Origin of the sequence: Streptomyces sp. NPDC001351 (assembly GCF_042896045.1) — a bacterium.
Classification (GTDB): Bacteria; Actinomycetota; Actinomycetes; order Streptomycetales; family Streptomycetaceae; genus Streptomyces.
Genome location: NZ_JBIAWS010000010.1, coordinates 111,671 through 225,306, shown reverse-complemented (window position 1 = coordinate 225,306; position 113,636 = coordinate 111,671). Strand labels below are relative to the sequence as shown.

Here is a 113,636-nt window from a genome sequence, read left to right as displayed (position 1 = left end):
TCGGCGACGCGCCGGCCGCCGTGCGCCTGCTCGACGAGACCCTGGTGGCCTATCGGGTGGGCGGCAGCGTGGTCGTGGCCCACGACATCTGTCCGCACCGAGGGGTGCCGCTGAGCCTCGGCCGCGGCGACGGGAACGGCATCACCTGCGCGTATCACGGACTGCGCTTCGGCGACGGCGGACGGTGCGTGCAGGTGCCGGCCCATCCGGAGTCGAAGATCCCGCCCCGGCTGAACCTGCGGACCTACCCCGTCGTCGAGCGGTACGGGCTGGTGTGGACCTGCCTGCGCCCCGAGCCCGGCACGGCCCCGGTGATCCCGGCCATGGCCCACTGGGACGAGGCGGGCTTCCAGCAGATCAACTGCCCCTGGATCGACATCGCCGCGTTCGCCGGCCGCCAGGTCGAGGGCTTCCTCGACGTCGCGCACTTCGGCTTCGTCCACCTCGACTCCTTCGGCGACCCCGACAACACCGAGGTCCCCGACTACACCCCGGTACGCCACCAGTACGGCCACTCCGTCGACTACTGGAGCACCGTCGGCAACTACCCGCACGGCACCAAGCAGGCCCCGCCCGGCTTCCGGTGGCTGCGCCACTTCGACGTGCACCTGCCGTTCACGGCCACGCTCGTCGTGCACTTCCCCGATGGCGGGCTGCTCAACATCATGAACGCCGCCTCCCCCGTCTCCGCCCGCCAGACCCGCATGTTCGCGCCCATTGCCCGCAACTTCGACACCGACCAGCCAGTCCAGGCCGTATACGACTTCAACCGCACGGTCTTCGAGGAGGACCGCGCCGTCGTCGAGGTCCAGAAACCCGAGAACCTCCCCCTCGACCCGAGACTCGAAGTGAACATCCCCGCCGACCGCAGCTCCGTCGCCTACCGCCGCGGACTGCGCGACCTGGGCCTGAGCCACTTCTTCACCGCGTAAGGGCCCACCGTGCAGACACTCGACGTCATCGTCCCCACGATCTCCCTCGCCTCCGGCACCAGCCGCAGTCACGAACTCCGGGCGGCGGACGGCGGGGCCCTGCCGTCCTTCGAGGCCGGCGCCCCCATCGACGTCCATGTCGGGTCCTCCCCCGTCCGTCAGCACGCCCTGTGCAACTCCCCCAGGGATAAAGGCCGTTACCTGACATGCGTACGGCGTGACGATGCCGGCCGCGGTGGCTCCCGCACCCTGCACCGTGACCTCACCGTGGGCCGACGGCTACGGATCTCGCCCCCGCGCAACCACTTACCGCTCGTGGCGTCCGGGCATCACGTGCTCGCCGCGGGCGGTATCGGCAGCACTCCCCTGCTGTCGATGGCCGAAGCCCCGGCCGAGGTCCCCACCGCCCACGGCGTCGAGGTCGACCTCTCCTGCGAGCAGGGCATCTACGGCGCCTGCCCGACCCCCGTCCTGGCCGGCGAACCCGACCACCGCGACGAGGTCCAGACCCCGGCCGAGCGCGCGGCGGGCGACCGGATCACCATCTGCAGCTCCCGCGCCCGCACCCCCGAACTCCTCCTCGACCTCTGACCCGGGATCCCTGATCCCGGGCCGCCGCTCGACCGGAGACCGGCCCGGCATGGTCCGGGCCTCGCCCCATCAATGTTCCTCATGTCCACCAGGAGCCGGTGCCGACCCGGCCAGTGAAAGGAAAGCGCGCCATGACCACTGGTACGAACAGTGACGACAGAGCGTTCGCCGCCACCGACCGCCGTCTCTTCCTCAGGCGAGGACTGCAGCTGGGCGGTGCCGTACTGCTCGGCGGTCCGCTGCTCGCCGCGTGCGGCAGTTCCGACTCGTCGTCCTCGGCCTCCTCCTCCAAGTCCTCCGGTTCCAAGAGTTTCGGTGAGCTGACGCTCCGGCTGTCGTGGATCAAGAACGTCGAGTTCGCGGGCAGCTACATCGCGGACAGCAAGGGCTACTACACGGCCGAGGGCTTCTCGAAGGTCACGCTGATCGGCGGCGGCCCGTCCGCGACGCCGATGGAGACGGACGTCGTCACCAAGAAGGCGCTCGTGGCGATCAGCGCCCCCGACATCACCGGCGCGGCCGTCGCCAAGGGCGCACCGCTGAAGATCATCGGTGCGCAGTACCAGAAGAACCCGTTCTGCATCATGTCGATGGCCAAGGCCCCGATCACCAAGCCGCAGGACATGTACGGCAAGAAGATCGGAGTCCAGGCCGGCAACGAGTCCGTATGGGCGGCGTACATCAAGGCGACCGGGCTCGACGAGTCGAAGATCACGAAGGTACCGGTGCAGTTCGACCCGCTGCCCCTGACCCAGGGCACCGTGGACGGCTGGTTCTCCTTCGTGACGAACGAGCCGAACGATCTGCGTCTGAAAGGCTTCAAGGTCGCCACGATGCTGCTCGCCGACACCGGCTATCCGCTGGTCTCGGAGACGTACTGCGTCCGCCAGGACACCATCGACAAGCAGCGTGACCTGCTCAAGGCGTTCCTGCGTGCGGAGATCAAGGGCTGGAAGGCGAACATCGCCGACCCGGCGCTCGGCGCGAAGCTCGCAGCCGAGACGTACGGCAAGGGGCTCGGGCTGACGACCAAGGAGCAGACCCTTGAGTCCAAGGGCGAGAGCGAGCTGATGGTGAGCGCCGACACCAAGAAGAACGGCCTGTTCACGGTCACGCAGACGCTGATCGACGAGAACATCAAGACGCTCAAGTACGGCGGCCTCGACATCACCGCCGACAAGCTCTTCGACCTCTCGATCCTCGAAGAGGTCTACAAGGAAGACCCCAGCCTCATATAAGGCCCCCGGCGGTACCGGTGCGGCCCCGTCGGCCCGCCGGTACCGGCTTCCCCTACCCGCACCGCACACAGAGGTCATCCGATGAGTACCGCAGCAGCCGTTCCCGAAGCATCCGACGACTCCGGAGGGCCGGGCGACGCCGGCACCGGGCTGTCCCTGCGCGGGCTGAGCAAGGAGTTCAAGCTCGGCCGACAGCGCGTACCCGCACTGGCCGGCGTCGACCTGGACACGGCTGAGGGCCAGTTCCTCGCGCTGCTCGGGCCGTCGGGCTGCGGCAAGTCGACCGTTCTGCGGATCCTCGCCGGGCTCGACAGCCCCACCTCCGGTACGGCCCTCGTACACGGCGAGGACCCGGAGGCGGCCCGCAAACGGCACCACCTGGGCATAGCCTTCCAGGACGCCGCGCTGCTGCCGTGGCGCTCGGTCGCCGCCAACATCCGGCTCCCGCTGGAGATCAGCGGCATCAAGCCCGACCCGGCGGCGATCTCCGACCTCATCCAGCTGGTCGGCCTCGAAGGCTTCGAGAAGGCACGCCCCGCCCAGCTCTCCGGCGGCATGCGGCAACGCGTCGCCATCGCCCGCTCGCTGGTCGTCGACCCCAAGGTGCTGTTGCTGGACGAACCCTTCGGCGCACTGGACGACATGACCCGCCAGCGGCTCAACCTCGAACTCCAGCGCATCTGGCAGGCCCGCGCGGTGACCACCCTGCTCGTCACGCACTCCATCAACGAGGCCGTGCTGCTGAGCGACACCGTCGCGGTCATGTCGCCCCGCCCGGGCCGGATCGTGGAGAAGGTCACCATCGACCTGCCCCGTCCCCGCACACCGGAGATGATGCGCTCGCCCGAGTTCCACGCGTACGCCGACCAGTTGTCGGAACTCCTGTTCGGCCGCGTCGACACGCCCGCCGACAGCGCCGCCGACGCTCCCGATCCCACGGTGGAGGCGTCATGAGTGCGCGGCGTTCCGCCTGGACCGGCGGGGCCGCCGGCATCGCGGCTCTGATAGGAGCGTGGTCACTGCTGTCCACCACGGTCGTCGGCACCGGGGACGGCGTGCCCACCCCCTGGGCGGTCGTGGCGAGCGTGTTCGACGACGGCTGGACCTTCTACAGCCCGCATGTCGAGCAGACCGTCGGCGAGGCCCTGACCGGCTATCTGGTCGGCAACGGGCTGGCGCTGGGCCTGGCGGTACTGGTGCTGCTGGTACCCGTGCTGGAGCGGGTGATCACGCAGATCGCGGTGGCCTCCTACTGCCTGCCCATCGTGGCGATCGGCCCGATCCTGTCCCTCGTCCTCGACGGGGACAAGCCGATGTCGGCGATGGCCGGGCTGTCGGTCTTCTTCACCACCCTCATCGGCGCACTGCTCGGGCTGCGCTCGGCCGACCCGGCCGCGCTCGACCTGGTACGCGCCTACGGCGGCGGCCGCTGGCAGCAGATGCTGCGGGTCCGCCTGATCGCCGCGCTGCCCAGCACGCTGGCCGCACTCAAGATCGCCGGCCCGGCGGCATTGCTCGGCGCGATCATCGGCGAATACCTGGGGCGGGTCGACAGCGGCCTCGGCGTCGCCATGACCATCGCCCAGCAGCAGCTCGACGTGCCCCGCACCTGGGGCATCGCCCTGGTCTCGGGCGCGGTGGCAGGCGTCGCGTACGGCGCGGTCGGGCTCGTCGCCCGCTACGCCCTGCCGTGGTCGCGCACGACGACAGTGGAAGGCGGAGGCGCATGAGCACCGCGACAGAGACAGAGACAGGGACCAGGACGGACGCGGCCCCCGCGCTGCGCTTCGCGGCGGGCGTGCTGCGCCCGCTGCTGAACGTGATCGTGACGATGGCGGCCGTCATCGTCCTGTGGATCATCTTCCTGCAGGTCTACGACCTGGACCCGCTGGTGGCCAAGTCACCGGTCGACATCCTCCACTACCTGTTCACCGGCCCGGACGCGGGCGCCCACCGCTCCCTGGTCTCCTCCGGACTGGGCCGCACGCTGCTCGACGCCGGGTCCGGCTTCGTCGCCGGACTGGCGGCGGCGGCCGGCGTGGCGGTCGTCTTCGTCCTCCTCCGGAGCGTCGAGCAGGCCCTGCTGCCGATGGCGGTCGTCATACGCTCCGTGCCCTTGGTGGCGATGACCCCGCTCATCACGCTCGTCTTCGGCCGCGGCCTGCTGGCCACCACCGTCATCAGCGGCCTGATCGTCTTCTTCCCCGCCCTGGTCACCATGGTCTTCGGCCTGCGCTCCGCATCCCGCCAGGCCGCCGACCTGTGCCGCGCGTACGGCGGCGGTGACTGGACCGTCGCCCGCAAGGTCATGCTGCCCAGCGCGGTCCCCGCGTTCTTCGCCAGCGCCCGCGTCGGTGTCCCCGGAGCCCTGATCGGCGCGCTGCTCGCCGAATGGCTCTCCACCGGACAAGGCCTCGGCTACGCCATGCTCAAGGACTCCTCCACCTTCGACTACGACCACCTCTGGGCCTCGGTCGCGGTCCTCACCGCGGTGTCCGCACTGGCGTACAACATCATCGCGGCCATCGAGACCGTCGCCCTGGCCCGCTTCGCGCCCAACATCCGTCCGGGCACCTGACCCAGTCCCGCCTGCAGCTGGAGACCTGCGCAATGGATGCCTCCGCCTTCGAAGGCTCTCCTCCCTCACGCCATCCCCCTGACTGGCGCCCTGCGCCATACGGTCTATGCCTGGCACTGCCAACACCTCATCGATACAGGTCAATTGCCCGGCACGAACACCACCGACCAGCCCGAACTCGCTGCGGCCCGCAAACGCATCGCCGAACTGGAGGCCGAGTTGGCCATCCACCACCGTGCTGCCGAGCTGCTGGGTGAGGTGACGCTCCCAAAAGGCGATTGGAAGCCATCCGCGTGATGGCCGGTGAGCATCTGCCGGTGCAGCCGGCCTGCCGGGTGCTGCACGTCGCCGAGTCCGGGTACTACGCCTGGCGGGACCGTCCGCCGTCGAACCGCCTGGTCAAGCACGCCAGGCTGACCGAGGCCATCGTGGGCATCCACACCGCCTCCCGCGGCACCTACGGAAGACGCCGGGTGCACGCAGACACTCCGCCCTGGCATGCTCAGCCCGGGGGCGTCATGCCAGCGCTCGCCTGCGGCGGCGGTGTCCTCGCCTCCGGAGTCTAGGAGCGCGGTGATGTACCGGGCGAGCTCGGAGGGGCCTCCCCCGCCGTAGCCGCTGCCGTAGGCGCGTCCGTTCTTCTCCGGCAGGATCGACAGCAGGCCGTCGCGGGTGCGGATCCAGAACATGCCGCTCCGGCGGTCGATGATCAGGTGGTAGAACTCGTCATCCGGCCGCGGATCGAGCGGGGCGTACGCCTTGTAGGTCCCCACTGGTCTGTGTTCCCGCCGACGGTGCGGTAGCGGTGCGCTATGACCGGCAGCCCGAACTCCGGGTCCATAAAGGTGCGGTAGCACAGGCAGCCCGATCCGCCGACCGCGGCCGGGGAGTCCTTGTCGTCGTCCACGCAGCGATCATGACCATGCTCGACGCGCGCATGCCGAGTTCAGGGTGTTCGCGGAAGCGCGGCCGCGATCTCGGCCGTACCGATGAGTTTCGTGCGGATTTGCAGTCCATGCCCTGGATCCAACGACAGCGGTGGGCCTGTGCTGGGAGCGTTCCAGCGCGGGAGGAAGCACATGGAGGTAGTGATGGGCGTCGATGACTCCGAGCGGAAGCGCACGATCCGGATGGGCGAGCCGGGGATGCGGGTGAGCGGTCCCAGGGTGTTGGTGGCGGGGGCGAGCATCGCGGGACCCGCTCTGGCCCACTGGCTGCGCCGGCGGGGTGCCGAGGTGACCGTGGTGGAGCGGGCTTCCGAGCTGCGTCCCGGCGGGCAGGCGGTGGACGCACGCGGCGTCGCCAAGGAGGTCATCGGGCGCATGGGGCTGGACGCGGCGGTCCGCGCGGCGTGCACCGAGACCGCCGGCGCGCACACCGTGGACGCGGACGGGCAGGTGCTGGAGACCTTCCGCGCGGACGACGACGGTGGCGACGGGTTCATCGCGGACATCGAGATCCTGCGCGGGGACCTGTCCCAGGTGCTCTACGACGACACCCGCGACGGCGTCGAGTACATCTTCGGCGACCGGATCGCCGAGCTCGCCCAGGACACGGACGGGGTCGATGTGGTCTTCGCGGGCGGCGACCGGCGGCGCTTCGACCTGGTGGTCGGGGCCGACGGGCTGCACTCGGAGCTGCGGGCGATGGTCTTCGGGCCGCATGAGCGCTTCCTCCGCCACCTCGGGCACGTGCTGGCCTTCTACAGTGTGCCCAACGAGTTCGGGCTGGACCGCTGGTTGCTCGAGTACCAGGACCAGGAGTCCGGGCGTTCAGCCCTCCTGCGACCTATCCAGGACGCCACCCGGGCGATGGCCATGTTCTACTGCGCCTCGGCTGACTTCGACGTCGACTACCGTGACGTCGCGGCCCAGAAGCGCCTGCTGCGTGAGCGGATGGCGGGCCTGGGCTGGCTGGCCCCGGACATCCTCGCGCACCTGGACGACACCCCGGACTTCTACCTCGACCAGGTCGCCCAGGTGGTGATGGACCGCTGGTCGAGCGGACGGGTGGGGCTGCTCGGAGACGCAGCGTTCAGCTCGTCGCCGATGTCCGGGCAGGGCACCGGCCTGGCCCTGGTCGGCGCCTACCTGCTCGCCGGAGAGCTGGCGGCCGCCGAGTGGGACCCCGCCACCGGATTCACCCGCTACGAGGCGCGGATGCGCTCGTTCGTCGAGGCCAACCAGGAGATCGGCCGATTGAACGCCCGCAGTCGCGACGTCCCCGGTCCAGACGCCGAGCCGCGCCCCGATTTCGAAGGCGCATGGTTCTCCGAGCTGGTCGGGCGCGCGATCAACGGCGTGGCGCTTCCCGACTATGCGGGGGTGCCGGACTCCGCAGCCCCGGCCGGATCGCCGATCACGTCGTCAGCCAAGCCGTAGGCGTCACGTAACGTGTCGAGAGGGGCGACGGTTCGCTAAGTGGTCGTGGCTGTAGGTTCTTCGGGGGTTGATCATGCTGCCAGGGCAACGGAGGATTCTTCGTGGTGATCGGCGGTGTGCCGGTCGAGCCTGGCCAGCAGATCGTCCAGGTCGGAGGTGGTGAACCTCCACTGGAACGGCTGTGCCGTGGCGTTGTAGCGGTCTTCGAATGCTCGGAGCCGGTTTCGGACCTCGTCGAGGTCTGTGAAGTCGTTGGGTGAGACGACCTTGCGCGGCACGATGGAGAAGAAGATCTCCATCTGGTTCAGCCAGGAGGCGTGACCGGGGGTGTGGACCATGACGGCGTTCGGGAACCGGGAGGCCAAGCGGTCGATGGCCGACCTGCCGCGGTGCGAGGAGCCGTTGTCGACGATGAAGAAGACCCGTTTCGCGCTGGCGTGGGGTTCGTTGCCCATCACCTGCTCGACCAGTCTCATGAACGGCACGATGCCTGTGCGCTGTTCGCAGCGGCCGAAGACCTCGGCCCGGTGGATGTCGTAGGCGGCCAGGTAGGCCAGGGCTCCGCCGCGCCCGTAAGTGTGGTTGACGCGCATCGAGCGGGCCTGGCCTGGGGCCAGGGTGGGATGGCAGCAGCGGGCCTGGATGGAGGTGTTCTCGTCCGCGGAGATGACGTACTCGTCCTCTCCGAGCGGGGTGCCATCGAAGTTGCGCGTGTACAGGTCCAGGACCCGTTGAGCGGTGGCGCGGAAGTTCGGGTCGCGGATGAAGATCCAGGAACGGTGCTGCCAGGGCTTGAGTACGTCGTCCCTGAGCCAGCGGCGCACAGTGGAGGCGGAGATCGTGTCGGTGACGGCCCGGGTGGAGGCCTCGCGCGCGAGTTCGGGGCACGACCAGCGCGAGAGCGGGGCTCCGGACTCGGTGGGCAACTGGCAGGCAACTGCCTTGACTTCGGCGATCTGCAGCGCGGTGAACGTCGGAGGCCGCCCCGACCGCTTGCGGTCGGCCAGGGCAGGCACCCTGCCGGCCGCGAATCGGCCGCGCCAGCGGCGCACGGTGTCCACGTACAGGTGAGTTTCGGCGGCGATCTGGACGTTGCTGCGGCCTCGTGCTGCCAGGAGCACGATCGTCGCCCGCTGGCGTGCCTGGTGCGGGGTCTTGTGGCCGTAGGCCATCTTCTTGAGCCGGTGGCGCTCGGCAGCGGCCGGTTCCAAGGGCACGGCGGAGCACGCGGGCATGGAAGGAGGGCGGCCCATCTATCCGTGGTGGAGAACGAAGTGGCGGGGCCGGCTTCCCGCACGGGCCGTCGGCTCGCCAGGGCCACAGCCAGACCATCGGACCCGGTGAACCTTCCTGGCAGAGCCGAATTACTCGTCAGGCGTTGGAGTGAACACCGATGCCGCCGGAGACGGTGAGGTTGTCGCCGGTGATGTAGTTGGCGACGTCCGAGGCGAGGAAGGCCACGGCTTCGGCGATGTCGGCGGGGGCGCCGATGCGGCCGAGCGGGACGTCCCGGGCCCAGGAGTCGATCATTTCCTGGGAGACACCCATCTTGCTGTAGGCAGGGGTGTTGATGATTCCCGGGCTGACCGCGTTGACGCGGATGCGGCGGGGGGCGAGTTCGAGCGCAAGGGAGCGCATGAGGGGCAGCAGAGCGCCCTTGGCCGCTGTCATCGCAGCCCCGAGCCCTTCGGCGGCGCCCACGGTGAACACGACCGAGGCGCCCTCGTTGAGGAGTGGCAGCGCCTTTTGCAGGGTGAAGAAGTTTCCCTTGACGTTGATGTCGAAGAGGGCGTCGAAGGCGTCTTCGTCGGTTGATTCGATCGGGCCGGGGCGGGAGATGCCCGCGTTGAGGAAGAGCAGGTCGAGGGAGCCGAGTTGCCGGCGTGCCTGGTCGATCGCCTGGTCGATGTCCGGCAGAGACCGTGCGTCGGCCCGGACGACCGTGACGTCTTCGGGAAGTCCGGTGTCGGCGACATTGCCGACACCGGTGACCATGACGCGGTAGCCGCGGGAGTGGAGTAGTTCGGCGGTCGCCTTGCCGATGCCGCTGGTTCCACCGGTGATCAAAGCTGTGGGTGCAGGCATGATGCCTCCTTTGCGTACTTCTGGGTAGGGGTGAGCGGCTCTGTCCGTAGGGCGGCGGGCGTGCTGCGCCACCACCCGCTGGCAGCGTACGCCAATTTGGCAGCGACTGCCAACCATGACGTGACTGTCGGCCTGACAGTTCTGAGTTAGTCTGGTGGCATGAAGCAGGAAGCCAAATCAGCGACGGGTGCACCGACCACGCTGTGGGACCGGACACGGCAGCTGGCTTCCCAGGAGATCCTCGATACGGCTCTGCGCCTGTTCACCGAGCAGGGCTACGACGAGACGACCATCGCCCAGATCGCCCGGGAGGCCGGAGTCTCCCAGCGCACCCTCTTCCGCTATTTCGGCACCAAGGAGGACCTTCTCGGCGGCGGCCAGGACCGGTTCGGACAGGTCCTGATGGACACGATCAGCGAACAGCCCGCCGAAGCCGGCGTCTGGGAGGCCCTGCGCGCAGGGGTTGCCGCGGTACTGGCCTTGCACGACAGCCGCGAGCAGGCCCTGGAGCGGTTCCGTCTCCTGCACAACACCGCCTCACTGCGCGCCGGTTGGCTCGAAAAGCGACTGCGGTTCCAGGAGAACCTGCTGCCGCTCATCGAGACCCGTATGGACGCAGCTACCGGCAACGAGGGCGCGAAGGCCCGCGCGGTGATCGCGACGGCGTTCGCATGCCTGGATGCCGCGTCGATGACGTGGGTCGCCAACGACGGCAAGGGGGAAATCATGGACCTGTACGACGAGTGCTTGGCTGCGGTGCGCGGCTGATCCGCAGTGGCCAACCAGCCCGGAAACCGTGGACGGAAACTGAGCACATCTGCTGCCACAGACCGGGTCCGCATCCGGAGAAACCCGTGGCACGCCCACTCCGCGAGGGCGAGGTTGTGCAGACGGGCGATACCGAGCATGGCGTGGTGGACGCCGTCGCCCTTCAGGCGGCAGTCGCGGAGGATCTTCCAGGTCTTCACACGGGCGAAGGTGTGCTCGACGCGGGCGCCGACTTTGCGGTGGGAGGCGTTGTGTTCCCCCTTCCAAGCGGGGAAGCTCTGGCCCTTCTCTCGGCGACGTGGGATGACCAGGCCGGCGCCCCGGTAGCCGCCGTCCGCGATGACGGTGGTCGTGGCGACGGCGGCTTCCGTCCCGGACAGTTCCCCTGCCTTGCAGTCGTTGCGGTTGCCGGGTAGCGGCCGGCCGACGGCGACGACCAGGCGGGTGTCGGCGTCGATGACGACCTGGTGGTTGGTGGAGTAGCGGTAGTCCTTCGACTGCTCCGCCACCTGGTGGTCGCGGGTGGGGACCAGGGTGCCGTCCACAATGAGCACGGTGCCCTCGCGGAACCGTTGGCGTTGGTGAAGCGCGAGCGACGGTCCGAGGTGGTCGATGATGCGGTCGGCTGCCGACTTGGACACCCCGAACTGCGGGGCCAGTTGGCGCAGTGTCAGATTCGTCCGCCAGCAGGCGGCGAACAGGAGTGCACGGTTCTCCAGAGGCAGGCTTCATGGCCGGCCCCCTTGCGCACCGGATCCGCACCCTCACGCCGCAGCGCGGTGACCAGCCTGTTGAACTGACGAGGGCTTATCCCGGAGAACGGGGATATCCAGGGGGGTCCGACGCCGTGATCACACCAGCCACACGAAGGTTGTCTCATCCGTGGTCCACGGGCCGGAGAAGATTTTCACCTGCGCCCAGTACCCAGGAGTGCCTGGCTCTCCGAGCGGATCCAGCACTGCTCGGCCACCATCTCGTCCGCGTCACCGCGGGCGAGGAAGGTCGCCCATGGCTCGGTGCCTTGCCTGCCAAGGCGTTCGATGCGCGTGGCCTCGCGGGACTGGAGGGCGTCCAGTGCCTCGATCACAGCTCCAGGCTGTTCCCCGTAAGCAGTGCAGAGGGTATGAAGGCGGGCCCGCAGGGTACTGGCGCCGGTGACCGATGCTCGCCGCTGCTGTTCCACGGGCCGCAGGGGGATGGCGTACCAGGCAAGTTGAGCCAGGTCGTCAATCGCATGCCCAGGTGCTGCGAAGTCCCAGTCGATGAAGCCGATGAGCCGGCCACTGTCCCAGATCGAGTTCCACGGTCCGAGGTCTCCGTGTCGGATCACCATGCCTGGCTGCCACGCTTCTTCCTGGCCCTGCCACCGGGCATCGGCCGGCGGACGGAAGGTCCGGACGGCATCGTGGTAATCCCGCAGCCAGCGGCCCAACTCAGCAACCCCGCGCAAAGAGCGCAACGCTTCCGGCCAGGGCGTGAACGCGGGCTCGCCAACGAGCAGCGACAGCACCTCGTCGGTGCCGTCGGTGCCCAACACGCGGGGCGCCCGGCTGAAACCCACCGCTTCCAGATGCCTCAGGAGGGCGTGTACGGCAGGTGTCCACGCGCCCGTCGGCCTGCGGATCGTCGCACCGATCCGTCGCACTGTCGTGACACTGCCGCGGTCTGTGGAGCCGTCCTCAATCACTGGGCCAGCGTAGTCCGGCTGCCTCAGCAGGCGCCTTGAATATCAGCGCGCCGGACTTGCGTCTCACGTCCGGCTGACAACAGATACGGCCGTGGCGCCAGTTGCGGGGCAGCGTCCCTGGTGCGGGATCTGCTGCCGGTGCCCGGGTGGCTGGAGGGCCGGGCGGCCGTCCAGAGGGCTACCGCCACCGGCAGATGATCGACGCGGTGCGCTACCTCGTCGACAACGGCTTCAAATGGCGGGCGATGCCCGCGGACTTCCCGCCGTGGCCTCGCGTGTACGCCTTCTTCGCCCGCCGGCGGGATGCAGGCCTTGTGGCCGAGCTGCACGACCGGCTGCGCGCGGCCGTCCGCCAGGCCGAAGGCCGTGGGCCGTGGGCCGTGGGCAGGAGGTATCTCCGCTGACCACGCGTATCCGCAGGGTCTTCCGACTCGCGGGCCTGCTTCCCGCCCCACGGCTTTGGGTGACCGTGGCGGAGACGACGCGAGGCGAGCTGGCCCCGTGACACGGCCCCAGGATCCCCCTACCCCTGAGTGGCGAGGCGCGCGGGCGGGGCGTGGAGGTGATGACACCGAGAGAGATCATCCCCGTCCCCTCGGAGCGGCCCGCGAGCGGCCTGCGGGGTCAGCTGGCGAGCACGGTGTCGAGCCAGTCGAAGGTGCGCTGGTGGAACAGCAACGCCGCACCCTCGTGGCAATGCTCGCCCGCGCCTTCGTCCTCACGGAAGGTGATCAGCGCCTTCTGGCAGGTCAGCGCCTCGAACAGGCGCGGCGGCTGGCCCTTGAAGAACTGGTCGTTCTCGGCGTCGAGGACGAGTGTCGGGCAGGTGATGCGGTCGGCGATACCGGCCATCGTGTACGCCTCGGCCGCCTTCAGCATCTCGCCGTAGCTGGACACGCCCATGGTCCACAGGCCGTTGTGTACCACCCACCGCGCAGACACGTTCTGCGCCACCAGCGCATCCAGGCCGCCGGGCACTGAGGCGGCACGGCTGGCGAGTGAGGCCAGGATCTCGTGGAAGTCGTCGACGCCGTCGTGCAGCACGCAGGCGGCGATGCGGTGTTCGAAGGCGGCCGCCCTCGCGGCGAGGTAGCCGCCCAGGCTGGTACCGACGAGCACGAGTTGCTCGGGGTCCGCCTCGGGCACGGTGAGCGCGAAGTCGACGACCGGGGTGACCACGGCCTCCCAGTCGTACCGGAAGTGCAGGCCCTGGTCGCGGACGGTGCTGCCCTGGCCGGGGCCGTCGAAGGTGAGGACGTTGTAGCCGCGCCGCAGCGCGCCCGCGGCCAGCGCGAAGTAGTTCTCCTCCAGGGTGGAGTCGTAGCCGCCGTGGTAGATCAGGGTCGGGCGCGGGGTGCCCGAGTCGTCGACGAGGAAGAGGTAGCCGGGCAGCGTGGTGCCCTCGTAGGGGATGCGCAGGGCGCGGGCCGGCGTGTCGAGGAGGGCGGCCGCGTCGGCGAAGGTCTGCTGGGATGCCTTGGCCAGCCGCGCTGACTCGGCGTCGTTGGCGGGGTCCTCGCGGCGGTAGAAGTCCGCGGTCCGGTAGTAGTTCGACGCGCGCAGCAGCGCCTCCCGGGCGCTGACCCGGTGACCGGCGGCCAGCGCGTCCCGGCCGGTGCGCTCGATGCGCGCCGCCGTCGCGGCCCACTGGGCCGACCAGGCTTCCTCGTCCCCTTCCGGGATCTGCCGGCAGGTGACCAGGACTTCGCCGAGGTCGGCGCCGGCGTAGGCGGCGTAGCCCGCGGCCCGCAGCGCCTCGAAGGAGAAGGACTCGTCGTCGTAGAGGAACTTCATCTTCGACTCCCTTCGATGAATGGAACGGAACGGCACCGTTCCATATTCCTCATATCGTAGCACACGGAACGGGACCGTTCCGTTCGCTATGCTTGGGTGCATGACTGAGCAGCAGAAGAAGGAACGGCCGGCGACCGGAGGAGCGGTCCTGCGGCAGCGGGTGACCGACGCGATCACCGAGGCGGCCTTCGCCGAACTCGCCGAGACCGGGTATGCCCGGATGTCGATGGAGGCGGTGGCCCGGCGTGCCGGTGTGGGCAAGGCCGCGCTCTACCGGCGCTGGTCCTCGAAGCAGACGATGATCGCCGAGTTGATCCGCAGCAAGGTCACCCACACACTCCCACACACGCCGGCCACCGGCGACTTGCACAGTGACCTCCGCGAGCTGCTCGCCACCTTCCGCAGTCAACTGGCCCATCCGCTGCTCGCCCGGATCTGGGCCGGGCTGCTCGCCGAGGCCAGCCACGACGACGCTCTGGCGGAGGGGCTCCACACCGAAGTGACCGCACCGCGGCGTGCGGCGGCGCGCACCATCCTGCAGGCCGCGATCGACCGCGGCGAACTCCCCCCCGGCCTGGATCTGGATCTCGGCACCGACCTGCTGATCGCACCGCTCGCATTCCGCGTACTGGTCCTACGGGGCAGCAGCGACGATGAGTATCTGGACACGCTGACCAACGCCATCGAGGCGGCGCTGAAAGCGACGGTCCGCTGACCTCGCCGTTTCGGTTGAGGCAGAGTCAAGCTGCGGGCCTGAAACCGAAAGTGATGCGCGGACTCTCCTCGCATCTCGCTCAATGCCCGCCTCCTCTTGGGGCGGACACGATCAAGACTCCCGGCGTCTCCGATCGCCGCCCAGGGGCGGCCCGTGTCGATCAACTAGCTGAAGGAGCGCAGGTCAGCACCCGGCCAGCGATGGCCCACCGCGACACCATGTTCATCTGTGAAGTACCGACGCACATCCTCCGGCCTGCGGCGGAACCGGCGGATCCAGCCGCGGACCGTGCCGTCCGCCAACCCCAGACGGGCGGCGACCTGCCGGTGTCCCATGCCGAGCCGCTGTCTCCAGCCCGGCTACGATCACCTCGGCCGCGTCCATCCGCCGAGGCCACAGCGTCTCCGGCAGCAGCACGTGCGTCGTCCCGCAGCCCGTGCAGCGGGGCCGTCGAGGACCTACGAACCAGCGAGCCCCGAGATCGCCCCGTACCTCCCGCGGCCGGCCATGCCCCCAGGGAGCGAGCGGTGCCCCGCATGACGGACAGGCCAACTCTCCCGCCCGCAGCTGGCGTTCCACGCGCGCCGCATCGGAGTCGGTGATCAGCACGAGGCTGCCGTCGTCTCAGCGGCGGGACATGTAGAGGTCGAGGGCTTTGTGCAGGACCTTGTTGAGGGGGTAGTCCCACTCGCCGAGGTATTCGACGGCCTGGCCGCCGGTGCCGGCCTTGAAGCGGAGAAGTCCCAGCAGGTGGTTGTCCTCTTCCAAGGTGTCGGTGATGCCGCGGAAGTCGTAGACAGCCGCTCCGAGTTCGTGGGCGTCCGACATCATCCGCCACTGGATGGCGTTGTTCGGCTGGACCTCGCGCTTGCGGCTGGTGGAAGCGCCGTAGGAGTACCAGACGTGCTCGCCGACGGTCAGCATCGTGGCGGCGGCGAGCACCTCGTCCTCGTGATAGGCGAGGTAGAGGCGCATCCGGTCGTCGTCCTCGGCCTGCAGCGCGGTCCACATCCGCTGGAAGTAGGCCAGCGGACGCGGGATGAACCGGTCCCGTTCAGCGGTCTCGACATAGAGGCCGTAGAACGCGGGCAGATCGTCGTAGCCGCCCTGGACCACCTTGACGCCGGCCTTCTCCGCCTTCTTGATGTTGCGGCGCCACTGCTGGTTGAAGTCGCGCTGGATCTCCTCCAGCGACCGCTCGGCGAAGGGGACCTGGAACACGTAGCGCGGCTGGCCCGCGGCGAAGCCGTCCTCGCCGCCGGGCTCGGTCTGCTGCCAGCCCATCCGGCGCAGCCGGTCGGCGATGTCGAAGGCCCGCGGCTCGTGCACGGTGGCCTCCACATCCCGTAGTTGCCTGGCCTGCGGGTCAGCGATCGCGGCCTTGACCGCCTCGGCGCTCCAGCGGCGGGCGACGACGGGCGGTCCCATCTTCACCGAAAAGGCGCCCTGCTCCTTCAAGTACGCGAGCATTGGCTCAAGCCACCGCTCCAGATCTGCCGCGGCCCAGTCGATGACAGGGCCCTCGGGCAGGTAGGCGAGGTACCTCCTCAGCTTCGGCAACGGCCGCAGCAGCACCAGCCCTGCCCCGACGAGGCGGTCGCTGCCGTCGAACCAGCCCAGACTCTCCGCCCGCCAGTCCGGCTTCACGTCCCCCCACGAGGGAACCTGCATGTGGCTCACCGAGGGCCGGGCCGTGACGAAGGCCAGATGCTCCTCGCGGGTGATCGCCTTCAGGCGATAGCTCATGCGCAGTGCTCCTTTGTTCGACGCACAAGCCTACTGAGGCGTATGGCACGTCCAGGTTCCTCGTGCACACAGTGTCGTCGCGGACGAAGCAGAAGCAGACTGCCCAGAAAGATCACCGATCATGCTCATCGTGAGTGTCGCAAACCCCGACCTTCATCAACATACAGAGAGTCGTCCAACACCGTATCCGGCCGGACACGCTGTGGGACTTCGAGCAGGCCTGGCACCCCGACCCCTATCCAGAGGGCCTGCCGCGCGCCTACGCGTACTGGTCACAGGACGGGCAGGAGATCACCGGGGTGTCGCGGTAGGCAGTTGTTCGGGCAGCAATTCCACACCGAAACGTCGGTGTAGGGCCGCCATGTCCTGCCGGTCCTCGTTGTCGAGCGGGTACCCCGTGTGGCAGAGCGCCTGCCCCTGCGCGGTCAGGCAGCGTACGGGCCGTCCCTCGATGACTCCGCTGCCGCCGAACCAAGCGGCGGCATAGACCCACACCTCGCCGTTTTCCATGGTGTAGTTGCCGTTGCCGTCCCGGTCGAAGACGACAGGGTGGACATCTACGGTGCGTCCGTTCTGGTCACGGAGGACGAAACAGGATGTCAGGCGCCCCTCAGCCACGGCGAACCCGCGGGCCTGGAGGACTGCTACGAGGTCACGGGCTTGATCGAGCCGGACGATCACGTCGACGTCCTTGTGGGGACGTGTCTGCTTTCCAAGGAGGGCGTCAACGCCCCAGCCTCCGTCTCCGAGCCATACGTCGATGCCCCCGGCCTCAAGAGCCCTGATCACAGTCAATGCATCCGCAGCACTCATCATCACGCCGCCAGTATCGAGCCCGAAGATCGCATCATGCGGTGAGGCGGCGGATGCGGCCGGGGACGCGACCGCGCTCGCCGAGCTGCTGGAGCACACGCTGCGAGTGCCGGCCCGCCCAGGGAGACCTGACCGCTTGTTTGCGTCCCATGACACGGCCGTTACTGGCACGTCGGCCGTGGGTTCAGCGTGAGGCGTGAGTTGTAGTCCCCGTGACGCGATCACAATCGGTGCTTCTTGAGGCAGCCCCGCGCGCGAGTAGCCGCTCCTCCACCTCATACAGCCACACCGCATGGGCGGTGATCTCCCGCCGGGAGCCTGAACCCCTTCTACGACACCGCCGGCCCGGCTCCGCAGCCAGCCCTACCCGGTGGGTCAACGACCCGGCAATCGCCCCAGCCCCACGGCCACCGGCTCAAGTTGACAATGCCCGACATTGGTATGTTCCTCGGTTTGAAGCGGCGCTGCGCGTACCGTCGGTCGGTGCAGGTAGCGGTGGCGGGCGTCGGACGACCGCAGTGCCCATGCCAGCAGTATGCCGGTGCACAGTGCTGTCACGTGGCCGACGGGAGTGACCTCCAGCGTGGTCAGGCCGCTTGTGATGTGTGGTGCGCGCACCGCGAACGCGGCGAGCGCGGTCCATTGGTGCCACCGCCGGGCTCCCGCTACCGTCACGGCGGCCAGGGCCGAGACGATTACGTAGGACGGGCCGACGTCCAGCGTCGCTCGCAGGGCCGGGTCTGCCTGGCCCGCCTCGATCCGTGCTGCCAGCAGACCTTCGCTCACCAGTGTGCCCAGGACTTGGCCGGCCGCGATGAGCGCGAGCGCCCGTATGTTGCCGAACCGGATGACGAGAAGTGCCAGTATGGCCCCGGCGAAGGCGATGCTGCGCAGACAGGCCCAGGGATCGTCGCCGAACAGGAAGGCGGAGGTGATGAGCGCCTCCACCGGATGATCTCCCATATTGGCCAGGTTGGTCGATGCCCAGGCGTTCACCGCGTGATCACCGCCGTACGTCAGGGACGACACGGCGGCGAGCAGGGCGAAGCCCCAGGGCACAGGGGAAAGCCATCGGCGGGCGGGGGTCCGGGAGAGAGCCATGTGGCCGACCCTGGCAGTGGGTGCCCGGTCTGCGGATCTGGCCAGGGAATGACTGGCTGATCTCTGTCTCTGGACAGAGGCGGATGATCGCTCTCCCGGGCTAGGGTCGGATGCATGCGAGTCATGATGCTGAGGCATGACGCGGCGGCCCGTGCCAGGAGGCTGACGCCGAATCAGCTGGTCGCGCTGGATGTGCTTTTGGCCGTGGTCCTGATGGCGTCGAACGTCTTGTGGTGGACCCTTGGCGCGCATCGCACGGGCTGGCCGGCATGGCAGACCGTGCTGACGTGCTCGTTGGGCGTGGCCGTCGCCGTCCGGCGGCTGCTGCCCCTGCCTGCACTGGCGGTCGGGTCGGTGGTGATGGCCGCCAACGGCGCGCTCAGTCTGACGGGGGTGCTGGCGACTGCCATGCTGGTGTACGGGGTGGCGGTCGCCCGCCCCGTGCGTGTCTCGGCGTACGCGTGCGTGGTGGCAGGCGCTACACAAATCGCCTTGATGATCCCCATGCAGGGCATCACAGGGCACGACTACTGGGGGTGGCCGGGCATGAGCCAAAGCCTCATTGTCGAGGCCGCCGCCTGGGCGATCGGGTGGTCCACCAGGCAGGGCCGCGCCTACACCCGAGGCCTGGTGGAGCAGGCCGAAGAGCGGGCACAGCTCCTCCTCGTCGAGGAACGCATGCGCATCGCCCGGGAGCTGCACGACGTCGTCGCGCACAGCCTGAGCATCGTCGCGGTCCAGGCGGGCGTCGGCCACCACGTCATCGGCAGCCGGCCTGACGAGGCCGCGAAGTCCCTCGCCGCGATCGAGACGACGAGCAGGGACGCCCTGGGAGAGCTGCGTTCACTGCTGGGCGTCCTGCGCGATGACGACGGTGCCGAATGGCTGCCCGGCGGCCTGGACGACCTCAACACGCTCCTCGAGCAGATTCGATGGGCCGGTGTCCAGGTCGAGTTGACGATCAGCGGTCACCCGCACCCCCTCCCCCGGGGTCTGGATCGCGCCGCCTACCGCATCGTGCAGGAAGCTTTGACCAACGTCGTCAAGCATGCCCGCACCGGCCACGCCCGGGCGACGGTCGCCTACGCGCCGGGCGAGGTCGCTTTCACGGTCGTCGATGCCGGAGTCGGCCGCACGTCCACCCCGATCACCGAGGGCCACGGCCTGACCGGCATGAAGGAACGCGCCGCCCTCTACGGCGGCGAGGTTCACGCGGGCCCGCTCTCGCCGCACGGCTTTCGCGTCACCGCCCGCCTGCCGTTCGCCGCGGAAGAGCGAACAGCCCAACTCCCCGTGAGCGCCGATCTGGAGGACGCATGACGGTGCGGGTCGTCGTGGTGGACGACGAGACGCTGGTGCGTGCCGGGTTCCGCGTGCTGCTCGAGTCAGAAAACGATCTCCAGGTCGTCGGCGAGGCGGCCGACGGGACCGAGGCGGTCAGGGTGATCCGCGAACTTCGCCCCGATGTGGCCCTGATGGACATCCGGATGCCCGGGCTCAGTGGCATCGAGGCCATCCGCACGCTGTTCGGAGGCCCGTCTCCGGTGCCCGTACACGTCCTGGTGCTCACCACCTTCGACCTGGACGAGTACGTCTTCGAGGCGCTCCGCGCAGGCGCCGCGGGCTTTCTCCTCAAGGACACTCCACCCGCACGCCTGATCGACGCCGTGCGGGTGATCGCCACCGGGGAGTCGCTGCTGTCACCCGGCGTCACCCGCAGGCTCATCGAGACCTACGTCCGCCGCCCCGGCTACACAGGCCCGGTCACCCATGCCCTGGACGGGGTGACCGGCCGCGAGCGTGACGTGCTGGGTCTGATCGCACGTGGCCTGTCCAACAACGAAATCGCAGCCGAGCTGTACCTGACCGTTGGCACGGTCAAGACCCACGTCAGCCGTCTGCTGACAAAGCTGGGAGCCAGGGACCGGGCCCAACTCGTCATCGCCGCCTACGAAAGCGGACTGGCCACTACTTGGGGGGCACGACCTCACGGCGGACGATGATCCACAGCCGGGGCCTCCCGGTCTCGGGCCGGTGCTCGCGGAAGTTTTCGATAACCTTGCTCATGATCTCGCTTGGGCCTCCTGAGCGGATGAACAGCAGCAGCGCAGCTTTGGTATCGCGCCAGGTGAGGCCGGGCCGCACTGACACTGGGCCGCCAGGCAAAATCATCGGGGTTCAGCTCGGCGGCGGCAAAGGTGATCGAGGCTGGTGACCCCCTCAAGGCCCTGGAGTCCTTGCCGTGGCGGATGTGGAGCTTGCCGAACCGGCCCAGGTTCCACTTGATGTCGTCCACCAAGTCGAGCTTGCACGCCTCGCTCACCCGCAGCCCTGACCGCGGGCACTGGAGAGCGGCCGGACGGTGGCCTCGTCCGGGGTGTCGGTGAGGGCAGGTTTCCGCCGTTGACCTTTTCCGTAAAGTTGCCCAATTCAGTCGCCGGATGATCATATGTTGTCGGACATGCTGCTTCGAGGCCTTCGTGCCAAGGGAACTCTCGAGCTTTTCGTGGCCAGTTGCTCAGGACTGGGCTGTATCGCTGCACTGATAGCAGTCGTCATGGGTCAATTGACCCCGTGGTGGGTGCTGGTCCTCGTGCCCCTGGGACTGTTCAACGCGATCGAGGTCATCGGCTACTTCGCCTACCTGCCGGTTGTCGTGAAACCGTACGTCCTGGGTCCCGCCCGAGCCGCCGACGGTGACCGGAAGGGGCGGGAAGAAGGGCAGCGACGCGGCGCCTTGCTCTGGCAGCTGGATACTGGCGGAGCCGTGAAGGAATCATCACCCGTCGTGGTCGACGGTACTGTCTACGTCGGCACTTGGAACCACCTGCTGTGGGCCGTCGACGCCGTGTCCGGCGAGGAACGCTGGCGCTGCAGGATCGGCGGCGTGGTGGCGGCTTCCCCGACCGTCGTCAACGGCACGGTGTACATCGGCAGTTGGGACAAGAACCTGTGGGCGGTGAACGCCGTCTCAGGTCAGGAGCGGTGGAGGTTCCCAACGGCCGGCCTGGTGCGGTCCACGCCGGTGGTGGCAGACGGCATGGTCCTCTTCGGCAGCAACGACGGTTACTTCCGGGCGGTCGACGCCGCTACTGGCGAGGGCCGGTGGCAGGTCGGCGTCGGCAAAGGCGTGCGCTCCTCGCCGGCCATGCTGGGGAACTCGGTGTACGTCGGCAGCAACGACGGCTTTCTGTGGGCGCTGGACACCGTTTCCGGCCAGGTACGGTGGCGGCTGAAGACGCTGAGCGGGCTGTGGTCCTCGCCGGTGGCGGCCGAGGCGACCGTCTACGTCGGCAGCGCCGACCGGCACCTGTGGGCAGTGGACGCGGCGACAGGTCAGGTCCGGTGGAAGCTGCCGGCCGGCAGATGGGTGAAGTCCACCCCGGCGGTGGCCGACGGCATCGTCTACTTCGGCACCACCGACGGGTACCTGTGGGCGGTCGACGCGGTGTCCGGCGAGACCCGGTGGAGACGTAGGGTGGGGGTCTGGGTGCGATGGGCTCCGCTGGTGGCCAACGGCACGCTGTACATCGGAACCAACGACGGCCGCATCTGGGCGCTGGACATGCTCTCGGGCGACGAGCAGTGGACGGCGCAGACCGGCAGCCCCATCTTCTCCACCCCGGCGGTGGCCGAGGGCGTCCTGTACTTCGGTCTCCAAAACGGGCGCCTTCTGGCTGTCCGCGCCTGACCAGAGAAGTACCGGGTCACGGCTACGGGACCTGGCAACCCCAGGGGGTGGCGATGACAACGAGCCGGTAGTGATCACCGATCCCGGTCAGCATCTTGCCGTCGGGCCGTCCGGGCGGAGGCACCAGCCACCGTCGCGCCGTTGTCAGGCGTCGGGCGTCGGGCGGCTGGCCTACCGTTCTCGGACTCGCAACAAAGCCACCAGGCTTCGTTCACTTCGAGCGTCAGCGCTCGTCAATCAGCCTGCTCCGCCGCGCCGGGCCGCTGCTGGGGCCCATGACAGAGCCGCGGAGTCCGGGATGTGAATCTTGAGGGGTTTCCCGCGAGGCGAACGCAAGCCGACTGGATACTTGTCCGATGGAGGTCTCAAGAGGTTCGTGGGTTAACACCACGCACGATTGGTCCAGTGTCATCGATCTGAGTCATCTTGCGCATATCCGGCAGAGTCCAGCGGAGTTCGCACCGGGTGGCCCGTTGCATCTTGTCCTCGAGGTGCTTGCCTATGCCGCTGATGAAGCTTCGACCAAGGGAGGTGGGCGCTGTCTCGTCACTCTCTACCCGGATGGTTCCTTGTCCGTGGCAGACGACGGGCGGGGCACTGATACCCGTATGGACGAGCAGGGTCACGTCGTGAAGAAACCAGTCATGGCATCAAAGGATCTTCGGTTCTTCGACTTCCCAGGCGCAGAACTGCTTCCAGACGGCCATCCACGTCGAGGCATGTCTGTCGTTGCAGCCCTCAGCGAATGGCTCATCCATACCAACCGTCGCCGCAACGGGGCCTGGACCCAACGCTACGAACACGGCATCCCGGTCACCGACCTGGAGCCCGTCGAGCCCGACGGAACCACCGGGACACTCGTCCACTTCAGACCGGACGGGCCGTCTCATTCCGCAGGGACATCGACGGAGAGCCAGTTGAAGCGTCTAGCCATAGCCTGGCCAGACCTGGACATTCAGGTAGACGATCAATCCAGCGGCTGACGGTCATGGCTGCGTGAGGATGCGGGTTCTGTCAGCCGGCGGCTGTCAGGCATGCCTGGTCGGGTTCACCACCGTCGCCTCGTCTCAGTCCTGCGAGCCAGGACGAGAGGAGGTCGGCAGACTCACGGTGACGAGGGCTCCGCCCGAGGGCTGGTTGGCCAGGGTTACCAGACCGCCGTGGGCTTCGGCGATCATCCCTACGACGAACAGGCCGAGCCCGGCGGCCTGCGCATCGGGGAGCTGGTCCGGTGGTGGGCCGGCGAGCACGGCGCGCGGGAAGCCTTGGCCCTGATCGTGAACGCGCAGGTGTATCACGCCATCGGCGCGTTCGGCGCCCAGGGTGATGCGGCCTGGCCCCGAGGGCCCTGAGTGGCGCAGGGAGTTGTCCAGGAGGTTGTGCAGGACCTGGCGCAGGCGAACCGGATCGAGGTCGGCCGTCACTTCGGGAAGGCCGCGAGGGTCGACGGCGATGGTCGCTCCCTCGGCCATCGCACGGGGCCGGAACGCGTCGGCCGAGTTTGTGAGCAGCCGCTCGAGCGATACGGGCTCGCGACGCAGCGGGAGTCGGCCTCCTCGGGTACGGGCGAGCACGAGTAGGTCCTCGGCAAGACCGACCAGCCGGTCGGTCTCGGCGGTGGCCGACCGTATGGCGGCTTCCAGCTCGGCGCGGTCGCGCGGACGTGCCGTGGCCAGTTCGAGCTGGGCCCGGAGCAGCGCCAGGGGCGTGCGCAGTTCGTGTCCGGCCATGTCGACGAAGCGGTGCTCGCGCTCCAGGGCTTCCTGGAGGCGGGCGAGCATGGCGTTGAGCGTGTGCGCGAGCCGGGCGAGTTCGTCTTTGCCCGGCGGAACGGTCAGCCGCCGCTCGGGTTCGGTCTCGGAGATCGCGGCAGCCTCCCGTCGGATGCGCTCGACCGGGCGCAGGGCGGCGCCTGCGAGCAGCCATCCGGCGTACGAGGACGCGAGCAGGGCGAGCGGGCCGCCGGCGAGCAGCAGGAGCAGGAGTCGGTGCAGGGCCTCCGCGCGGTCGCCGAGCGGTGCACCGACCACGAGGACGGCGCGCTGAGAGACCGGACCCGGCAGGCGGACCGGCACGGCGAGGAGCCGGGCAGGGTCGTCGACACCCACGACTCGGCGGTCGAGGAAGACGGGCTTGGTGACGGTGCGGGTGCTGCTCGGTGGCAGCATCGGGGCCGCCGCGACGGCGGGGGTCGTCTCCACCACGTCGCCGCTGGGCGTCAGGATCTGGCCGAACGACTCGTCGGGGTCGATGAGCCCACGTCCCGCGTCCAGTGGCGCCCGTTCGCGCTGGGCCAGCGAGCTGACGGAGGCCGCAGCCCGAGCCCGTAGATCTATGTCGATGGCGCGGGTCAGCTCCGTATTCATCCGGGTGTAGAGGAAGGCGCCCAGCGCGGCCATCACCGCCGCCATCCCCAGGCAGAACGGAAGGGTCAGCCGGAGCCGGACGGGCAGCCTAGCGAACGCCGTGAGCACGGTCGGCCTGCTTCGTGCGCGCCGTCCGGTCGGCACGGTCGTCGCGTAGCCAGTAGCCGGCGCCTCGGGATGTGCGCAGTGACTGCCGTCCGAAGGGCCGGTCGATCTTCTGCCGGAGATAGCCGACGTACACCTCCACGACGTTCGAGTCCGCGTCGAAGGTGAAGTCCCAGACGTGCTCGATCAGTTCGGCCTTGGACAGCACCTGGCCGGGCCGCCGCATCAGGCACTCCAGCAGCGCGAACTCCTTGGCCGTCAACATGATCGGTGTACCGTCGCGGGCCACTGAGCGGGTCGCCGGGTCGAGGCTGAGATCGCCCACGGTCAGCACGGCGGGCCGCTCGCGGGCACCACGGCGCATCAGCGCGCGCAGCCGGGACAACAGCTCGGCGAGCGCGAAGGGCTTGACGAGGTAGTCGTCCGCGCCCAGGTCGAGGCCCCGCACCCGGTCCTCGACGGCATCGCGTGCGGTGAGCAGGAGCACGGGCGCCCACGAGCCGGCGGCGCGCATCTCACGCAGTACGCCGAACCCGTCCGTGCCCGGCAGCATCACGTCCAGGACGATCGCGTCGTAGTCGCTCTCCCCCGTGTACCAGAGGCCGTCCTCGCCGGTGGTGGCCACGTCGACCGCGAAGCCGTTCTCCGCAAGGCAGCGCCGCAGCAACTCCGCCATGGGGGCTTCGTCCTCGACCACGAGAATCCGCATGGCGCCTCCTCGGACAGGCCCGGCTGCGTCCAGCGTAGTGCGCGTGGATAAGGGGACGCTGAGCCGGCCGGATGGGGCGCGTGGCCGCTTTCAGGGTCCCCTTAGCCTCGGGCGAGCAGCCTGGAAGCCCACCGCCTGACCAGGGAGTCGTCATGATCCGCACAAGCACGGGCCGCTTCGGCGCGGCCCGCCCGGCGCTGGCTCTCACCGTCGTCGGCTGCACGGCCGCACTCGTCGCGACGGCGTGTGCGCCGAGTTCGAGCCCGCACCACGAGCCTGCTTCGGCCGCCCCGTCCCCCCACAGTTTCTCGGCGACCGTCGACAACCCGTGGTTCCCCCGCACTCCGGGACGGACCCTGGTCTACAGCGGCGTCAAGGACGGTGCGAAATCCACCGAGTACCTCACCACCAGCCGGGAGACCCAGAAGATCACCGGCATCCCCTGCCGTGTCGTACTGGACCGCCTCTACATCGGCCGCACGCTCCACGAGGCCACTCGCGACTACTACGCCCAGGACGCCACCGGCAACGTCTGGTACTTCGGCGAGGACACCGCCGAACTCGATTCCCAGGGCAACATGGTCTCCACCGAGGGAACCTGGCACGCCGGCCAGAACGGCGCCCGGCCCGGCATCTTCCTCCCTGCCCACCCCACACCCGGGACCGGCGGGCAGCAGGAGTACTACCCCGGCCAGGCCGAGGACCACTTCCAGGTCCTGAATCTCACCTCCCGCGTGTCCGTCCCGTACAAGACCTTCACGGGCACCCTCCGCACCAAGGAATGGACACCACTGGAGCCGGGCGTCGTCGACAACAAGTACTACGTCAAGGGCATCGGCACGGTGAAGGAGATCACCGTCAAGGGCGGCCCCTTCGAAGAGAACGTGCTGATCGCGATCAGGGGTTAGGGGTGCGGGAGCACATGGCCAAGAGGAGCGAAGGTACTCGTCCGGGGCGCAGGAGACGTCGGACTCGGCGCACCGGCCCGCGCAAGGCACCGCCTCTCGCAACTGGGCATTCCCGCACGCAGTCTGAGCACGGAAGGGTCGGATGGAAGGCTTCGTACAGGTGGCATCCCCGGTCGGTTCCCGGACGGTACTGATGGGCGGCAAAAGCACAGGACAGGTCTTCACCGACTGCACCCACCACGACCGTGCGCACGTCGGCATCCGCTCCTGACCGGCAGCCGAGCCACCCCACGCGTCGCGCCCCGACGGGCGAGATCGTCAGGTTCGCGCTGGTCGGGGTCCCGACGTGGGGGTGAACCTCGCGGTGTTCAATCTGCGCGGCGCGACCACGCAACGGTAGGCGACAGGAAGATCCGCAAAAAGAACCGGGTGCCACCACCCGGCTCCTGGCCCTGCACACCGCCGCCCACCTCCGTCCCGACACACGGCCCGGACGGCCCGAGGACGGCGGGCCGCTCCTAGACCGGATCGCCACGTTCTGCGCCCCCGACCAGGTCGCCGAGCACGCCGAGCTGCTGGTCGCCACCGACTGGCTCACCGAAGCCGACACCGCCGGAGGAAGGCTACGCGGACAGCTCACCGAACCCATCCCGCCGCTGGGAGTCTGCTGTAACACGCCGGAACCACCGTGTCAGCGACGTCGCCGACATCAGGCCTGGAGTGAGGCAGCACCCCGCCGGCCCGAGTCCGGGATACGCGACTGTTCCTGCTACTTGACGCCGATGTCATGCAGCAGGCGGAGGGACAACAACTGGTGGGTTCAGGCGGGCGAAGCCTTCCTGTCGCTGGTAAGGGAAGTACGGGTAGGGCGCTGTCTTGCCGCTTGCCGCATCGAGTTTCGCCGTCTGGTCGGGCGTGAGCGTCCAGCCGACGGCACCGAGGTTCTGGCGAAGCTGCTTCTCGTCGCGGGCGCCGATGATGACAGAAGAGACGGTCGGTCGCTGCAGCAGCCAGTTGATGGCGATCTGCGGAATGCTTCTGCCGGTCTCCTGCGCGATCTCGTCGAGGGCGTCGACCACGCGGTAGAGGTGTTCGTCCTCGACCGGCGGGCCGTAGTCCGCGGTGTGGTGCAGTCGGCTGTTGGCCGGTAGCGGCTGGCCGCGGCGGACTTTGCCGGTGAGCCGTCCCCAGCCGAGCGGGCTCCAGACAAGGGCTCCGAGGCCCTGATCGAGCCCGAGGGGCATCAGCTCCCATTCGTAGTCGCGCCCGATGAGTGAGTAGTAGACCTGATGTGCGACATAGCGCGGGTGGCCGTATCTCTCCGCGCTCGCGAGGGACTTCATCGCCTGCCAGCCGGAGAAGTTGGAGATGCCGAGGTAGCGGATCTTCCCTGCTCGTACGAGATCGTCGAGTGTGGACAGGACTTCCTCGATCGGCGTGCCGGCGTCAAAGGCGTGCAGTTGGAACAGGTCGATGTAGTCGGTGCCGAGCCTGCGCAGGGCGTCCTCGCACGCGGTGATCAGGCGTGAACGAGAGGAGCCCGCATCGCCTGGGCCGTCGCCCATGGGAAGGCCGGTCTTGGTGGACACGATCACCTGGTCCCTGCGGCCTTTGATCGCTTCGCCCAGTACCTCCTCGGAGGCCCCGTTGGAATAGACGTCGGCGGTGTCGAACATCGTGATCCCGGCGTCGAGGCAGATGTCCACGAGACGGCGTGCTTCTTGGGTATCGGTGTTGCCCCAGGCCCCGAACAGCGGCCCTTGGCCGCCGAAGGTGCCGGCGCCGAAGCTCAGTGCGGGGACCTTGAGGCCGGATGCGCCCAGCCGCCTGTATTCCATGGCTGTTCCTCTCTCGCCGCCCGTAAACTAGCTAATGGGCTTGGAGTTCCGTTAGCGTGGAGCTTCAACGTAGCAGGCGCGAGCGATTAACGAAACTGGAGACCCGTTATGGGGATTGAGGGTGCGGATCCAGGGACCGTCCGTCCTGGAGGGCGCACGGCGCGGGTGCGGGCGTCGGTGCTGAAGGCGGCTGGTGACGCCTTGGCGGAGCATGGCTTTGCCGGCCTGGACCTCGCTGACATCGCGCGCCGTGCCGAGGTGGGCAAGACCACCGTCTACCGCCGCTGGGGAACGGTGACCATCCTGGTGGCCGACCTGCTGATGGACATGGCCGAGCAGTCACTGCCGCGTACCGAGACCGGCTCGCTGCTCGGTGATCTCAAGGCCAACGCCCGGCTTGTGCAGCGCACATTGGCCGACCCGCGGCAAGGAGCGCTGTTCAAAGCAGTGATCGCCGCCGCCACCTGCGAGGCAAAGACAGCCGAGGCCCTGCACCGCTTCTACGACATCCGCGTCAAGGAGTGGGCACCCTGCGTCCAGCAAGCCATCGACCGGGGCGAGGTGCCCGAGGGCACCGATGTCCACGAGGTGATCCGTGCCGTCTCAGCCCCTCTCTACTACCGCCTGCTGACCAGCAGTGACCGCCTCGACGAATCCGCCGCAGACCAGGCCGCCGAGGCCGCAGTGGCTGCAGCGCGTGCGGGAGCGTACCTGCGGGGCGACAAAGATCGTGCGTGACCGGCTTCCCGCATCCGTTGCTGACCGCGGGTCACCGTGCGTGATCTCCGGGGGCACAGCGCTTCCAGGTTCCTCCGGCCGCTTCGGCGAGGCGAGAATCCATCCGCGCAGCCGCCCACGCCGCCTCCTCCCGGGTCGGCGCGAAGAACAGATGCAGCTCATGCGCGGTGATCAGCCGCTTGCACCGCGAAGACGAGCGCGCCGGGACGGCATGCCCTCCGGATTTAGAGGTCCCAACAGAAGCTGTTGATCATGTGACTCTCGGTGTGGATGGTCGCTGGTCTGGTCGTGGGAACGCGTCAGTCGAGGCCGTGGATCGTCTCGGACGAGCTGTGATCACTGTGCGGGATCTTGTGCTGCATACGGCATCCAGTGGGAGTACCTGCCCCAGGAACTGAGCTTCGGCTCGGGCATGACCTGCTGGCGGCGCCTGGCCGCGTGGAACGAGGCCGGGGTGTGGCACCGACTGCCTCCCGTGCTGCCGAAGACGCTGCGGTCAGTCAAGAGGCTGGACTGGTCGGGGGCGGTGATCGACTCCTCCCACGTGCGGGCCGCTCGGCGGGGCCCAACAGCGGTCCCAGCCCGGTCGACCGCGCACGGCCGGGCAGCAGGCACCACCTCATCGTCGACGCCCAGGTCATCCCGCTCGCGGTGTCGCTGACCGGCGGCAACCGCAACGACGTCACCCAGCTCCTGCCCCTGCTCGACAAGATCCCCGCCGTCGCGCGGACTGTCGGCCGGCCACGGCACGGCCCGACGCCCTCCTCGCCGACCGCGGCTACGACCATGACAAGTACCGACGCCTGCTCTGGACCCGCGGCATCCGCCCGGTCATCGCCGAACGAGGCCAACCCCACGGCACCGGCCTGGGGGCATCTTCCGTTACGTGGTCGAGCGCACGATCGCCTGGCTGCACGGCTTCCGCCGCCTGCGCACCTACTGGGAACGACGCGACGACATCCACGAAGCCTCCCTCGGCCTCGCCACCTGCCTGATCACCCACCGCCACGTCCAACGCCCTTGTGAGGACCTCTGAGCGGAGTCGTGCTGTCCAACCCTGCGCCAGACGCCGACGTCGGCTTCGACCCCCACCGTCCTGACAAACGGCTGCACGGACGCCGACGCCGAGCTGCACAGCGTCCTCACCGAGAAGGTCCCCCCTCGCCGGGCGGAGGTCCTCACCATCGAGCAGTGGGTGGCCGGCAGGCAGCGCGGCATCGGCGGAGTCGTACGCCGGCGCAGTATCGCTGGTCCGGTGGTGGGGAATCGGGTCGGCACAGGTGGCGTTGATGTGAGACAACAGAGAGGGGCATGGAAGGGCAGGTGAACTGCCACGGGTACTCCCTTCAAGACTCAGCTGTCGGTGCCGGGGCTGTCTCCGGTGCGTGGCATCAGTGCCGAAGCCGGCCGGGCGGTGGCACGGCTGGTCCGGCTCCCGCTCGACCTCGCGGCGGAAAGCGTCGAGCACCTGACCGGACGGCTCGGCCCTGCCCGGCCTTCGCGGTCGACAGCCGACGGCGAACCCTCGCGGGCCGAGTCGGAACTTCCGGTGCTGCTGGTGCACGGCATGGCCGACCGGGAATGGGTCGTCTCGTCATTGGAACGCGGACTGGGCGGCTGCGGGGCGGGCCCCTTCGTTTCCGTGACGTACAACGGGTTCAGCCCGGACATCCGCACGGCCGCCCGGGTGCTGGGTGAACAGGTGGAGCTGACGGTCGAGCGGTGTGCCGGGCGGCCGGTGGTCCTGATCGGGTACAGCCTGGGCGGGCTGGTCGCCCGCTATTACGTGCAGTGCCTCGGCGGGGATGCGCATGTGCCGCTCGTGATCACCCTGGCGACGCCGCACGGCGGGACCGTCACCGCGCTGCTGGCTCCGCCCCATCCGCTCCTGCGCCAGCTGCGGCCCGGCAGCGAGGTGCTGACAGAACTCGCCCGGCCGGCTGCGGGATGCCGGAGCCGGTTCGTGGCCTTCTACAGCGACCTGGACGAGGCCGTCGTGCCCGCCGCGAGGGGCCGCATCGATCACCCCGACCTGACGGCCCGCAACGTCCTGGTGCCGGGGGTGGGTCACCTGACGCTTCCGCTGCACCAGCCGGTCATCGACGAGGTGCGGGCGCTGCTGACCGCCGCAGGGCGGACAGGCTTCGCCACGCCCCGGCCCGGCCCGGCCGTGACAGCCGAGGCAAAACGGAGCACGCTGAAACATAGCCAGTAGGAACGTCTGTGGGGACCGACAGCATGGCTTCTCCCCCCAGCCCCGACAGCAGCGCTGCCGTACGCCCGTATCGCACCCAGGACGAGGCGGGGGTGCGTCAACTGATCGATGCCGACCGACTGCCCGGTCAGCAGCGTTGCACGGCGCAACGGCTGGCCGCGGCGGGGCGCAGCCCGCTCGCCCTGGCCGGCTGGACCCTGCCCGCCGGCCGCCCCCGAATCAGCGTCCTGGCCGATACCGCAGACCATCCCCGTGGCGTTATCGCGTTCGTGTCGTGGAGCGATGTCCGCACAGGCGTGATCTGCTGGCTGTACGCCCGCGAGAACCCGCCTGCCCTGCGTGCCCTCCTCGGCCATGCATGCGCCGAGCTTGCCGGTTGCCGACAGATTGATGCGTTCGTCGGCGCTCCCCCGGGACCTCTGGGGCCGGGAGGCCTGCCACGCGGCCGCCGCGCCGCCACCCACGACTCTCTGCTGGAGGCCGGGTTCACCGGCCGCCGCCAGGGTTCCTACCTGCACCGGGCGCTACCGGGCGATCCTTGGCCGGCGCCGGCCAAGCTGGTAGCCGACCTCTTTCCCTGTGAGGTCCCTCCGGGGCAGCGACTGATCATCCGTGACGGGGCCGAGCCGGTCGCGGAGGCTGTGGTGAGCGTCGCGCCGGACCACACCGCGACCGTGTACTGGATCGAGACCTGCCCCACCCACCGGGGCATGGGCCTGGGGCGCAAGCTGCTCGGCCAGGCACTGGCACTGCTGGCCGAGCAGCGAGCCGTCGAGGCCGCGCTGGTCATCGACGACAGTGAGGCCTGCACCTCGGAGAGCAGGGCTGTTTCCCGGCTCTTCGGCGCCTCCGGCTTCACCCTCGTCGACGAGCTGTGGACCTACCAGCGGCGACACCCCTGAGCCGGAGACCGGCGGCCGGCCGAGTGGAAACAGCGGCAGCGGCGCCGCCTTCACAGGGGCCGGCAGGGGGTGTCGCGCTGGTGGAGCCCGAACGCTCAGGCGGGGACTCGTTCGGCGGCCCTCTCCGCGGCCTTGAGGACGGTGGAGCGTCCCTGGTGGCGCCGCTCGTACTCCACCACCCGTCGGCAGTGTCTGGGCTCGGCATCGTTGAGCCGCTTGACGACCTCCTCCGCGGACATGCTGTCGTAGCCGGGCCAGGGCAATGGCTCGAGCAGGGCGGCGATACGGCTCAAGACAGCCGAGCGGCCCGCGTGGCACCGTTCATACGCGCCGACGACGGCCAGGTCCGTCTGCGTAAGGTGCGGCAGCCGGTCGATGATCATCTTGCTGCTGAGGCGGCGGTAGTCGGGGATCGGCAGCTCCTCCTCGCTGATGAGGGCTCCCCGCGGTACGCCGTACAGCCGGTCCGCGCCCGGCATTCGTTCGGCGGTCTCCCGCAACCAGCTGCTCCAGTCACGCACCGCCCGCGCCGCACCGCTGACGGTCAGGCCGTTGGTGGCCTCGGCGGATGCCACCGCTTTGTCAGCGTGCTGTTCGAGGGCTTCGGCGAACTCCTCCAGCGCCTCCTCGTCATCCTGGCGGATGGAGGTGAGCAGCTGCGCGCTGACGGTGTCCTCGGCGTCCTGGGCGATGCGTTCGGCGGCCCGGCACAGGGCCAGGGCCAGGGCGGTGACCGCGTACTCGTCCTCGGCGTTCTTCAGCAGCCGGTATTCCGTTGCCAACCCCCGGTTCCGGAACATGACGCCCGGCACGGAGACGGCCATGTCGAGGGGCAGCCGGGCGGCCTGCTCGGTGAACTGCCAAGCGCCCCCGAGGACGCTCTGAACGAGCCCACGGGGCTGCAAGGTGCCCAGGCGTTCGTCGATGCGGTAGACGTGGCCTCGAGCGTCACCCAGGCGACGCTCGAGAACCTCCCGGTGATCACCGGGTGGCGTGACGGCGAGGTGGGCCCTGAAGCGGTCGGCGAGCGCCGATTTGGCCTCACGGACCTCGCGCAGCGCCGGAACGAGCACATCTGTGGCTACGGACATCACATTCCTTCGGATGCTCGGGAAGAATCGGCCGGGAATTCGGCCACCGCCCCCCTAACTCCCACCGTGCCCCGAAACAGCCACCCCCGCATCTTCCCGCCCGACTACTGCCCCTGTCGCGAACCCACGTTGAGCCGAATGCCCTGGCTCAGCGGCCTGAGTAAAGGGCACTCGGGCGACTGCGCACGTCCGGCGCACGCCCCTGACAACATCGACAGGGAAGCCGCCGACTGGGGTACCCGCGAAGACAAGCGAGTGCCGCCATCAGCGCCGGTGACGGCGCGCAGGCGCCGGGCAAGGTCACAGGCGCTACACATGGGACTGAGGGCTTCCGGCATGGACGGGGAGGTCCGCTCTGCTGGCGGCCTTCGCTCTGTAACCGCCTGAATCCGTCACCACGCACCTCCCGTCGCTCCCGCACCCCTGCCCGGCCTGCACCTTCTGAGAGCTCGTAACACGATCATGATTGCGTTACGAGCCATTACGCCCATCTGGAAGAAACGCGATCGAGGAGTTCACCTCCGACAGTGCCGAGTAGGCCTTCTTCCGGTTCAGGTTCTTCATCGGCAGATCTCTTGGCCTCGCCGTGCCTGCTTTCAGCTTCAGCGGTAGGTTTGGGTCGAGCACTTGACCCTTCGGAGGCGGGTTTTTGCATGGCGACCGCGGATCCACCAGCCACTCCGATCGCGGCAAGCAGGACAGGGGTGGCGATCAAGATGGCGAAGACTCTACGTGCACGCATGGCTTCCCGCCTCGTCTAGGGCAACGTCGCCACCAAGCTACCTCGCTGATCATTCCGAAAAACCGCTCAGCGAACTACCCACTCGCATGGCCGAGCGCGCCAGCCCTCGGCGAGATGGTCAATTCACCGGCCTTGACTCACTCGATCACGGCGGCTGTCTCCGAGCGTGCGTAGAGGAGGGCCGGACCGTTGGGGGCCTTGCTGTGGCGGATGGCGATGCCGTTGTCGTAAGCGCCAGTAACACGATCATGAGCTCCAGTCCCAGTAGACCTGTCATGGTGGAGCGTGGGGAGCGTGGCCCTGAATCGTGGGGGCGGCCTGTGAGGGGACGAGGGGCTGGATGAGCGTGGTGTGGGCGGCGACGTCGCCGGAATCGGGACTGTTCCATCCGGTTGAGCGTCGTTCGGAGGTGAAGGATCTGTCAGATCGCTTCAACGACCTGCGTTCCTGCGGCCAGGGGTACCTTGAGGTTCGGTCGCCGAACAGGGAGTTCCCCGTGCTGATCCTGGCCTTCCGAGATAAACACGCGGTCGTCCACTTGATGAGTGACACCGAGCGGATGTCTCTGCTCGTAGGTGACGGCACCGTGCCCTCAAGTGCCGAGGTCGAAGTCCCGATTATGTGCGACCTCGCCGTGTTCACCGGTGACTTTGTCCTGGATATCGATCGAGCGTGGGAACTGGTGCATAACTTCGCGCAGACGCGGGCGGCCGGATCTCTGGGCGAATGGCGTGAGTTGCAGTCCCCGTGACGCGATCATGATCGGTGCTTCTTGAGGCGTCTGCCGCGTCCGTCGCAGATCAGGCGGTGCTTGCTGCCCGTCTTTCGCCGGTCGACCGGCGACGGACCGGGTCGGCTCCCCCGTTTTCGCACACATGTGGGAGCCGTCCACTCATGCGCGGGACCAGTCGAGTTCACCGAGCGCGTTCAGCTCGGTGAGCAGGATGCGGTGCAGTTGGTCGAAGACCCCGGCCAGCTGCCACCGCTCCAGGCAGCGCCAACTTGACCTGCCCCACCTCTCAGGTTCCAGTTCTGCCGGCTGACTGACGGCCTTCACGAAAGGCTGCCGGACATTCCCCGCGCCTACCCCGCTGAGTTCCGCGCCCGCGCCGTCATGTTGGTGCGGGCAGGAAAAGAACAGAAGCAGACCGCCGTTGACCTCGGCATCCATCAGGTCACCTTGTCGAAGTGGTTGCGCTAAGACGACATCGACAACGGACGGCGCCCTGGCAGGGTCTCGGCGGAGTCCGCAGAGCTGCGTGCAGCGCGGCGACGAATCCACGAGCTGGAAACCGAGCTCGAAATCGTCCGCAAGGCCGCCAAGTTCCTCGGCGAGGACAAGCCGACCCCAAAAAGGCTCTACCCGGTGATCGACCGTCTCGTCTCGTCGATGCCGGAGCACCGGTCGCGCCAAGGTGAGCGGGGCCGGAAGTTGAACGGTGGCTTCGGTCGTGGCTCGGGGGCCGTTCAGCGGTTGATGTCGTCCAGCTCGGTCAAGTCCTCATGAGAGAGGGAGAGTCCCGCGCCGGCGATGTTCTCGCGCAGGTGTGCCGTCGATGACGTGCCGGGGATGAGCAGGATGTTCGGTGATCGCTGCAGCAGCCAGGCCAGTGCGACGGACATCGGTGTCGCCTGCAGTCGGGCGGCGACCGCCGAGAGCGCCGAGGTCTGGAGCGGGGTAAAGCCCCCGAGGGGGAAGAAGGGCACGTACGCGACGCCGTCGGTGGCGAGCCGGTCGATGAGCTTGTCGTCGTGGCGGTGGGCGAGGTTGTACAGGTTCTGCACGCACACGATCGGCGCGATGCTCTGTGCCTCGGTGACTTGCTCCTCGGTGGCGTTGCTGACCCCGAGGTGGCGGATCAGGCCCTGCTGCTGGAGTTCGACGAGCGTCTCGAACGCCTCGGCGAGCGAGCCGGGCTGGGGACCTTCGGCGTCGCCGAGTCGGAGGTTGACCAGGTCGAGTACGTCGAGCCGGAGGGACTTGAGGTTGTCGTGGACCTGGCGGCGCAGATCGTCGGGTCGCCGGGCCGGAGGCCAGCCACCCTGTTCGTCGCGGGTCGCGCCCACCTTGGTCACGATGTGCAGCGACTCGGGATAGGGGTGCAGTGCCTCGCGGATCAACTCGTTGGTGACCCGCGGCCCGTAGGCGTCGCTGGTGTCGATGTGGGTGACACCGAGCTCGACCGCTTCACGCAGAACGGCCAGGGCACCCTCGCGATCGGCGGGCGGCCCCATCACCCACGGGCCGGCCAGTTGCATGGCCCCGTAGCCGAACCGGGCGACGGTCAGGTCACCCAGCGTCCAGGTGCCGCCGGGAAGAGAGAGGGAGGGTGTGCTCATCGAGTTGCCTTTCGTCGTGCACTTGGGGGTGGCGCCTGCTGCCTCCCTGCATCAGCATTGGAGAGAAACTTCCTCTCGGGAAGTAGGCACTTTGGAGTGCGTAACCACCCATCGGTGAGAGGTGCGATCAGTGACGACGATCAACGCGGCCCAGAAGAGGGCTCAGGCCAAGGTGGAGTACAACGCGTTCCTCGCAGAGTGCCCCAGCCGGCAGCTGCTCGACCGCATCTCGGACAAGTGGGTCGTCCTGATCCTGTGTGCGCTGGGCGGCGACAACAGCCCTGCCAAGCCCGGTGCAGCACACGCAGACGCTCCGAAGGCGATGCGTTACTCCGAGATCTCTCGGCTTCTGGCCGGTGTCAGCCAGAAGATGCTCACCCAGACACTGCGGTCGCTGGAACACGATGGTCTGCTCACCCGCACCGTGACGCCAACCGTCCCCGTCACCGTCTCCTACGAGCTGACCAACCTCGGCCTCTCGCTCCACCACATGACGCGCGGACTCAGAAACTGGGCGCAGACACACATGGCCGAGGTCCTCGCAAACCGCGAGAACCACGACGCCCGCACCTCCTGACGACTCACATCCAACCGTCCAACAGCTCCACCCCTGGCGCCTGCGGGCCAGCCGGCCTGCGAAGCCGCAGGCGGCGCCTCGTCTGTCGCCACCGACTCGCAGTCCGTCAAGGCGGACGCTGTGGTCGGCGCGGACAGCCGGGGCTTCGACGGCGGCAAGGTGGTCAACGGCCGCAAGCGGCATGTCGTGGTCGACTCGCTCGGCCTGCTGCTGGGCGTGATGGTCACCGCCACGGACACCGGCAACCGCATCGCCGCCCAGGTGCTGCTCGGGCAGGTCGCCGTGCACCACCGGCTGGAGCTGGTCTGGGCCGACGGCGACACAGTTCAAACGCCTGGCCGTGCGCCGGGAACGCCGCCTCGAACTTCACGAGGCCTTCGTCTCATGGGGCTGCAGCCTCGTCTCTGCCGGCGACGACTCAAGAAGGCCGGATCGTGATCACGTTACGAGCTCGTAGGATGACCGCAGTGTTCCCAGGTGATCCATAGTGTCTCCAAGCGGCCGGACGGCGGCGGTCCTTCAGGTGCGCCGGAGGGAAACGACAGACGCAACGACTGCCATGGCGGTGATTCCTTGCCCTCGCGCATAGCCCTCGTCGGTGCCGGCCGCATGGGGACACCTCTGTGTGGACGCTTCGTTTCGGCGGGCCACACGGTGACCGTCTCCGATCTGCGTCCCGAACGCGAAGAAGCGGTGCGCTCGTTGGGCGCGAACTGGGCGCCCTCCGTCACGACCGCCGCAGCCGGGGCGGATGTACTGGTCACCGTGGTTCCCGGACCCGATGAGGCTGCGGCAGCTCTTCCGGATGCCGTGTTCGCCGCCCTGGCCCCCGGGGCGGTGTGGATCGACATGACGAGCAACGCCCCCGTAGCCGCGCGGGAGCTGCGGGAACGAGCCGGGGCCCACGGTGTCGACGTCCTCGAAGCACCCATGGGCGGCAGTCCGGACGACGCCGAACACGGACGCCTGCGGCTGTTCGTGGGCAGTTCCGCTGAAGTCCTCGACCGGTGCAGGCCACTGTTGGAAGCGGTGGCGACACCGGACCGGATCCGCCACATGGGCGGCCCGGGAACCGGCTACACGACGAAACTCCTCATCAACCTCCTCTGGTTCGGGCAGGCCACGGCAACCGCCGAGGCCCTGCTGCTCGGACGCCGAGCGGGCATCGACCTCGCCGCCCTGCACGACACGCTGGCCGACAGCGCGGCGGGCAGCGACTTCATCCGCCGGGACCTGCCGGCCCTGTTCGCCGGGGACTACCTTCGCTCCTACGGCCTCGACCGCATCCACGACCAGCTCAAGGTCATCACCGGTGAGGCCCGAGACCTCGGCACCCCACACGAGATCGCCGACACGGTGCTGCGCATCCACCGGCTGGCCCTGGAGCGCTTCGGACCTGTGGATGGCGAACTCCTTGCCGTAGCCCTGTTGGAGGAGGCCGCCGGTACCCTGCTGCGCCCCTGACTGAAGCGCTCCGGGATCGGTGGTGGCTCTATGCGTTGACTCCAGCTGCCGGTTGGGGCTGGTGTTGAGCGTAGTAGTTGGTCTCATGCTCGTGGGGCGGTATGTCTCCGATCGCGGTGTGGAGGCACTGGTTGTTGAACCAGTCGGCCCATATCTCCCCGCGCTGGCTCGTCCGGATGCTGCTGACCAGGCCCGACAACCTCAGGGCCGAACAATGCGAGCTCCTGGCCTGGCTCACCGCGGCGTGTCCCGAGAGGACCCAACTGGCAGCAGGTATCAGGGGTTTCGCTGGGCTCCTTGCACCTCACGCCGACAATGCCGACGCGCTGTCGCGCTGGATCAGCCAGGTCCGTGGCATCGACCTTCCCCATCTGCACGCCTTCACCGGAGGTCTGGAGCGAGACCTCGACGCCGTGATCGCTGCCCTCCCGCTTCCGGACGACGACGGCCCCATCGAGGGCGTCAACACCAGGACCAAGCGCATCGCGCGTCAGATGCGTGGCTGAGCAGGCTTCACTCTGCTCGGCCACGCATCCTTCTCGGACAACGGCGCGTTCTGTCACCACCGAATGTGAGACAGGGCCGCGAGCCGGCGCCGGGAGAGACATGCCTCTGTGCCGTTGCCCGGACCGGCGAGTCCGGGCAACGGTGCGCCGTCTGTGGGTCAGGGCGTCAGCTGCCAGCGTGCGATGTATCCGACGTCGATGGGTGCCCGGTCCTGCACGCGCAGTTTCCAAGTGCCGTTCAACGGCTGCGCGGAGGCGTCGATGGTGAAGGTCTGGTCGACGTTGTCGGCGGAGCCGCCGCTGCGGTTGAGCAGGGAGTAGACGGTGCCGTTGGGGCCGACCAGGTCGACGGTCAGGTCACCGCGGTAGGTGTGGACGATGTTGACGTAGACAGAGGTGGTCGCAGAGGCGTTGCCGTCGCGGCCGGTGATGGTCACCGGTGACTCCACGGCGGGCCCGTTGTCCGGTATGTCCACGCGGGTGGCGTTGGCGTAGACGTAGGCGATCCGCCAGCTGAAGGTCTTCGAGACGGACGCTCCCGTGCTGTCGGTGACCCTGACGGTGACGTCGCCGGTGCCGAGCGTCGTCGGCGTGCCGGTGATCAGACCGCTGGGGCTGATGCTCAGGCCGTCGGGCAACCCGGTGGCCTCGTAGGTCAGTGTGGCTCCGGTGTTGGTGGTGTAGGCGTCGAGTTGGAGGCTGACCGCCTGGCCGATTCCGCTGGTCTGGTCGGCGATCGGGGCGAGGTTGACTCCGAGGGCGATGCGGTTGCCGACGTTGATTGCCGCCCAGGCGTCGGCGACGGCGAGGTAGGTCGGGCTGTAGGCGCCGAACAGGTCGGCGGCGGCGGACAGGGTGGCGGTGCGGGCGCCGGCGTAGTCGGTGGTCGAGGTCATGTACGTCGTCAGGGCGCGGTACCAGATGGCGGCGGCGTTCTGGATGCCGACGCCGGTGACGGGCTGGCCGTCGTAGGTCGGGCTGTCGTAGGAGACGCCGTTGACGGTCTTGGCGCCGCTGCCCTCGGAGAGCAGATAGAAGAAGTGGTTGGCGGGACCGGAGGAGTAGTGGACGTCGAGGCCGCCGAGGGAGGGGCTCCAACTGTCGGCGGAGGCACCGTCCTTGGAGGGCTTGTCCATGTACCGCAGCGGGGTGCCGTCACCGTTGATGTCGATCTTCTCGCCGACCAGGTAGTCGCCCGGGTCGGCCGGAAGGTTCTCGTAGAACTCCACGGCGGCGGCGAAGATGTCGGAGGTCGCCTCATTCAGGCCGCCGGACTCGCCCGAGTAGTTCAGGCCGGCCGTGGCCGCGGTGACACCGTGGCTCATCTCGTGGGCCGCGACATCCAGCGCGGTCAGCGGGTGGTTGTTGCCCGAGCCGTCGCCGTAGGTCATGCAGAAGCAGGAGTCCTGCCAGAAGGCGTTGACGTAGTTGTTGCCGTAGTGGGCGCGGCTGTAGGCGGCGACGCCGTCGTTGCGGATGCCGTTGCGGCCGAACGTGTTCTTGTAGAAGTCCCAGGTGGCCGCGGCACCGAACGCGACGTCCACGCCGGCGGTCTGGCGGTTTGACGGCAGGCCGTCGCCCCAGACATCGTTGTCGTCCGTGAAGAGGGTGCCGGTGCCCGACGTGCCCTGGTTGAGGTCGTAGGTCTTGTGTCCCGCGCGGTCGGGGTCGGTGAGCTGGTACGTCGATCCCGACTGGGTTGTGCCCAGCGGGACCGCGCCGACGTACTGGCCGGTGCCGGTGCCAGTGTCCACCTTCTCGGCCGCCAGGAGCTGTTTGCCGGTAGTGGCATCGGTGACGACCTGCAACTCGCTGGGGGTGCCGTCCCGTTGGACGCCTTCGACGACGCTCTCCCAGGCCAGAACGGGGTTTCCGGAGCCGGCCCAGATCACCAGGCGGGGCTTCCGCTCGACCTCGGAGCCCTTGACCCGGGCGTGCTTCGAGACCGCCTCGGCCTTGTCTGCGGCGGTGGCTGAGCGGATCCTCGGGCTGAGCGAGGACACGGCAAGGGGCGCCCGGCTCGCCTTGGTGACGGTGGTGCGACCGCTCCTGTCGTGGACGACGAGATCGCCGCCGAGGACGGGCAGGCCGGCGTAGGTGCGCTCGTAACGGGTGTGCGTGGTGCCGTCGGCGTCCGTGATGACGTCCTTGACGACGAGTTTCTCCTTGACACCGAGGCCGATACGGCGTGCCGTGTCGGCGGCCGAGGTCTGGGCGTTCTTCAGCAGAGCGGCGCGGCGGGCGGGCGTCAGGGACGCCGGCAGGGCACCGACCCGGGGCTTCGCGGTGATTTTCGCGGGGCTCGGGGCGGCAGGGGCGGCGGTGGCGTGACCGGGAAGGGTCAGGGCGAGCAGAGACCCCAGGGAGCTGAGAGCGAGGGCGGTGGCGCGTCTGGGCCGGGCAAGGGTGCGGTCTCGCAGGGGCAACGGTTTCTCCTTCGATATGACGGCCCAGGGGGCCGCGGGCGGCACGGAGCGGCAGAGGGCGCCGCTCTGGAGGCTGCACGGCATGCGGGTGGAAGGAGGTGGGGGGTGAGGATGGGGGCGGGGGGGCGCTGCGGGTGCACCGCGTGGTGAATGTGTCAAGGAATGGTGAACTTCCTGCAGAAGAGTGACACCGCACGGCCGAACTGTCATGAGCTGGTCAAGCGATCGGCTGGAAATGGCTTTGGAGATCAGGCAAATCGGAACGGACGACGCCTGTTTTCGGCCGCACCGGACGCGGGTCAGTCGTCCTCGTCGCGGATATCGGCGAGCGGAGACTGGCAGGAGGCTCAGGGCCGCCCACGCCGCGCGCCGGGAAGTAGGGCGGAACCCTCCGAATCCGAGCCGGCAGCCCGTGGGCTCTCGGCGTCCTGGCGGGGCAGACACAGGCGATACTCGGCGATGACCAGCGGGCCCATCCGCCGGTCGGGAGGCCACGCAGGAGGCTTTCGTCCGTACTTCTCTCCAACTCGCCGTGCATGCGCTGGCGCATCGTCACGCCTTCAACCCGCTGGGCAAGGTAACGCCCGAACAGATACAGACAGTGAAGACCGCGATGGCTGCCGCGCACCTACCGTGCGCCTGTACGGACCTGGCCACCCGCCCGCTGCCCCGGGCCGGGACCCGCCTGGGGGGTGGCCCTTGAGGCTGGCCAGAAGATCGTCTTCGAGCGCGGCGGTTCCTCAGATGGCCCCGGTGCGGGTCCGACTCTGTACCTGCAGACCGAGGGGGGCGGCGCCCGCTGCCGCACCTTGCGCGGCTGCCGCCCCGGGGAGACATGGGAGGCATCATTCGAAGTAGATCGACGGAAAGTAGATTGGCCATGATCCACTTCCCGTCAAGCTACTTTCTTGCGGGCGACCACCTCGCCGCCGATACTCGCCCCTTGACTTCCTCCCCTGCCTAAAGGCGGGGGATTCCAGCGGTCGCCCGCTGGGGTTCCTGCTTCACCGACGACCGCCCCGTCCGGGAGGACTCCCGTTGAGGTCTTACACCGTCTCCACAGGCAGACGCCGCCAGCCCGGCGGCCAGGATATTGCGCGCCGCGTTCACATCGCGGTCATGCACCGCACCGCAGTGCTCGCACGTCCACTCACGCACATGCAGCGGCAGCTTCGCCGCGACCGTGCCGCAGGCCCCGCACAGCTTCGAGCTCGGGAAGAAGCGGTCGATCACGACGAGGTCGCGCCCGTACCAGGCACACTTGTACTCCAGCATCATGCGCAGGTCCGTCCAGGCCGCATCCGAAATGGCACGCGCCAGGCGCCCGTTCTTCAGCAGGTTGCGGACGGTCAGGTCCTCGATCACGACCACTTGGTTCTCGTGGACGATGCGCGAGGTCAGCTTGTGCAGGAAGTCCCGGCGCCGATCGACGATCCGCGCGTGGATGCGGGCAACCTTCCTGCGGGCCTTGGCCCGGTTCGCAGAGCCCTTGACCTTGCGCGACAGCTCCCGCTGGGCGCGGGTCAGGCGGGCCCGGTCTTGGCGTTCGTGCCGCGGGTTGGTGATCTTCTCCCCCGTGGACAGGGTCACCAGCGAGGTGATCCCGGCGTCCAGGCCGACCGTGTTCGCGGTGGCGAGCGCGGGCGTGATGGTGTCCTCGCACAGCAGGGACACGAACCAGCGGCCCGCCGCATCCCGGGACACGCTCACCGTGGTCGGTACCGCACCCTCAGGCAGCGGACGCGACCAGCGGATGTCCAAAGGCTCCGCCATCTTCGCCAGCGTCAGTCGCCCCTCGCGCCACGTGAAGGCGCTGCGGGTGTACTCGGCCGACGCACGGGACTTCTTCCGGCTCTTGAACCGGGGGTACTTCGCCCGCTTGGCGAAGAAGTGGGCGAACGCCGTCTGCAGATGGCGCAGCGCCTGCTGCAGCGGAACGGAGGACACCTCCGTCAGGAAGGCCAGCTCCTCGGTCTTCTTCCACTCCGTCAGCGCGGCGGACGACTGCACATAGGAGATCCGGCGCTGCTCGCCGTACCAGGCCCGGGTCCGCTCCTCCAACGCCTTGTTGTACACCAGGCGGACACAGCCGAACGTACGCGACAGCTCCGCCGCCTGCTCGCCCGTGGGGTAGAAGCGGTACCTGAACGCCCGCTTGACCTGCCGCGCCATACCCCACAACCTATCAACTCCCATGCGAGCGACGGGCGTCGGCCGGTGAGCGGCAGGCGCCGGTCCGCCCTGGCGGCGAACCGACGTCTCCTGCCCTGCTCCGCAGGAACTTCGTTTACTCCCCCGACTGAAGCCGGGGGTATCCACAAAGGAGAGACATCCCAATGTTGAAGTCAAGCCGCTGCCGTGACAGGTGGTGTGGCTTGGTAGCACACTCCGTCACGGAGCATGGCCCACAAGACGTTCAGCCTTCGACGCGCGAGGGCCAGCACCGCTTGCTTGTGCCCCTTGCCTTCGCTTCTCTTCCGGTCGTAGAAGGCGCGCGATGCCGGACAGCACCGCAGACTCACCTGGGCAGCCAAGTACATGCTCCGCAGCAGTCCGCGGTGGTAGCGGCGAGGCCGCCGCAGGTTGCCGCTGACCGTGCCGGAGTCACGGGGCTGCGGGGCGAGGCCGGCGAAGCCGGCCAGGCGGTCGGCGGTGCCGAAGGAAGCCATGTCTCCACCGGTGGCGGCGATGAACTCGGCAGCCAGACGTGGACCCATGCCGGGCATACTGATGATCACCTCGGCGTGTGGATGCTCGCGAAACCGGGCCTCGATGAAGGCGTCGAGTTCGGCGATTTCCTCATCGAGGGCTATCACCCCCTTCGCGAGGCGGAGGGCCATCGCGGCGGCCAGCCTCTCGCCGGGCAGTGCCGTGTGCTGGGCCTCGGCCGCCTCCACGGCGGTCTTGGCGAGCGCGGCGGCGCCGCGGACCTTGCGGTTCTTCAGCCACGTCTCGATCCGCTTGGCGCCTGCGCGACGGATCGCGGCTGGGGTCTGGTATCCGGTCAGCAGCATGACCGGGCCGTGGTTGGTGAGGTCCAGCGACCGCTCCAGGGCGGGGAAGATCTCCAACAGTTGAGCCCGCAGGCGATTGATCTGCCGGGTGCGGTCGAAGACCACGTCCAGGCGCCGGGATGTCAGGATGCGGAGGTCAACAGCGATCTCGTCCCCGGGCCTCAGCAGCCCGACATGGCGGCGGACCCGCGCTTGGTCGGCAATGACGAAGGCGTCCTTCGCGTCCGTCTTTCCCTCGCCCCGGTAGGTGCCCGACGCACGGTGGACGGCGAACCCGCTGAGGTAAGCGACGGGCTGGTCGTGGTTGAGCAGGAGACCGATCAGCAGTGCGGCGACGCCCCGGTTGAGGTCGAGAGCCCACAGCACGTCGTCGGATATCTCCAGGACGTCCCCGATCAGCGTCAGCAACTCGGTCTCGTCGTTGCGCACACGGCGCGACAGCAGCCGCTTGCCTTCCGTGTCGATCACCACCGCATGATGGTGGGTCTTGCCGATATCCAGCCCCGCCCAGATCTCGGGCACCGGTCACCTCCGCCGCTTCGTCGACCCTCACGATCCCGCAGACGACCTCGCCGACGTGGTCTTACAGAAGCGATCAACGTCGCAAATCCCAATTGGCAGTCGAGTCGTCGCGGGGCCCCGGGCGGCCATGTCTCTCAAGCCGTCGTACGGCACCCAGATGACAGCCATACCCGGAGCCCCTGGGTCCTCCGATCTTACGAATGACCAGATCAGACCCACGACTGAAAGGTAAGACCCGATGAGTGCACGCCCTCCGCAGCGTAAGGACCCGGCTCAGCGGCAGAAGGACCCGGTCGACACCATCATGAATCAGTGGGCGACCGCACGGCCCGACCTGGACATCACAGCGATGGAGGTCTTCGGCCGCGTCTTCCGGGTCGCGCATGCGATGGGTGACCGGATGGACAAGGTGTACGCCCGATTCGGCCTCTCGCGCGGCGAGTTCGACGTCCTGGCGACCCTGCGCCGCGCCAGCGAGCCGTACACCCTCTCCCCCCGCCAGCTCTCGGCGACGCTGATGCTCACCACGGGAGGCATGACAGGACGCCTGGACAAGTTGGAACGGGCGGGTCTGCTGCGCCGCTCCCCCGACCCGCGCGACCGTCGAGGCCTTCAAGTGACCCTGACGGAGGAGGGGTTGAAGCTAGTCGACGAGGGGGTCGGTGCCGGTTCCATCGTCCAGACGGAGGTTCTGTCGAGTCTCGATGACGCACAGGCCGATCAGCTGGCCGGCCTGTTGCGAATGTTGCTCGCGGGGACCGAGTGACCGAGGGCCAGCTCTTTCCAGCCGGTCGGCGACCGGGCCTTCGATCGCAGCGTTCTACCGGCCTGCGATACCCGCTGGAGGGTCTGGCCGTATTCGTCATCGGCGAACAGCCGCCCGAAGACATCGCGGAACGGACGGGTGACGTCCCCTTCGGCGATGCCGTTTGGGCGGGCCGAACGATCGGGACACGGGATCCCGTGGTGGACACCGGCACGCAGAGACTTGCGGCTTCCCCCGCGGATTCTGTCGCCGCGAAGTACCGTCACCGGGCTCCTGTCTCCTGCCCGTAGCACTTCGACCAGTTCGCCAGCAGGGTCAGGGCCGGAAAGTCCGCAACAGCGGCCGAACAAGGAGTCAGGCGTCGCATCGCCGTGGTCTGCATCGTTCTCGACCGCACCGCCCTGAGCCGCCTGGTCGGTGCCTAGCGGCGGGGGCAAAGCCGGGAAGGTGGGCGGTGGCGGCCAGGCTGAGGATGGTGGAGTCACAAGTCCCCGCAGGCGTGTCCCTCGCGCGCGGGCGGTAGCCGTCGCGCCGGTCGGCTCTCTCCTCACCCGGCCCGTACTCACCCACAGAGGGCTTCGGTTACTGGTGAGGCGATCTCAACTGCCCACGTAGCGACCACCGTTGCAACTCCGTGAACGCTTCTTTAAGGGCTCGGCTTCATCGGCCGGCGGCAACGGGGAACTGGCTGTGTACAGCATTCACTACAGCAGATGGCACAACGATTCGCGCCTCCATCGGGGGTGGCCGGCCGGCTCCCCTTGACTGTCATGGACCAGGCCGTTGCAATACCGGCCGGATGAAGGATCCTCAGCATCACACCGATGGCGAATAACCGGAGCAACGTCCCCCTATTTGCACCCCGCAACGCTTCGACCCTCCCGGCGTGGCCGAGATCCTTGCAGTGACGATTACTCCCAAAAGGGGCGAGTGAGTCTGTTTCTCAAGCTCGCGTCGGTCATCTCCATCGTGTACGTTCCGAGCAATCACCGAGTGACTGACTTGTTTTGACCCACTCAGCACCGCCCCCGAGGGGAAGGTGCAAGATCGCCACGAGTACATGGATTGGCCGGGGGAGGCGTAAAAGGCGTGTCTGTACCAGCCTTTGATGGAGCGCAGAATCCCTGTGGGCGATGTACGGAGACGCATTGACCGCCGGCCTGGCCCGTATGGTTCCGGCAGGTTTTCACAGCGACCGCTCACGTGAATGTCGCATGTTTTCCGACGGCTTCCTTCTAGAACGAAGCTGATCATCGATCGCGCTTACCCAATGCCTGCTTTCGCGGGTGTGTTACGCGCGTCGACCTCAAATTGACGACTTCCAGGTTCGAAGGATGATGGCGAAACTAACGGGGTCCGAGGAATTGTCCCTGTCAGACATGCTGCGCGCGGCCACCCTCGCCCAGCCCGACCGGACAGCCGTCTCCTGTGGCGCGGAGCGGCTGACCTTTCAGCAGCTCAGTGAGCGCAGCAGGAGCATGGCTGACCACCTGCGGCAACTCGGTGCGGCGACGAACGAACTGGTCGGCATCTTCATGGAGCCGTCCGTCGACCTCATGGTGAGTGTCTGGGGCGTCCTGCACGCGGGTGCCGCTTACCTGCCCCTGTCGCCGGAGTATCCGGATGAGCGTGTGCGCTACATGGTCGCGGACTCACAAACCAAGGTCGTCCTGACGCACGAGTCTTTGGTTTCCCGCCTGGCCGCGATGACACCACCGGGAACGAAGATCGTCACAGTCGCCCAGGCGCGAGCTCTCCCGGAAGCCGAGCCGGACACCGTGGCCGCCGCTGTGTCGGCCCCGGCGCCTGTGCAGGGCGACAGCCTCGCGTACGTCATCTACACCTCGGGGAGCACGGGCAACCCGAAGGGCATCGGCATCGAACAGCACAGCATCGTCAGCCAGATGCGCTGGCTGACCGACGAACAAGGGTTGGACGAGCGCAGGACAGTACTGCAGAAGACGCCACTGAGTTTCGATGCGGCCCAGTGGGAGATCCTCGCACCGGCCTGTGGCAGCAGCGTGGTGATGAGCGAACCGGGCCTCTACGCCGACCCCGGAGGGCTCATCGACCTGATCGTGGCGCATGGGGTAACCACCCTTCAGGGCGTGCCCACACTGTTGCAGGCGCTCGTCGACACCGGACGGCTCTCCGACTGCACCTCGCTCACCCACCTCTTCAGCGGCGGTGAGGCGCTCACCAGGAATCTGGCGATCGAGCTGCTCGACGCGTTGCCAGATGTGGAACTGGTCAACCTGTACGGCCCGAGCGAGTGCACCATCAACGCGTCGGCCCACACCGTGGACCGCAGGACCGTTGAGCACAGTCCTGATCACATCTCCATCGGCCGGCCGGTCCGGGGCATGAGTTTCCACATCCTCGACGCCGCCCGCCGTCCTGTCGCACCAGGTGAGTCGGGTGAACTCCACATCGCGGGACGTCAACTCGCCCGCGGGTACCTGAACAGGCCCGAGCTGACCGCCGAACGGTTCATTCCCAACCCGTTCTCCACCGATCCCGCATCGGCCCGTTTGTACCGCACCGGCGACCTGGCCCGATGGAACGACGACGGCACCGTGCAGTTCCTCGGCCGTACCGACAGTCAGGTCAAGCTGCGCGGCTTTCGGGTCGAGCCGGACGAGATCAAGGTGTCCATCGAAAAACATGACTGGGTGAAGCGCGCCGCCGTCCTGGTCCGGGACGACACCAGAATCGGCGCCAATCTCATCGCCTTCATCGAGCTCGACCCTCATCGGGCTGCGTTGATGGATCAGGGCAACCACGGCGCCCACCATCAGTCGAAGCAGAGCAGGCTGCAACTCAAGGCGCAGCTGGCGAACCTGGGTGTCCGCCAGGTCGACGGAGTGCCGGTCGTCGAGCTGCCGGGACGCTCCGCGACGCCCCGGCAGCGGCGCACGGTGTTCGCCCGCAAGACGTACCGATTCTACGAAGGGGGCGAGGTCACCCGGGCCGACATCATCGGCCTACTGGCCCAGCCGACACAGCAACCGGCCGCGCCCCGGGACCCCGCAACCCTGACGCTGTCCGAACTCGGCGCACTCCTACGCTATTTCGGGCAGTTCACCAGTCGCGAACGGCTGCTGCCGAAATACGGGTACGCCTCCCCCGGCTCGTTGTACGCCACGCAGCTGTACCTGGAGCTGTCCGGCATCGCCGGCCTCGAACCGGGCTACTACTACCACCACCCGATCAACCACCAGCTCGCGCTGATCAGTCCCGCGCCACTCGGCACGCCGAGGCTGCGCGTCCACTTCATCGGGCGCCGGTCTGCCATCGAGCCTGTCTACCGAAACAACATCCGGGAAGTCCTCCACTTCGAAGCCGGCCACATGGTGGGCCTCTTCGACCATGTCCTCCCCGAGTACGGACTGCGGATCACCGCCCGCGCGGGGGCACCCGAGGTCAAAGACGTCCTGCGCTGCCCGGACGAGGACTACTACCTGGGCACGTACGAGGTGGAGACGGCCGCGTCCCCGGCCGTCGACAGCCCGGTCGATCTGTACGTGCAGGCCCATCCCGACCGGATCGCCGATCTGGACTGCGGCCAGTACCGGTATGTCGGCGCCGAGCTGATGCGCGTGTCCGAGGACCTGATCCGTAGGCAGGATGTCATCGCCATCAACCAGGAGGTCTACGACCGCGCGAGCTTCGGGATCAGCCTGATCGGCCGTGCGCCCGGAGCCTGGCAGCGCTACGTCGATCTCGGCAGGGAACTGCAGCGCCTCCAGATGAACGGCCTCGATCTGGGGTTGATGTCGTCCGGCTACAGCTCGGAGAGCGGCAATCCCCTGCCGTCGGCCCGGCGCATCGCGGACATCCTCAAGCTCGGGTCTGATACCGCCTCGTACTTCGCCGTCGGCGGCCGTATCAGTGCCGAGCAGCGGCTCAGCGAAGGTATGAAGGAGGACTCCGTCCACATGCGGGGGCCGGCCGAGATCGTCAAGGACAACCTCGCCGAATCCCTGCCTGCGTACATGGTGCCCAACCGGGTCACGGTGCTGGATTCCTTCCCGCTCACCCCGAACGGGAAGATCGACCACCAGGCCCTGCGCGAGCTGGACAAGGTCGCGGTGGACGGCACCGACGCGCCGGTCGTGCCCCCGCGGACGCCGACAGAGGAAGCCATCGCCGCGCTGTGGCAAAAGGTGCTCAGGCAGGAACGGGTCTCGATCCGGGACAACTTCTTCGCCGCCGGGGGCCACTCACTGACCGCGGTCAACCTGGTCGGCCGGATCAACCGGGAGCTGGGCAGTTCCCTGCCGCTCCAGGTGCTGTTCGACGCGCCGACCATCGCCGAGCTGGCCAGACGCGTCGATCGTGAGCCCGCGACCGCGCTGCCCCGGCTCGTGCGGCTGCGTGCCGGATCCGGCGGACGGCCGGTCTTCTGCTGGCCCGGGCTGGGCGGCTACCCGATGAGCCTGCGGCTGCTGGCCGGCAGGCTGGAGCTGGACCGGCCGTTCCTCGGTGTCCAGGCGTGCGGCATCAACGCGGGCGAGAGCGCCTACCCGACGTTCGACGAGACGGTCGCCAAGGACATCGAACTCATCCGGCAGGTCCAACCGGTCGGCCCGTACACCCTGTGGGGTTACTCCTTCGGGGCCCGGGTCGCGTTCGAGGCGGCCCATCAGCTGGAGCGTGCGGGCGAGCGGGTCGACGAAGTGATCCTGATCGCGCCGGGCAAGCCACCCGTGGAAATCCGCGACGCAGCGCCCACCGAGGCGTCGGTCAGCTTCACCGACAGCACCTTCGTCTCGATTCTGTATTCGGTGTTCGCCGGAAACCTCGAGCAGTCGGCGGTCGACGCTTGCGTGGCCGCGACCCACGACGAGGACTCCTTCATCGCATTCGTCTGCGGTCGGTTCGAGCACCTGGAGCGTGAATTGGTGCGCCGGATCGTCGGCGTGGTGCGGCGGACCTTTCTGTTCGAGTACGCCCCCCACGAACTGGCCGAGCGCAACGTCGCGGCGCCGATCACGGTGTTTCGGGCCAACGGCGACCAGGACTCCTTCATCGACTCCGGCCACACGCTGTCGAGCACACCCCTCAGGATCAGCCAACTCGGGGCTGATCACTACGAACTGCTGCGCGCGAACGGAATAGACGAACTCGTCGCCGCCCTTCAGGCCGCACGACTCCCCAGAAAGGCCATCGGAGTGCCTCACGTCAGCATCAAGCATTTCCCCAACAACCTCGCAGCCGATCAGATTTCAGCCCTCGTCGACGCGATCACCAGCGCGGTACGGACCGCTTTCTCCGTCGACGAAGGTGCGGTGTCGATCGCCCTCGAACCGGTGACCCAGGACGCCTGGACCGAGCGGGTGTACATACCGGAGATCGTCAAAGGCAACGGAAACCTGGTCAAGGCCCCGAACTACTGAGGTCGGCCATCGCATTCGACCGTGCCAACGGAAAACCAGGACATGACATTACGGAGGATCGCATGCGTAGGATGATCATCAGGGCGAGGGAAGACCTCTCCGTGATCGTCGCGCGAGACCCGTCGATCCGCACCCGCGCGGAAGCGCTGCTGCATCCCGCGCTGCCGGCGCTGTGGACCCACCGGCTGGCACATGTCCTCTACACCCGTGGGCACCGTCAACTCGCCCGGATCCTGGCCTACCTGGCGCGCGCGGTGACCGGCGGCATAGAAATCCATCCGGGCGCGACGCTGGGTCGGCGCGTGTTCATCGATCACGGGGCCGCGGTGGTCATCGGGGAGACGGCCGAGGTCGGCGACGACGTCACGATCTTCCATCAGGTCACGCTGGGCGCGGTCGGCTGGTGGCGGGACGGGCGGCGCGAGCCCGGTGCCCGCCGGCATCCGGTCGTCGGTAACCGGGTGGTGCTCGGCACCAACGCGATCGTGCTCGGTCCGGTCACCGTCGGCGACGACGCGTTGATCGGCGCCGGTTCGCTCGTACTGGGCGATGTGCCGCCAGGCGCCCGGGTGATGGCCCCCGCGGCCGAGGTCGTGCCGCGGCTGTCGGCCGCGGATCGCGAGGAGGCGGACCAGTTGCTGCGCGCGCTGGCCACCTCCGGGTGCTGGTGACGGCCCGCCCGGTTACGTCCCTCGCTCGTCGTTTCTCGTTCCAGCCGACCCGTGTCGGCATGCCATCGGAGGCAGAGATGATTCACGTCGGTGTCGTGGAGAGCAACCTCTCCGGATCCGGCTTCGAAGGCCTGCAGATCATCAAGGAACTCGACTGCCGTGTCACTTTCTTCACTCGCGACCTGGACCGGTACCTGGAAGTGCCGGGCGGCCCGGCCTACTTCGACAACTACGTCGACGAGATCGTCCACTGCGAGACGAACATCTTCGAGGAGCTACTGCCGCATGTGCACGCGGCCGCGGCCGAGCATCCCTTCGACGCGTTCCTGACCCTGGCGGAGTACGACGTGGTCGTGGCCGCCGAGGTGGCGGTCCACCTCGGGCTCCCCACGGTCAGCGTCGACGGTGTCACGACCGCACGCAACAAGGCGTTGATGCGCCGTCGCTGCGCCGAACTCGGCGTCGCGATACCGGCGTTCCGCACCGTGGAGGACCCCGCCGAGGCCGCGGCGGCCGCGGCGGAGATCGGCCTGCCCTGCGTGGTGAAGCCCGCCGACGAGACCAGCAGCGCCGACGTCCGGCTGGTGGAGACCGCGGCGCAGGCCGCCGAGCATGTCGCGCTGATCCAGTCCCGGGCGGAGAACACCCGGGGCCAGGCCCGCTACCACGAGCTGATGGTCGAGGAGTACCTGAGCGGTCCCGAGGTCAGTGTGGAGGTTCTGGCGGACGGCGACCGGTACGAGGTGTTCGGGGTGACCGACAAGTCGGTCACCGGCCAGGGCTACTTCGTCGAGCTGGCCCACAGCTTCCCCTCCAGCCTGCCCGAGTCGGTCGTGCGCGCCTGCGGCGACCTGGCCGTGGAAGCGCTCCGCGCCGTCGGGTTCGACCTGGGCATGGCCCACGTCGAGATCAAGGTGACAGAGTCCGGGCCCAAGCTCATCGAGATCAACCCGAGGCCCGCCGGCGGCAAGATCACCTACCTTGTCGATCGGGCTCTCGGCATCCGGTCCCTGGAGCTGGTGGCGCGGCAGTACCTCGGGCAGCCGCTGCCGGCCCGGGTTCTGCCCGAGCGGCCGGTCGGCGGCGCCGCCATCCGCTACCTGACCGCGCGGCCCGGCCGAGTCGTGTCGGTCAGCGGCCGGCAGCGGGCTGCCGCACTGCCCGGCGTCGAGGAGGTCGTCGTCAAACCCAAGCCGGGCTCCGTGGTGCGGGAGTTGCGCCGCAACGGCGACCGCGCCGGTCATGTGCTCGTGGTGGCCGAGAGCGCCGAGCTCGCGGCGCGCACCGCGGAGGCCGCCGTGCAGGAGATCAGCATCCGGACCGAGCCGGTCGCCCGGCGCCCGATCGCGGACTCCCTGGTCGACCTGATCGGCGGTACACCGCTGCTGCGGCTGCCGGTTCACCGCATCGTGGACGGCGTCCCGGGCGACGCCGAGGTGCTGGCGAAGCTGGAGCTGTTCAACCCCTGGTCCAGCAGCAAGGACCGGGCCGCGCTGTCGATGCTGCGCGGCGCCGAGGAGCGGGGGCTGCTCACCCCGGGTGACGGCACCGTGATCGAGGCGACCTCGGGCAACACCGGCATCTCGCTGGCCGCGCTGGCGGCGGCCCGCGGTTACCGCTGCGTCATCGTGCTGCCGGACAACGCCACCCAGGAGCGGGTGGCCATGCTCCGGACGCTCGGCTCCGAGGTGGTACGGACCCCGCACACGGGCGGTTACCAGGCGGCGGTCGACAAGGCTGAGGAACTCCACCGGCAGACCCCCGGGTCGTGGTTCTGCTGCCAGCACGACAACCCGGACAACACGCGGGCGCACTACGAGACCACCGGCCCGGAGATCTGGAACGACGCCGACGGGCGGATCGACGTCTTCGTCTGCGGAGTGGGCACCGGCGGCACGCTCAGCGGCGCGGGGCGGTACCTGCGCGAGAGCCACCCCGCGGTCCGGATCGTGGCGGTGGAACCGGCGGGATCACCGCTGTTGTCCGGCGGCGAGCCCGGCACGCACACCATCCCGGGCTTCAACGGCGGCTTCATCGCGCCCACCACGGAACGGAACCTCATCGACGAGGTGATCGCGGTCTCCGACGCGGACGCACTGGCCACCACCCGGCAGCTCGCGCTGCGCACCGGCCTGATGGTCGGTGTCTCGGCCGGTGCTGTCGTCCACGCGTCGGGTGTCCTGGCCGCACGTCCCGAGTACCGGGGCCGGCGTATCGTGACTCTGCTGCCCGACACCGGTGAGCGGTATCTGAGCCTGCTCGGCCGCGAGGCGGAGCCGGTACCGGCCGGAACTGCCGACAGCGGCGGTGCCCGGTGACGGCGTCCGCAGCCACCGATGTCCGGCCCCGTCTGCTGATGGTGATGCCGTACCGGCAGTTCGTGCGGAAGGCACAGGCCAAGGGGTTCTGGGTCGGTGCGATCTGGGACCCCCGGCTGGAGTCGCCGGAGTATCTCGACGACGTGCGCGCACTGGCGGACCTGTACGTGTCCGCCGACTTCCGGGACACGGAGCTGCTGCGCCGCACTCTCCACGCCGTGGCCCAGGAGCACCGCGCCACGGCGATCTACCACATCGGCAGGGAAGAAACGATGGTCACCGCCTACGAGGTGGCCGAGGACCTGCATGCCGAGCTCAACCCGGCCGCGGCCATCCGCGTGCTCGCCGACAAGCATGCGATGCGTGAGCTGCTCGCTCGGCGCGGGCTGTCCCCGGTGTCCTTCGAGGCGGCACCGACACGGCAGGAGGTGCCGGACGCGGTCGACCGGATCGGCTATCCGGCCGTGGTCAAGCCGGCCGCGCTCGCCGGCAGCCGAGGCGTGTTCCTGTGGCAGGAAGCGCAGGACCGGGCGGCCTGGACCGCACTCGTCGACCAGTACGGCTACGACGGCCCGTTCCTGGTCGAGGAGTATCTGCGGGGTTCCGAGTACAGCGTGGAGACGCTGAGCAGGGACGGCCGGCACCAGGTCATCGGCATCACCGAGAAGCTGCTGGGACCCCCGCCGCTGTTCGTGGAGGTGGGGCACGTCCATCCGGCGCCGCTGCCGCAGGACCGCCGACGGGCCGTCGAGGAACTCACCACGGAGTTCCTCACGGCATGCGGGTACCGGTTCGGCCCGGCGCACACCGAGGTGATCTGGACGGAGCGCGGCCCGCGCATCGTCGAATCGCAGGCCCGTCTCGGCGGTGACCGGATACCACGCCTGGTCGAGTTGGCCACCGGACTGGACATCGAGCAGGCGATCTTCGCCGCCCTGGCGGACAGGCCCGTCGAGCCCGCCGAGCCGACGGCGACGGCGATCGTACGGTTCTTCACCTTCCCGCCCGGCCGCGTCGACGAGATCCGTGGCCTCGAGGCAGCCGCCCGACTCGGACACGTCGACGAGCTGAGCCTCCGGCTGAGCCCGGGCGACACCGTGTCGGCGGTCCGCGACTCCAAGAGCCGGCACGGGCACGTCATCGTCTCCGGTGCCTCCGCCGAGGAGGCCCGGGCCCGTTGCGCGGAGGTGCTCACCGCCATCGAGGTCGTCATCGACAACACCCCTGTACGAGCGGACGGTCGCGCCGGAGCGCTCGGGACACCCCGATGAGCACCGTCGGTCACGAGTCCCCCCACCCCCGAAGAAAGGCAGTGACCATGCAGCGGTTCCTACCCACAACCAGGAGGTCGCCATGACCACCCCCGCCACCGACGCACAGGTGGTGTTCGTCGGCTACAACGCGGCCTACCTGCGCGCGATCGACGGGAGCGTCCCCAGCGGGTCGGTCGTGGTGATCGAGGAACCCGACATCATCCGCAAGCGGGACCTGCAGGACGCAGCGGCACGCTTCGACTGCCTGGACCGCATCGTCCCGGCGAGCTACCAGCAGTCGGCCGAGGCCCTCGACCTGGCGGCCGAACTGACGGCCACACGCCCGGTGGCCGCCGTCGTCCCGGGTCTGGAGTACGCAGTGCCGGCAACGGCCGCACTGGCCGAGAAGCTCGGGCTGCCGGGCGCGACCGAAACAGCCGCGCACGCGCTGCGGGACAAGGTCCGCCTGCGCGAGGTCTCCGGAGCCGGCGGCGTACGCAATCCACGCTGGCGCGAGGTGCACGGGCCCGCTGACATCCTCGAGTTCGCCGGCGACGGTCCGGTGGTGGTCAAGCCGGCCAACCGGCAGGCGAGTGTGGGCGTGCAGCTGCTGGACACGGTCGACGCCGCCACCGCGGCACAGGCATGGGAGCGGACCTCGTCCGCCGCCGAGTACGAGCAGGTGCCCGACCGGCAGCTGGCGTGGCGCTTCCTCGCCGAGGAACGCCTGCAAGGTCCCGAGTACAGCGTCGAGGCGCTGGTACGTCGGGGCGAGATCATCTTCGAGAACACCACGGCCAAGACCGTCATCCCGGGGCCGTATCCGGTCGAGCTCGGCCATCTCCTGCCTGCTCCGCTCGACCGGGACACGCAGACCGCGTTCGAGACGGCCATGCGGGCCCTGGTCGCCGCCATCGGCTTCCAGACGGGCATCCTGCACGCGGAGTGGATCCTGACCGAGTCGGGCCCGACGCTGGTCGAATGCGCCGGCCGCTGCCCCGGCGACTACCTGATCGACCTCATCGACCTGGCCTACGGCACACGGATCAGGCTCACGCTCATCGACCTGCTTGCCGACCGACCCGTCACACTGCCCCGATCGGCGCAGCAGACCTCGGCGATCCGGTTCCTGGCCGCCGAGCCGGGCACCGTGACGGAGGTCGCCGGCCTGGACACGGCACAGGAGTTGCCCGGCGTCCAGGTCGCGGAGGTGGACGTCGAGGCCGGCCAGGAGGTCCGGCCGTGGGCATCCTCCTGGGACCGTGCCGGACACGTCATCGCGACCGGGCCGGACGCGGACACCACCCGTCAGCGCGTCCTGGACGCGGACGCCGCCATCCGCATCGCTACCGATTGAGGAAACACATGTCTGTTCTGTGGCAACGCGTCCGCGGATGGCGCGGGTCCATGCCCGGAGGGTCGGTCGGCATACGGCTGGCCGTGATGGCGATGATCGACGCGGTGGGCACCGGTGCCTTCCTGGCCGTCTCCGTGCCGTTCATCACCAGGTCGGTCCACTTGTCGGAGGGCAACCTCGGTCTCGGCCTGACCCTTTCCGCCGCCATCGCCCTGGGCACGGCGATCCCGATCGGCATCCTGGCCGACCGGATCGGCCCGAAGAAGGTGCTGGTCGGGGTGAGCCTGTGGCGCTGCGCCTGCTTCGTGGTCTACCCGCTCGTCCAGAACCTGTGGCAGTTCCTGACCGTGGTGTGCCTGCTCGGCCTGGTCGACAAGGCGGCGGCACCGATGGAACAGGCGCTGGTCGGGCAGGCGACGGCGACCGAGGACCGGGTCCGGGTGGTCGCGATCCTCCGGTCGCTGCGCAACGTCGGCTTCACCGTCGGCGCCCTGCTGGGCGGTATCGGGCTCCTGATCGACACCCGGGCGGGCTACACCGCGATCCTGCTGGTCAACGCTGCCTCCTTCGCCGTCCTCGCGAGCCTGGCCTCTCGGCTGCCGGTGCTCAGCGCGCCGGCGAAGAGCCTGCGCCGGCGTTTCTCGGTCAGTGTGCTGCGGGACGGATCGTTCCTGTCGTTCACCGGGATCAACGCCGTGCTCACCATGCACATGACCTTGCTGAGCATCGGCATCCCGCTGTGGATCGTCGGGCACACCGACGTCTCCTCCGCGCTGATCTCCCCCCTGGTGGCAGTCAACACCGTGCTCGCGGTCGCCCTACAGGTGCGGGCCAGCCGGGGCACCGACACCATCGCCGGCGCAGCACGGGCCCTGGTCTGGGCCGGCATCTCCCTCGCGGTCTGCTGCCTGCTGCTCGTCGCGGCGCCGAAGCTGCCGGTCGTCCTCGCCGTCGGCGTGCTGCTTCTGGCCATGGTCGCGCTGACCGGCGGCGAGTTGTTCCAGTCCGCCGGCGGCTGGGGCGGCTCCTATCTGCTCGCGGTGCCCGGCCAGGAAGGCGTCTACCTCTCGGTCTTCTGGCTCGGCGTGGCCATCCAGCAGATCGCGGCACCGGTCCTGGTCAGCCTGGTCGTCACGACCGGCACCACGGGATGGGTCGTCCTGGCCGCGCTGTTCGCCGTCTGCGGCCTTGCCGCACCGGTCATCGGCCGATGGGCCCAGGCACAGGCGGACAGCAGGCCCCAACCGGACCCGACCCTGGCCGAGGCCACGTAACCACCCCTGCACGCCGCCCCTCCAGGCGCGTCGGCACAGTTGATCACCACCTAAGGAGAGACATGTCCGTTCCGCTGTACGTTCCGTCCGGCGAAGGCGAGTTCGTCAACATCCGGGACACCAAGAGGACGTACCTCAAGCTCACCACAGCGGACTCCGACGGCGAGTTCGGCTTCTTCGAGCATCACATGGCTCCAGAGGCCAGCGGCGCCAGCCCGCACATCCACAAGCAGTCCACCGAGATGTTCTACGTGGTCAAGGGCGAGATCGAGTTCACCATAGGCGACCGCAAGGTGGTGGGTGAGCCCGGCGCCTTCGCCTACGTTCCGAAGGGCGAGCCGCACGGCTTCACGAACAGGGGCAACGAGGACGCCACCCTGCTGATCATGTTCTACCCGATCTACAACCGCGAGGACTACTTCCGCGGTCTGGGGCGCCTGACGGCCAACGGGCGCAACCCCAGCCTGGAGGAGCTGCAGGAGCACATGGCGAAGTACGACCAGTTCATGGTCTGACCCGCGAACCCATGGCAACGACCGGGGCCTGGCATCGGATTCCGATGCCAGGCCCCGGTGTTCGTGCCGCCGTCAGTCGCTCGCGCTGTTCCTGGTACGGAAGCGCCACTGCAACTCACGTACCTCCTCGGCGAGTTCCGGGACCGGACCCGCCACCTCAAGGCCGGGAACGATGTCCTGGATGGACAACGGACTCAAGGGCGAGGTCACGGGCACGCCCCACTCGGCCTTCCAGTCCCGAGCCTGCTGGGACGAACTCGCGTACACGATGCGGCCCAGTCCGGCCCACCCGTGCGCGGCCGCGCACATCGGGCAGTGCTCACCGGAGGTGTACACGGTCGCCGTGGCCCGCTCCTCCGGGCTCAGGTGGGTCGCGGCCCAGCGTGCGAGTTCGAACTCGGGGTGCCGGGTCGGGTCGCCCGTGGTGGACTCGCGGTTGCGGTCCTCGGCAAGGATCTTGCCGTCCGCATCGACGAGCACGGATCCGAACGGCCAGTCGCCGGCCTCCACTGCCTCGGCCGCCAGCTCGATGCAGCGGCGCAGATAGGGCAGTTCGGCCTCCTTGACGATGGTGGCGCTGTCGGTTCCGGTCTCGGAAAGGTCGTGGTCGTTGAGGGCCACTGTGACTCCGTCTCTTTGGGGTGTCGGCTATGACCGGTGCGCGGCCACGGTCGCCAGTGCCTGCCACGCGGCCTCCGGCCGCAGGGTCTCGTTCGGATCGCCGTGGTACGGATCGAGCAGTACGGTTTCGGCGCCGGCCAGACGCAATTCCTCGATGTCCTCGAAGATCTGCTCGAGGGTGCCCTCGCCGGCCCGGCGATCCGGGTCGTCGATCGCCTTTTCCGTGAGCCGGAGATAGATGCGGGGCGCCAACTCCGGCACCGGCTGATCCAGTTCGGCAGAAATATTCTTCAGCCGATCCACGGCGTCCCTGAACCAGGGCATCGTGAACCGCAGTGGATGCCATGGAGAACCGAAACGTACGGCCCGCCGTATTGCGGCGTCGCTGTTACCGCCGACCCAGACCGGAATCTGTCCGCAGCCATAGTCTGCGTCGTTTTCCCATGCGATGCGCAGGGTCCGCAGGAGTTCATCGGTCAGAGCGCCACGCCGTTCGAACGGGACGCCCAGCGCCTCGAATTCCTCTCGGGCCCACCCGACCCCGACACCGAGGATGAGTCGCCCGCCGCTGAGTTGCTGCAGGTTGGCCGCCATGCGGGCGACCAGCAAGGGATGCCGGTAGGGCGCGACGAGAACCGTCGTGCCCAGCTTTATCCTGTCCGTGATACCCGCCAGCCAAGCGAGAGTCGTGACAGGTTCGTAAAATGGAGCGGGATATTGTTTGGCGACATCAGATGTAATCGCCACATGATCGGAGAGCATCAACAGGTCGAACCCGAGACCCTCCACGGCTTTGGCCCAGCGGGCCAGGTTATCCCGGTTTGCACCCGGGCCGAAGTTGGGGACATTCACGCCTATCCGCATGTCCCAACACTAGCAACTGCGCACCACCGGCGTGCAGTTGTCGCCAAGTCTTCCGGTAACGCAAATACATGAGGAGTGACGGCCAGTCGGTCAGTCGTCGTGCGACAAGCCGCAATTCTTCGAATCCGGTAGACGCGCTGCGCGCAGGTTCGGGAGGAGAAATGCGGCCAGGACAGCCGCCGTCGCCGGGAAGAGGGCGGACGGGCCACCGAGGGATAGCAAGGGTCCGCCCGCGAGCGCGCCGATCCCGGTCCCGCCGTCGAAGGCGACGTTCCACGCGACCCCGGGCACGCCGAGACCGGCGGGGCTGTCGCCGGCCACCTGCATGGCGAGCACCAGGGTGGCACTCTGGACCGCGCCGAAGCCCGCTCCGAACAGGGCAGAACCGGCCAGCAACAACGCCGGCTCATCAGAGGCCGCGCCCGTCGCGGTGCCGAGCGTCGTGACCAGAACCGCAGGTATCAGCACCCGGCGGCCGCCGTACCGGTCGATGAGCCACCCGGCTCCGAGCCGGGAGAGCACGGTGCAGGCCTGCGCGGCCAGCAGCGCCACGGGCGCGGCCGAGGCGGTCAGCGGCAGGAAGGTGAAGACGACGCCGTAAGCCGTGGTGGAGGCGGTCTCCACCATCAGGGAGCCGGCCATGGGGCGCAGCGAACGCCATGTTCCGTGCATGGTGCGTGGGCGGCGGGAGCGAGGACGGACCGGGCGGGCGGGCGCTGCAGCGCGAGCGAAGCCGAACGAGCCGACCAGGACCAGAGCGGCCGTGCCCGCCGCCAGGGCGAAGGCGAGCGCGTACGCCTCGTGCCGGGCAAGGGCGATGCCCAGCGGAGCCCCCAGGATGCCGGCGACACCGACCACCGCGCCGTACCAGCCGATGGTTCGTCCCCGGTTGCCAGACGGGAACAGCTCAGCGGTGAAGGTGACACCGGCGACGACGAAGACGCCGAATCCCAGCCCGCGTACTGCCGTAAGGCCGGTCAGGACAGGCAGCGTGGAGGCCGCCGGCAATACCAGGCACGGCAGCCCGAGCAGCGCACCACTGGCAGCAAGTAGGTGCCGCCGTCCCAGCCGGGCGAAGAACCACGGCGTGAAGGGCTGGACGACCAAGGTGGCCGCCATCAAGGTGGCGGTGAGCACTCCGGCGCCCGACGGTCCGGCGCCGGAGCGGACGGCGTACCCGGGCATCGCGGAGAGCAGGAGATTGAAGCTGGCGAAGCCACCGAACGCGGCGATCAGGGCGCCGGCTATCGCCGTCCGCCGCTGCCCGGCGGACAGTGCAGGGCAGGGGTCGGTCGACTCGGATGGGTCTACCGGCGTGATCATCGCAATGCGGCCGTGCCCGTGAGCCTGGTGTGCATCGAGTCCCGTGCCGAACTTCGCGGCGAGTTCGTCGAAGGCGGCCCGCAGCTTCGGCTCGCTGTCGGGCACCTGCCCGTCGAAGCCCTTCCTGCCGACCGTGGGACGCCGGGCATGGCGCCAGGTCGGGCAGTAGCCCTCTTACAGGACCGCGAAGGACACAATGACGGGAGGTTGGTGGACACGGTGGTTCGGCATCTCCGTTGCGAGAAAGCGGATGGGCGGGGCCACGCCCGCTCCGGGGCCGCGCAGGTGGCGGTGGCGAGGCCCCGGAGCGGGCGACGGATCAAGAGTTGTCGAGCGGCAGTCCGGGCGGGTTGACCTGGGACTTGGCGACGGCCTCGTTGGACAGATTCCAGGCGGCCAGCCACTTGGCGTACTGACCGTTCTTGATCAGGTAGTTGATCGCGTCGGAGATCGGCTTGGCGAGACCGCTGTCCTTCTTGGAGGTGGCCGCGATCAGGCCCTGCAGCGAGGCCCCGGCGCCGGAGAACGTACCCGCGTTCGCCGTGGGCTTGGGCGTCTTCGCGGTCTGCGTGATGTGATACGCGATGGTCGGATTGGGGCCGAAGTGGGCATCGATCTTGCCGCTGCTGAGCGCCACATAGACGCTGTTGTTGTCCGGGTAGTGCTTGACGACGAGCTTCTTGCCCTCGTCCTGAAGCTTCTTCTGCCACTCGAGGAGGATGCGCTCCTGGTTGGTGCCCGCGCCGACCTCGACGGTCTTGCCGGCAAGGTTCTCGTAGTTGCCGTCGAACTTCCAGTTGCTGGACCTCAGCACCTCGAAGGCGAGGTTGTCCTGCCGGTAAGAAGCGAACTCGTATTTCCGCTTGCGCTCCTCGGTGTCGGTGATGTTCGAGAACCCCACGTCCACCTTGCCGCTGTCGATGCCGACGAAGAGGTTCTCCCAGGTGAAGTTCTTGCTCTCCGGCTTGAGGCCGAGGACCGCGGCGACGAGGCGGCCGATGTCGGTCTCTGAACCCGTGAGGGTCTTCTGGTCGTCACCCACGTAGTCAAGCGGGGCAGAGCCCGACGGCAGGGCACCGTGGCCGATCACCAGCTTGCCGCTCTTCCTGATGGCATCAGGCAACTCGGCGCTGATCGACTTCACCTCGGACACCTTGAGGGTGGTCTCCTTGGCGGCGCCGTTCGAGAACTGACCGACGGTCACACTTCCGGAGGCGGCGTCGTTGGCCTTGGTGGCGGCGTCGCTGTCACCACCGCAGGCGGCGAGCCCCTGAGCGAGGGTGGTGACGGCGATCGCCGTGGTGATGCCGCGTATCAGGCTGGGTCGGGTGAAGCGGATAGACATGGCCGTTCCTTGTCACTGAGGGAAGGTGATGGCGTGGGGGGAGATCATCTGTGCGCCGTGGGGCCACAGTGGAGCGAGGTGGGGCAGTGGGCCCTGCTCAGGAAGTCCCGGATCCGTTCACGTGGGGGTTTGTCAGGAACCTGGGAGAGCGGACCCTGGTCAAGGATCTTGTCGCCGCCGATGAAGACGCCCCGGCCAGTCCTCGCCACGTATCCGAATGCGATGGATGACGGTGACCAGGAAGGTACATGCAGATGCCAAGTTCTTGATGAAGGCGAAGATCTCACCAACACGCTCGGCGTCGCGCGGAAGTCAGCTCGTCGAAGAGAGTCACGTCCGGGCGCAGCACGCGGGCGTGGGCGACGGCCGCGCGCTGCTGCCGTCCGCCGGAGAGTTGCCGCGAAGAAGGGCCGGTCCTCGCAGCTGGGCCCACGCGGCGGAACTATGCGCAGGCGAGCTCCGGCTCGGCACATCGGCGGTCCAGGGCGGCACGTACCGCCTCGACGTCCTGAGCGGGACTCGGATGCTCGTCGCGGAGGGCAAGCACCTTGCGGTCCCGCAGTGTGCAGCTCAGTTCCTCTGCGGTTCGGTCGTCGCCACCTGTCTTCAGATGGATGCCGGTCACCTTGGCACCGACGGGCCCTCCCGCTCGTCGGATTTCATAGCTCGCGACAGTGCTCACGGCTCTCCCTCTGTGTGCTGGCGTTACGGGAATATCACGCTGGGGCCGCCTCCTGCGGGACAGGTGAAGGCGACATCAGACGCGACGACAGGTCGACGCGTCGACGCGCGCCAGATCCACGTACAACCTGCGGTACAGAACTACTGGGATGCTCACCTCCCCATGTCTACCAGGCAAAGCCGAGACCGATCATTGCAGGTGCATGAATCTTCCGGGCCAGCACCAAACGCCACACGCCCGGTACTTGAGTGACTGTCAGCTCGGGCAAGTCGACGACCCCGATGCGACCAGCTGTCTGGCCACGCTCGGCCTCGTCGACAGCCACATCCACCCGCGGTGACGCTGCTGCCCGGCCGCAGCGACGACGTGACGCTGCAGGAGGTCCGGCCATCCACGAGTGTTCTCCGACGCCGGGTGTTCAAGGGAGTTGGGCAGGAAGGGCTCTGGCATGGCGCAGATGGCGGTGGCCGGATTCAAGGACGTGTTCGGCGGGTGTGCAGGATGCTCAGTCCTTCAATGCGGGCCTGTTGGGTGTATCCCGCGTCGGCGAGTGCCTGCACCCGGTCCAGGCGGCTGCGGATGACATCGGGGTGTTCTGGTTCCAGCAGGCGGGTGCGGTCTTCGATGAGGGAGGAAAAACGCGACTGGGCCTCGTCATGGCGGCCGGCGCGGGCTGCGAGGGTGGCCAGGCTGCTGCGGATGGCGAGCGTGTGCGGGACTGGGACTGGACGTTCACGGTCAACTTCATGTCCGCCGTCCGCGCCACCCGGGCCGCCCTGCCGCACCTGCTCGCCACAGGAGCAGGTGGACCTGCTGCGCACCGGCACCCTCGCCTTGAGCGCGCAGACCTCAGCGCATGACCGTGCGCACGATCGCTGCCTGGCCGCCGACTCGGATCCGGTGTCCTGTGCGGTCGCGGTGGACGGTCGCTGTAATGGTGGACGGGCAGCCGAGGTGGTCACCCATGTCGACAACGAGGTGGTGTGTGCCGAACCCGGCAGCATGCGCTGCCAGGCAGGCCGTGCTGTTGGCGTTGGCGATGTCCTCGGGAACGCCGATCGACGGGGCGAACATCCGGGCCGCTGCTCGGCCGTGTCGGTCCGGGGGCGAGTAGGCGTAGCAGCCCAGCAGACCGTAGCGGTCACAGGCTGAGCGCAACAGGGTTGAGTCCGGGGCGAGTTCGGCCAGCGCGGCGCGGGATCGGATGGGCAGCAGAAGCCTCGGCCGCCCGTTCGACGCCACGCAGGCGTCGCCGGCGAGCGCGTCCTCCGCCAGTCCGAGGCCGGCTGCGATTGCCCTCAGCTCGGGTCCACGGGCGCTACGCAGGCTGACCGGGCCCGGGTCGAACGACGCCGTCAGGCCGTCACCGTTTCGGCTTGCCCGACCCTCGAAGCTGCGGTGGGCCGTACGCAGGACGGCGCGGTAGTCGTGGTCGCCGTCTTCCCGTTCGGCAAGCACGGCGAGGGCGGCGACGGTGCCGTGGCCGCAGGCGGGCAGTTCGTCCTGGGCGGTGAAGAACCGCAGTGTGTACACGGGCCGACGACGCTCGATTCCGGTCGCGCGGAGGAAGACGGCGTGCGATGTTCCCAACTCCGCGGGAATGCGGCATCGCTCCTCGTCGGTGAACGGCGCATCATCCAGAACGGCGGTCGGGCTGCCACCCGCGCCGTCTCGCTGACACGCGTCGACGACCGCTACCTCGGACATGGCACCGGGCCGGTGGTCAGCAGCATGGTCAGGTCCAGTGCGGGCGCGCCGTGCGTCAACGCCCCGACCGAGATGAGGTCGACGCCCGTCCTGGCGATGGCGAGCACTGTGTCCAGGCTGATGGTGCCCGAGGCCTCCAGCAGGATCCGGGAAGCGTCGGCCCGCTCGGCCCGGACCTTCACGACCTGCTCGATGTCGGCGACCGGCATGTTGTCGAGCATGATCCAGCGGGCTCCGGCGTCGAGGGCTTCGACGGCCTGGGTGACGGTCTGCACCTCGACATCGCTCTCCGCGGTCTGCCCGGTGCGCGTCATCCCGCGCCTGACCGCCTCGATCGCGGCGGTCACCCCGCCCGCCGCGGCGATGTGGTTCTCCTTGAGCAGGACCATCGCCGCGAGATCGAGGCGGTGGTTGTGGCCGCCGCCGGCGGTGACCGCGTACTTGTCCAGGGCGCGCAGGCCCGGCGCCGTCTTGCGCGTGTCCAGGATGCGCGCCCCGGTCCCTGCCACGGCTTGGACGTAGCGGTCGGTCAGCGTCGCGATGCCGCACATGCGCTGCAGGAAGTTCAGCGCCGTACGCTCCCCGGTGATCAGGCTGCGCGCCGAACCGGACAGGTGCACCAGGATCTGCCCGTCGGCCAGTCGGGCGCCGTCGGCGACGGCCGGCTCGACCTTGACCTCGGGGTCGACCTGCGCGAAGACCTCGGCGACCACGGGCAGGCCGGCGGCGATGCCGCTGTGCCGCGTGCGGATCTCGGCCGTGGCCGCCAGGTCCTCGGGAACGCTCCACACGGTGGTGATGTCCTTCCCTGACGCGTCCTCGGCCAGGGCAGCAGCGGCGGCGGCCCGTGCTGCCGCCAAGGGAAACTCGGTCGTGGTCATCTGGTCTCCATCTCTGAGTGGACGTCGGCTTGGTGGCGGCCACCGCTGACGAGGCAGCACCGAAGTTCCGCTGGGCCGGTTCGCAGGACCTGGTGGATCCTGCACTCGATCTCCCACGTGCCGGTCACCCCTCCCCCGCCACGAACAGGTTCCGGGTGAGCCGTCCGTGCGACGCGGCACCGGATTCGAACTCGGGCGCCATGCGCATGTACCGGTCCTCCCGGCCGGTCTCGCCTCCGTCGCCCCGGGCCTTCAGGAACGCCTCTCACCCAGGTCGTCACGGCAGCTGCCACAACAACCGCCTCCGTTTCGATTTCCGAAGCGGTCACCGATGCTAGCGTGTCGGAATTCGAAGCATCAACCCTGGAGAGCTGGACATCCCGACATGGCAACACCCAGACCTGGCACCCCTGTTCGCGGCTCGACCACCGGCCGCCCCCTCATGGCCGCACTCGATCTGTTCGGGCGGCGGTGGAGTCTGCGCATCCTGTGGGAGCTTCACGCGGGTCCGCTTGGGTTCCGCCCCCTGCAGAAGCAGTGCGACGACATGTCCTCCAGCGTGATGCGGCAGCGCCTGACCGAACTGCTGGATGCCCAGGTCATTCACCAACTACCGGACAGCCGCTACGAGCTCACCCCGCTGGGACAGGAGGCACGCCACGCCCTCAACCCCCTCGCCCGCTGGGCGGAACGCTGGGCGGCCACGATCGACCCGCAAGGGGCGGACCACACCGACGACCAGTCCGCCAGCCGCGTCCCACATCCGGACACCGTCGACGACGGGACGCCGGAGAGGGGCTCCGCGGACTGACGCCCCACCTCGGATCGAAGGCGGGGCGGACCGCCGGGTCACGAGGTTGCCGCGGCTCGGCCGAGCGCCGGGTACAGGCGCGAAACCTCCGCCAATTGCCCGCGTACGCCTGGACGCCCTCAACCCCGTACAGGTGAACGTGCTCAGTTGACGATGCGCTGACCACGGGTTCTCGTCAGTCCGCACGGGACGGTCGACGGCGTCAGACGGCTGGGCACTTCTCACGCCACCTTGATGACAACCTTGCCCGAGGTGTGACCGGTCTCGACGGTAGCGAGGGCGGCCGGGGCGTCGGAGAGCGGATGGACCGCGGTGATGACGGGTGCGAGCAGTCCGTCGAGGGCCAGCCGGGCCGACCGCTCCAGGTTCTCGCGGTCGACGCGACGCTCGACGAAACGCCCACCGAGATCGAGCACAGACATATCACCCACCGCGATGACGTTGCGGGGATCCCGGGCCAGCGGAGCGACCGTCCGCAGCGAGGTGCCTCCGGCCAGGTCGACGATCCCGTCGAAGCCGTCCGGAACCAGCTCGCGTGCCGCGGCGACGACGTCCTCGGCGGTGTAGTCGATGAACCGCACCCCGATGGCCTCGGCGTGCTCGCGTTTGGCGGTACTCCCGGTGCCGATCACACGCAGCTCGCGCCCGACCGCCAGCCGGGCGACGGCGAGGCCGACCCCGCCCCCGACCCCGTTGACCAGGACCGTGGCACCGGCCGGGAGGCCGAGCTGGTCGAGCACGTCCACCGCGGTCGTCCCGGCCACTGGCAGCGTTGCCGCCACGGTCGCCGACAGACCCTCCGGGATGCGCGCGGTGTTCGGCGCGGACAGCACCGTCGTCTCGGCGTAGGTGCCGCCACCGGTGAGTGCGAAGCCGAAGACCGCGTCACCCACCTCGAGCCCGTTGACGTCCTCGCCCCGGGCGAGAACGGTTCCGGCTGCCTCCATGCCCAGCACGCGGGGAAACGGACGCCCGCCGTCGAGCCCGTCGACCAGACCCGAGCGCAGAAGGTGGTCGAGGGGATTCACGCCGGCGACGTCGACCCGGATCAGCACCTCGCCGCGACCGGGGACGGGATCGGGACGATCGAAGAACTCCTGCACCTCGGGCCCGCCATACCTGCCGAAACCCCACGCCTGCCCCATCTTCCGCCGCCTCACGTATGACCGGCCCGGTGATTCCGGGCGTTGTCGCCATCCTCACCTCTGACATTGATGTGAGGGGCAACCGGCTGAGAGGCAGATCACAGCATCAGGCCGACTGCGCCACCGGTTCCGGGGCCGTGGACAGCGCCGCCCGGTACCGACTGTTGGCCCTGATCAGCACGTCGAGTGCATCCCGGGTCTCGATCAGGTGCGCGATGTCGGCGTCGATCCGGTCGCGCTCGCGCATCATCGCCGTGAACGTCTCCTCGGCGACGCCCAGGTCACCCGGGACATCCACACACGGCAGCACAGTCGCGATCGCCCTGCTGGACATACCCGCGTCGAACAGCTGCCGGATGAGCGACACGCGCTGGACCGCAGCATCGGAATAGTGACGCTGCCCCGCGTCGGAGCGTGAACTGGTCAGCAGGCCCTGCTCTTCGTAGTACCGCAGTGAGCGCGGACTCACGCCCGTGCGCTTGGACAACTCGCCTATCCGCATCCCTGAGAGCCTACGCCCGCGCGCTCCAGGTTCAGGCCGTCGGCAAGTCACGGACACTCGCAACACCCCCCACGGCCGCCGGACTGTCGTCCCGGTCCCACGCCTGAGCACGTGCGTCTGTACACGCCTGAGCATATTTCTCAGTACGCCGACACCCATCCTCGTGGCCGTGTCCCGCGGGATGGTGTAGCCCATCAACTGGTAGGCGCGTTCGGGGCATTGGTTGGAGCCGGGGCGCTTTCGGGGAGTTCGGGGTAGAGCTGGTCCATGGTGCCTTCGGGAAGACGGCGAAGGCGGTCAGGTCACCCTTCGCTTCCACCAGCATCTCTTTGACCTTGGGGAACCAGCCGCCGAGCATGTCCGCGACGGTGTCGACCCGGGCCCTGAGCGCCGTCGGGCCCAGCTGGGCGAAGATCGTGCGGATCGTCGCGGCGACCATCTGACCGGCGTCCTTCGAGATCACGCCGAAGACGTTGCGGAGGAAGTGAACCCTGCGCCTTTGGTAGGCGGCGCCGAGCATCACCTCGCCGATCGCGGCGACCAGGCCGCTGTGGTGGTCGGCGATGACCAGACTGACCCCGGACCGGCCACCGTTCACGCAGGTGACACAGGAACTCGGTCCAGAATGCCTCGGTTTCACCGTCCCCGACCATCACACCGAGGATCTCCCGCCCGCCGTCCTCGGTGACACCGGTGGCGATCACACCGCCCGGGAGGCGATCTGATGTGGGACACGAGCCTTGCAGTACGTCGCGTCCAGGCAGATGCAGGCTGATGCCGTCGGCATCAGCCTTGACCTGCAGCTCTTCAAGATGCGGGGCCAGGTCCCGTCGATCTGCCAGCGCCGGAACACCGCATACACCGTCTCCCAGGGCCCGTACCGCTCGGGCACATCCCGCCACGGGGAGCCCGTGCGCGCCCGCCATCAGATCCCGCCGAAGACCTGCCGCCGATCCCGCAGCGGCCGGCCCATCTTCGGTATCGGCGGCAACACGGCTTCCAGCCGCTCCCACTGTGTATCCGTCAGATCGCCCCGAGACTTCTGAAGATCGTTTCACGGCCAGGGTGGACAGGAGCCCGTCAGCTCTGATCTGTGGTGGGCCGCCACGAACTGCCGGTCTCGCGTTCGAACGCCGGGCGCACGTCAACGGTGTCGTACACGATGCGCAGCGTGGCAATACGGCCGTCGTCGGCGAGCTCAGCCAGGTCCACCACGTCAAACGGCGCGGCAGCTCCGGACGGCAGGCGCCAGTCGAAGTGGAACCAGAACGAGATCAGTGCGGCCCCCTGCTGGGTCCGGCCCTCCGCCACCCCCAGCAGAGTCAGGCCCGCCCGGCTGGTATCGGCGAAGAGCTCGGCATAGAACTCCGTGGCCGGTCGAGGGCCGTACAGCGGAGAGTGCACCATCGCTCCAGGCGCGAACAACTCCAGCACCGCCTCGGTATCCGCCCGCTCCAGCGCCGAGAGGTAAGCCGACACAAGCTCAGCTGCAGTCACGATCACTCACTCAAGATCAGGCCAAATCGACAGCCCATGCTCTCATCCCACCACTTGCGCTCCGCCCATCAACCGGGACGACACCCCAACATCTCAGATACGTCAGAGAACCCAAGCTGTCGTCCGGGGCCACCGAAAGTTGATCAAGCCAACCGTGCCGGTCTCCGCTCCCGCCGCCCGCTGAAGTCCGGAATGAGGAGCCCCGCAACGCAATCGATCACATCGGCAAGCGCTCGACATGCTCAGCCACTTTTCAGCCGTCGCCGACACATCACCTCGTGCGAGGGTGAGCACCCCATGACGGGCTCCCGTTGCCGACATCCCGTTGGGCGGTCTGCGCCTTCGTTGCCGGAAAGCCACGGGCCGCGCCTCCTGCGCGTCGTCACCGACGGGTGGGCACCTGCCGCCTCCCCCGAGCGAGCTACCCGGCTGTCCTCTCCCGGGGGAGGCGACTCCCCCCACAGGACGCTAGGCTCACGGTCCAAGACGGTCCGGCCCGCGGTGCCGTGTGGTGCGGGTACTGAACAGGCGGTACCGAAAGGGCGGACGGCGCACGGAACCACGGCCCCGTCCCATGCCGTTCAGGGCGGGACCTACGGGATCGTGAAAGATGATGATGGAAGACCAAGCAGCGCCTGAACCATCGGGCTCGGCATCCCCCTCGCCAAGGGCGCGTGCCCAGGACGGGGGACTCTGCGCACGCGTGACCCCGGTGGCCGCCGCGGCCGACCGACTCCGCGTGCCGTCGCGGTGGTGGGGATCGCAGTCCGCCGTCACCAGGGACTGTGGAGTGGCGCTCGTCTTCACAGTGCTCTCGTTCGCGGCGCCGCTGTCGCAATTCGGGGTGCAGTTCGGTGACCTTCCCACCCGTGACGCCTCGCTCACGAGTGTGCTGCTGTCCCTGGGGCAGACTCTGCCGCTCGCGGTGCGCACCAGGTGGCCGGCCGTCTGTCTCGCGGTGGTGGGGACGTCGTTCGCGTCGTACGAGTGCCTGGGCTGTCCGCCGACCTTCGGCAGCCTGGGGCTGTATGTCGCGCTGTACTCAGCAGGCGCCCACCAGGACCGCTTCCGGCGGGTCGTACCCCTGACGGCGACCGGCGGGTACGTGGTCTTCGGCGTCGCCTTGCACGTGCTGGGCTCGCCCGAGAGCCTGACCGACTACCTGCTCTACTACATGGTCCTGGCGGTGGTGTGGGGTCTGGGTGTCCAGGTACGCGGGCGGCGGGCCCAGGAGGCCGAGCGCCGGCGCCTGTCCGCGCAGATGGCCATCGCGGCGGAACGCAGCCGCCTGGCCGGGGAGTTGCACGACGTGGTGACCCACCATGTGACCGCGATGGTGGTGCAGGCAGGTGCAGCGCAGTACCTCACCGAGTCCCCGGCCCGCCTCCATGAGGCCCTCGACGCCATCAGCGGCACGGGCCGCCACGCCCTGGCCGAGCTGCGGTTCCTGCTCGGCGTACTGGAGGCGACCGGTGATGCGGCGCCCCGGGAGCGGGCGCCGGTGCCGGGCCGGGTGCCTGATCTGGTGGAGCAGACACGAGCGGGCGGACAGCCGGTCGAGCTGGTCGAGGACGGAGAGCAGCCGGCCATGGCCACAGGTGCCCAACTCACGGCGTATCGCGTCGTGCAGGAATCCCTGACGAACGCCGTGAAGTATGCCGCGGGCCGGCGGACGCTGGTACGGCTCGCGCACACCCCCGACTGGACGGACGTCGAGGTCACCACCGCGGGGACGGCGGCCGGCGCTCGCGCGTCCGCAGCCCCGCTGGGCGGCGGCCCGCACGTCTCGGGCGGCCGGGGCCTGGCCGGGCTTCGGGAACGGGTGGAGATGCTGGGGGGCGAGTTCGCGGCGGGGCCCTGCCCGCAGGGCGGGTTCCGGGTGCACGCACGCATCCCGGCGGGAGGTGCCGCATGAGCCTTCCGCCCCCTGCGATCAGGGTGCTGGTGTGCGAGGACCAGGCCCTCGTGCGTGCCGGGTTCGTCACGATCCTCTCCGCCCAGCCCGACATGGAAGTCGTGGGCGAGGCCGTGAATGGCCGGGAGGCGATCCACAGCGCGCTGGAGCTGAAGCCGGACGTCGTCATCATGGACATCCGCATGCCCCTGCTCGACGGGATCGAGGCCACCCGCATCCTGGCGGGGCCCGACTCCGCCAGCCCCGCCAGGATCCTTGTCGTGACGACCTTCAACGTCGACGAGTACGTGTACGAGGCGCTGCGCGCCGGCGCCAGCGGCTTCCTGCTGAAGGACGCCCCGCCGCCCGAACTGATCAACGCGGTACGCGTCGTCGCCCGCGGCGAGTCCCTCCTGGCCCCCGCCGTCACCCGCACCCTGATCGGCCGCTTCGCCGAACGTGTACGTCCCTCCGCCGCCCCCGCCTCCCCCGAGCGCGAGCGCCTCAAAGTCCTCACTCCCCGCGAGCACGAGGTCCTGCTCCTTCTCAGCGATGGCCTGTCGAACGCCGAAATCGCCACCGAACTGGTCATCAGCCACGAGACCGTGAAGACCTACGTCTCGCGCATCCTCACCAAACTCGACCTCCGCGACCGCGTCCAGGCGGTGGTCCTGGCCTACCGGGCGGGGTTGGCGAGGCGCGGCAACCAAGCCTGACGGCCCTGTGACGCGGTCACGGCCCGGCACACGCGGGGCCATGACCGCGCCCTTTCCTGGCCGCCCGTCCCGCCGAGGCCGTATCCAGAGCATGGACCGGCTCGCCCGACCGGCGTGCTCTCCGCCTTGCGTGGCTCTCCGGTCCACCAGAACCGGGCCACCCGCGTCGTTGCCCCACCCGCCGTATGTCGACAGAAGCCGGATGCCCGACAGCGCTGTCCGCTTGTTCGGACGCTTGCGCTTGGGGTGATCCGTGCGGCGCGGCAAGCTCGCAGCAGCGGCTCGGTCCGCGCCCACAGCTCATCCGAGACCCCACGGCGGCCGCTCCGTTCCAAGGGGGCGGCCCAGGGTCCCCCGAGCGAGCTACCTGTTTTGTCCTCTCTGCCGTGACCCGCTCCACCGGTGGTCGCCTGTTGACTCGAATCGTCAACACAACGGCCAAAAAAGGCCGACCATCCGAGTAGCCAAGGACAACGCCATGACCGCGACACGCAATTGCCCGAAGCAAGGTTTTCCCAGAGGGCGCCGAATCGCCGCGGCTGTGCTGGTTTCCACGCTGGCAGGAACCGCACTGGTCGCGTGTGGTGCCGACGCCAAGGGCGCGCTGCCGGCCAAGATCTCCGGCAAGAGCGCCGGCGACACTGCGGGTGGCGCCAAGATCACCTGGGGCACGTGCCCGGCGCCGACCGAGGGACAGCCCCGGGACCCCCACTTGGCCTGCGGGACGTTGGAGGTGCCCTTGAACTACCAGAACCCGGGCGGCACGAAGATCGACATAGCGGTGTCCCGGCTGACCACCGCAAAGCCCGGCAAGCGACATGGTGTCCTGCTGCTGAATCCCGGTGGGCCGGCCCTCGGCGGTCTCGACATGCCCGAGACCATGGCTTCCACACTGCCGAAGTCCGTGCGGGACCGCTACGACCTGATCGGATTCGACCCGCGTGGAGTCGAACACAGCACCCCGCAGAGTTGCGGTCTGAAGGACCCCAGTGTGTCCGGGCTCTTCCCCTATCCCGCCGCGGACGGCTCGATCACCAAGAATGTGGCCCTCGCCCAAGCCGACGCCGCGCAGTGCGCCGACACGGTGGGCAAGAACCTGCGGTACTACAACACCGCCAACACCGCCCGTGACATGGACCGCATCCGCCAGGCGCTCGGTGAGAAGAAACTCTCCTACTGGGGCCAGTCCTACGGCACCTACCTCGGCGCCGTCTACCGCTCCCTCTTCCAGGACCACACCGACCGGATGGTCCTGGAAGGCAACGTCGACCCCGCCAAGGTATGGGCCGACCAGGTCGCGGACACCTGGGGCAAGGGCATGGCCGACCGGTTCCCCGACGCCGCCCGCGTCGCCGCGGCGCAGGACAGCACCCTCAAGCTGGGCACGAACGTCGCGCAGGTGACCCACACCTATCTCGCCCTCGCCGACCGGCTCGACCGCACGCCCGCGGCGATTGCAGGCGCATCGGTGTCGCTGGACGGGGCGCTGCTGCGGAACATGACCTACGCCCTGCTTCTGCACAACAACACGCTTCCCGTCCTCGCCAAGTTCTGGAAAGCCGCCGCCGACCTCGCCGAGGGCAGCACCACGGCCGCCGACACCGCGGTCCTCAAGGAGGTGTTCGCCGACACGCCGTTGTCCCCGGGTATCCCCGCGGACAACCAGGCCACCATGTTCATGGCTCTCACCTGCGGCGACGCCGAATGGCCGCACGACGTCGACGGCTACGCCGCCCGCACCGCAGCCGACCGCGAGAAGTGGCCTCTCACCGCGGGGATGCCCGCCAACATCTGGGCATGCGCATACTGGGACAAGCCGGTTGAGGCGACCGTCAAGGTGGTGCCCGGTGGCCCACGCAACACCCTGATCCTGCAGAACCGCCGGGACAACGCCACCCCGTGGGAAAGCGGCATCGGACTGCACAAGGCCCTCAGTGGCGGCTCCGCCTTCGTCGGTGTGGACAACGGCGGGCACTACGTCTTCAACGAAGGCTCCGCCTGCGCCGACAAGGCCACCGTCGGCTTCCTGACCACCGGCCACCTGCCGGACAAGGACGTCTACTGCACCGACGTCACCCAGAAGTAGCCCGCCGGAACGGGGTGTTCTCCTCTGTGGCCCGTTGTCCGGTCGGAGTCGCCTCGCTGAGGCCGGCAGAAGCCGTCTCCACCATCACGGCGATGACAGAGAGCCGCTTCGTCGGCATTCGAAACAGCCCCGAGGAGCATGTCCACTCGTCATCCTGCCGCAGCAAGGGCTCCAAGCGCCCGGCAGAGCAGCTGAGGCTCGGTCAGGACTGGCTACGGGCGTTCCGGCGGTTGCATTTTGGTGAGCAGCCCGAACAGGGCCCCTGTTCCTCCGGATCGAGCCCCCGAAGAGGCCCGCAAACGTGGAGCCGAGGACCGCCAACTGCTTCCGCACGCTCGCTGACGCCCGCCCCCGCCTTCGCAGGGGCTCTGGCCACAAGGCGCTCGGCCGGGCCGCCAGCCGCACCAACCAGGCTCGCGCGGGCCACGGTTACCGGTACCTGCATTCCGCCCTCGACGACCACACACGCCGGGCCCACACCGGGCATGTGCCCGATGAAACAGCCCCGACCTGCGCGGTTTTCCTGGCGCGGGCCATCGCATGGTTCGCCGTCCGAGGAGTCTGGGGCAGGTGCACCAAAGACGAGTGCGGCGTGTGGTGGTAGTAGTCGAACTCCCACTGCCACTCCGCCGCGAAAGGGAAGGGCTGAGAGGGCACGCGTACGGCGGCGCCTTCGAACGGCTCCGGACTCATCCAGCAGTCCGCTGAGCGACCGGCAGGCGTCGCAGCGTTGCCGGCACCTAGGTACCGGCTGGCACGGAGCTGGCTGCGCCTGGCTGGAGGAGCGGCGGATGGGCTCGCTTTCGAGGAGTTGAAGGCCCGCGAGGCGGAGGCCCTGGCGCGGGTGGAGGAGTTGAAAGCCGGGCTCGCTGAGACATCGGAAAGCTTGGCACCCCTCGGGAGGCGCTGGAGCGTCCGCGGATGGCGCGGGCCGTACACAGCATCGCCGCCACCACCTGTCGCACACCCGCCCCCTGGTCGGCACAGCCCGCTCCGCCCTACCGCAGCCACCAGTCCTGGTTGGCCGCCCCGGTGCACGGCCAGATCCGCGCCCGCACCCCATACGCCCACGAGTTGCCCATGACGTCCAGACACGTGGTGGCCGCCGTGCTCACGACATCACCGCTCGACGCGATGGATGACTGCCGCTGCACACCGGTTCCCTTGCACCGACCGGGTCCGCCGCGCTCTCGTGCGGGCACCGGCGTCCGCAGGTCCGCTCCGGCGAAGAGTCAAAACATCTGCGAGCCTGGTCCTGGCATGTGACCTGCCCGGGCTGCAACGCGAAGGTCGGCGCCGCACCTGCGCCGGCCGCCCCACCAGCCACACCGTGGCCGCAGGGGCGTAGCGCCGATGAGCCGAAGCTCGAGGAACCCGTTCGGGTGATCTCCGCGTGAGTCGTGGCGGGACTCGGGGAGGGACTCGTCTCTGGTGACGGGACAGGTGAAGCGCTTGTCGGCGGCTGCCGTATGAGCTGCGCTCAGGACGGCAGCGCGGCGAAGCGGCATGCACAGTATCCGTATGAACACACAGATGCACTGGCCGAAGAAAGTCATTCTGCGAACGCTCACAGTTGGTGCTGCCTTGATCTTTGCTCTTGCAGCAGAGTCGGCGACAGCCGCGTCCGCTGCCCCCGCGTCGCTCACCCCGCACGTCGTCTCAAGGGCATCGGCCGCCGGTGGCGACGGGAGTGTCGCCAACTGCGTCGTCACGGTCTGGGTCCCGGTCTGTCTGTGACAGCTGTGACAGCTGCGGCAGTAGGCCCCCAGCCAGCCGGTTCAAAGAAGCTGCGCCATCTTGAAGCAGCTGATCGGGGTGGTGGCGTGGGGGTATCGCCGTGCGTCGAGCGGAGTTGGACGGACTCGAAGAACAGCTGGTCAGGTCCTCACGCTGCGCGGGCCGGCCATGCCGCGGCCACCGCCTTCCACGACCCCGATCTCGTGCGGCGGTTCGGGCTGCCTGCCCGGATCTGAACGCTCATGGCGAAGCGTGCGGTCAGAGGGTGAGGACGGCCTTGCCGTCGATGCGGCGGTCGCGCAGGGCGGCGAGCGCGTCGTCGAGCTTCGTCCAGTCCTCGACCAGGCTGAGTGTGGGATGGAGCCGATCGGCGGCGACCATCTCTGCGAGCGTGCGCAGGTCGTCGGCGGGCGGCCGGGGATGGGCGTAGGAGAGATCGAGCCGAGATCGGCACCGGTGCGCCTTCCTGGACAGTGCTCTATCGCGCGGCCGCGGAGGTCGTCCCGGTCCGGCGCGTAGCCGTACGGCCACTCGCCGGACCGGGGGTGATCACCGCCCTCGCCGTCCTGCCAGGACCTCCGGGGCCCGCGGTGCGGCGGCTCCTGGAGTCGGTCCACGCGGATACGGACTGAGGGGCGGGGTGCCCGCCCCTCAGTCGAATCAGCCTGTCCCGCGGTCAGGTCGGCATGTCCGCGGTCGAATCAGCCCCTCCCGCGGCCAGGTCGGCCTCTCCCGCGGTCAGGACCAGCCTGTTCCGCAGGCAGATCGGCCCGTCCTGCCGTCAGGATCCGCCCGGCCAGTGGCCAGGGATCGGCCCGCGCCTACGGGCAGGGGATCAGAGGGCCTCAAGTCCCTTGCCCGTCACGGCCACCATTGTCTGCCGACGGTGTTCCTCGCCGGAGGCGATCTCGAGGACGGCACGGGCGACCCCGGCGGCGTCGAGCGGTACCGGGTAGCGGTCCTTGAGATAAGCCTCCGCCGACTGGCCACTCTCGGCACCGTACGCGGCGGCCGCGGCCTCACCGATCGTGGTGCCCACCAGCAACTGGCCCGGGACCAGGGCGACGAACCGGATGCCGAGTCCGCGGGCGTCGGCGGCGGACTGGAGGTAGGCGGCCAGGAACATCTGTGTCCGCTTGGCGCCCGCATAGCCGCCCGACAGCGGTGAGCCGCCGAGTCCCGCCCCACTCGACACGATCACCACTGTCGAGTCCGCCCGCAGCGGGCGTGCCAGTGCGGCCCGGCCCACCTCGAAGGCGATCTTGACGTCGACGTTCCAGGGCGCCGAGAACGACTCCCAGCTCTGCTCCCCGATGGGCGCCATCCGCGGACGCGTCCCCGCGGTGACCACGACGAGCTCCGGGTCGGCCTCGTCGAGGAGCGCGGCGACCTGCGCGGGATCCGTGGCGTCCCGCTCGTGGCCGGTGGCCAGGACGTCGACTCCGGCGGCGGTGAGGGCATCGGCGGTGGCGCGGCCCACGCCGCTGCCGGCGCCGATGACGAGGGCGTTGCGGATGGTCATGGTGTTCCTCCGCGAAGGGTCGAAGGCGTGGACCGGCGCTCGCGCGCCACCGGACTCGTGAATTCGGCAGTGATGCCGTCGATGCGTGTCAGTGGCTGCCGTACTCGTCGTGACGGTGCCACCACATGCCGGTCTCGTTGCGGCCGAGCGGGGCGCGGTCGAGCCACTGGTACATGCCCCACAGGCCGTCGATGCCGCGCTCGTACGCCGAGTAGGTGTGGTAGACCACCCCGTCCTCGCGTGCGAACGCGCTCAGTCCCGGTCCCTCTCGCCGGTACGTGTCCCAGTCTGTTCCCATGCTCGACGCGAACTCGGCGAGCTGGACGCCCAGTTCGCCGGACGGCAGCCGGAAGTCCCTGTTCTCACGGTAGTTGTACGTGACGGCTCCCGCGCGCCACTCCTCCTCGGTGTGGGCCACCCCGAAGTCGTAGTTGAAGTCGCTGCCGTACGACGACGCCCAGGGGAAGTGCCACCCCATCCGCCGCTTGTACGCCTGCAGTTTCGCAAGCGGTGCCCGCGATACCGCGCAGAGCGTGACGTCGTGATGCGCGAGGTGGACGACGGAGCCGTCGAAGCCGTCCGCGATCGCCGAGCAGGACCGGCATCCCGCCTTGTATTCGGGCCCGAACATGAAGTGGTAGACGAGGAGTTGGGAGCGCCCGGCGAAGAGGTCGTCAAGGGACGCCGGGCCCTCTTCGGTCTCGAAGCGGTACTCCTTGTCGACACGGACCCACGGCAATTCCTGCCGTCGCCGCGCCAGTTCGTCGCCACGCCGGGTCAGCTCCTTCTCGGCTTCGAGCAGGTCCAGCCTGGCCGCGAGCCACTCCTCATGGGTTCCCGTCTTGTGGTCGGTCATGGTCTCTCTCCTTCTAGTGCTTCTTGTCGCTTCTTCTTGTCCATTGGATGTGTGCGGTCCGCGGCGCCGATGACGTCTCACATCGGTGGCATGAGACCGGGAACGGACGAGGGCGCGGCGAGGATCAGCAGTCCGAGTCCGACGATCGCCAGCCCCGACGGCACATCGAGGGCGGCTCTCGCGGGCAGCAGCTTCTGCGCGAGGACGAGGACGGCGACCAGGGACATCCAGGTGAGGCTCATGACGCCCAGCGCGAGCAGCATCAGCATCAGCCCGATGCACGAGCCGACGCAGGAGAGCCCGAACGCGAGCCCGGAACGGACTCCCTCGTGGCAGTGCCGCCGGAAGTGCCGCTTGAGCGGCGTGAGTTCGTAGGCGCCCGCCGCGATCACCGCCACGCCGGCGGTGAACGACCCGTGCGGCCGGTACACCGCGTACCCGGCGACGCCGACGAGGGCCCAGACGGCGAGATACGCCCCGACGAACAGCGGCACGGCGGTCCATCCGCGACCGCCGTGGGCGTGGGCGTGCCGCAGGGCCGCCGGTGTGGCGCCCGGCAGCATCATCGCCGCCATCATCGGAACCCACAGGGCGGCGAAGGAGCCGAACGAACCGAGCCGGGTCGCCGCACCCATGTCCATCGCCCCGTTCATCTGCCGGACCGCGACGGCCCAGGACGCGGCGGTGAGCCCGAGCATCGCCATGGCGGTGAGCCCGAGTGTCGCCGTCGGCACAACCGCGGTCGCGGGCGCCCGGGTCCTCGTCACGCCGCCGACTTCTGCGCCGGCTCGGCCCACCGGGTCAGGACTTGTCACGCTGCGCCGCCGAGAAGTCCGCCAACTGCAGCTCCAGAGCCTTGGCCACGCCTGTGCGCCAGCCCTCGGCCAGCGACTGGGACGCGGGATCGGGGAAGATGTCCTCCTCGTCCTTCTCCACCCCGTCGAAGACGGCCCGCGCGACGGACTGGGCGGACGCCTTCGGGGCGTCGATACCCCTGCTCATCTCGGTGTCCACGGGGCCGGTCAGCACGGCGTGCACACGCACACCCTGTTCCGCCAGCAGGGTGCGCAGCGACTGTGTCAGGGAGAACGCGGCCGCCTTGGAGACCGAGTAGGACGCAATCAGCGGGAAGGGGGCGAGGCTGTTGATCGACAGGTTGTTGACGATCGCTCCCTTGGAGCGGAGCAGCAGCGGGAGGAACGCCCCCGTCACCTCATAGGTGCCGAAGAGATTGACGGCGAGGTGCCGTTCGAGGACGGAGCGGTCGCTCAGGTCGTCGTACAGCGCGATGCCGGCGTTGTTGACGAGCACGTCGAGGACGCCGTGCGATGCGACCTCCTCGGCGGCCCGGCGCAACTGGTCCGCGTCGGTCACGTCCAGCCTCAGGGGAGTGACCCGCTCGTCCGGGTGGTCCAGCGGCACGCGCGTACCGGCGTACACCCGCGCCGCGCCCCTCCTCAGGGCCTCCTCGACCAACGCCCGGCCGATGCCGCGGTTGCCCCCTGTGATCAGTACTGCACTGCCCGCGATGTTCGCCATGGTGACGATCTCCTTCGTCCCTCGTGAAATGCGGTGTGGAAACCGGTGTGAAATGCCGTCGCTTGTTGAGACACGGCCGCATCGAGAAAGTCACCGATGACTTTTCGGCCCGGACGGTGTCCTTACCGGGAGGACGAATCGACGAGGCGAAGCGAGGATGTCGTGGTGATCGAATCGACCCTGGCGCGGGCGCGGGCGGGAGACGGGGAGGCGTTCCGCGAGCTCACCGAGCCCTACCGGCGTGAGCTCCAGACGCACTGCTACCGGATGCTCGGCTCCGTGCAGGACGCGGAGGACACGGTCCAGGAGACCCTGCTTGCCGCCTGGCGCGGGCTCGGGGGATTCCAGGGGCGGGCCTCGGTACGCGCCTGGCTGTACCGCATCGCGACCAACCGCTGCCTGAACGCGCTGCGCGACACGGCCCGCCGCCCCCGCCCCCAGCAGCCTCCGGCCGGCCCCCCGCCCGACGTGCCCGAGCCGACGCGCCGCTTGGAACCGCTGTGGTTCGAGCCCTACCCGGACACCCTGCTGGAGGACCTGCCGGACACGGCGCCGGGACCGGACGCCCGCTACGAGTCGAGGGAGTCGCTGGCCCTGGCCTTCGTGGCAGGACTCCAGCGTCTGCCGCCGCGGCAGCGCGCGGTGCTGGTGCTGCGCGACGTGCTCGGTTTCCGCACGGCGGAGGTGGCCGACCTGCTCGACAGCAGCGGCGTCTCGGTGAACAGCGCCCTGCAGCGGGCGCGCGCGGCCCTGGACGGCCAGTTGCCCGCGCGCGACCGCGACCGGGCGCCCCTGCCGCGCTCACCGCGTGAACGCGAGCTCGTCGGGCGGTTCGTGGACGCGATGGAGAACTCCGACGTCGACGGGCTGGTCGCCCTGCTGGCCGATGACGCCTGGCTGACGATGCCGCCCGAGCCCCTCGAGTACCAGGGACGCGAGGCCATCGCCCGGTTCTACGAAACCCTCGCCTGGTGGGGCGGCAAGGCGCTCCGGCTGGTGCCCGCGCGGGCGAACGGCCAGCCGGCGTTCGGCTCCTACCTGCGCGATCCCACCAGCCCGATCGCGCACGCCTACGGGCTGGTGGTGCTCTCCCTGGAGGGCGACCGGATCTCCGCCATCACCCGCTTCGGTGACAACGGCCTCTTCCCACGGTTCGGACTGCCCCGAACGCTCCGCGACCAGGCCTGCAGCGGGAGCAGTCGCTCTGTGCTGCACCACGGCGGCCACTGAGCACGCCTCCTCGGGTGGGTGTCGGTCGAGTGATCCGGCGCGGTCAGCCGTATCGGTGCAGCAGTCCGTCCACGTACGCCTCCAGCCGCTGTCCCAGCCCCTCGGACGTCAGGTCGTCGCGCCCCAGGTCGCGCCACGGTCCGGCGAGCTTCACCGCCTCGGGGCAGTAGTGCAGCGCGTCGAGCAGCCGCCAGTACAGGTGGTCGGGGTCGCTGGCCAGGCCGCGGCCGCCGTGTGCCTCGTACCGCTCGCGGAAATCCAGCCCGTACGCCGGGCCGTGCAGCAGCGCGAGCGCGGTCGAGCAGTGCGCCACGTCCAGGTCGGCAGGTCCCCACGAGGTCTCGACCCAGTCCACGACACCGGTGATCCGCAGCCGAGCCCCGCTTCCCGTGAAGAGCACGTTCCCGGGGTGGAAGTCGCGGTGCAGAAAGCAGCCATCGTACGGCGGCGGGTCGCGGCGGATCACGTCCACGGCCCGCTCCCACAGGGGGCCGTCCGGGGTGCGGACGCGCTCCGGGGATGTCCACGCCTGGTACGTGCGTGGTCTCTCGTCGGGGACGACGCCGTGCACGCGGACGAGCTGGGCCGCGAGCAGGTCCAGGCGCCGGTCGAGGTCGTCCTCGTCGACGCGGACGCGGCCCGGCAGCGCGGACATCAGCAGGGTCGGATGGTCGCAGTGTTCGGCCGTGGCGTCCACGGCGACGAGACCGGGCGCCGGGATGCCCTCCTGCCCGGCGAGCATCGCCAGGACAGAGGCCTCACGAGCCAGCAGCCCGGGCCCGGCATGGCGGAAGAACGGCTTCACGAAGGTCCGTTGCACCAGTGCCGTGCTGTCGTCGAGCGTGAGCCGGCGCATCTGGGAGCTCCAACCGCCGTACAGGGGACGGGCGTCGGCGATCGAGCGGCCGTGGCCGAGCTGCTTGGCCACCCACGCACGCGTGGCCGTCCAGCCCCGGTCGTCGAGACCGGTCAGCACCGCCTCCACGAACTCCCGCCGGTCCTCGCCGTGATCGCGGAACCACAGCCCCAGCTGGTGCTGCGCGTCCGGAAGGTCGAACCGCGTGTACTGGGCACGCGCGGCCAGCACCTCCTGCACGGCCTCCGTCACCGCGGGCGGGATCACCGTGTCCGTGCCCGGTACGGCGAGCACCGCCCGGCCCTCGTAGGCCCGCAGCACCTCCAGCGCGGGCGCCTCACGCCAGCTGTCCGACCGCCGGATGATCCCGCTGAACCGGCCGCCTCCTTGCTCGAAGGGCACGTCCCACGCCTCGGCGGCATATACGGCGGGCGCGCACAGCCCCAGCGCCGCCACCCGATCCCCGTAGTGCCGGACGAGATCCGCCACCGTCTGCCCGCTCATGCTGAAGCCCACCAGGACCAGCGGTCCGTCCGCGCCCGCGTAGGCGTCGATCACTGATACGGCCTGCTCGAACCGCAGCCGCAGGCTCGACTCGCTCAGTCTGCCGGTGCTTTCGCCATGGCCCGAGAAGTCGAAGGCGATCCCGCGACATCCGTGAGCCACGAACTCCCGTACCAGCGGGAGCAGTCGCTCTGTGCTGCTGGTGCCTGCCCCGTGCAGCACTACGGCGGCGGTCGTGGATGGATCACCGCCGTACACACCTCTGAGCAGTTCGCCTTCGTGGTCGTGCGTGAAGTCGAGGACCATGCCCCCTATTCACTCACGCCTACGGCTCCGTCTTTCGGGAGTGTCGCCGCCCGTGGTTTCCGAGTCTGGTCGTCAGCTGCTCGGGAGCGGCCGCCCGGGCGTTCAGCGCGGTGCGGACAGCCACTGGCTGAGCCATCCGAATGCCGCGGGGTACTCCGCCGACCAGGTGTTGTAGTTGTGCCCGCCGCTGGGCAGCACCAGAGTGCGGACCTCCACCGGGGTGGCCCCGGCGGTCGCCTGGAACGTCTCGATGTACGACGTCGGGCTGAGCCGGTCCTGCCGCGAGGTCGCCAGGAAGAGCCTGACGCGGGCCTTGGTGTGCCGTACGAGGTACATCGGGCTGTTGTGCCTGCGCACGGCCGGGTCCGGCAGGACAGACTCGTCGCCGGTCAGCGGATCGGGGTCGAGGGCGGCGCCCGCCCCGAAGACCTTCGGGAACTGCAGGGGCAGTTTCGCGGCGCAGAACCCGCCGGTCGAGAAACCCATCAGCCCCCAGCCCCGCGGGCCTGACAGCGTGCGGAATTTGTGGCTGACGAGGTCCGGGACGTCGGCCGCCATCCAGGTCGCCACCTTGCGGTTGGGCAGGTCGCTGCAGTCGGTGTCCACGCTGCCCGGGTTGACCACCGGCATCACAAGGATGAAGGGGTGCACCTTGTTCTGCTTGAGCAGGTCCTCGAAGGCACCTGGCATACCGCCATGCTCCAGCCAGGACTGGGGGGATCCCGGGACACCGTGCAGCAGCATGATGACCGGGAACCGCTTCTTAGCGTAGGCGGCCTCGTCGTACTGCGGCGGCGTCCACACGAGCACCTCACCGGACAGCGCGGATCGCCGGCCGTGGAAATACGTGTCCAGTACGCCGCCCTTGGTGCTCTTGCTGAACTTCGCCCGGTGGACTGGAGGCCCAGGCATCGCGACCGCGTTGGTGTTCGGATTGCCGAGCAGGTCGTCCCAGGAGGCGTACAGGCCGTAGCTGTTGTTGATCCAGGTGGCCACGACACTGATGGCCGTGAGCTGACACAGGCCGATCATGACGGCGTGCACAAGCCAGCGCACCGCTCTGGGCCCGCGCACCTTCGGCCACAGCGCAATCGCGCCGACCATCATCACGACCGTCGCGACGATGAGTGCAGCGAAGAATGACGTGCTGGTCAGGGACACGCAACCACCTCCCGTTACCACCTTGCCCACAAGCTACTGAGCAAGAGGGATCTCCACGATCAACGGTTCCTTCCCATCACGCGGCGATCAAACGACGGCTCGGAGCCGGCGCAGGGCCGCCTGGTCGAGATCCGCAACACTCTCCGTGCCCGCTTCACCGAGGGCGAGTGCGAAGGCTGTTTGGGTGAACTGGAAGACGGCCACCGTCTGTGGATCTCGGTCACCGATGAGTTTGGGTGTGCCGGACGGTCCAAGCCGGCACACCGATACGAACGGAGGGCCCGATGGGTACGACGCGCTTGCACCCGATGCCTCACATCGCCCGTCGCATGTTCGAGCTCCTGGAGCCGATCTGCCTGGTCACCTTCTGCGCCGACGAGTGCAACAAGGAGCTGGCCGCACTCGGCCACCGCACCTACTGGGACGGCTACTTCGCCAGCCGGGCCGCACCACTGGGACGCGTGCAGGCCCACGTCGTGCACGCGGCCTTCTACAACTTCGCCGACGGAGAAGCCGCACGGCACATCCCCAGCGCCTGGGAGACGATCCCGCCCGAGGCCTCCGTCGCCGCGCGGGAGCGCGGGAGCGCGGCCTCCCTACGACGCATCCTCGGCGACAAGCGCACCCACTCCCCCGGCCTGGTGCGCGCCGCCGACCTGACCACCAAGGCCGCCACGAGCGCCCCCACCGAAGGGCGGGTGATGTACGCCGGCATGCGCACCCTTGCGATCCCGAGCGACCCTGTCGCCCGCCTGTGGCATTCCGCGACCATGCTGCGCGAGCACCGTGGCGACGGACACATCGCCGCCCTCGTCGGCGCCCGCATCGGCGGCACACAAGCCCATGTCCTTTCCGCGCTGGAACAGGGCATCCACCCCCCACAGTCCTTCGGACGCATCCATCACCTGCCAAAACAGCGGCTGGCCGCGGTCATGGACGACCTGCGCGCACGCGGACTCATCGACACCGAGGACCACTTCACCGACGCCGGCCGCGAGCTCAAACACCGCATCGAAGCCCTCACCGACGAACTCGCCACCCCGCCCTACGAAGCCCTCTCCCCCGCCGAACTCGACGAACTGATCACCGAACTCGAACCCATCACCGCGACACTGGTGGCCACAGGCTCGCAGTGACCGGCAGCAACCGACGCGACGAGCAACCCGCCTTCCCACCACAGCGGGCGTTGATGACGGTGGATCCGATCTCGAGACGGCGCGCGAGCTCCCGCGCCGGCGCCACCCCTGCCCCATGAACGTCCACGCCCTCCCCCGCCCGCAGACTGCCGACTCCAAGCGGATCGACCGTGGCCGCGCCAGGCGGCGCGGCTCATACGTCCAGACGATCCAGCCAGGCGTCTTGGCCATCAGCCAAGGAGAAGGCGAGGGGCAGCGGCTCAAAACGACAATGGAACGTCATTCCGTGGTCACGGCCTGCGCCCGTCACCTGGTGGTCCCACGCATCCGGGACGTCTGCGTCGGCGTCCACGGCCAGTTCGAAGAAGGTGGTGTGGCGGGGGAAGCGGCGGATCGGGTGCGGGGTGTGCTCCTCAGCCACGGGCCGCAGGACCCGGACGCATGTCAGCCCGCACTCCTCTGCCACTTCCCGCAGCACAGCCTCTTGCAGAGGCTCCGCTGGTGCCACACCGCCGGCCGGGACGTGCGTGCCGGGCGGCAGGTCTGCGTCGTGGTCGAACACCAGCAGCTCAACCGGCCGTCCCGCGCGGCGTCGCACCACATAGGCGGCCACTCGTACGCGTAACGTCAACTCCTGCATTTCCGCAGCGTAGAGGAGCGGACGGCACAGATCCCCGCCCGACGGCCACCGTCATCCGCCGACGCATGGCGGCGCCGCTGCCCGGGATGCCACCCCCGTAAGCCGTCGGGCGAGAACGCCCCGGTGACTGGTCGGCAACCGGATGCAAGGTCCCAGGACCAGCACGCACTCTCATCAGATATATACTCAGTGTATATCCCTGGTGTAGGGTCCCCCGCATGAGTGTTCCTCTCACCCTGTTGGGGCTGCTGGAGCGGGAGCCGAGCCATGGCTACGACCTCAAGCGCGACTACGACACCTTCTTCAACCGCGGCAAGCCGCTGCCGTACGGGCAGGTCTACACGACTCTTGGCCGGCTGGCGCGGGACGGAAAGGTCATCGCCGGCGAGGCGGAGCCCGGCGTCGGCCCCGAGCGCAAGCGCTACGTGATCACCGAGGCGGGGGCGACGGAGTTCGAGACCTGGCTCACCGAGCCGGTGGCCCCCGAACCCAACCTGCAGACCGTCCTGTTCACCAAAGTCGTGCTGGCCCTGATGCTCGGCCGCGACGCCCAGCAGTACCTCGACACCCAGCGAGCCGCCCACCTGCAGCGGATGCACGAGCTGACGAAGCTGCGCCGCACCGGTCCGATCATCGACGCCCTGCTCGCCGACCACGGCCTGTTCCACCTGGAGGCCGACCTGCGATGGATCGAGCTGACCACGGCCCGGATGGACACACTGGCAGCGGCGGTGCGCGCATGAGCGCCCTCATCGAGGCCCGCGACCTCACCCTCTCCTTCGGCGAGACCCCCGCGCTGCGCGGTGCCAGCCTGGCCATCGAGGCCGGCGAGGTGTTCGCCGTGATGGGTCCGAGCGGCTCCGGCAAGTCCACCCTGCTGCACTGCCTGGCCGGCATCCTCACCCCCGACTCGGGCGAGGTGCACTTCGACGGACGCCGCATCGACACGCTGAATGAGGCCGAGCGCAGCGCGCTGCGCCTCGATACTTTCGGTTTCGTCTTCCAGTTCGGCCAGCTCGTCCCCGAGTTGACCGCCGAGGAGAACGTCGCCCTGCCGCTGCTGTTCTCCGGCGTGCGCAGGGCGGCCGCGCTCGCCGAGGCCCGTCCCTGGTTCGCCCGGCTGGGCCTGGACGGCCTGGAGCGGCGCCGTTCCGGGGAGTTGTCGGGTGGGCAGGCGCAACGGGTGGCGCTGGCTCGCGGTCTGGTGGCCCGGCCCAGGGTGCTGTTCGCCGACGAGCCGACCGGGTCGCTGGACTCACTGACCGGCGAGCAGGTGATGGACCTGATGGTGGACGCGGCCCAGGAACAGGGCACCACCATCGTCCTGGTGACCCACGAGCCCCGGGTCGCCGCGCACGCCGACCGGGAGGCCATCGTCCGCGACGGCAAGGCCAGCCTGCTCACGACCGGACGGATCGCCTCGTGATCGCCTTCGCGCTCCGCGTCGCGCTCAGCGGTGGCCGGGAGGCCCTCGCCCGGCTGGCCATGATCGCCGCCGCGGTCGCCATCGGCGTCGGGCTGCTGCTGTCGACGTTCGCCAGCATGAACGCTGTCGAGCGGACGAACCAGCGGCAGGTGTGGCTGGACACCGGCGCCGCCGGCCGTACCGAGCACGCGACGGCGGACCCGCTGTGGTGGTGGCCGCACGGCGACTACTACGACGGCAAGTCCTTCACCGAGGTCGACGTCGCCGCGACCGGCCCGACCTCGCCCGTCCCGCCCGGCCTCACGCACCTGCCCGCGCCGGGCGAGTACTACGCGTCACCCGCGCTGGCGAAGCTGATCCGCGACACCCCGGCCGCCCAACTGGGCGACCGCTTCCCCGGGCGGCTCACCGGCACGATCGGCGACGCTGCACTGGCCTCCCCGGACTCGCTGATCGCTGTCATCGGCCGTACCCCCGCCCAGCTCAAGGGCGCCCCAGGGGCGAGAGCGGTCACCACCATCGCCAGCACCCGGCCCCCCACCTGTGACAACGCATGCTGGGACAACGCGGTGCGCGGCGACGCACTGACACTCATCTCCTCCGTGGTGGCCGGCGCCCTGATCTTCCCGGTGCTGATCTTCATCGCCACCGCGACCCGACTGTCCGCCGCCACGCGCGAACAGCGCTACGCGGCGATGCGGCTGGTCGGCGCCACACCCCGGCAGGTGTCGCTGCTGTCGGCGGTGGAGTCCGCGCTGGCGGCGGCCGTCGGGACACTGGTCGGCTTCGGGCTCTACGCCGCGCTGCGCCCGCTGGTCGCCACCATCCCGCTCACCGGGCAGCAGCGGTTCTTCCTTTCGGACCTGACCCTCAGCGCTCCGCAAGTCCTCGGCGTCATCGTCGGAGTACCGGTGGCAGCAGCGATCGCGGCGCGCCTCGCACTGCGCCGGGTCACCGTCTCCCCGCTCGGCGTGAGTCGCCGGGTGACCCCGCGCCCGCCGCGCGCATGGCGGCTGATCCCGCTGCTGGCGGGCCTGGCCGAACTGGCGTACTTCGTCTTCGTCGGCCACCGCCCGGCGACCGGCAACGGCCAGACGGCGGCCTACCTCCCCGGCTTCCTGGTGGTGATGCTGGGCCTGGTGATCGCCGGGCCGTGGCTGACCATGATCGCCGCCAGGGCGGTCGCCCGGCGCACCCGACGCCCGGCCGCGCTGATCGCCGTGCGGCGGCTCGCCGACGACCCGAAGGCCGGCTTCCGCGCGGTCAGCGGCCTCGTCCTGGCCCTGTTCGTGACCACCGCGACCGTCTGCATCATCGGCACCATCAACGACTACCGCGGAACGCTGGGCGGCGACCGGCAGACCCGGACGGTGGTGGAGGCCGGCGGCGACGGCGAGGAGCCGCTGGCCGCGGCCATCCCGACACAGCTGCTCACCGAGGTGCGGGCGATACAAGGTGTGCGGGGCGTGGCGGTCGTCCACGCCAACCCCGACGGCGTCGGCAAGGTGGTAAACCGGAGGGTCCACCCGGGTGATCCTCCCCCGGACGTGCCGGCACTGGTCACCTGCTCCGACCTGGCGCAGACTCCCATGGTGGGCCGCTGCCCGGCCCGCGCGAGCGTCACGGCCGTCGACTTCTACACGTTCGTCAGCCTGCAGTCGCACCCGAACTTGCCATGGCCCGCCGCCGCAATCAGCACCGCGGCCGTCGCCAAGCTGCCCGTACAACTCATCTACGTGGCCACCGACGGGTCGACAGCCGTCATGGAACACGTACGGACCCTGCTCACCACCGCCTACCCGCACCACCAGGCCCAAACGGTGGGCGACTGGGGCACCGACATGCAGCAGGAGCTGGCCGGTTGGCGGCAACTGGCCGACGTGGTGCTGCTGACCACCCTGCCGATCGCAGGCTGCAGCCTGGCGGTGAGCGTGGTCGCGGGCCTGTCGGATCGCCGACGCCCGTTCGCGCTGCTGCGGCTCACCGGTGCGCCGCTGCGGTTGCTGCAGCGGGTGATCGGCCTGGAGAGCACGCTGCCGCTGCTGGCAGTGGCCGCGATCTCGACCGGTGCGGCCTTCGCCGCCTCGGCCCTGTTCCTGAAATCGCAGATGCACTACGACCTGGTGTCGCCCGGCGCGGCGTACTACGCGCTCGTTGCCGTCGGCCTCGTCGCCTCGCTGGGCATCATCGCGTCAACTCTCCCTCTGCTCAAACGCATCACCGGCCCAGAGGCTGCCCGTAACGGCTGACACGCCAACTCCCCGCTGCGGCCCGGACATCCCTCCCAGGGGCGTCCGGGGCTGATGGAGCTTTTCGCAACGTGCCGTGAACATCCACCAAGACGTCTTTCTTCGAAGCGCCCGCCACGTTCAGGAAGAGCGACAGCGTCTGGAGCGGATGCCCGACGACAAGGCGAGGGGGACCTGCGGCGGGACGATCGGCCTCGACAGCGGCATCGTCCACATCAGGATCGGCCCGACAACAGCCGCCCCGGCGCGGCGACCTCGAGGACCGAACGCGAGTCCATGACGATGCCGCCCCACCCAGATCCACGGGCTCCGCGCCCGGCTGCGACCAAGAAACCCGGACTCGGGAGGATTCATGACCGTCACGCCGTCCCACAGCCGAAACACGACGTCCCACAGGCGACAACCAATGACGCGCCGTCGCATGCTCGGGGCAGCACTGACCGCTGCAATCGGGACTGCCGTGCCACTCGGCATCGCCTCCCCCGCGTGGGCGGCTCCGACCGCCTCCAGCCCGGCGCAACTCACCCTGCCCCCGCCCACCGGACCGCACCCGGTGGGCGTGGTGCCGCTCCACCTCGTCGACACCGCACGTCCGGATCCCCTGGCCGGCCCGGGGCAGCACCGCGAGTTGATGGCCGGTGTCTGGTACCCCGCCCGCAGGACGGAGAACCTGCCGCGTGCCCCCTGGATGGCCGAGGGCGCGTTGCGGGCGTTCCTGGCGGACGCCGGCTTCGCCCTCGACCCGGCCCTCGGCCCGCTCACCGCCGGACACGTGGGCGCACCCGTGCGCCGCACCGGCCACCGGCTGCCCGTCATCGTGTACTCGCACGGAGCGGGCAGCCACCGCGGCGACCACAGCATCATGGTCCAGGAACTCGCAAGCCATGGCTACGCCGTGATCACCGTCGACCACACCCACGACACCTACACCGAGTTCCCCGACGGACGGGTGGTCACCCCGGACGATGTCCCGATGTTCCCGAGGGACTTCGCCGCGGACCTCCGGTTCCTGCTCAACTGCGTGGAGGAGATGGCCGCCGGCCGCAACCCCGACGTCGACGGCAAGCCGCTGCCCCAGGGCCTGCTCGGCGCCCTCGACCCGCGGTGCATCGGCGCGTTCGGGTGGTCGAAGGGCGGCACCGCCACCGCACTCACCATGCTCGCCGACCCGCGCGTCAGAGCCGGGCTCAGCATCGACGGCCCCATGCAGCCGACCATCACCACCGACCTGGACCGGCCGTTCCTGATGATGACCGCCCACTTCACCCGGGCCGCCATGCCGGACGTCGCCGAATTCTGGACCCACCTTCGCGGCTGGCGGCTCGACATCCAGGCCGACGGGGCCATCCACAACTCCTACGGCGACAACGCGACGCTCATCCCGCAGGCAGGCAAGATCCTCGGCATGACCGACCAGCAGATCCAGGACTGGATCGGCACCCTTGACCCGGCCCGGTCGATACGCATCCAACAGGCATACCCACTCGCCTTCTTCAACCTGCACCTGCGGCACCGCCGACAACATCTGCTCGACGGCCCGAGCGCGGCCTTCCCAGAGATGAAGTTCCTTCCTTGAAGCCGTGGACCGCGACGCTCACCTCCCGCGCCGCGGTCCACGCTTTGCCAGCGCCGACTCCACGGGCTGAGTTGGCGGCCGAGACCGACGAGTACGGGCAGCGCCTGGTCGTCCGCAACGGCCACCACAGGCCCCGCACCTTGGTCACCGCGGCTGGCCCGGTCGAGGTCACCGCGCCGCGTGTCAACGACCGCCGCGTCGATGAGGCCACCGGCGAGCGCAAGCGGGTCTCATCGAAGATCCCTCCGCCGTGGTGCCGCAAGTCCCCGAAGATCTCCGAGGTCCTGCCGCTGCTCTACCTGCACGGACTGTCGTCCGGGGACTTCGTGCCCGCGCTGGAGCAGTTCCTCGGCGGCACCGCTGGCCTGTCGGCGGCCACCGTGACACGGCTGACGAAGCAACGGAGCGACGACCACGCCGCCTTCGAGGACCGCGACCTGGCAGACCGCGACTGCGGTCTACGTATAGGCCGACGGAGTCCACCCCGAGGTCCGCCTCGGCCAGGCGCACTCATGCGTCCTGGTCCCGCTCGGCGTCCGCCTCGACGGCACCAAGGAACTCATCGCGCTCGCGGAGGGCCTGAGAGAGTCCACCGAGTCGTGGGCCGACCTGCTGCGCGACTGCCGCCGACGCGGCATGCGCGACCCCGAGTTGGTCATCGGCGAAAGCGCCATGGGCCTGTGGGGGCCCTCGCCGAGGTGTTCCCCGCGGCCAAGCCGCAGAGATGCTGGGTTCACAAAGCCCGCACGTCACCTACCGCCTGCCCAGATCCGCCCAGCGACGAAGGCGATGCAGGAGATCTACAACGCCGAGTCGCGCACCCACGCCGACAAGGCGATCGAGGCCTTCGCCAGAAACTACGGCGCCAAGTTCCCGAACGCCGTCGCGAAGATCACCGAGGACCGGGACGAGCTCCTGGCCTTCTACGACTTCCCTGCGGAACACTGGATCCACCTGCGGACCACGAAGCCAATCAAGTCGACATTCTCCGCCGTGGAGCTCCGCACCAAGGTCACGCGCGGCGCTGTCAGCCAGGCCGCGGGCCTCGCAATGGTGTTCAAACTCGTTGAGTCTGCTCAGGCGCGCTGGCGCGCGATCACCTGGGCCCAACTGGTCCCGCTGGTCCGCGCGGGTGCGAAATTCGAGAACGGCCAGCTCGCGGCCCGGCCCAAGACCACCGCTGCTTGACCAACTACACGCCGTTCACCGCGGTCGAGGCTCGCTGGCCTCACGGTCGGGTCGATGCTTCGGCGTCTGTGTCGGCTCTCAACGGGCGTGCCTGGCGAGGAATTTGTCCTCGGCGGCGTAGTCGAAGAACGGGCTGAAGTATGGGTCGTCCGTCTTCGGCAGCACCCCCCTGCGATCGCCTGACTGGGCGGCGTCGACGAGCCAGTCAATCTCGGCAGCGACCGTCGCCGCGTAATCTCCGGCGGGCCGGTACCCCAGCTCTACGGCGGCTGACATGTCGAGCACGAACGGGTGAGGGGCGTCCCACGGGGTCAGCCCCAGCCCGTCCGGGGCCGTTTCGTCGAGAAGGACCTCGGCCCAGGTGTGCTCAAGACGCCGGGCGACGATGCGGGAGATCTCCAACGGGCTCGGTGCATCGGGGTCCGCGCAATTGAGAATGCGGGCGCCGGGCCTGCCGGCAACCGTCTCGATGAGCGCGGCGATGTTGGCTGCGGCCGTGGTGTGCACAAGCTCGGCGCCCTGGTTGGCGAGCAGTATGGTGGCGCGCCGGTCTAGAGCACGTTTGACGAACACCCATTCCTGCGGGCGAGTTGCGCCCACGCCATGGACGCGGGAAGGACGCACTACGGTGATGGGCAAGCCGCTGTCCAGGGCAACGTGTTCGGCAGCGACCTTGTTGGCGCCGTAGCCCTCCCGGGACCTGTAGTCCATGTCACCGGGGGCCACGGTGGGCTGGGTTTCGCGGACGGGTCCTTCGAAGTAGGGCTGGATCTCGGAATTGACGTGGTTGCCGTCCGCATCGACGTAGACGGCACGGCTGGAGAGCATCACCGTAGAGGTGACGTGCTTCGCCAAGGACAGAAGGAGGCGGGCGTCGGCGGCTGTGAAGCAGAGGCAGTCTACGAGCAGGTCAGCACCATTTCCCAGCGCAGAGCCAAGCTGACCCTCATCAGCCCGATCTGCTGCAACGAAACGCGCCGAAGCGATCTCAGGCGACACATGGGCAGGATTCCTGCCGGTGACGTCCACCTGCCACCCGGCGGCCAGTAGCCGACGCGCGGCCGCACGACCAATCAGGCCAGTACCGCCAAGGATCAGTGCACGGGGCATAAGTCGATCTTACGCAAGGCCCCCGGGTCCTCTATGCCTTCGCAGCGATCCAGACGTATTGACAATTGCTCCGCGCTTGTCGGTGGCAGCCGCTGGTGTCAGATCCCGTGCATGCTCGCCGGGCCTTCGACGCATTTCCCGCTCTTGTCCACTACGTAGATGACGTCACGGGTCCCCACTGCGCCCTCCGCCCTACCGGGCTCGGGGTCGATGAATGGGCAGACCGACTCCACTCCGCGCACAACGACCTTGTACGTCCCGGGCCACGCGCGCCTCTCGGTCCACCCCATGCAGGAACCGCCGCTCTCACCGGGCTTTCGGTCAGGCTCCCCTTCGATCGCAATGCCGAGCTTCCCGCACTCTGGACCGGCAGCCCTTTGGCATCGGAACTGCCGCACCCCGCAACGGAGACGGCAACGATGCCGAGCGCGACCAGCACCGAAATACGCGGCCGCCTTCATGCGCCGACGGGACGCGGTGTCGGGACAGCCCGGTCTCGCAGGTTGCATGCCTGGACTCTCTCGCAATGATGATTCGGGCTGAATCATTGCAGTTCACAGCAGAGAAGGACAACGGTCCAAGGCCGACGTGAACACTCTCGATACGAACTACGGGCGGGAAGGTTGCTGAGGTCTGGTGGGCTGGTCAGACGGACTGTGAGAGGCACGGGTGGTCAGCACCGGTCGGTGGGGTTGCTGTACTTCGCTGCTGTACGCGAGCGGATTCCGCTCTCCGGCGTCCGGCCGCCGTTCTCCCTGGATGGACAGCACGCCCCTGGTCCGCCATGCTGCCTTGGCGGTGACGGGCCAGCGCCGGCCGCATTGGGTCAGGGGTGGGGACCGATGGAACAATCGCAGGTCGCAGCTGTGCCGCCGGAGCGCATCCGTTACCGGTTGACGCGCCTCCAACGCCTGCTGCCCGTGCTGCCCAACATCGTTATGGTCATGGCCTTCCAGGTCTTGATCTGGTTGGACGGGGGACCGTTCGGTCCTCTACTAGTCTCAGGGCTGCTCCTCTCGGGTGTTCTGCCGGTTCTGATCGCCTTGCTGCCCTTCGGGGTCACTCTCACGCCATCGGCGGCTATCGCGCAAAACCTCCGCCGCCGGACCATCCCGTGGTCGAACGTCCAAGCCATCCAGGTCGAGTCTTTCTTCGGAAGCCGGACCGTCGTGCTCTACGAAGCGGGCGGCCGCTGTACCCGCCTGCGGGCGCCGATCACCGGGCTCCTCAGCTGGGATCGCAGTTTCGAGGAGAAGTTCCACACCATCGGTAGGTGGTGGCTGGATCACCGCGGCCCGGACTGGGCTCCTGTCCCGCCGCCGTGGGTGCAGTGGGGTGGCCCATCGGTGTCCGACGGGAACCCTTACGCGCCTCCGGCGTAGTCAGCAGCTGATCCACGCACTCTCCGGGTGGCAGATACTCCATGACTGGGCCAAGCCACGGGGCGCCGCCCATAGGTTGGACCAGTCCCCGCGCCGTACACAGAGTTGAAGGTCTGGCCTCATCCTTATCAGGTCGATCACATCGGAGTCTCGGCCACGGTGGTGTGGCTCCGTGTCCTGCTAGGTCGTCCACCGTGGTCCAGCACCAATCGCCAGTGCCCGTGCCTGTTGGTGTCAGGTGGTGATGTCAGCAGTAACAGGACCGGCCGCCTTCGTGACCAGTTCGAACCATATGGTCTTGCCAATCGCCGTGGGAAGGTGGCCCCACGCTTCGGCGAGCACATCGAGAAGTTCCGTACCGCGTCCGCCCTCGGCGTCGTTGTCGGCGAAGTGGCGTACGGGGCCGGCGGTCTCGGTGTCCTCGACCTCGCAGCGCAGGCGAGAGTCGTGTAGCTGCAGGTTGAGCCGCAAAGGGCCGCGTGTGTAGCGCAGCGCGTTGGTGACAATTTCGCTGACCAGCAGCTCGGCGGTGTCGACAACGCCCTCCACAGCCCACTCACTCAGCTGCTTGGTCACCAGATAGCGCGCCCGGCGGACCGAGGTCCGCTCCCGCGCCAGGGGCCAGGAGGCATCCCGGTCACTGACGCGGGCGCGGGGTGCGTCAAGCACTCGCAGAGGCTGCGTTGTGCGTGACCACAGTGCCAACTGTCGGGTGAGCCACGACGCGGGCGCAGCCTGGCAGGAGCGATCCTGCCCTTGATCCCGGTTCGGATGTGGCGACTCCGCCCGCCGGACGCGGCCAATCCGGGCAAGGCGTCCCACGTGTGAGGCGGAGGTGAAGCCTGTGACCTGGGAAGCCATGCGAATCAGTCCATTCTGAGCTGCTAACGGCCGTGGCGTGAAGCGGCGAATGTCCATGTCGCGCGCATACGGCCAGGTAGATACCTGGACCCCGTTATGTAGCAGTCGCTACACCCACAACATACACGTAGCATGCGCTACAGTAAATAGCAGGGCGAATTTCCATAAGTTCGGACAAATGAAACCAGAGCTGGCCAGCGTCCCCGCAGCTAGGAGTGGATATGCCGCGTCCGCCTGACCCAGCCAAGCGGCGGATCCTTCTGCATCAGATCCACGAGTACGTGATGCGCCACGGCTTGGCCGGCCTGTCTCTTCGCCCGCTGGCGCGCGAACTGGGCACCAGCGATCGAATGCTGCTTTACTACTTCGGCACCAAGGAGCGCATGGTCGCCGAAGCCCTCACCGTGGACGAAGCCCGGCCCCTCCCGCGAATTCGGGACCTCCTCGATGCCGCTGGTCCCCCCAAGGACCCCACAGCTCTGCGCCGCTTTCTCGAAGAAATCTGGCAACGGTTCAGCGCCCCGGCCGTGCGTCGCACGTTCCCCCTGTGGCTGGAGATCATGGTCGCGAACGTGCTTCACCCCGGCCGGTACGAACCCCTTACGCGTGACACTCTCAGGGAGTGGAAAGAACTGTTCACCGAACTTTTCAGCGACTGGGGCATGCCTGCACCGCGAGCGCGCGCAGAGGCGACCCTCCTGGTCGATGCCGTGTTCGGCCTGCTGATGGCACACCTGGCAGACGGCGGCGAGGATCAGGCCGACGCAGCTTTCCATATGCTCCTCGACCGTCTCGAACCCGGTTGGCGCACGGACCCACGCGCTTGACACCGTGCTTCACCTCGCCGTGCTGGATTCGGGTCGCCGGTAGTCCATGCGTGCTCCGAACTCAAGGTCGACGGAACGGCTTTGGGCTGGAGTTTCAATGCCCCAGTCAAGCGCCGCCGCCCGGGGCTTGGAGCACCAGTTTGGAAGATCGCGTATGCGGATGGTGGTTGAGCTGGCGAGAAGCTGACGTGCGTCTTCCCGGAGCGCTCGCTGAGCTTCCCCGCAGTTCCCCGTCGATCGCCGCCTGTTCGGGCACGCAGAGGGCACGCGTGCTCCTCTGGCGCTCCCGCGGGTCGCTGACACCTAATCCCGTCCTCGGTTGCCTACTCCGTGCTCAAGGGCCGGGGGGGCGGCTTTGGCCCACGGGATACCCGATCATCCCCTAGCCCGGGTTCATAGGCGGCAATAGGCTTCGCCCATGAACATGGGGGATGCGGGGCTTGGGGTCCTCGCTGCTGGACCCGGCGGTTTGGCGCCGCTCAAGCGACACACGAGTGCGGGTTGGTCGTCGGGAATCTGGGGGCTGGTCGCGGTCCTGGTCATCCTGGCGCTGGTTGCGATCTTGGTGATCTCTGCACGACGGGACTCCTCGTCGGATGACGAAGACTGAAACGGCTCAAGCACGGGCGGCGTGATCACTGATGCCCCGTACAGGCGCGGTGTGGCTGTGGGGCCAGGCCGGCGAAGTCGGCCAGCCGGTCCGCCTGCCGAAGGCGCCCAGATTCCCCGCCCAGCGCAGCGATGAACTCCGCACCGAGCCGCGCGCCCACGCCGACAGGCTGCGGGTCACCTCGGCATGCGGATGCTCGCGAAGCATCGCCTCGAAACCCGTCGTCCTCTTCGCCAACGTCGACGAGCCGATCATCCCTACTCTCGCCGATGCTCTCCGCCACTGGACCGACGGCCAGACCAGGCACCAGATCACCAGACCTGACAGACATCGCCAGGCAACGGGAGATCAACCGTTCGCCCGCTCCGCCGCGCTGCGTTCCACACAAAATTCGTTTCCCTCGGGGTCATACAGGGTCACCCACCCGGTGCCGTCGGGCCTTCGGTGGTCCCCCTGAAGCGTGGCGCCGAGTGAGAGCAGACGCTCGACCTCCTCATCCCGGGTGCGGTCCTGGGGTTGGAGATCCAGATGTACGCGGTTCTTCACCGCCTTGCGGTCATCGACCCTGACGAACAGTAAGGCGGCAGCAGCAGTCGTGACCACGGCTTCCGGGTCCCCGGGAAAGTCGTCATCGGCCAGCGAGCCGTCCAGCGCCCGGGCCCAAAAGCCCGCAAGACCGTACGGGTCGGCGGCATCGATGGTGACGTGGCGTATCAATGAACTCATGCCCCCAGCCGATCATGAATGCCGCCCACCGTCCAGAGGCGGCCGGCCTCGACACCGACCATCTCATCAGGCTCCAGGCACGATCGGAGCGACAGCCCTAGTCACTCATCAACCACAAGTAGCTGCCCGCGCTCCCGCACGTGCTACAGGCAGTTCGGCAATGTCGAGCAGAGCCGCCTTCTGCTCTTCCCGGTACCCCCATGTATCAGGGGCAGCGAATTCCTGGCAGGCGACTTGAACCTCCTGTTCGTTGAACAGCGTGTCGCGAGTCCCGCAGCAGGGTGTCCCGGGACGCCCCCTTTCCTGCGGGGCGCCTCGCGTGCAGTTCCAGCTCGCGCAGGCCCAGCCGGGGAGCCAAGCCGGACAACTCCGAGACCCGGCCGATCACATGGCGGCCGACCCCGCGCACCCCGGATCGAGAACAGCACTCCCCTACCCCCGCGTCTCCACCGCACGCAGCGCACACAGCAACGAGAAAACCCAGCAACCGGCCGTCGAAGGCGCCACCGTAGCGCGGGACCGCATCGGCGGCCCACCATTGCGAGCACCCGCCGCTTACCCCCTGTGCCCGACCACACCGCCGGCATGCGTACGGCAGACACCGCAGAAGGCGGGACATTGGTCACCTGTAGGACCCGCGCGGTCCTGTAACCTCACGGCCAGCAGAAAACAGCCTGGCCGGCCGCGGGGGCCCCTCACGCCGTCACACGTCAGGTTCTCGTAGGAGTGCCCGCCCTCACCCCCGGCGGGCGCATCATGAAGACGTCAACCGGATCCTCGGACTCCACGACGAACCCGTGACGCTCATACAGCCGCCGGGCAGCGCTGCCCCGCAAGACGTTCAAGCCCACCGGCACACCCTGCGCGTCCGCCCGTTGCAATACCGTACGCAACACAGCCGAGCCCAGCCCCCGGCCCTGGCAATGCGGAGCAAGATAGAAGTGCTCCAGCCACAATCTGCCCTCGGCGGGCCGGACCGTGAGGCATCCCGCCAGCTCACCGCCGAGCATGATGACCGACGTGTATTGCGGGGAAAACGAGTCCCGCAACCGCTGCCGCACCCGGTACTCGTCAAAGCGCCCCAGGCGCTCCAAATCCGCGCGCATCACGGTGGCCCGCAACTCCGCGATCACCTCGATGTCCGCCGCCACCGCACCACGCAACACCCAGCCCCCGTGGCCCACCGACGCAGCCCCCGCAGACACCGCCATCGCCGAACCCCCGTAGCTCCCGCACACACCACCATTCACGACGGGAGTATCCCAGTCCGCCCACCCCCACTCACACGCTCCTCAACTCGAACCACCCCCGCCCCCCCCCCGAACTCCCGCACACCCGGCCGCCAGCACCACGCCATCGACGAGTAGCCCACCGCAAGCCGATCGAGTCGACGCGAGAGGGCAGAGGCAGCAAACGCAGAGCTAACGCCCGCGTCCGGCGCGCGGATCACCCATTCTCATCACTTGCCCACGCTCCTGCTTCCCCCAGAGGGCGTTTATGCAGGTCAAGCCCTATATAAACGCCCTTTCAGCCCGCGTTTCAATCTCCGACTGTGTGTTGAGAGTTGTTGCGCGGCACGAGTGGGCACGTCGCATTGCTCTCAATCGCGGTGCTTCCCCATCAACCGGGCTCTCGGGACACCGGCGATGAGGCGCAAGGTCTGCCGGTGTTGCACAACGCCCCTCCCGGCTCATGGGAGCAGCCAACATGTCCGACTTCTCCTCGCGGGCCGGCGAGCGTCTAATGCTCTGCGTGCTGCCCGTGCGAGGTCTCGGGCTGCCGTGTCCACGCGGCCAGTAGCCGAAGGGCCTCTTCGGAGCTGGAGCCTGCCTCGGCGGTGTAGACGCTCAGCCGCTGGTCCGGGTCGGCGGGCAGGGTGAGGGACTCGTAGTTGAGGGTGAGCGGGCCGACGATCGGGTGGTGGAAGTGTTTGCTGCCGTGCGTGTGCCGATACACGTTCTGGTCGGCCCACCAGCGGCGGAAGTCCTCATCCGCGATCGAGAGTTCGCCGACGAGTTCGGCCAGCAGCGGATCGTGGGGATGGCGTCCGGCGTCTCGGCGGAGCGAGGCGACGATGTCCTGGGCGTGGGTGTCCCAGTGGGTGTACAGCGAGCGGGCGGTCTCGTCGCAGAACATGAACCGCACCAGGTTCCGCTCGCGGTGCGGCAGCGCGTCGAAGTCGGTGAGCAGCGCACGTGCCATCTTGTTGGACGCGAGTACGTCCAGTCGCCGCCCCAGCACAAGGGCGGGGGTGTGCTCGAGGATCCGCAGCAGATCGCGCAGCCCCGGGCGGACCGGCTGCGGACGCGTCGCCGTGCGGCGGGGCCTGCCTGCGGAGGGCTTGGCGAGCTGGAACAGATGGGCGCGTTCGACGGGATCGAGGCGCAGCGCGCGGGAGATGGCGTCCAGCACGGTCTCGGAGACGTTCAGTCGGCGTCCGCGTTCCAGGCGTACGTAGTAGTCGACGCTCACGCCCGCCAGTTGCGCGATCTCTTCGCGGCGCAGTCCCGGCACTCGCCGAGAGCCGCCGTCGTCGGACAGGCCCGCCTGGCGCGGAGTGATCCGTGCCCGCCGAGAGCGCAGGAACTCACCGAGAGCTGTGTTGCGGTCCATGCCGTTCACGATAGGGCCCAAGTCCGCCCTGGCCGCCCGCGAAAGGGGGACTGGCAGTCCCCCGGTCCGGCCGTCCCCGGGGCGAAGCAGACCCCCCGCAGGCCGATCAGCAGCCAATTCGGGTGTTGAAGTGGAACGTGTCGAGACCGGCACCGGGGGACCAACCGCCCCGGTCGGCCTCTGTTCGCATCGCAAGAAGGGAACTCCCGTGTCGGACACCAAGACATTCCTGATCACCGGCGTCAGCACCGGCCTGGGCCGCGCACTCGCATGCGCGGCGTTGGCCGCGGGCCACCGGGTGGTGGGCACGGTGCGCACGCCCGCCGACGCACAGGCCTTTGAGGCGCTCGCCGACGACGCGCACGCCCGCCTCCTGGACGTGACCGACCATGCCGCGGTGGACACGGTCGTGGACGAGACCGAGCGCGACCTGGGCCCCATCGACGTACTCGTCGCCAACGCCGGGTACGGCCATGACGGTCTCTTCGAGGAGTCGACGATGGATGACCTTCGCCGTCAGTTCGAGGTGAACGTCTACGGAACCGTGGCGGTGATCAAGGCCGTGCTGCCGCACATGCGGAAGCGGCGTTCGGGTCACATCATCGCCGTCACGTCGATGGGCGGCCTGATCACCATGCCGGGTCTCAGCTTCTACCACGGCAGCAAGTTCGCGGTGGAGGGCATCCTCGAAGCGCTCGGCAAGGAGGTCGCCGGCTTCGGCATCCATGTCACCGCCGTCGAGCCGGGCAGTTTCCGGACCGACTGGGCCGGCCGCTCGCTGTTCCGCGCCCCCCGTGTGATCGCCGACTACGACGAGCTGTTCGAGCCGCTGCGCGCCCGGCGCATCCACGGCAGCGGGCGCCAGCCGGGCGACCCGGACAAAGCCGCGGCCGCGGTGCTGCGCATCGTGGCGGCCGACCAGCCGCCGACGCGCCTGCTGCTCGGCACCGACGCACTTCGGCTCGTCAAGGCCGGACGCGACGCCTTCGAGCGCGACATGCAGGCATGGGCCGAGCTGTCGGCCTCCACCGACTTCGACGACATCGGCCGGTCCGCCTGACGTCACTCGCTGTCGGGACCTCGACGCGGGGCCCCGACGGCGGCCGTCATCAACCCCGCCCGCTGCCGGGCCGGGAGTGCGGGCGTGCGCCGACACGCCGGCGAGGGGCCTGGAGGCGGGCTGCCGGAGCGGAACTCGTCCGGACCAGCCGCCGGGTGTGTGACCCGCTCGATCGCGCCAGGCCGATCGATGCGCTGTCCCGGCCGGTCGGACGGACGGATCAGCGCAGTCCGGCGAAGAGATCGTTCTCGGGGACGGCCGCGCCGGTGGCGTCCTGGACACGTACGAAGGTCTCCATGCCCATCAACGCGCCGAACCTCTCCTTGCCCATCTTGAGGAAGAAGATGTTCTCGCCCTGACTGGCGTGCGCGGCCAACGCGTCGAACTTCTGGCCGCTGAACCCGGTCGTGTCCACCCACGTGGTGATCTCGTCGTCGGGGAGGCCGATCTCGGCCAGCGCGGCGGCCTCGGCAGGATCCGGCTCCGGCATGCCCTCGCCGAACTCGCGCATGATCTCGCCGAACCGCTGCATCATCGAGCGGGGTGCCGTGGTCCAGTACACCTTCGGTACAGGCTCGCTCATCTTCAGCGCCGCCATGGTGATGCGGTGGGCCTGGATGTGGTCGGGGTGGCCGTAGAAGCCGTTCTCGTCATAGGTGACGACCACATCAGGCCGGTAGTGGCGCATGAGTTCCGCAAGGCGGGCCGCGCCTTCCTGCACGGGGGTCCGCCAGAAGGAGCCGGGCGCGTCGTTGCTCGGCCAGCCCATCATCCCGGAGTCGGCATAGCCCAGCATCTCCAGATCGCTGACCTTCAGCACATCACAGCTCGCCTCAAGTTCCTGACGACGCATCAAAGCGACCGCCGCCGGATCGTGCCCGGGCTCGCCCGGCTTCACACCTCCCGGTCCGTCACCGCAACCGCCGTCGGTACATGTCACGAGAACCGTGCGGATGCCTTCCGCCGCATACCGCGCGAGGACCCCTCCGGTTCCGGTGGCCTCGTCGTCGGGGTGGGCGTGCACTGCCATGAGCGTCAAGCGCCGGTCAGTCATGAAACGGTCCTCCAGCAGAAATACGTCGTGGTCCAAGTACCGCGGCAGGCCCGCCGCGATCTTGAGGCCCGGATCCTGTGGGGGGGACGACCTCGCGGCCTCCGTGTTCCCCGCCCTGCGGCGCCGGCTCCTCGGTCGATGCAACCATGTCGGCCGAACCAGCTGTTCCCGCGGCGGCCGCTCGGCATCCCAGACGTCGGCGTTCAACGCGTACGAGTCACCGGCGCGACCCGCACGTCACAGCGCCGGCCGGAGCCGCCCCCAACCGACATCACCGTGTAATCCGGACACGGAAATGGGGACGCCGCAACGGCGGCTACGCGGCGAACCCGACGTTGGTCACGTACTCGTACTGACCCCACTCAGAACCGAGGTCCACCGCTGCGTCGTTGACCCACGCCTCGTCCAGGGCCTCGTCGTCGTCATTGGCCCATGCTTCGACGATCCGGTCCCAGTGGCGCACATTCAACGTGCGGAACGACAGCGCGCGCTGGTGGGGGCGGCTGACCTGGGACTGGTTGAGGGGATGGAATTCGACGCGGGTACCGCGCCCTGCACGGTTGAGGCGGGCCAGCAGGTAACGGACCACATTCTGGCGCCGCACCATGCGGTACGCCGTCTCGATGGCCTGGAGGTTCTTCCTCGACGGATCCCGCTTCCCGTCCAGCCAGGCCTTGAGCGTGCGATCGGTCACGGTGAGGCCGGCCTCGCGGGCCGCTTCGCGGGCGTGGTCAGTGCGGGTGAGGTAGTGCAACCGTGCCAGCAGCCCACGCCGCTGCGTGATCGGGGTGGCGATGAAACCGGCGAGAGCGTCGAGCTGGCGGGCCACGGCCTCATGCCCCTTGATGCCGCGCGCCCCGAATTTGCCGAAATCAATATTCCTCTCCGGCACCCACGGCTCCTCACGCGAAACTTATCAATCTCGTACGCCCTACCTTCCAACGCAGTCCCATTCTACAGGATTTAGCAGGTCGAACAGTTAGGTTGCCCGTCAAAGCCCCTAATTCCGCGCGACTTTCATGTGGGTTGTTCCGGTCGGGTACCCATGGCCGGCCCTGCGACTGCGCGGGCATGCCAAGACCCGGTGTCGCAATCACGTGGCGGCCTCGAGGACACTTTCGCGTCGCGGGCTGTCCAGTTGCCGATGGCGGCGCCGCTGCTCGTTGCGGTGGTGTTCGACGCGCAGGGTGAGTGGGCCCCACCGGGAACTGTTCCGGCCGCTCCGCGCGCGGACATGCCGTTCTGGCAGGCGCACCGCGAACTGCCGTCGTCCGACGCCCTGTCGGTCTGTCTGGAAGGGCATCGCGCCGGGCTGTCCCCCGAACGGGCGAACCGCCGCAGCGCACCCTGCTGGCCGCCCTCGATCTGCAGGGCGGCCCGCCGCCGACAGCCCTGTGGCACCTTAGGGCCACCCGTCGGGCCGCCGACGCGCACTTCACCAGAATCCGGCGCCAGCAGCGGATCCTGCTGGAGACCCTGCCCAGCGCCCACACCTACGTGCACCGCCTCCACACCCGCCCGCCGCTCACCCCGCCGACCGTCCTCACCAGCGCCTGATCACAGCCCGACAAGATGGACCGAGAAGACGGACCGAGAAGACGGACCGAGAAGACGGACCGACACCCGACGCGCTTACGGCCCAATCGACCTGGACAGTCCCCTGATAGGGCCCGGACGCCCCGTCCGGACGGGGGACGTGTGCGTGTGTCGCTCACCGTGCCGCAGCGCGCCACCCTGATGATCCGCTTGTGTACTCGCTACAGACCCTGCGTACCCGCGGCCTCCTCAGCCTCACCGCCACGGCCGCCCTCGCCGTACCCTCCGTCCTCTTGGCAACCCCGGCCTCCGCCGCCGTGCCCAACGGCGGCTTCGAGACCGGCACCCTGACCGGCTGGACCTCGGTCGGCGCCACCGCCGTGGTCGGCTCCGGCGCGCACAGCAGCACGTACGCCGCACGCGTCGGAGGAACGAGCCACGCCAAGGGCGACTCCACCCTCCACCTGGTCAGCCACGACGACCACCGGGGCACCCCCACATTCGCTCGCTTCGACGACGTCCAGCTCACCGCCGCGCCCGCCCTGACACAGATCGACACGGACCCCTTCACCAACAGCACCAGCCAGCACGCCACCGTGGTGGAGCCCGACACCTTCGCCTCCGGCAACACCGTCATCGCGGTCGCCCAGAACGGCCGCTTCTTCGACGGCGGCGCCTCCGGCCTCGGCTGGGCCAGGTCAGCCGACGGCGGAGTCACCTGGACCCACGGCACCATCCCCGGCATCACCGTCTACCAGGGCGGCGCCTTCTCCCGGGTCTCCGACCCGTCGGTCGTCTACGACGCCCGGCACGCCACCTGGCTCGTCGCCGGACTGCCCCTCAACTCGACCTCCAGCGGCGTCACCGGCGCCGGAGTCACCGTCAGCCGCTCCACCACGGGCGGCGTGAGCTGGCAGAGCCCCGTCAGAGCGGTCGGGTTCAACGGGCCGAACTACGACAAGCCGTGGATCACCTGCGACAACACCCCCACCAGTCCGTTCTACGGGCGCTGCTACATCGAGGTCGACAACGCCTCCTCCGGCAACCGCATCCTGATGAGCACCTCCAGCGACGGCGGACTGACCTGGTCGGCACCGGTGGCTCCGTCCGGCTCACCCAGCGGCCTCGCCGGACAGCCGCTCGTCCAGTCCAACGGCAAGGTCGTCGTTCCCTACTCGGCCAACGGAAGCGCCATCCGCGCCTTCAACTCCACCAACGGAGGGGCCTCCTGGAGCAGCACCTCATTCGTCCACTCCGTCCAGGCCCACACCGTCGCCGGCGGCCTGCGGGCACCCAGGGGAATCGCCTCAGCGGAGGTCAACGGCGGTAACCAGATCTTCGTCGCGTGGCACGACTGCCGCTTCCGCGCGAACTGCACGGCCAACGACATCGTCTACTCCACCTCGACCGACGGCGTCACCTGGTCCGGAGTGACCCGGGTCCCGATCGACTCCACCACCAGCGGCGTCGACCACTTCCTCCCCGGCCTCGGCGTCGACCGCACCACATCCGGAACAACCACCCGGATCGGCCTGCACTACTACTTCTACCCGTCCGCCAACTGCACCTCGACCACCTGCCGCCTCCAGGTCGGCTACATCTCCTCCGCCAACCGAGGCGCCACCTGGACCACCGCCACCGCACTGACCGGGCCGTTCCCGCTCTCACAGATCGCGAACACCAACCAGGGCCGCATGGTCGGCGACTACATCTCCACCTCGATCGTCGGTGGCCGGGCCGTCTCCGCGTTCCCGGTCGGCAGGGCCCCCACCACCGGCCAGGCCTTCGACGAGGCCCTGTACACGGCCGGCCCCCTCAGCGTGGGCTGAACCGGCCCCGACGCCCCTGACCGGGCTGATCCCGAAGGCGCCGCCAGCCGGGCCTTCGGACGCTCGCAGGATCTGTTCCGCCGCCGGTGTCGCCGCCAACGTGCCGTCCCTGACCTGCTGTTCGAGGTCGGGGGCGGCTTCGCGTACCGCGGTGTTCGCGTGCAGGCGGCCCAGGAGTTCGTCGCGGACCATCGACCAGGTCCAGTCGACCTGCCAACCTCGCCGTTTCGGTTGGGTACGGCGACTGTTGAGGCGTAAACGCGAAGAGTGCCTTCCTGACCTGGGACGATAAACCTTGAGGCGAAGTTCTGGCCCTGGAAGCACGGATCGGTACTGCGGAAGTCGTCGGCGGCGAAGTCGTCTGGGCTGGTGATCGCACCGGAGAGGAACCCGCGCCCGAGCGGCGAGTGGGCGACCAGGCCGATCCCGAACTCGTTCAGGGTGGCCATGACGCCGTCGTCCTCGATGCCGCGTTCGAAGAGCGAGTACTCGGTCTGGACCGCTGTGGTCGGGTGGACGGTGCGCGCGTGGCGGATGGTCTGCGGTACGACCTCGCTCAGGCCGAGGTAGCGGTCCTTGCCGGCGGCCACCGTGTCGCCCATGGCGCCGACGGTCTCCTCGATCGGCACGGTCGGTGTCCAGGTGGCGCAGGGAGCGGTCCGGGGAACGCCGGATGTACTCAGGGCGCCCGTTGTGGCCGACGAGCATGCCATGGTCGGTGAACTCGACGCCGGCCTTGGTGGCGACGACGGCCGGCGAGAGCCTTGCCGAGGAGCTGTTCGTTGATGAAGGGCCGTAGCTCTCGGCGATGTCCAGCAGGGTCACTCCCAGTTCCAGGGCGCGGTCGATGATGGCGAGGGACTCGGCCTCGTCGGTGCTGCCGCAGAAGGCGCTCATGCCCATGCAGCCGAGTCCTCGGTGGAAACGTTCAGGCCTGGCTGCCTAGGGTGCGGAGTTCCATGGTGGTCTTCCTTGCTGTTGCGGGTCGTCCCGCGGTGTGTGGCTGGTTGGTGGTGCGTCCCGGTGTGTTCCGGTCTTCCCCCGCGCCGGTCGGGCCGGGCACCGCCACCCGGACGCGGGCAGCGGCGCTCAGCGCACCCAGGTACCCGTGAGGGTCTGGACTGCGGAGCCGTCGAGGTCGGCAAGGGTGGTGGCGACGAAGTCGCGGGCCCACTGCGAGGTCTGGATGCGGAAGGGCGGGCGGGCGGCGGTCAGGGCGTCGACGATCGGGGCGGCTGCCTCGGCCGGAGTCTGGGCGTTGCCGAACGACTGCCGGGTGCGGGTGAGGTAGGCCTCAAGCGCCGGGCCGTAGGGACCGGCGGCGGCGAGCAGCGTCGGGACGTCCAGGCCGAGATTGGTGACGAACTCGCTCGCCACCGCGCCCGGCTCGACCACGGTGACATCGACGCCGACGGTGGCGGCGACCGGCGCGAGGGACTGCATGAAGCCCTCGACGGCGAACTTGGCCGCGCAGTACGCCTCGTTGAAGGGCTGGCCGACGACGCCGCCCACGCTGGTGACGGTGATCAGCCGGCCCTTCGACGCACGCAGGTGCGGCAGGGCGGCGCGGGTCACCGCCACCACGCCGAAGAAGTTGACCTCCATGGCCGCGCGGACGTCCTCGACGCTGCTCTGCTCGATGGTGCCGACCTGGGCGGCGCCGGCGTTGTTGACCAGCGCGTCCAGGCGGCCGTGCTCGGCGACGACCTCGTCCAGGCAGGTGGCGATGCCGGCGGAGTCGGTCACATCCAGGCGCTTGATGTGGATCCGGTCCGCGACACCCGCCTCAGCGGCGGCCTTGACCAGGGCCTCGGCCTTGCCGGTGTCGCGCATGGTGGCGATGGTCGTCCAGCCCGCCCGCGCGGTGCCGAGGGCGGCGGCCATGCCGATGCCGGAGGACGTACCGGTGATCAGAACTGTCTTCGGGGAGGTCATGAAGCTCTTCCTTGCCTGGGAGCACAACGGGACGAAACCCGTAACCGGGGAGTTCCCCAGTTATCTGCCAAGCTAAGCGGGGAACTCCCCGGTTGTCCAGCTAGACTGGTCCCGAGGAAGGGAGCAGCCTTGACCACCAAGCCGAGCGTGTTGCGCGCCGACGCCCGACGCAACCGGGAGCGCATCCTCGAAGCGGCCCTGCACGCCTTCTCCGAGAAGGGCCCGGACGTCGCGATCGACACCATCGCCAAGGCCGCGGGCGTCGGCTCGGCCACGCTCTACCGCCACTTCCCCACGCGCGAGTCGCTCATCGAGGCGATCTACCGCAACGAGCTGGCCCGTGTCTGCGACAGCGCCGCGAAGCTGCTCGCCGACAACCCGCCCGACCGGGCGATGCGCCTGTGGATGAACGACTTCATCGACTACCTGGCTGCCAAGCAGGGCATGGCGGACGCCCTGCGGGCCGCGGTCGCATCAGGTGCGGACCCCTTCGCCGAGACACTCGACAAGCTCGGCACCGCGCTCGGCACCCTGGTGCGCGCCGGCGCCGACGCCGGTCTCCTGCGTCCGGACATCGACCCCTTCGATGTCGGCTTCAGCCTGGCCGGCGTCGCGCTGATCACCAGCGCTCCCGACCAACGCGAACGGGCCGGCCGCCTCCTCGACCTGCTCCTCGACGGCCTCCGCTATGGAGCTCGCGCCATCTGACATCCGCCCCTACCAGTGGCCGCGAGCGGACCAGGCAGTACTGAGGGGGCGTCATTTCTGGCCGTCAATGGGCACGCGTACGCGGTCTCGCATAGACCTGCCCCGCTTCCGAACGCCGTGGTGACACTCCATGACCGGTCCCCCAGATCCGTGCCAGAGCCGAGAACCGACAGCACAAACCGTTTGGCGGACCACCGCGGCCCCTGCTATTTTCGCGGAGGCCGTGCGAGAGAACGAGGAGGTGGTACCCGTGAACGTATCGACATGGGTGCTCTCCTCCAGGGTCACGGTCAGGCGATAGGTCGTCCGGGAGCGCCATTCACCAGCGCCCCCGAAAGGCACGACCATGGCCCTTCACTTCACTTCCGAACAGCACCTCGACGACGGTGTCCTGGAACGCCGATTCACCCTCGGAGAGATCCCCGGCATCCTGTGGACGCCCACCTCCGCCTCCACACCTACGCCGCTGATTCTGCTCGGCCACCCCGGCGGGCAGCACAGGATGTACCCCCGACTGGTGGCGCGGGCACGGCGCTCCGTAGCGGATGGCTTCGCCGCGGCCACCATCGAGCTCCCCGGCGGCGGTGAACGGCCCCGTTGGGCCGCCGCCGAGCAGGCCCGCGCCGACCTGCGCCGGACCATGGAAGCCGGCGAGCCGGTCAGCGACGAGATCATCGACGCCCTCATCCTTCCGCTCGTCGACAGGGCGGTCCCGGAATGGCAGGCCACCCTGGACGCCCTTCTGTCGCTGCCCGAGATCGGCGGTCCGGTCGGATACTCGGGCGGAGTGATCTCCATCGGGGTGCGCCTTGCGGTGGTCGAGCCCCGTATCGTGGCCGCCGGCTTCTTCGCCGGGAGTTTCGTGCCTCGCGCCACGTTCGAGGAGGCCCGTCAGGTCACCATTCCGCTGCACGTCCTGCTGCAGTGGGACGACGAAGGGAACGACCGGCAGGCCGCCCTGCACCTGTTCGACGTCTTTGGCTCCAAAGAAAAGTCCCTGCACGCCAATATGGGCGGCCACACCGGCGTCCCACAATTCGCGGGCGAAGCCGCGGCCCAGTTCTTCACCCGGCACCTGAAGTGAGGCCGGGCCGCCAGGCCGTCATCAGACGGTGAGCCATGTGGGCCAGGATTCTGCTCGTCGCTGGCAGCTCCTGGCCCTCCTCTGCTGTTCATGCCGCGGGCCCCTGCCGACCTGGCAGAGGCCCGCGCTGCCCAAGCCATGAACCACTCGGGTCCTGCAGTCGACGCCCACCGGGACCTGGCTGACCGGCTCGCTCAGGTGACAGTGCATCAGGTCCTCCTCGAGGAACTCGACACCGACGAGCGCTACGACGTGATCGTCTCCGGACTGCCGCTGACCAACTTCAGCCATGTGCAGGTCGAGCGCATCATGGCCCGGTATCGGGAACTGCTGCCCCCTCGGGGCAGCCTGACCTACTTCGCGTACATAGGCACCCGCATGGTGGTGGCTGCGGCCTCCTGGCCGAGTCGGTCCTTCTGCTCGGAGCCTTCATCCCCACCCTCACCCTGCTCCTGACCGCCGGCGCCCTGACCCGTACCGGCCACATCAGCCTTCCTCTCGTCATCGCCATCGCGGCCACGGCCGCGGTGGTGGGGGGACTTCCTGGCCCATCACACCGGCAGGCTTCTTGGCGATCGGCTGTTCGCAGGAAGTGCAGGGCGTCGCATCCCGAATGCCGCCTGAAAACGGGCCGAGACGCTCATGGGCACGTCATGGGGGCCGGGCAGTTCTCCTGGCCCGCCTCCTGCCTGTCGTACGCACCCTCGCCCCGCGCTTCGCGGGCGCCACTCGCCCGCCGTATCGGCGCATCGCTCCCTGCAGTGTCGCCGCGGCCTGCCTGTGGGCGACGGCCGAAGCGGCTGCGGGATACGCGGCCGCGACCTCACTGCAGCGTGTCCTGACCATTGGCGGTCCTGCTCTCGCACTGGATGCTCTGACGGCAATCTGCGGCGCGCTGCTGTGGCGTTGTGCCGTTGCCGGGACCCGGCTGAACAGACACGGTGACGAGCCCGGCGAAGACGCATCGGGTGAGGGACGAAATTCCCCCTCTCCCAGCGCACCGCATGGGGCAGGACGCCCGTCACCGGCGCCGTTGAAGTTGCGGTCCGGACGTAGCCGGAAGTGGGCTGTAGGGCAGTCCCGCGGTCAGAATCCGGTGTCCCTGGTACACCACTCGGATGACAGAAGGCGGTTGCCTCGGCCGAGGCAGCCGCCTTCTCTGACGATCAGTTGGGCCAGATAAGCGGCTGCTGTGCGGAACAATCTGCTCCCCCTGTCCGTACTATCTCTACACGCCAAGTCCTGCGCTGCGGCGCAAACCACGTCGTCGTGCAGTACGCGGGGATCATTCCCCCTGGGCTCGATGCGGTCGCCGCAAGCCCGTTTGGGCCGCGACCTCAAGGAAAGGTCGGCACCATGTCCGAGAACACAACCACTTCCACGGAACTGACCTCGCAATACGCCGCCCAGGTCACCAGCGACCTCGAGCGCAACCTCAAAGAGCAGGAACGCGTCAGCGGAGAAATCGCCGCGCTGCAGGAGCAGTTGGACACCTTGCAACAGGACCACACCGTGCTGGTGAACATGCAGCAGGCACTCGGCATCACTCTCCGCCCCGAAAAGCCTGCCACAGCGCCCGAACAAGCCGCCGTGCCCGCTCCCCGCAAGAAAGCCGCCACGCGATCGAGTGGCACCGCCCGCGCCAAGAAATCCAGCGCTGCACTCAGCCGCCCACGATCTCGAAAGTCGGCCAGTAAGCCCCCGGTCGCCGCAACGACCACGACACCGCCCTCGCTGGTCGAACTGATCCGCCAGCACCTCGCCGGCCAGAGCGAACCACGCTCCACCGCCGAGGTCGCCGCTGCCCTCGACCAGGCCCACCCCGACCGCGGCATCAAGAACACCGTGGTGCGCACCACCCTCGAAAACCTCGTCGCCAAGGGCCAGGCCCAGCGCACCAAGCAGGGCAGCTCCGTCTACTACATCGCCCCCGACACCGGCCGGCCCACGTCGTCCGCCCCGACCGCGACACAGCAGCAAGAAGAGGCTCAATCTGAGGAAGCGCAGTAACCGGGCCAAAGTTGGCAGCGCCCAGGCCTGATGTCGGCCCGGCACGGTCTGCTGACCCTTGCGGTCGGTGCCGGCGGCCGTCAGGAAGGCTCGGGTCCCGGCGACCTTATGCTGAGGGAATGGTTGAGTCGTCGCCTGCCGCGGTGGCGGGTCGGTGGCGGCCAAGCGCTGGGTTCGTCGTTCGCGTCGGGCGTCGTACGTTCGTGGAGTCGATGTATCTCCTGACGGCGCCGTTGAGTGCCGTTGTCGGTCTGCTGCTGGTGGTCGGCGGCCTGTGCGTCGGAGCGGTCGGTGCCTTTTGCCGAGTGGGTCGCCCGTCACGGCCCGGGCACAGGCACTGGTGCGGTGGCCCGGCGATCTGGAGTGGTGGCGGACCGACAAGGCCCTGGATCGCGTCGCCCGTGGTGCGACGGTGCTCGACCCTCAGGTCGTCGCTCAGTTGCTGGCCGGACAGCGCCGGGGCGACCCACTGGGCGTGCTGACCGCGACAACCTGCACCCCGCGCTCCCAGCCAGGGCACGCTTGCCCTGGCTGTCCCGTGGTCCCGCCGGATTCGTACCCCAGCCGTACGAGCAGCTCGCCGCCACCTACCAGCGCCAAGGCCACGACGCCGATGCCCGCACCGTCCTGGTCGCCAAGCATCGCAGCATGCGGCGTACATTGCCGCCCCCAGCCGGGTTGTGGAGCCTGCTCCAGGACGCGACGGTGGGCTACGGCTACCGCCCTCTGCGTGCCGTGTGGCTGCTGCTGTGTCTCCTGGCCACCGGATCAGCTCTCTATCACCGCTTGGCCACCCGCTGCCGTGGGCGACGGGAAGGCACCGCCCTTCCAGCCCGCGATCTACACGCTCGACCTGCTGCTACGCCTCGTCGATCTGGGACAGGAACGCTCCTACGCTCCGACCGGCCTCACGCAGTGGGCCGCCGTCGCACTGATCGGCATGGGCTGGCTCCTTGCCACGACCGTCGCGGCAGGAGCAAGCAGGGTGCTGCGCCGGACATAGGCACCGCTCCGGCTTGCTCTCGCAGCCTTTCGACGGCTGGCACGGAATTCTCTGGCCTCCTGCATTGAGCTGAGTTTTCACGGTACGGAGGCCAGAACCCTTCAGTTGGTCGCTCTGAGCATGTCGGTTGGCCACCGGCGCAGGTGCAGGACTCACGTCGGGCTATGCCACATTGGTGCACATGTCAGATGCCGTGTACGGATTGATCGGGGCTCTGGGCGGCTCGCTGTTAACGGCTGCGGTTGCATACTGGGGCCCGCTTCATCAGCAACGTGAAGTCGCAAAGCAGGCGGAGCTGCAGCGAAGCGCGGATATGAGACGCGCGGAGATGGAGATCGAGGCTGTCCGCGCCCAAGCGGAGGAGGCGCGGAGAGGCGAAGCGATTCAAGCAGAGATCGGGAGGCTTGTTGACGTCCGTTCAGCACTGCGTGTGTGGCAGTTCGAACTGGACCGGGCCCATGATGAACTGAGGTGGGCGGGTCCCCTCGACCTGGATCGGTTCCGGGAGGATGAGCGGGAACTCATGACGAAGGGCGTGCGGGCCCTGGACGAGGTCATGCACGATCAGTGGTTCGTGCCGGTGTCGCTCTACGAACTCGCCCCTGAAGACCCTCCTACTCGCCGGATAGACAGATCCTCCTCACCGAACGGGCTGGTGGTCGAGGCGCTGAAGGACTACGGGGCGCGCATCAGAGCGCTCGCGCTGGTCGGCCGCCCCGCATCGGATGAAGAGAAGGCAGAGCTCGACCAGCTAAAGGCCCGAGCCAACCAGGAGCGGGGCATGATGAGTGAACTCATCGAAGAGCGCCTGGAGAACATAGTTGAGGATCTTCCGCGCAACCAGGTCCCGCCCCGAAGCCAGCAAGCGCGTCCCCGACTCTAGGTCCAGTATTTGGGCCGCCGGGCTCCGCTCAATACCCACGGCCATCGTCGCCGCCCCTGGTCACCCGGCGCTCGGCTCAACCCGCCGGCCCTGGGAGTCTGTGCCCCATTGCGTTGACGCCGAGTACCGGAGTGGCCAAGTGCAGCGCGTAGTGGCCAACTGAAGCATTCAGTCACAGGTGTCGTCGGTATGGACGGCTCTGGCCGGTTCCCAGATTGGGAACCGGCTGGTGGCGAAGACCTCGAGCGTGGTGAGGAAGAGCTCGAAGG

The 113,636-nt window shown here is 68.7% G+C and carries 105 protein-coding genes and 10 pseudogenes (2 of these 115 running past the window's edge); 61 read left to right on the top strand and 54 right to left on the bottom strand.

Annotated elements, in window-relative coordinates; translation table 11 throughout:
• The 8 genes from ACFY1U_RS33885 to ACFY1U_RS33850 all read left to right on the top strand — a co-directional run.
• Window positions 1-932, top strand: partial view of a Rieske 2Fe-2S domain-containing protein gene (locus ACFY1U_RS33885; RefSeq protein WP_390697969.1) — the 3' portion only. 109 nt of this gene lie to the left of the window's left edge; only the last 932 of its 1,041 coding nucleotides appear in the window; its start codon lies off the left edge, out of view; its stop codon occupies window positions 930-932.
• A gap of 9 nt (window positions 933-941) precedes the next feature.
• Window positions 942-1,523: a flavin reductase family protein gene (locus tag ACFY1U_RS33880; RefSeq protein ID WP_390697968.1), complete on the top strand. Its 582-nt coding sequence runs from the start codon at window positions 942-944 to the stop codon at window positions 1,521-1,523.
• Window positions 1,524-1,654: 131 nt separating this feature from the next.
• Window positions 1,655-2,761: an ABC transporter substrate-binding protein gene (locus tag ACFY1U_RS33875; RefSeq protein WP_390697967.1), complete on the top strand. Its 1,107-nt coding sequence runs from the start codon at window positions 1,655-1,657 to the stop codon at window positions 2,759-2,761.
• A gap of 81 nt (window positions 2,762-2,842) precedes the next feature.
• On the top strand, window positions 2,843-3,715 hold the full coding sequence (locus ACFY1U_RS33870; protein ID WP_390697966.1) for an ABC transporter ATP-binding protein: 873 nt from the start codon (window positions 2,843-2,845) through the stop codon (window positions 3,713-3,715).
• Entirely contained in the window at window positions 3,712-4,491 is a 780-nt protein-coding gene (locus ACFY1U_RS33865; RefSeq protein WP_390697965.1) for an ABC transporter permease, read from the top strand. The genes ACFY1U_RS33870 and ACFY1U_RS33865 overlap by 4 nt, the downstream gene beginning before the upstream one ends.
• On the top strand, window positions 4,488-5,339 hold the full coding sequence (locus ACFY1U_RS33860; RefSeq protein ID WP_390697964.1) for an ABC transporter permease: 852 nt from the start codon (window positions 4,488-4,490) through the stop codon (window positions 5,337-5,339). The genes ACFY1U_RS33865 and ACFY1U_RS33860 overlap by 4 nt, the downstream gene beginning before the upstream one ends.
• A gap of 144 nt (window positions 5,340-5,483) precedes the next feature.
• Window positions 5,484-5,636 (top strand): hypothetical protein, encoded by a 153-nt coding sequence (locus ACFY1U_RS33855; RefSeq protein WP_390697963.1) that lies wholly within the window; start codon window positions 5,484-5,486, stop codon window positions 5,634-5,636.
• Window positions 5,618-5,905: a hypothetical protein gene (locus tag ACFY1U_RS33850; protein WP_390697962.1), complete on the top strand. Its 288-nt coding sequence runs from the start codon at window positions 5,618-5,620 to the stop codon at window positions 5,903-5,905. The genes ACFY1U_RS33855 and ACFY1U_RS33850 overlap by 19 nt, the downstream gene beginning before the upstream one ends.
• A gap of 143 nt (window positions 5,906-6,048) precedes the next feature.
• Here ACFY1U_RS33850 and ACFY1U_RS33845 read toward each other — a convergent pair whose 3' ends face one another.
• Window positions 6,049-6,246, bottom strand: coding sequence for a hypothetical protein (locus tag ACFY1U_RS33845; protein ID WP_390697961.1), 198 nt, complete (start codon window positions 6,244-6,246; stop codon window positions 6,049-6,051).
• 184 nt (window positions 6,247-6,430) lie between these two features.
• Between ACFY1U_RS33845 and ACFY1U_RS33840 the strand changes: the two genes are divergently transcribed.
• Window positions 6,431-7,720, top strand: a complete 1,290-nt coding sequence (locus ACFY1U_RS33840; protein WP_390697960.1) for an FAD-dependent monooxygenase — start codon at window positions 6,431-6,433, stop codon at window positions 7,718-7,720.
• A gap of 71 nt (window positions 7,721-7,791) precedes the next feature.
• Here ACFY1U_RS33840 and ACFY1U_RS33835 read toward each other — a convergent pair whose 3' ends face one another.
• Together ACFY1U_RS33835 and ACFY1U_RS33830 are read right to left on the bottom strand one after the other, a co-directional pair.
• Window positions 7,792-8,955, bottom strand: coding sequence for an IS630 family transposase (locus tag ACFY1U_RS33835; protein ID WP_390697959.1), 1,164 nt, complete (start codon window positions 8,953-8,955; stop codon window positions 7,792-7,794).
• 136 nt (window positions 8,956-9,091) lie between these two features.
• Window positions 9,092-9,805 carry an SDR family NAD(P)-dependent oxidoreductase gene (locus ACFY1U_RS33830; protein WP_390697958.1) on the bottom strand — a complete coding sequence of 238 codons (714 nt, stop codon included), beginning with the start codon at window positions 9,803-9,805 and terminating at the stop codon, window positions 9,092-9,094.
• A 159-nt stretch (window positions 9,806-9,964) separates the two neighbouring features.
• Here ACFY1U_RS33830 and ACFY1U_RS33825 point away from each other — a divergent pair, with 159 nt between their 5' ends.
• A complete protein-coding gene (locus ACFY1U_RS33825; protein ID WP_390697957.1) occupies window positions 9,965-10,573 on the top strand; it encodes a TetR/AcrR family transcriptional regulator in 609 nt (202 codons plus the stop codon).
• 101 nt (window positions 10,574-10,674) lie between these two features.
• Here the strand turns inward: ACFY1U_RS33825 and ACFY1U_RS33820 are convergent.
• Both ACFY1U_RS33820 and ACFY1U_RS33815 read right to left on the bottom strand, forming a co-directional pair.
• Window positions 10,675-11,437, bottom strand: a pseudogene (locus tag ACFY1U_RS33820) (transposase); the annotation flags it as partial.
• A gap of 43 nt (window positions 11,438-11,480) precedes the next feature.
• Window positions 11,481-12,260, bottom strand: coding sequence for a phosphotransferase (locus tag ACFY1U_RS33815; protein ID WP_390697956.1), 780 nt, complete (start codon window positions 12,258-12,260; stop codon window positions 11,481-11,483).
• A gap of 146 nt (window positions 12,261-12,406) precedes the next feature.
• Between ACFY1U_RS33815 and ACFY1U_RS33810 the strand changes: the two genes are divergently transcribed.
• Window positions 12,407-12,664, top strand: coding sequence for a transposase (locus ACFY1U_RS33810; protein WP_390697955.1), 258 nt, complete (start codon window positions 12,407-12,409; stop codon window positions 12,662-12,664).
• A gap of 220 nt (window positions 12,665-12,884) precedes the next feature.
• Here the strand turns inward: ACFY1U_RS33810 and ACFY1U_RS33805 are convergent, their stop codons facing one another.
• Window positions 12,885-14,054, bottom strand: a complete 1,170-nt coding sequence (locus ACFY1U_RS33805; protein ID WP_390697954.1) for an alpha/beta hydrolase family protein — start codon at window positions 14,052-14,054, stop codon at window positions 12,885-12,887.
• 100 nt (window positions 14,055-14,154) lie between these two features.
• On the opposite strand from ACFY1U_RS33805, the gene ACFY1U_RS33800 reads away from it, so the two are divergent.
• Entirely contained in the window at window positions 14,155-14,769 is a 615-nt protein-coding gene (locus ACFY1U_RS33800; protein WP_390697953.1) for a TetR/AcrR family transcriptional regulator, read from the top strand.
• A gap of 222 nt (window positions 14,770-14,991) precedes the next feature.
• Here ACFY1U_RS33800 and ACFY1U_RS33795 read toward each other — a convergent pair whose 3' ends face one another.
• Window positions 14,992-15,348 carry a DUF6431 domain-containing protein gene (locus tag ACFY1U_RS33795; RefSeq protein WP_390698064.1) on the bottom strand — a complete coding sequence of 119 codons (357 nt, stop codon included), beginning with the start codon at window positions 15,346-15,348 and terminating at the stop codon, window positions 14,992-14,994.
• Window positions 15,349-15,393: 45 nt separating this feature from the next.
• Entirely contained in the window at window positions 15,394-16,515 is a 1,122-nt protein-coding gene (locus ACFY1U_RS33790) for a lipid II:glycine glycyltransferase FemX (protein ID WP_390697952.1), read from the bottom strand.
• Between the two features lie 134 nt (window positions 16,516-16,649).
• Between ACFY1U_RS33790 and ACFY1U_RS33785 the strand changes: the two genes are divergently transcribed.
• Window positions 16,650-16,826: a hypothetical protein gene (locus tag ACFY1U_RS33785; protein WP_390697951.1), complete on the top strand. Its 177-nt coding sequence runs from the start codon at window positions 16,650-16,652 to the stop codon at window positions 16,824-16,826.
• On the opposite strand, the gene ACFY1U_RS33780 is transcribed toward ACFY1U_RS33785, so the two are convergent.
• Window positions 16,807-17,427, bottom strand: coding sequence for a nucleotidyltransferase domain-containing protein (locus tag ACFY1U_RS33780; RefSeq protein ID WP_390697950.1), 621 nt, complete (start codon window positions 17,425-17,427; stop codon window positions 16,807-16,809). The genes ACFY1U_RS33785 and ACFY1U_RS33780 overlap by 20 nt on opposite strands.
• 276 nt (window positions 17,428-17,703) lie before the next feature.
• Window positions 17,704-18,429 carry a rhomboid family intramembrane serine protease gene (locus ACFY1U_RS33775; protein WP_390697949.1) on the bottom strand — a complete coding sequence of 242 codons (726 nt, stop codon included), beginning with the start codon at window positions 18,427-18,429 and terminating at the stop codon, window positions 17,704-17,706.
• 114 nt (window positions 18,430-18,543) lie between these two features.
• Between ACFY1U_RS33775 and ACFY1U_RS33770 the strand changes: the two genes are divergently transcribed.
• The 4 genes from ACFY1U_RS33770 to ACFY1U_RS33755 all read left to right on the top strand — a co-directional run bounded on the left by ACFY1U_RS33770 (window position 18,544) and on the right by ACFY1U_RS33755 (window position 23,103).
• The gene (locus ACFY1U_RS33770; RefSeq protein WP_390697948.1) at window positions 18,544-19,749 is read left to right on the top strand and encodes a sensor histidine kinase; all 1,206 of its coding nucleotides are present in this window, start codon (window positions 18,544-18,546) and stop codon (window positions 19,747-19,749) included.
• Window positions 19,746-20,432 carry a response regulator gene (locus ACFY1U_RS33765; RefSeq protein ID WP_390697947.1) on the top strand — a complete coding sequence of 229 codons (687 nt, stop codon included), beginning with the start codon at window positions 19,746-19,748 and terminating at the stop codon, window positions 20,430-20,432. The genes ACFY1U_RS33770 and ACFY1U_RS33765 overlap by 4 nt, the downstream gene beginning before the upstream one ends.
• Window positions 20,433-20,986: 554 nt before the next feature.
• Complete coding sequence (locus tag ACFY1U_RS33760; RefSeq protein WP_390697946.1) at window positions 20,987-22,120, top strand: PQQ-binding-like beta-propeller repeat protein; 1,134 nt, start codon at window positions 20,987-20,989, stop codon at window positions 22,118-22,120.
• A gap of 356 nt (window positions 22,121-22,476) precedes the next feature.
• Window positions 22,477-23,103 carry an ATP-binding protein gene (locus ACFY1U_RS33755; RefSeq protein WP_390697945.1) on the top strand — a complete coding sequence of 209 codons (627 nt, stop codon included), beginning with the start codon at window positions 22,477-22,479 and terminating at the stop codon, window positions 23,101-23,103.
• A gap of 84 nt (window positions 23,104-23,187) precedes the next feature.
• Here ACFY1U_RS33755 and ACFY1U_RS33750 read toward each other — a convergent pair whose 3' ends face one another.
• A complete protein-coding gene (locus ACFY1U_RS33750; protein ID WP_390697944.1) occupies window positions 23,188-24,594 on the bottom strand; it encodes an ATP-binding protein in 1,407 nt (468 codons plus the stop codon).
• Window positions 24,575-25,300: a response regulator transcription factor gene (locus ACFY1U_RS33745; protein ID WP_390697943.1), complete on the bottom strand. Its 726-nt coding sequence runs from the start codon at window positions 25,298-25,300 to the stop codon at window positions 24,575-24,577. The genes ACFY1U_RS33750 and ACFY1U_RS33745 overlap by 20 nt, the downstream gene beginning before the upstream one ends.
• Before the next feature lie 152 nt (window positions 25,301-25,452).
• Between ACFY1U_RS33745 and ACFY1U_RS33740 the strand changes: the two genes are divergently transcribed.
• The gene (locus tag ACFY1U_RS33740; RefSeq protein WP_390697942.1) at window positions 25,453-26,208 is read left to right on the top strand and encodes a hypothetical protein; all 756 of its coding nucleotides are present in this window, start codon (window positions 25,453-25,455) and stop codon (window positions 26,206-26,208) included.
• A gap of 785 nt (window positions 26,209-26,993) precedes the next feature.
• On the opposite strand, the gene ACFY1U_RS33735 is transcribed toward ACFY1U_RS33740, so the two are convergent.
• The gene (locus ACFY1U_RS33735) at window positions 26,994-28,046 is read right to left on the bottom strand and encodes an aldo/keto reductase (protein ID WP_390697941.1); all 1,053 of its coding nucleotides are present in this window, start codon (window positions 28,044-28,046) and stop codon (window positions 26,994-26,996) included.
• Window positions 28,047-28,154: 108 nt separating this feature from the next.
• Here ACFY1U_RS33735 and ACFY1U_RS33730 point away from each other — a divergent pair, with 108 nt between their 5' ends.
• The 4 genes and pseudogenes from ACFY1U_RS33730 to ACFY1U_RS33715 all read left to right on the top strand — a co-directional run bounded on the left by ACFY1U_RS33730 (window position 28,155) and on the right by ACFY1U_RS33715 (window position 31,901).
• Window positions 28,155-28,784: a TetR/AcrR family transcriptional regulator gene (locus ACFY1U_RS33730; RefSeq protein ID WP_390697940.1), complete on the top strand. Its 630-nt coding sequence runs from the start codon at window positions 28,155-28,157 to the stop codon at window positions 28,782-28,784.
• 364 nt (window positions 28,785-29,148) lie between these two features.
• Window positions 29,149-29,820: pseudogene (locus tag ACFY1U_RS33725) on the top strand (IS5 family transposase); the annotation flags it as partial.
• A gap of 345 nt (window positions 29,821-30,165) precedes the next feature.
• Window positions 30,166-30,999, top strand: coding sequence for an esterase/lipase family protein (locus ACFY1U_RS33720; RefSeq protein ID WP_390697939.1), 834 nt, complete (start codon window positions 30,166-30,168; stop codon window positions 30,997-30,999).
• A 23-nt stretch (window positions 31,000-31,022) separates the two neighbouring features.
• Window positions 31,023-31,901 (top strand): GNAT family N-acetyltransferase, encoded by an 879-nt coding sequence (locus ACFY1U_RS33715; RefSeq protein ID WP_390697938.1) that lies wholly within the window; start codon window positions 31,023-31,025, stop codon window positions 31,899-31,901.
• Between the two features lie 95 nt (window positions 31,902-31,996).
• Here ACFY1U_RS33715 and ACFY1U_RS33710 read toward each other — a convergent pair whose 3' ends face one another.
• A complete protein-coding gene (locus tag ACFY1U_RS33710) occupies window positions 31,997-32,992 on the bottom strand; it encodes a hypothetical protein (RefSeq protein WP_390697937.1) in 996 nt (331 codons plus the stop codon).
• A gap of 1,082 nt (window positions 32,993-34,074) precedes the next feature.
• On the opposite strand from ACFY1U_RS33710, the gene ACFY1U_RS33705 reads away from it, so the two are divergent.
• Window positions 34,075-34,485 carry a hypothetical protein gene (locus ACFY1U_RS33705; RefSeq protein ID WP_390697936.1) on the top strand — a complete coding sequence of 137 codons (411 nt, stop codon included), beginning with the start codon at window positions 34,075-34,077 and terminating at the stop codon, window positions 34,483-34,485.
• Window positions 34,486-34,626: 141 nt separating this feature from the next.
• Here the strand turns inward: ACFY1U_RS33705 and ACFY1U_RS33700 are convergent, their stop codons facing one another.
• Window positions 34,627-34,905, bottom strand: coding sequence for a hypothetical protein (locus ACFY1U_RS33700; protein ID WP_390697935.1), 279 nt, complete (start codon window positions 34,903-34,905; stop codon window positions 34,627-34,629).
• On the opposite strand from ACFY1U_RS33700, the pseudogene ACFY1U_RS33695 reads away from it, so the two are divergent.
• Window positions 34,807-35,124: pseudogene (locus ACFY1U_RS33695) on the top strand (transposase); the annotation flags it as partial. The gene ACFY1U_RS33700 and the pseudogene ACFY1U_RS33695 overlap by 99 nt on opposite strands.
• Window positions 35,125-35,201: 77 nt before the next feature.
• Here ACFY1U_RS33695 and ACFY1U_RS33690 read toward each other — a convergent pair.
• Window positions 35,202-36,074 carry an aldo/keto reductase family oxidoreductase gene (locus ACFY1U_RS33690; protein WP_390697934.1) on the bottom strand — a complete coding sequence of 291 codons (873 nt, stop codon included), beginning with the start codon at window positions 36,072-36,074 and terminating at the stop codon, window positions 35,202-35,204.
• Between the two features lie 130 nt (window positions 36,075-36,204).
• Between ACFY1U_RS33690 and ACFY1U_RS33685 the strand changes: the two genes are divergently transcribed.
• From ACFY1U_RS33685 to ACFY1U_RS33670, 4 genes and pseudogenes are all read left to right on the top strand, one after another.
• Window positions 36,205-36,651: a winged helix-turn-helix transcriptional regulator gene (locus tag ACFY1U_RS33685; protein WP_390697933.1), complete on the top strand. Its 447-nt coding sequence runs from the start codon at window positions 36,205-36,207 to the stop codon at window positions 36,649-36,651.
• Between the two features lie 33 nt (window positions 36,652-36,684).
• Complete coding sequence (locus ACFY1U_RS33680) at window positions 36,685-37,089, top strand: transposase (RefSeq protein ID WP_390698063.1); 405 nt, start codon at window positions 36,685-36,687, stop codon at window positions 37,087-37,089.
• 39 nt (window positions 37,090-37,128) lie between these two features.
• Window positions 37,129-38,115 (top strand): NAD(P)-dependent oxidoreductase, encoded by a 987-nt coding sequence (locus tag ACFY1U_RS33675; RefSeq protein WP_390697932.1) that lies wholly within the window; start codon window positions 37,129-37,131, stop codon window positions 38,113-38,115.
• A gap of 146 nt (window positions 38,116-38,261) precedes the next feature.
• A pseudogene (locus ACFY1U_RS33670) lies at window positions 38,262-38,621 on the top strand (transposase); the annotation flags it as partial.
• A gap of 158 nt (window positions 38,622-38,779) precedes the next feature.
• Here the strand turns inward: ACFY1U_RS33670 and ACFY1U_RS33665 are convergent.
• The 3 genes from ACFY1U_RS33665 to ACFY1U_RS33655 form a co-directional block, all read right to left on the bottom strand.
• Entirely contained in the window at window positions 38,780-41,047 is a 2,268-nt protein-coding gene (locus tag ACFY1U_RS33665; RefSeq protein WP_390697931.1) for a M4 family metallopeptidase, read from the bottom strand.
• A gap of 960 nt (window positions 41,048-42,007) precedes the next feature.
• Window positions 42,008-43,219: an RNA-guided endonuclease InsQ/TnpB family protein gene (locus tag ACFY1U_RS33660; RefSeq protein ID WP_390697930.1), complete on the bottom strand. Its 1,212-nt coding sequence runs from the start codon at window positions 43,217-43,219 to the stop codon at window positions 42,008-42,010.
• A gap of 173 nt (window positions 43,220-43,392) precedes the next feature.
• The gene (locus tag ACFY1U_RS33655) at window positions 43,393-44,583 is read right to left on the bottom strand and encodes an IS110 family transposase (RefSeq protein ID WP_390697929.1); all 1,191 of its coding nucleotides are present in this window, start codon (window positions 44,581-44,583) and stop codon (window positions 43,393-43,395) included.
• Window positions 44,584-44,821: 238 nt separating this feature from the next.
• Between ACFY1U_RS33655 and ACFY1U_RS33650 the strand changes: the two genes are divergently transcribed.
• The 9 genes and pseudogenes from ACFY1U_RS33650 (at window position 44,822) to ACFY1U_RS33610 (ending at window position 58,136) form a co-directional block, all read left to right on the top strand.
• Entirely contained in the window at window positions 44,822-45,349 is a 528-nt protein-coding gene (locus tag ACFY1U_RS33650) for a MarR family winged helix-turn-helix transcriptional regulator (protein WP_390697928.1), read from the top strand.
• Window positions 45,350-46,713: 1,364 nt separating this feature from the next.
• Window positions 46,714-50,748 (top strand): amino acid adenylation domain-containing protein, encoded by a 4,035-nt coding sequence (locus tag ACFY1U_RS33645; RefSeq protein ID WP_390697927.1) that lies wholly within the window; start codon window positions 46,714-46,716, stop codon window positions 50,746-50,748.
• Window positions 50,749-50,810: 62 nt separating this feature from the next.
• Window positions 50,811-51,419 carry a serine O-acetyltransferase EpsC gene (epsC, locus tag ACFY1U_RS33640; protein WP_390697926.1) on the top strand — a complete coding sequence of 203 codons (609 nt, stop codon included), beginning with the start codon at window positions 50,811-50,813 and terminating at the stop codon, window positions 51,417-51,419.
• Between the two features lie 59 nt (window positions 51,420-51,478).
• Window positions 51,479-52,450 (top strand): annotated as a pseudogene (locus tag ACFY1U_RS33635) (acetyl-CoA carboxylase biotin carboxylase subunit family protein); the annotation flags it as partial.
• Window positions 52,439-53,737: a pyridoxal-phosphate dependent enzyme gene (locus tag ACFY1U_RS33630; protein ID WP_390698062.1), complete on the top strand. Its 1,299-nt coding sequence runs from the start codon at window positions 52,439-52,441 to the stop codon at window positions 53,735-53,737. The pseudogene ACFY1U_RS33635 and the gene ACFY1U_RS33630, both read left to right, overlap by 12 nt.
• Window positions 53,734-55,008, top strand: a complete 1,275-nt coding sequence (locus ACFY1U_RS33625; RefSeq protein ID WP_390697925.1) for an ATP-grasp domain-containing protein — start codon at window positions 53,734-53,736, stop codon at window positions 55,006-55,008. Before ACFY1U_RS33630 ends, ACFY1U_RS33625 begins: the two co-directional genes overlap by 4 nt.
• 82 nt (window positions 55,009-55,090) lie before the next feature.
• Window positions 55,091-56,347, top strand: coding sequence for an ATP-grasp domain-containing protein (locus ACFY1U_RS33620; protein ID WP_390697924.1), 1,257 nt, complete (start codon window positions 55,091-55,093; stop codon window positions 56,345-56,347).
• 50 nt (window positions 56,348-56,397) lie between these two features.
• A complete protein-coding gene (locus ACFY1U_RS33615) occupies window positions 56,398-57,621 on the top strand; it encodes an MFS transporter (protein WP_390697923.1) in 1,224 nt (407 codons plus the stop codon).
• A gap of 62 nt (window positions 57,622-57,683) precedes the next feature.
• On the top strand, window positions 57,684-58,136 hold the full coding sequence (locus ACFY1U_RS33610) for a cupin domain-containing protein (RefSeq protein ID WP_067238279.1): 453 nt from the start codon (window positions 57,684-57,686) through the stop codon (window positions 58,134-58,136).
• A 72-nt stretch (window positions 58,137-58,208) separates the two neighbouring features.
• On the opposite strand, the gene ACFY1U_RS33605 is transcribed toward ACFY1U_RS33610, so the two are convergent.
• The 9 genes from ACFY1U_RS33605 to nadC form a co-directional block, all read right to left on the bottom strand.
• On the bottom strand, window positions 58,209-58,757 hold the full coding sequence (locus tag ACFY1U_RS33605) for a nucleoside deaminase (protein ID WP_390697922.1): 549 nt from the start codon (window positions 58,755-58,757) through the stop codon (window positions 58,209-58,211).
• A 27-nt stretch (window positions 58,758-58,784) separates the two neighbouring features.
• Complete coding sequence (locus ACFY1U_RS33600; protein ID WP_390697921.1) at window positions 58,785-59,621, bottom strand: LLM class flavin-dependent oxidoreductase; 837 nt, start codon at window positions 59,619-59,621, stop codon at window positions 58,785-58,787.
• A 90-nt stretch (window positions 59,622-59,711) separates the two neighbouring features.
• Entirely contained in the window at window positions 59,712-60,944 is a 1,233-nt protein-coding gene (locus ACFY1U_RS33595; protein WP_390698061.1) for an MFS transporter, read from the bottom strand.
• A 319-nt stretch (window positions 60,945-61,263) separates the two neighbouring features.
• Window positions 61,264-62,289, bottom strand: coding sequence for a transporter substrate-binding domain-containing protein (locus tag ACFY1U_RS33590; protein ID WP_390697920.1), 1,026 nt, complete (start codon window positions 62,287-62,289; stop codon window positions 61,264-61,266).
• A gap of 283 nt (window positions 62,290-62,572) precedes the next feature.
• Window positions 62,573-62,722 carry an ATP-binding cassette domain-containing protein gene (locus tag ACFY1U_RS33585; RefSeq protein ID WP_390697919.1) on the bottom strand — a complete coding sequence of 50 codons (150 nt, stop codon included), beginning with the start codon at window positions 62,720-62,722 and terminating at the stop codon, window positions 62,573-62,575.
• A gap of 9 nt (window positions 62,723-62,731) precedes the next feature.
• Window positions 62,732-62,971, bottom strand: a complete 240-nt coding sequence (locus ACFY1U_RS33580) for a hypothetical protein (RefSeq protein ID WP_390697918.1) — start codon at window positions 62,969-62,971, stop codon at window positions 62,732-62,734.
• A gap of 473 nt (window positions 62,972-63,444) precedes the next feature.
• Window positions 63,445-63,798: a tetratricopeptide repeat protein gene (locus tag ACFY1U_RS33575; protein ID WP_390697917.1), complete on the bottom strand. Its 354-nt coding sequence runs from the start codon at window positions 63,796-63,798 to the stop codon at window positions 63,445-63,447.
• Window positions 63,799-63,820: 22 nt separating this feature from the next.
• Window positions 63,821-64,678: a PhzF family phenazine biosynthesis protein gene (locus tag ACFY1U_RS33570; RefSeq protein WP_390697916.1), complete on the bottom strand. Its 858-nt coding sequence runs from the start codon at window positions 64,676-64,678 to the stop codon at window positions 63,821-63,823.
• Window positions 64,666-65,559 (bottom strand): carboxylating nicotinate-nucleotide diphosphorylase, encoded by an 894-nt coding sequence (gene nadC / locus ACFY1U_RS33565; protein WP_390697915.1) that lies wholly within the window; start codon window positions 65,557-65,559, stop codon window positions 64,666-64,668. Before nadC ends, ACFY1U_RS33570 begins: the two co-directional genes overlap by 13 nt.
• 385 nt (window positions 65,560-65,944) lie before the next feature.
• Between nadC and ACFY1U_RS33560 the strand changes: the two genes are divergently transcribed.
• Entirely contained in the window at window positions 65,945-66,370 is a 426-nt protein-coding gene (locus tag ACFY1U_RS33560) for a winged helix-turn-helix transcriptional regulator (protein ID WP_390697914.1), read from the top strand.
• Window positions 66,371-66,591: 221 nt separating this feature from the next.
• Here ACFY1U_RS33560 and ACFY1U_RS33555 read toward each other — a convergent pair whose 3' ends face one another.
• From ACFY1U_RS33555 to ACFY1U_RS33535, 5 genes and pseudogenes are all read right to left on the bottom strand, one after another.
• Window positions 66,592-67,515, bottom strand: a complete 924-nt coding sequence (locus ACFY1U_RS33555; RefSeq protein ID WP_390697913.1) for an NADP-dependent oxidoreductase — start codon at window positions 67,513-67,515, stop codon at window positions 66,592-66,594.
• A 106-nt stretch (window positions 67,516-67,621) separates the two neighbouring features.
• Window positions 67,622-68,017 carry a MerR family transcriptional regulator gene (locus ACFY1U_RS33550; protein WP_390697911.1) on the bottom strand — a complete coding sequence of 132 codons (396 nt, stop codon included), beginning with the start codon at window positions 68,015-68,017 and terminating at the stop codon, window positions 67,622-67,624.
• Window positions 68,018-68,048: 31 nt separating this feature from the next.
• Window positions 68,049-68,615, bottom strand: a complete 567-nt coding sequence (locus ACFY1U_RS33545; protein ID WP_390697910.1) for a transposase — start codon at window positions 68,613-68,615, stop codon at window positions 68,049-68,051.
• Between the two features lie 102 nt (window positions 68,616-68,717).
• A pseudogene (locus ACFY1U_RS33540) lies at window positions 68,718-68,930 on the bottom strand (transposase); the annotation flags it as partial.
• Between the two features lie 167 nt (window positions 68,931-69,097).
• On the bottom strand, window positions 69,098-69,514 hold the full coding sequence (locus tag ACFY1U_RS33535; RefSeq protein ID WP_390697909.1) for a nuclear transport factor 2 family protein: 417 nt from the start codon (window positions 69,512-69,514) through the stop codon (window positions 69,098-69,100).
• 790 nt (window positions 69,515-70,304) lie between these two features.
• Between ACFY1U_RS33535 and ACFY1U_RS33530 the strand changes: the two genes are divergently transcribed.
• From ACFY1U_RS33530 to ACFY1U_RS33515, 4 genes and pseudogenes are all read left to right on the top strand, one after another.
• The gene (locus ACFY1U_RS33530; protein WP_390697908.1) at window positions 70,305-71,429 is read left to right on the top strand and encodes a sensor histidine kinase; all 1,125 of its coding nucleotides are present in this window, start codon (window positions 70,305-70,307) and stop codon (window positions 71,427-71,429) included.
• On the top strand, window positions 71,426-72,124 hold the full coding sequence (locus tag ACFY1U_RS33525; RefSeq protein WP_390697907.1) for a response regulator: 699 nt from the start codon (window positions 71,426-71,428) through the stop codon (window positions 72,122-72,124). Before ACFY1U_RS33530 ends, ACFY1U_RS33525 begins: the two co-directional genes overlap by 4 nt.
• Before the next feature lie 541 nt (window positions 72,125-72,665).
• Window positions 72,666-74,210, top strand: coding sequence for an alpha/beta hydrolase (locus ACFY1U_RS33520; protein ID WP_390697906.1), 1,545 nt, complete (start codon window positions 72,666-72,668; stop codon window positions 74,208-74,210).
• A 352-nt stretch (window positions 74,211-74,562) separates the two neighbouring features.
• A pseudogene (locus ACFY1U_RS33515) lies at window positions 74,563-74,772 on the top strand (IS481 family transposase); the annotation flags it as partial.
• A 436-nt stretch (window positions 74,773-75,208) separates the two neighbouring features.
• Here ACFY1U_RS33515 and ACFY1U_RS33510 read toward each other — a convergent pair.
• From ACFY1U_RS33510 to ACFY1U_RS33485, 6 genes are all read right to left on the bottom strand, one after another.
• Window positions 75,209-75,364 carry a hypothetical protein gene (locus ACFY1U_RS33510; protein ID WP_390697905.1) on the bottom strand — a complete coding sequence of 52 codons (156 nt, stop codon included), beginning with the start codon at window positions 75,362-75,364 and terminating at the stop codon, window positions 75,209-75,211.
• A gap of 841 nt (window positions 75,365-76,205) precedes the next feature.
• On the bottom strand, window positions 76,206-76,478 hold the full coding sequence (locus ACFY1U_RS33505; RefSeq protein ID WP_390697904.1) for a zinc-binding dehydrogenase: 273 nt from the start codon (window positions 76,476-76,478) through the stop codon (window positions 76,206-76,208).
• A 304-nt stretch (window positions 76,479-76,782) separates the two neighbouring features.
• Window positions 76,783-77,469, bottom strand: coding sequence for an SDR family NAD(P)-dependent oxidoreductase (locus tag ACFY1U_RS33500; protein WP_390697903.1), 687 nt, complete (start codon window positions 77,467-77,469; stop codon window positions 76,783-76,785).
• An 88-nt stretch (window positions 77,470-77,557) separates the two neighbouring features.
• Window positions 77,558-78,325, bottom strand: coding sequence for a DUF899 domain-containing protein (locus tag ACFY1U_RS33495; protein WP_390697902.1), 768 nt, complete (start codon window positions 78,323-78,325; stop codon window positions 77,558-77,560).
• A 77-nt stretch (window positions 78,326-78,402) separates the two neighbouring features.
• Entirely contained in the window at window positions 78,403-79,092 is a 690-nt protein-coding gene (locus ACFY1U_RS33490) for a DUF2182 domain-containing protein (protein ID WP_390697901.1), read from the bottom strand.
• A 34-nt stretch (window positions 79,093-79,126) separates the two neighbouring features.
• Window positions 79,127-79,864 carry an SDR family NAD(P)-dependent oxidoreductase gene (locus tag ACFY1U_RS33485; RefSeq protein WP_390697900.1) on the bottom strand — a complete coding sequence of 246 codons (738 nt, stop codon included), beginning with the start codon at window positions 79,862-79,864 and terminating at the stop codon, window positions 79,127-79,129.
• Window positions 79,865-80,029: 165 nt separating this feature from the next.
• On the opposite strand from ACFY1U_RS33485, the gene ACFY1U_RS33480 reads away from it, so the two are divergent.
• The gene (locus ACFY1U_RS33480; protein ID WP_390697899.1) at window positions 80,030-81,094 is read left to right on the top strand and encodes a sigma-70 family RNA polymerase sigma factor; all 1,065 of its coding nucleotides are present in this window, start codon (window positions 80,030-80,032) and stop codon (window positions 81,092-81,094) included.
• 43 nt (window positions 81,095-81,137) lie between these two features.
• On the opposite strand, the gene ACFY1U_RS33475 is transcribed toward ACFY1U_RS33480, so the two are convergent.
• Together ACFY1U_RS33475 and ACFY1U_RS33470 are read right to left on the bottom strand one after the other, a co-directional pair.
• Window positions 81,138-82,760, bottom strand: a complete 1,623-nt coding sequence (locus ACFY1U_RS33475) for an alpha/beta fold hydrolase (RefSeq protein ID WP_390697897.1) — start codon at window positions 82,758-82,760, stop codon at window positions 81,138-81,140.
• Window positions 82,761-82,862: 102 nt separating this feature from the next.
• Window positions 82,863-83,921, bottom strand: coding sequence for an alpha/beta hydrolase (locus ACFY1U_RS33470; protein WP_390697896.1), 1,059 nt, complete (start codon window positions 83,919-83,921; stop codon window positions 82,863-82,865).
• A gap of 284 nt (window positions 83,922-84,205) precedes the next feature.
• On the opposite strand from ACFY1U_RS33470, the gene ACFY1U_RS33465 reads away from it, so the two are divergent.
• Window positions 84,206-85,057, top strand: a complete 852-nt coding sequence (locus tag ACFY1U_RS33465) for a MarR family transcriptional regulator (RefSeq protein ID WP_390697895.1) — start codon at window positions 84,206-84,208, stop codon at window positions 85,055-85,057.
• Between the two features lie 193 nt (window positions 85,058-85,250).
• On the opposite strand, the gene ACFY1U_RS33460 is transcribed toward ACFY1U_RS33465, so the two are convergent.
• Window positions 85,251-85,697, bottom strand: coding sequence for an NUDIX domain-containing protein (locus ACFY1U_RS33460; protein WP_390697894.1), 447 nt, complete (start codon window positions 85,695-85,697; stop codon window positions 85,251-85,253).
• A 218-nt stretch (window positions 85,698-85,915) separates the two neighbouring features.
• Between ACFY1U_RS33460 and ACFY1U_RS33455 the strand changes: the two genes are divergently transcribed.
• From ACFY1U_RS33455 to ACFY1U_RS33425, 7 genes and pseudogenes are all read left to right on the top strand, one after another.
• The gene (locus ACFY1U_RS33455; RefSeq protein WP_390697893.1) at window positions 85,916-86,440 is read left to right on the top strand and encodes a PadR family transcriptional regulator; all 525 of its coding nucleotides are present in this window, start codon (window positions 85,916-85,918) and stop codon (window positions 86,438-86,440) included.
• On the top strand, window positions 86,437-87,123 hold the full coding sequence (locus ACFY1U_RS33450) for an ABC transporter ATP-binding protein (RefSeq protein WP_390697892.1): 687 nt from the start codon (window positions 86,437-86,439) through the stop codon (window positions 87,121-87,123). The genes ACFY1U_RS33455 and ACFY1U_RS33450 overlap by 4 nt, the downstream gene beginning before the upstream one ends.
• On the top strand, window positions 87,120-89,372 hold the full coding sequence (locus ACFY1U_RS33445) for an FtsX-like permease family protein (RefSeq protein WP_390697891.1): 2,253 nt from the start codon (window positions 87,120-87,122) through the stop codon (window positions 89,370-89,372). The genes ACFY1U_RS33450 and ACFY1U_RS33445 overlap by 4 nt, the downstream gene beginning before the upstream one ends.
• Before the next feature lie 76 nt (window positions 89,373-89,448).
• Window positions 89,449-89,652, top strand: coding sequence for a DUF6191 domain-containing protein (locus ACFY1U_RS33440; protein ID WP_390697890.1), 204 nt, complete (start codon window positions 89,449-89,451; stop codon window positions 89,650-89,652).
• Window positions 89,653-89,832: 180 nt separating this feature from the next.
• Window positions 89,833-90,948: an alpha/beta hydrolase family protein gene (locus ACFY1U_RS33435; RefSeq protein ID WP_390697889.1), complete on the top strand. Its 1,116-nt coding sequence runs from the start codon at window positions 89,833-89,835 to the stop codon at window positions 90,946-90,948.
• Window positions 90,945-91,331, top strand: a pseudogene (locus tag ACFY1U_RS33430) (IS256 family transposase); the annotation flags it as partial. The gene ACFY1U_RS33435 and the pseudogene ACFY1U_RS33430, both read left to right, overlap by 4 nt.
• Window positions 91,332-91,467: 136 nt before the next feature.
• A complete protein-coding gene (locus ACFY1U_RS33425) occupies window positions 91,468-92,136 on the top strand; it encodes a transposase (RefSeq protein ID WP_390698060.1) in 669 nt (222 codons plus the stop codon).
• A gap of 78 nt (window positions 92,137-92,214) precedes the next feature.
• Here the strand turns inward: ACFY1U_RS33425 and ACFY1U_RS33420 are convergent, their stop codons facing one another.
• Window positions 92,215-93,246 (bottom strand): NAD-dependent epimerase/dehydratase family protein, encoded by a 1,032-nt coding sequence (locus ACFY1U_RS33420; RefSeq protein WP_390697888.1) that lies wholly within the window; start codon window positions 93,244-93,246, stop codon window positions 92,215-92,217.
• A gap of 842 nt (window positions 93,247-94,088) precedes the next feature.
• Here ACFY1U_RS33420 and ACFY1U_RS33415 point away from each other — a divergent pair.
• Entirely contained in the window at window positions 94,089-94,628 is a 540-nt protein-coding gene (locus ACFY1U_RS33415) for a hypothetical protein (protein ID WP_390697887.1), read from the top strand.
• A 234-nt stretch (window positions 94,629-94,862) separates the two neighbouring features.
• Here ACFY1U_RS33415 and ACFY1U_RS33410 read toward each other — a convergent pair whose 3' ends face one another.
• The gene (locus tag ACFY1U_RS33410; protein ID WP_390697886.1) at window positions 94,863-95,489 is read right to left on the bottom strand and encodes an ATP-binding protein; all 627 of its coding nucleotides are present in this window, start codon (window positions 95,487-95,489) and stop codon (window positions 94,863-94,865) included.
• A 221-nt stretch (window positions 95,490-95,710) separates the two neighbouring features.
• Between ACFY1U_RS33410 and ACFY1U_RS33405 the strand changes: the two genes are divergently transcribed.
• Window positions 95,711-96,316: a TetR/AcrR family transcriptional regulator gene (locus ACFY1U_RS33405; RefSeq protein WP_390697885.1), complete on the top strand. Its 606-nt coding sequence runs from the start codon at window positions 95,711-95,713 to the stop codon at window positions 96,314-96,316.
• 635 nt (window positions 96,317-96,951) lie between these two features.
• Here ACFY1U_RS33405 and ACFY1U_RS33400 read toward each other — a convergent pair.
• The 4 genes from ACFY1U_RS33400 to ACFY1U_RS33385 all read right to left on the bottom strand — a co-directional run bounded on the left by ACFY1U_RS33400 (window position 96,952) and on the right by ACFY1U_RS33385 (window position 100,265).
• Window positions 96,952-97,257: a transposase gene (locus ACFY1U_RS33400; protein WP_390698059.1), complete on the bottom strand. Its 306-nt coding sequence runs from the start codon at window positions 97,255-97,257 to the stop codon at window positions 96,952-96,954.
• A gap of 17 nt (window positions 97,258-97,274) precedes the next feature.
• Complete coding sequence (locus ACFY1U_RS33395) at window positions 97,275-97,652, bottom strand: VOC family protein (protein WP_390697884.1); 378 nt, start codon at window positions 97,650-97,652, stop codon at window positions 97,275-97,277.
• A 710-nt stretch (window positions 97,653-98,362) separates the two neighbouring features.
• Complete coding sequence (locus ACFY1U_RS33390) at window positions 98,363-98,863, bottom strand: GNAT family N-acetyltransferase (protein WP_390697883.1); 501 nt, start codon at window positions 98,861-98,863, stop codon at window positions 98,363-98,365.
• A gap of 529 nt (window positions 98,864-99,392) precedes the next feature.
• Window positions 99,393-100,265 (bottom strand): helix-turn-helix transcriptional regulator, encoded by an 873-nt coding sequence (locus tag ACFY1U_RS33385; protein WP_390697882.1) that lies wholly within the window; start codon window positions 100,263-100,265, stop codon window positions 99,393-99,395.
• Window positions 100,266-100,473: 208 nt separating this feature from the next.
• On the opposite strand from ACFY1U_RS33385, the gene ACFY1U_RS33380 reads away from it, so the two are divergent.
• Window positions 100,474-101,325, top strand: a complete 852-nt coding sequence (locus ACFY1U_RS33380) for an oxidoreductase (protein WP_390697881.1) — start codon at window positions 100,474-100,476, stop codon at window positions 101,323-101,325.
• A 220-nt stretch (window positions 101,326-101,545) separates the two neighbouring features.
• Here ACFY1U_RS33380 and ACFY1U_RS33375 read toward each other — a convergent pair whose 3' ends face one another.
• Entirely contained in the window at window positions 101,546-102,379 is an 834-nt protein-coding gene (locus ACFY1U_RS33375) for a PIG-L family deacetylase (protein ID WP_390697880.1), read from the bottom strand.
• A gap of 316 nt (window positions 102,380-102,695) precedes the next feature.
• Window positions 102,696-103,271 carry a transcriptional regulator gene (locus ACFY1U_RS33370; protein WP_390697879.1) on the bottom strand — a complete coding sequence of 192 codons (576 nt, stop codon included), beginning with the start codon at window positions 103,269-103,271 and terminating at the stop codon, window positions 102,696-102,698.
• Between the two features lie 856 nt (window positions 103,272-104,127).
• Between ACFY1U_RS33370 and ACFY1U_RS33365 the strand changes: the two genes are divergently transcribed.
• The gene (locus tag ACFY1U_RS33365; protein WP_390697878.1) at window positions 104,128-105,744 is read left to right on the top strand and encodes an exo-alpha-sialidase; all 1,617 of its coding nucleotides are present in this window, start codon (window positions 104,128-104,130) and stop codon (window positions 105,742-105,744) included.
• A gap of 51 nt (window positions 105,745-105,795) precedes the next feature.
• Here ACFY1U_RS33365 and ACFY1U_RS33360 read toward each other — a convergent pair.
• The 3 genes and pseudogenes from ACFY1U_RS33360 to ACFY1U_RS33350 form a co-directional block, all read right to left on the bottom strand.
• Window positions 105,796-105,984: pseudogene (locus ACFY1U_RS33360) on the bottom strand (methylmalonyl Co-A mutase-associated GTPase MeaB); the annotation flags it as partial.
• A gap of 164 nt (window positions 105,985-106,148) precedes the next feature.
• Window positions 106,149-106,641: pseudogene (locus tag ACFY1U_RS33355) on the bottom strand (aldo/keto reductase); the annotation flags it as partial.
• A gap of 192 nt (window positions 106,642-106,833) precedes the next feature.
• Window positions 106,834-107,679, bottom strand: a complete 846-nt coding sequence (locus ACFY1U_RS33350; RefSeq protein ID WP_390697877.1) for an SDR family oxidoreductase — start codon at window positions 107,677-107,679, stop codon at window positions 106,834-106,836.
• Between the two features lie 129 nt (window positions 107,680-107,808).
• On the opposite strand from ACFY1U_RS33350, the gene ACFY1U_RS33345 reads away from it, so the two are divergent.
• The 6 genes from ACFY1U_RS33345 (at window position 107,809) to ACFY1U_RS33320 (ending at window position 113,367) form a co-directional block, all read left to right on the top strand.
• Window positions 107,809-108,387, top strand: a complete 579-nt coding sequence (locus ACFY1U_RS33345) for a TetR/AcrR family transcriptional regulator (protein WP_390697876.1) — start codon at window positions 107,809-107,811, stop codon at window positions 108,385-108,387.
• A 346-nt stretch (window positions 108,388-108,733) separates the two neighbouring features.
• Entirely contained in the window at window positions 108,734-109,471 is a 738-nt protein-coding gene (locus tag ACFY1U_RS33340; RefSeq protein WP_390697875.1) for an alpha/beta hydrolase, read from the top strand.
• 198 nt (window positions 109,472-109,669) lie between these two features.
• Window positions 109,670-109,927: a hypothetical protein gene (locus tag ACFY1U_RS33335; RefSeq protein ID WP_390697874.1), complete on the top strand. Its 258-nt coding sequence runs from the start codon at window positions 109,670-109,672 to the stop codon at window positions 109,925-109,927.
• A gap of 900 nt (window positions 109,928-110,827) precedes the next feature.
• Window positions 110,828-111,481 (top strand): hypothetical protein, encoded by a 654-nt coding sequence (locus ACFY1U_RS33330; protein WP_390697873.1) that lies wholly within the window; start codon window positions 110,828-110,830, stop codon window positions 111,479-111,481.
• 802 nt (window positions 111,482-112,283) lie between these two features.
• Window positions 112,284-112,484: a hypothetical protein gene (locus ACFY1U_RS33325; protein WP_390697872.1), complete on the top strand. Its 201-nt coding sequence runs from the start codon at window positions 112,284-112,286 to the stop codon at window positions 112,482-112,484.
• A gap of 181 nt (window positions 112,485-112,665) precedes the next feature.
• Window positions 112,666-113,367, top strand: coding sequence for a hypothetical protein (locus ACFY1U_RS33320; protein WP_390697871.1), 702 nt, complete (start codon window positions 112,666-112,668; stop codon window positions 113,365-113,367).
• Between the two features lie 168 nt (window positions 113,368-113,535).
• Here ACFY1U_RS33320 and ACFY1U_RS33315 read toward each other — a convergent pair whose 3' ends face one another.
• Window positions 113,536-113,636, bottom strand: the 3' portion of a protein-coding gene (locus tag ACFY1U_RS33315; protein WP_390697870.1) for a hypothetical protein. 52 nt of this gene lie beyond the right edge of the window; only the last 101 of its 153 coding nucleotides appear in the window; the start codon falls outside the window, past its right edge — the gene reads right to left on this strand; its stop codon occupies window positions 113,536-113,538.

Bases quoted from the DNA above. Each gene is read 5' to 3' on its own strand.
- ACFY1U_RS33610 (WP_067238279.1), top strand. From the start codon at position 57,684: ATGTCCGTTCCGCTGTACGTTCCGTCCGGCGAAGGCGAGTTCGTCAAC.
- ACFY1U_RS33775 (WP_390697949.1), bottom strand. From the start codon at position 18,429: ATGGCTCTCTCCCGGACCCCCGCCCGCCGATGGCTTTCCCCTGTGCCC.
- ACFY1U_RS33475 (WP_390697897.1), bottom strand. From the start codon at position 82,760: ATGGTCCTCGACTTCACGCACGACCACGAAGGCGAACTGCTCAGAGGT.
- ACFY1U_RS33590 (WP_390697920.1), bottom strand. From the start codon at position 62,289: ATGTCTATCCGCTTCACCCGACCCAGCCTGATACGCGGCATCACCACG.
- ACFY1U_RS33570 (WP_390697916.1), bottom strand. From the start codon at position 64,678: ATGTCCGAGGTAGCGGTCGTCGACGCGTGTCAGCGAGACGGCGCGGGT.
- ACFY1U_RS33760 (WP_390697946.1), top strand. From the start codon at position 20,987: ATGGGTCAATTGACCCCGTGGTGGGTGCTGGTCCTCGTGCCCCTGGGA.
- ACFY1U_RS33350 (WP_390697877.1), bottom strand. From the start codon at position 107,679: ATGACCTCCCCGAAGACAGTTCTGATCACCGGTACGTCCTCCGGCATC.
- ACFY1U_RS33660 (WP_390697930.1), bottom strand. From the start codon at position 43,219: ATGGCGCGGCAGGTCAAGCGGGCGTTCAGGTACCGCTTCTACCCCACG.
- ACFY1U_RS33870 (WP_390697966.1), top strand. From the start codon at position 2,843: ATGAGTACCGCAGCAGCCGTTCCCGAAGCATCCGACGACTCCGGAGGG.
- ACFY1U_RS33375 (WP_390697880.1), bottom strand. From the start codon at position 102,379: ATGACTGACCGGCGCTTGACGCTCATGGCAGTGCACGCCCACCCCGAC.
- epsC (WP_390697926.1), top strand. From the start codon at position 50,811: ATGCGTAGGATGATCATCAGGGCGAGGGAAGACCTCTCCGTGATCGTC.
- ACFY1U_RS33405 (WP_390697885.1), top strand. From the start codon at position 95,711: ATGCCGCGTCCGCCTGACCCAGCCAAGCGGCGGATCCTTCTGCATCAG.
- nadC (WP_390697915.1), bottom strand. From the start codon at position 65,559: ATGACCACGACCGAGTTTCCCTTGGCGGCAGCACGGGCCGCCGCCGCT.
- ACFY1U_RS33865 (WP_390697965.1), top strand. From the start codon at position 3,712: ATGAGTGCGCGGCGTTCCGCCTGGACCGGCGGGGCCGCCGGCATCGCG.
- ACFY1U_RS33415 (WP_390697887.1), top strand. From the start codon at position 94,089: ATGGAACAATCGCAGGTCGCAGCTGTGCCGCCGGAGCGCATCCGTTAC.
- ACFY1U_RS33495 (WP_390697902.1), bottom strand. From the start codon at position 78,325: ATGACCGACCACAAGACGGGAACCCATGAGGAGTGGCTCGCGGCCAGG.
- ACFY1U_RS33400 (WP_390698059.1), bottom strand. From the start codon at position 97,257: ATGTCTGTCAGGTCTGGTGATCTGGTGCCTGGTCTGGCCGTCGGTCCA.
- ACFY1U_RS33800 (WP_390697953.1), top strand. From the start codon at position 14,155: ATGACTGAGCAGCAGAAGAAGGAACGGCCGGCGACCGGAGGAGCGGTC.
- ACFY1U_RS33790 (WP_390697952.1), bottom strand. From the start codon at position 16,515: ATGAGCTATCGCCTGAAGGCGATCACCCGCGAGGAGCATCTGGCCTTC.
- ACFY1U_RS33410 (WP_390697886.1), bottom strand. From the start codon at position 95,489: ATGGCTTCCCAGGTCACAGGCTTCACCTCCGCCTCACACGTGGGACGC.
- ACFY1U_RS33860 (WP_390697964.1), top strand. From the start codon at position 4,488: ATGAGCACCGCGACAGAGACAGAGACAGGGACCAGGACGGACGCGGCC.
- ACFY1U_RS33875 (WP_390697967.1), top strand. From the start codon at position 1,655: ATGACCACTGGTACGAACAGTGACGACAGAGCGTTCGCCGCCACCGAC.
- ACFY1U_RS33395 (WP_390697884.1), bottom strand. From the start codon at position 97,652: ATGAGTTCATTGATACGCCACGTCACCATCGATGCCGCCGACCCGTAC.
- ACFY1U_RS33595 (WP_390698061.1), bottom strand. From the start codon at position 60,944: ATGATCACGCCGGTAGACCCATCCGAGTCGACCGACCCCTGCCCTGCA.
- ACFY1U_RS33620 (WP_390697924.1), top strand. From the start codon at position 55,091: ATGACCACCCCCGCCACCGACGCACAGGTGGTGTTCGTCGGCTACAAC.
- ACFY1U_RS33690 (WP_390697934.1), bottom strand. From the start codon at position 36,074: ATGAGCACACCCTCCCTCTCTCTTCCCGGCGGCACCTGGACGCTGGGT.
- ACFY1U_RS33455 (WP_390697893.1), top strand. From the start codon at position 85,916: ATGAGTGTTCCTCTCACCCTGTTGGGGCTGCTGGAGCGGGAGCCGAGC.
- ACFY1U_RS33745 (WP_390697943.1), bottom strand. From the start codon at position 25,300: ATGCGGATTCTCGTGGTCGAGGACGAAGCCCCCATGGCGGAGTTGCTG.
- ACFY1U_RS33770 (WP_390697948.1), top strand. From the start codon at position 18,544: ATGCGAGTCATGATGCTGAGGCATGACGCGGCGGCCCGTGCCAGGAGG.
- ACFY1U_RS33340 (WP_390697875.1), top strand. From the start codon at position 108,734: ATGGCCCTTCACTTCACTTCCGAACAGCACCTCGACGACGGTGTCCTG.
- ACFY1U_RS33485 (WP_390697900.1), bottom strand. From the start codon at position 79,864: ATGGCGAACATCGCGGGCAGTGCAGTACTGATCACAGGGGGCAACCGC.
- ACFY1U_RS33730 (WP_390697940.1), top strand. From the start codon at position 28,155: ATGGGGATTGAGGGTGCGGATCCAGGGACCGTCCGTCCTGGAGGGCGC.
- ACFY1U_RS33390 (WP_390697883.1), bottom strand. From the start codon at position 98,863: ATGGCGGTGTCTGCGGGGGCTGCGTCGGTGGGCCACGGGGGCTGGGTG.
- ACFY1U_RS33740 (WP_390697942.1), top strand. From the start codon at position 25,453: ATGATCCGCACAAGCACGGGCCGCTTCGGCGCGGCCCGCCCGGCGCTG.
- ACFY1U_RS33550 (WP_390697911.1), bottom strand. From the start codon at position 68,017: ATGCGGATAGGCGAGTTGTCCAAGCGCACGGGCGTGAGTCCGCGCTCA.
- ACFY1U_RS33330 (WP_390697873.1), top strand. From the start codon at position 110,828: ATGTCCGAGAACACAACCACTTCCACGGAACTGACCTCGCAATACGCC.
- ACFY1U_RS33320 (WP_390697871.1), top strand. From the start codon at position 112,666: ATGTCAGATGCCGTGTACGGATTGATCGGGGCTCTGGGCGGCTCGCTG.
- ACFY1U_RS33830 (WP_390697958.1), bottom strand. From the start codon at position 9,805: ATGCCTGCACCCACAGCTTTGATCACCGGTGGAACCAGCGGCATCGGC.
- ACFY1U_RS33600 (WP_390697921.1), bottom strand. From the start codon at position 59,621: ATGCGGATAGGCGTGAATGTCCCCAACTTCGGCCCGGGTGCAAACCGG.
- ACFY1U_RS33500 (WP_390697903.1), bottom strand. From the start codon at position 77,469: ATGACCATCCGCAACGCCCTCGTCATCGGCGCCGGCAGCGGCGTGGGC.
- ACFY1U_RS33715 (WP_390697938.1), top strand. From the start codon at position 31,023: ATGGCTTCTCCCCCCAGCCCCGACAGCAGCGCTGCCGTACGCCCGTAT.
- ACFY1U_RS33465 (WP_390697895.1), top strand. From the start codon at position 84,206: ATGGGTACGACGCGCTTGCACCCGATGCCTCACATCGCCCGTCGCATG.
- ACFY1U_RS33420 (WP_390697888.1), bottom strand. From the start codon at position 93,246: ATGCCCCGTGCACTGATCCTTGGCGGTACTGGCCTGATTGGTCGTGCG.
- ACFY1U_RS33560 (WP_390697914.1), top strand. From the start codon at position 65,945: ATGGCAACACCCAGACCTGGCACCCCTGTTCGCGGCTCGACCACCGGC.
- ACFY1U_RS33615 (WP_390697923.1), top strand. From the start codon at position 56,398: ATGCCCGGAGGGTCGGTCGGCATACGGCTGGCCGTGATGGCGATGATC.
- ACFY1U_RS33805 (WP_390697954.1), bottom strand. From the start codon at position 14,054: ATGAAGTTCCTCTACGACGACGAGTCCTTCTCCTTCGAGGCGCTGCGG.
- ACFY1U_RS33755 (WP_390697945.1), top strand. From the start codon at position 22,477: ATGGAGGTCTCAAGAGGTTCGTGGGTTAACACCACGCACGATTGGTCC.
- ACFY1U_RS33735 (WP_390697941.1), bottom strand. From the start codon at position 28,046: ATGGAATACAGGCGGCTGGGCGCATCCGGCCTCAAGGTCCCCGCACTG.
- ACFY1U_RS33700 (WP_390697935.1), bottom strand. From the start codon at position 34,905: ATGGATGCCGAGGTCAACGGCGGTCTGCTTCTGTTCTTTTCCTGCCCG.
- ACFY1U_RS33460 (WP_390697894.1), bottom strand. From the start codon at position 85,697: ATGCAGGAGTTGACGTTACGCGTACGAGTGGCCGCCTATGTGGTGCGA.
- ACFY1U_RS33825 (WP_390697957.1), top strand. From the start codon at position 9,965: ATGAAGCAGGAAGCCAAATCAGCGACGGGTGCACCGACCACGCTGTGG.
- ACFY1U_RS33710 (WP_390697937.1), bottom strand. From the start codon at position 32,992: ATGTCCGTAGCCACAGATGTGCTCGTTCCGGCGCTGCGCGAGGTCCGT.
- ACFY1U_RS33705 (WP_390697936.1), top strand. From the start codon at position 34,075: ATGAGCGTGGTGTGGGCGGCGACGTCGCCGGAATCGGGACTGTTCCAT.
- ACFY1U_RS33450 (WP_390697892.1), top strand. From the start codon at position 86,437: ATGAGCGCCCTCATCGAGGCCCGCGACCTCACCCTCTCCTTCGGCGAG.
- ACFY1U_RS33840 (WP_390697960.1), top strand. From the start codon at position 6,431: ATGGGCGTCGATGACTCCGAGCGGAAGCGCACGATCCGGATGGGCGAG.
- ACFY1U_RS33835 (WP_390697959.1), bottom strand. From the start codon at position 8,955: ATGCCCGCGTGCTCCGCCGTGCCCTTGGAACCGGCCGCTGCCGAGCGC.
- ACFY1U_RS33385 (WP_390697882.1), bottom strand. From the start codon at position 100,265: ATGGACCGCAACACAGCTCTCGGTGAGTTCCTGCGCTCTCGGCGGGCA.
- ACFY1U_RS33555 (WP_390697913.1), bottom strand. From the start codon at position 67,515: ATGGGGCAGGCGTGGGGTTTCGGCAGGTATGGCGGGCCCGAGGTGCAG.
- ACFY1U_RS33765 (WP_390697947.1), top strand. From the start codon at position 19,746: ATGACGGTGCGGGTCGTCGTGGTGGACGACGAGACGCTGGTGCGTGCC.
- ACFY1U_RS33650 (WP_390697928.1), top strand. From the start codon at position 44,822: ATGAGTGCACGCCCTCCGCAGCGTAAGGACCCGGCTCAGCGGCAGAAG.
- ACFY1U_RS33525 (WP_390697907.1), top strand. From the start codon at position 71,426: ATGAGCCTTCCGCCCCCTGCGATCAGGGTGCTGGTGTGCGAGGACCAG.